The sequence below is a fragment of the Streptomyces cellostaticus genome, from assembly GCF_001513965.1.
In the GTDB taxonomy this organism is placed as follows: Bacteria; Actinomycetota; Actinomycetes; order Streptomycetales; family Streptomycetaceae; genus Streptomyces; species Streptomyces cellostaticus.
In genome coordinates, this window is record NZ_KQ948033.1 from 1 (window position 1) to 110,276 (window position 110,276).

A 110,276-nucleotide genomic window follows, 5' to 3' on the forward strand; every position below is an offset into this window, starting at 1 on the left:
TTTTTCCCGCCCCGTCACACTGGACTCATGACGGTGACGACGGACGACGGAGTACGGCTGTGGGCGGCACGCTCGGGCGGCGCGGGCGACCCGCTGGTGCTGTGCCACGGCGGGCCCGGCCTGTGGGACATGTTCGGTGACGTGGCCGAGCTGCTCGCGGACGTGACCCCGGTGATCCGCTGGGACCAGCGCGGCTGCGGGCGCTCGGAGCGCTGCGACGGGCCGTGGACGAGCGAGCGGTTCGTCGCGGACCTGGACGTCGTACGACGGCACTTCGGGCTGGAGCGGATGGCGCTGCTCGGCCACTCCTGGGGCGCGCAGCTGGCGCTGACCTATGCCCTGGCGCATCCGGACCGGGTGAGCGCGCTGGTGTATGTCTCGGGCACGGGTATCGGCCCGGACGCGGACTGGCACCCCGCCTTCCACCAGAGCTTTTACACCCGCCTCGCCGACCACCCCGAACGGCTCGCCCGCTGGCAGGAGTTGACCGACCTCGCGGAGCGCACGGAGGGCGAGGAGCGGGAGCGGGCCGTTCTGCAGTGGTCCATCGAGTTCGAGGACCGGGACCGGGCCCTGGAGCCCGCCGGGCGCATGGCCGACCCGTGGTTCGGCATCAACTACGCGTGCAGCGGGGCCTTGAACGACGAGCGCAAGCGGTCGTGGGGCACCCCCGAGCTGTACACCGCCTGCCAGGCCCTCGACGTGCCGGTGCTGATCGTCGACGGGGCCCGGGACATCCGGCCGCGCACGGCGGTCGACTCCCTGGAGCGCGCCCTGCCCCGGGTGCGCCGGGTGGTCCTCCCGGACGCCGGGCACCTGCCGTGGGCGGAGGACCCGGAGGGCTTCCGGGAGGCGCTCAGGCGGGGGAGGGCAGGCGCCGGTCCAGAAAGTCCCGCATGAGCGCGGCGATCTGGTCCGCGTGCGTCTCCAGGGCGAAGTGCCCGGCGGGCAGGAGGTGCACCTCGGCCCTCGGCAGGTCCCGCTGGAAGGCGAGCGCGCCGGCGGGCACGAAGATCTCGTCGTGCGCGCCCCAGACCGCGAGCAGCGGCACCTGGCTGCTGCGGAAGTATGCGTGGAAGGCCGGATACAGCGCGATGTTGGCGCCGTAGTCGGAGATCAGGTCCAGCTGGATCTCCGCCTGCCCGGGCCGGGCCAGCCGGGCGGCGTCGTGCTCGTAGGCGTCCGGGCTGACCAGCGTCGGATCCGGGACGCCGTGCAGGTATTGCCACTTGATGCCGTCGAGGGTGTAGATCTCCCGCACCGGCGCCTCGGTCTCGGGGGTCCGCTTCTCGATCAGGGCCAGGACGGGCGCCCAGGCCGCCGCACCCAGCCCCTCCTCGTAGGCGTTGCCGTTCTGCGTGACGACCGCCGTCACCCGGCCGGGGTGGGCGAGGGCCAGGCGCAGGCCGATCGGGGCGCCGTAGTCCTGGATGTAGAGGGCGAACTCCTTCAGTTCCAGCTGCTCGGTGAACTCCCCGGTGATCGCGGCCAGTTCGCCGAAGGTGTACGTGAACTCCGTGGCCGCCGGTGTCGCCGACCGGCCGAAGCCGATGTGGTCGGGGGCGATCACCCGGTACCGGTCGGCGAGCAGCGGGATGAGGTCGCGGAACATGTGCGAGCTGCTGGGGAAGCCGTGGAGGAGCAGCAGGACCGGGCCGTCGGAGGGGCCCGCCTCGCGGTAGTACACGTCGAGGCCGCGGACGGTGACGGTGCGGTGATGTACCTGGTGAATGGACATGACGGCAGTGCACCACGCCCACTTCTAACCAGTCAAGTGAGTTTTAAAGGTTAGAGCGGCATACTTGGTCCATGACCCTCCCTCTGCACACCGCCCACACCGCCGACCTCGACCCCGCGGACCTCCGCGCCGCCCGCGCCCTCCTGGACGAGGCGTTCGACGGGGACTTCAGTGACCAGGACTGGGATCACAGCCTCGGCGGCATGCACGTGCTCGTCCACGACGGCGCCGGGCTCGCCGCGCACGGCTCGGTCGTGATGCGGCGGATACGGCACCGGAGGCGCTGGCTGCGCACCGGATACGTGGAGGCCGTCGCCGTACGGGCCGAGGCGCGCCGGACCGGGCTGGGCGGGCGGGTGATGGCGGCCTTGGAGGGGATCATCGACCGGGCCTACGACCTCGGCGCGCTCTCCGCGAGCGAGGACGGCGCCCTGCTGTACACGGCCCGCGGGTGGCAGCGGTGGGGCGGGCGCGTGTGCGCCCTCTCGCCCGACGGGATCATCCACTTGCCGGAGGAGGAAGGGGGCGTCCACGTGCGGCCGGCCTGCGCGGGACAGCCACTCGACCCGGGCCACGAGCTGGTCTTCGACTGGCGTGACGGGGATGTCGTCTGAGGACACTTCAGGCCTTGCGGACCAGCGTCTTGCCCGTGTTGCCGCCCCGCAGCATCAGCAGGAACGCCTCCACGATCAGCTCGAACCCGTCCACCACCGTCTCGTCCGGCGCGAGCGCCCCGCTGCGCAGATGGGGTACGGCGAAGTCGTACAGCTCCTCCTGCGCATCCCGGTGGTCGCTCACCAGGAAGCCCTCGATGCGCAGGCTCTTCTCCACGACATCCGAGTGGTCGAAGACGACGGGCGGCGCGTCCGGGGTGTTGTACTGGCTGATCGTGCCGACCCGCACCACCCGGCCCCGCTCGCGCAGCGCGCCGATCGCCGCGCCGAGGTGGTCGCCGCCGACGTTGTCGACGAAGAGGTCGATGCCGTCGGGGGCGGACGCGGTGAGGAGGTCGGTGACCGGGGCGGTGTGGTAGTCGAAGGCCGCGTCGTAACCGACCTGCTCCGTCAGGTACCCGACCTTCTCCGGTGAGCCCGCGCTGCCGATCAGGCGGCCCGCGCCGAGCAGCCGGGCGAAGCGGCCGGTGGCCGTACCGACCCCGCCCGCGGCGCCGGAGACGAACACGTCGTCGCCCTCGCGCAGCCGGGCGATCCGGGTGAGGGCGACGTAGGCGGTCAGGCCCGTGCCGCCCAGCACGCTCAGGTACGCCGACAGCGGCACGCCCGCGTGGTGGGGGAGCCGCCGGACCTCCTCGCGGCGGACCACCGCGTGCGTGCGCCAGCCCTGCCGGTGGAAGACGATCTCGCCTTCGGGCAGCTCCGGCGTGCGGGAAGCGACGACCCGGCCGAGGGTGCGGCCCTCCAGCGGGGCGTTCAACTCGAAGTCCCCGTCCATCATTTCGCGGTGGTACGGGTCCACGGACCAGTACAGGTTCTCCACCAGGGCGGTGCCCGGGGCCGGTTCGGGGACGGGGGACTCGGCGAAGCGGAAGTGGCCGGCCGTGGGGAAGCCGGCCGGACGGGCGGTCTGCTGCACGGTGAGCGCGGTCTCGGTCATGACAGGGGACCGTAGGCAGGAATGCCGGGGCCGGGCAGAGGGTTGGGCTCATGGAACGCGACGGTCCATGAACCGCCCTCATAGACGCAGGTGGGAGCCCCCGAGTGACAGCAGTCGACCTTGCCCCGCAGGAGCTGAGGATCCTGGTCGCCGTGGCCGACGAGGGCGGGTTCTCCGCCGCGGCCGCCCGGCTCGGGGCCACCCAGTCCGCCGTCTCCCACGCCGTGCGCGGCATCGAACGCAAGCTCGGCGTCGTCCTCTTCGAGCGCGGCCGGTTCGGGGCCCGGCCGACGCCCGCCGGGGAACGGGCGGCGGCCCACGCGCGGCGCGTGCTGCGGATGCTCCAGGCGCTGGCCGCCGAGGCGCGCGGCGCGCAGACCGGCGAGATCACCGGTCCGCTGCGGATCGCCGCCTTCCGCAGCGCGGCCCTGCACCTGCTGCCGCCCGCCCTGGAGCGGCTGGCCGCCCGGCACCCCGGACTCGACGTGAGCGTCACCGTCGTACGGGAACTGGGGGCCGGCACCGCGGGCGAGGTCGCCGCGGGGCGGGCCGACCTCGGCATCGCCACCCTCGCCGCCGGCTCGCCCCTGCCCGCCGGGCTGGTCGGGGACGTGCTGCTGCAGGAGCCGTACTCCCTGGTGCACCCCGCCGGGCACCCCGAACCGCGCAGCCTGCCCCTGGTCGACTGGATGGAGAACTGCGGCTCCTACACCCGCGACTGGTGGGCCGCCCAGGACTGGATCCCGCCCGCGACCGTCCGCGCCGAGGACGACGGAGCGGTGCTGTCGATGGTGAGCAGCGGTCTCGGCATGGCGATCATGCCCGCGCTCTCCCTCACCGCAGCCCCGCCCTCCGTGGCGGTCACCGACCTCGGACCGGGGCGGCCGCACCGCTGCGTCGGCTACGTCACCACCCCGGAACTGGCCGCCACCACCGCCGTTCGGGTGCTCGTCCGGGAGCTGCGTTCCCTCCACCCCCGTACCGAAAAAGCGCAGGTCACGGCCGTGTGACCCGATCCGCCGTCTCAGATAGTAGGAAGTCCGAGTAATTGGGCAGACAGGCGCGGCCCGCTCCCTTAGTTTTGTAGGAGCCGAACGTCTCGCTCGATCAAGCGAATGGCGGTCGTGAGCCGGGCCCCGTGCAGGCAACCCCTGCGGCACCGCTCCCCGCCCTCCGGCGTCTCGTACCCCCTCATTGCCGCACTCCGTTTGCCGAAGGAGTCGATTCCCCATGGCCGAGACGACCGTCCGCCGCCGAGTCCGCCACGCGACCCGCACGAGCGAGTCCGACCGCAAGAACGCCGCCGCCGCCCTCCAGCGCGCCCTCGACCGCCGCGACAACGGCGGCGAGACCGGCCACTGAGCCACTGCTGACCGGCCACTGAGCCGTCCACCGATCCGGGAGCCGCACCCGAACGGGGCGCGGCGCGGCCTCACCCGCCGCGCCGCACCTCGAAGTGGTCGATCCGCCGCCCGTCCTGCGCGAGCGCCGACACCGCGAGCCGCGGGGACGGACCCGGCCGTGCCTCGACCGTGAGGAGCGAGAAGCCGGTGTACCGCACCCGCGACCACTGAGCCGTCTCCGGCGCGCGCTCCTTGTCCTTGGTCCAGTGGAAGGTCTCCACCGTGTCGTGCCGGGTGACGTGCCCCTCGTAGCTGTCCTTGACGCCCGAGGGGAAGGAGTACAGGTCCCGGCCGCCGCCGCCCGCGGTGACGTACACGATCCCGTCCCGGGCGGGGTCCGTGGAGCCGCCGACCGGCACCGCCCGGCCGACCTCCCCGTCCTTGACCGCGTCCGTGCGCTCGTAGACGTGGTTGTGCCCGTTGATCACCAGGTCCACCTGGTGCTTGGCGAACAGCGGCAGCCACTCGGCCCGTACCCCGCCGTCGGAGGCGTGCTGCGAGGTGGAGTATGCGCAGTGGTGGAAGAAGACGACCACGAAGTCGACCCCCTGCGCGGCCCGCAGCCCGCCGAGCTGCGCATCCAGCCACGTGGTCTGCCGGCCGCCGCTGTGCCCGAAGCCCGCGGGGATCTCGTACGACACGTCGTTGGCGTCCAGCGCCACGAAGCCCGTGTTGCCGTAGGTGAACGTGTAGGCGCCCGGTGTCCCGTGCGGGTCGAAGCCGTTGTCCGGGAGGGAGAAGCGGGCGAGCTGGCCGCCGTAGCCGTCCGGCGAGTACCAGGCCTCCATGTCGTGGTTGCCGGTCGTCACCATCCACGGCACCGACCTGGCGACCGGCTCGTTCTGCTTCAGGAACCGGTCCCAGAACGTGGGGTCGTAGCCGTCCGAGGTCTGCCCGGCGCCGTTGACGTCCGCGTAGCAGATGTCGCCGGCGTGCAGATGGAAGGCGGGGTCCTGGCGCAGCACGAGGTGGTCGTTGGCGTTCGCCGCCTGCCCCACGCCCTGGTCGCCGAAGGCCGTGAAGGCGAAGCGCTCCGGGGACGCCGGTGCCGTGCGGAAGGAGGCGAGGGCGGCGCGGTGGGCGGGAGCGGCCGGGTCCCAGCCTTCGTGGCCGACGCCGTAGTAGTACGTCGTGCCGGGCCTCAGCCCGTCCAGGGCCGCGTGCACGTAGTACTGCTCGACCGCGGGCCGCACCCCCTGGACCCCGGAAGTGTGCAGATTGCGCACCTCGGCCTCGACGCGCCGGCCGAGGTCGTCGGGGCGCAGCCCGACGCGCACGTACGGCCGTTGCACCGCGAACGGCACCTGCCAGGAGACCCGCATCCGTGTCTTCGGGTCGGCACCGAAGGCCAGATGGCGGCCGAAGGGGCGGACCACCGAGCCGGACACCCGCGAGGTGGCCGGGGCCGGGTGCCCCGCCGCGCCGGAACCGCCGGAGCAGCCGGTCAGCAGGCCGCCCGCCACCGCGCCCGCCGTCACCAGGGTGCGCCGGCGCACCGGCCGGGTGCGCAGGTACTCGTACTGCTCGGCCATGCTCATCCGCTCCGCGAGCGGGAGCGGAATGCCGAAGTCAGGGGTATCCATGACGGGGAAGTTTCCACGGGACGCCAACACCCGTGCCGCATACGGGTGAACGCCAGCCGACGGGAGGACACCGGCGACCCGTCCGGGTGTCCGGATGGCGGACAGGGCATGTCATCCCCTGGGACGAGGAGTAGGGTGCCCGGCATGTCTCGCAGCATCAATCTCGCAGTGATCCCCGGTGACGGCATCGGCCAGGAGGTCGTGGCCGAGGGTCTGAAGGTCCTCTCCGCCGTCCTGCCGCAGGATGTGAAGCTGGAGACCAAGGAGTACGACTTCGGCGCCAAGCGCTACCACGCCACCGGTGAGACCCTCACCGACGCCGACCTCGACGCCCTCAAGCGGCACGACGCGATCCTGCTCGGCGCGATCGGCGACCCGTCGGTGCCCTCCGGTGTCCTGGAGCGCGGCTTCCTGCTCAAGCTCCGCTTCGCCTTCGACCACCACGTCAACCTGCGCCCGTCCAAGCTGCTCCCCGGTGTCGCCACCCCGCTGGCCGGCCAGCCGGAGATCGACTTCGTCGTCGTGCGCGAGGGCACCGAGGGCCCCTACACGGGCAACGGCGGCACCATCCGCAAGGGCACCGAGCACGAGGTCGCCACCGAGGTCTCCGTCAACACGGCCTTCGGTGTCGAGCGCGTGGTCCGCGACGCCTTCGCCCGCGCCCAGGCCCGCCCGCGCAAGAAGCTCACGCTGGTCCACAAGAACAACGTGCTGACCTTCGCCGGGCACCTGTGGACGAACATCTTCAACAAGGTGGCCAAGGAGTTCCCCGACGTCACCACCGACTACATCCACGTCGACGCGGCGACGATCTACCTCGTCACCGACCCGGGCCGCTTCGACGTCATCGTCACCGACAACCTCTTCGGCGACATCATCACCGACCTCGCCGCGGCCGTCTCCGGCGGCATCGGCGTGGCCGCCTCCGGCAACATCAACCCCGGCCGCGAGTTCCCGTCCATGTTCGAGCCGGTCCACGGCTCGGCCCCGGACATCGCGGGTCAGGGCAAGGCCGACCCCACCGCCACGGTCCTGTCCGTCGCCCTGCTGCTGCGCCACCTCGGCTACGACGCCGAGGCCGACCGCATCGACGCGGCGGTCACCGCGGACCTCACCGAGCGCGCCGGCAAGCCCGCCCGCTCCACCTCGGAGATCGGCGACGCGCTCGCCGTACGCGTAGCCGGCTGACCCGCCGCGCTACCAGAAGCCGTCGGGTCGCATCCGCACCCGGCGGCTTTTCCTATGCGGCCGACGGGTGCCACCATCATCCCCTGGGCCGCTTTCACCCCCATTCCTTCCGCCCCAGCCCCCGCGCGATAATCGAACGCGGAGCCGCGGTATGAGGGAATGCTCGGACGTCCTAACACCGGCCATCGGTCGTGCGGGCGTGTATGCGGCTCCGTTCACTACAACCGGTGAAGGACAACCACTCATGACGACGCCCACGATCGAGCTCAAGCCCTCCGCCCATCCGCTCGCCGCCGCGGAGCGCGAGGCGATCCTGGCCAGCCCCGGATTCGGCCGCCACTTCACCGACCACATGGTGACGATCAAGTGGACCGAGGGCCGCGGCTGGCACGACGGCCAGCTCGTTCCGTACGCGCCGATCCCCCTCGACCCGGCCACCAACGTCCTGCACTACGCCCAGGAGATCTTCGAGGGCCTGAAGGCCTACCGCCAGCCCGACGGCTCGGTCGCCACCTTCCGCCCCGACCAGAACGCCAAGCGCTTCCAGCGTTCCGCCCGCCGTCTCGCCATGCCGGAGCTGCCGGTCGAGACGTTCGTCGAGGCCTGCGACGCCCTGGTCCAGCAGGACAAGGACTGGGTGCCCGCGCACGGCGGCGAGGAGTCCCTCTACCTGCGCCCGTTCATGATCGCCACCGAGGTCGGTCTGGGCGTCAAGCCCGCCAACGAGTACCTGTTCCTCGTCATCGCCTCCCCGGCCGGCGCCTACTTCCCGGGCGGCGTGAAGCCGGTCTCCATCTGGGCGTCCGAGGACCGGGTCCGCGCCGTCCCCGGCGGCATGGGCGACGCGAAGACGGGCGGCAACTACGCGGCCTCCCTGCTCGCCCAGGCCGAGGCCGCCGCCCAGGGCTGCGACCAGGTCTGCTACCTCGACGCGGTCGAGCACAAGTGGGTCGAGGAGCTCGGCGGCATGAACCTGTACTTCGTGTACGGCAACAAGATCATCACGCCGACGCTGACCGGCTCCATCCTGGAGGGCGTCACCCGTGACTCCCTGCTGGCCGTCGCCCGCGACCTCGGCTACGAGTCCGAGGAGGGCCGGGTCTCCATCGACCAGTGGCAGGCCGACTCCGAGAACGGCACCCTCACCGAGGTCTTCGCCTGCGGCACCGCGGCCGTGATCACCCCGGTCGGCACGGTGAAGCGCGCGAAGGCCGAGTGGAAGCAGTCCGGCGGAGAGCCCGGCGAGGTCACCCTGCGCCTGCGCCAGGCCCTCCTCGACATCCAGCGCGGCAGGACCGAGGACCAGCACGGCTGGATGCACAAGATCGGTTAAGTGCGCGGTTCGAGGTGGCGCGAAGGGGTGTCGGGCGTCTGCGGGTCCGTTGTGGCTGGTCGCGCACACGTGGCGGTAGCCGCATATTGGGTACCGCCCCGCGCCCCTTCGGGGCGTACAGCGAGTGTCAGTAGCAGGTACACCAGCCCGCCGGCCGTCCCCGACAGCAGGAAGCTGCAGTCCACCCCGCCCGTCAGCGTCAGCAGCGGGCCCTCGTAGGACGGCAGGGACACCGCCAGCAGCCCTACCGCCGCTCCGGCGGCCCAGGAGACGGCGGCCCGGACGTTCCAGCCCGCCCGGTACCAGTAGACCCCGCCCCGCGAGCGGCGGTTGAAGACCTGGAGGGCGTCGGCGTCGTACACACCGCGACAGCGGGCGAAGCCGATGAGGGTGATGACCGCCCACGGGGTGCCGACGGCGGTGAGCAGCAGGACGAAGGACGTCATCGCCGACTGCGCGTTCCAGGCGTAGTGGCCGACGAAGACGCAGGCCGTGGCCACGAGGGCGACCGTGCAGGTGGCGCGGGCGCGGGAGGCGCGGGGCAGGATCGCGTCCAGGTCCAGGCCCATCGAGTACAGCATCAGGCCCGCGTTGCCGACCGAGCCTGCGGAGGCGGCCAGCAGCAGCGGGACCAGGTACCAGGCGGGGGAGGCGGACACCAGGGGGCCCGCGTAGTCGGTGGCCGCGCGGGCCGCGTACGCCGTGAAGGTGCCGAACAGCTGGGGCACCAGCAGGCCAAGGATCAGGCCGAGCCAGGTGGCGTGCAGGACGCGGCGGCCGGTGTGGCGGGTCGGGGAGATGTAGCGGGTGTAGTCGCCGAGCAGGGTGATGAAGGCGATGGGGCCGGACAGGCCCGCCGCCACCGCCGCCAGGAACCAGGTCGGCCAGAAGGACCCGAGCAGACAGCCTCCCGTCCCGGGCAGTGCCGAGGTCGTGAAGTGCGGGGCGTAGGCGAAGATGCCGAGGGCCAGCAGGGCCGTCATGCCGATCGCCAGCACCTTGGACATGGCGAGCAGCACCCGGTAGCCGTAGACCGCGCCCGCGACCGTCGCCGCGGCGAGCAGCGCGTAGACGACGGCGTACGACGCCCCGTCCGCGGGCAGCCCGAACAGCCGGCCGAGGACGCTCAGCATCACGTCACCGCCGATCCAGACCGTCAGCGCGGTGTAGCCGAGGGCCAGCAGCAGACCGACGACCGAGCCGACCAGCCGGCCCCGCACACCGAACTGGGCGCCGGAGGAGGTGGAGAGGTTGGTCGCGGTGCGCAGGGAGACCAGGGCCAGTGGGGCGGTGAACAGCGTGCCGATCACCGTGCCCGCCACGATCGCGCTCACCGAGGCCCACCAGCCGAGCCCGAAGGACGGCGGCAGCCAGCCGAAGATGATCACTCCGAGGCAGAGGTTCGATCCGAGCAGGATCGAGACGAGGTCCCGTGGACCGCTGGTCCGTTCCTCGTCCGGGATCGTGTCGACTCCGCGCTGTTCTATCGGCATGGCTGGTCTCCTTCGACGGCCGCCTTCGTAGTTTGAGCGACGTTCAATGTGACGTGAACGCGGTTCCCGGGTCAATGCTTCTGTTTCACGAATTCTGTGTTTAGAGTGATGCTCTAAAGTGTGGAAGGCAAGGAGGTGCCGCGTCGTGAGACTCACCCCCACGGAACGTGACCGGCTGCTGCTCTTCGGGGCCGCCGAGCTGGCCCGGGCCCGCCGGGCACGAGGCCTCAGGCTCAATGTGCCGGAGGCCACCGCGCTGATCGCGGACACCGTGTGCGAGGCCGCGCGGGACGGCAGGCGGCTCGCGGAGGCCATCGAGGCGGCCCGGTCGGTCCTCGGCCCAGGGGACGTGATGCCGGGTGTCGCCGACGTCGTCACCGAGGTGATGGTGGAGGCCGTCTTCGACGACGGCTCCCGGCTCGCGGTGGTCTCCGACCCCATCGGGGGCGGCCTCGGCGAGCTGGCCCCGGGCGCGTTGCTGCCGGGCCCCGGGCACGCCGACCCCGAGCCGGCCGTCCGGCTCACGGTCACCAACACCGCGACCGTGCCCGTCTCGGTCACCTCCCACTTCCACTTCTTCGAGGCCAACCCGCGCCTGCACTTCGTACGGGACCGGGCCTACGGCATGCGGCTCGCCGTACCCGCCGGGTCCTCGGTCCGGTTCGGGCCCGGGGAGGGTGCGGAGGTCGGTCTGGTGCCGATCGGCGGCGAGCGGATCGCGATCGGCTTCGCCGGTCTGGTCGACGGGCCGCTGGACGCGCCGGGAGCCAGGGAAGAGGCCCTGCGCCGGGCCGCCGCCTGCGGATATCTCGGAGTCGCAGGCGGCACAGGAGATACAGGGGCCACAGGAGTCACACCGGAAGGAGGCGAGTGATGAGCCGCTCGAAGGGACGCGAGGTCAGCCGGGCGATCCACGTCGACCCGCACGCCTACGCCGCCACCCACGGCCCCCGGGCCGGCGACCGCCTCCGCCTCGGCGACTCGGGCCTGACCGTCCGCGTCGAGTCCGACTCCCAGCGCTACGGCGACGAGTTCCTGGCCGGGTTCGGCAAGACCGCCCGCGACGGGCTGCACCTCAAGGCGGCCGCCGTCCGCGAGACCTGTGACGTCGTGATCAGCAACGTCGTCGTGATCGACGCGATGCAGGGCATCCGCAAGGTGTCCATCGGCATCCGCGAGGGCCGGATCAGCGCGATCGGCCGGGCCGGCAACCCGGACACCCTCGACGGCGTCGACGTCGTCGTCGGTACGGGTACCTCCATCGTGTCCGGCGAGGGGCTCATCGCCACCGCCGGTGCCGTCGACACCCACGTCCACCTGCTGTCGCCGCGCATCATGGAGGCCTCCCTCGCCTCCGGCGTGACCACGGTCATCGGGCAGGAGTTCGGCCCGGTGTGGGGCGTCGGTGTCAACTCGCCCTGGGCGCTGCGTCACGCCTTCAACGCCTTCGACGCCTGGCCGGTCAACATCGGTTTCCTGGGCCGGGGTTCGTCCTCTTCGGCGGCCCCGCTGGTCGAGGCCCTCGCCGAGGGCGGCGCCTCGGGCTTCAAGGTCCACGAGGACATGGGCGCCCACACGCGGGCGCTGGACACGGCTCTTCGCGTCGCCGAGGAGCACGACGTCCAGGTCGCCCTGCACAGCGACGGGCTGAACGAGTGCCTGTCGGTCGAGGACACCCTGCGCGTCCTCGACGGCCGCACGATCCACGCCTTCCACATCGAGGGCTGCGGCGGCGGACACGTGCCCAACGTCCTGAAGATGGCCGGTGTCCCGAACGTCATCGGCTCCTCCACCAACCCCACCCTGCCCTTCGGCCGGGACGCGGTCGCCGAGCACTACGGCATGATCGTCTCCGTCCACGACCTGAAGACCGACCTGCCCGGCGACGCGGCGATGGCCCGCGACCGCATCCGGGCCGGCACCATGGGCGCCGAGGACGTGCTGCACGACCTGGGCGCGATCGGCATCACCTCCTCCGACGCCCAGGGCATGGGCCGCGCCGGCGAGACGGTCCGCCGCACCTTCGCCATGGCCGGGAAGATGAAGGCCGAGCTGGGCCCGATGGAGGGCGACGGCGAGGGCGACGACAACGCGCGCGTCCTGCGCTACATGGCCAAGCTGACCATCAACCCGGCCATCGCCCACGGCCTCGCGCACGAGGTCGGCTCGATCGAGGCCGGCAAGCTCGCCGACATCGTGCTGTGGCGCCCCGAGTACTTCGGCGCCAAGCCGCAGCTCGTCCTCAAGTCCGGCTTCCCGGCCTACGGCGTGGTCGGCGACCCCAACGCGGCCACCGACACCTGCGAACCCCTCGTGCTGGGCCCGCAGTTCGGCTCGTACGGCGCCACGGCCGCCGACATCTCGGTCGCCTTCGTCGCCCGGGCCGCCCTCGACCAGGGCAACGACACGATGCCCACGCGCCGCCGCCGGGTCGCTGTGCGCGGCACCCGGGGCATCGGCCCCGCCGACCTGCGGCTGAACGCCCGGGTCGGCGCGGTCGACGTCGACCAGCGCACCGGCCTGGTCACCCTCGACGGCGACCCGCTGCGTTCGGAGCCCGCCGACTCCGTCTCCCTCAACCGCCTCTACTTCCTCTGACCCCCGGTCATATGACCCCCCGGACGCAAGGACCCCGACACATGACCACTCCCGCCGCCGACGGCTTCCGCATGCCCGCCGAGTGGACCCCGCACGAGCGCACCTGGATGGCGTGGCCGGGCCCCAACCCCACCTTCGAGGACCCGGACGACCTCACCGCCTCCCGCGTCGCCTGGGCGTCGGTGGCCCGTGCCGTCCTCCGCTTCGAGCCGGTGACGGTCGTGTGCGGCCCCGGCCAGTCGGCGGACGCGCAGGCGCTGCTCGGCCCGGGCGTCGACACCGTCGAGCGCGAGCTGGACGACGCCTGGATGCGCGACATCGGCCCCACCTTCCTCACCGACGGCAAGGGCGAACTGGCCGCCGTGGACTGGACGTTCAACGGGTGGGGCGCCCAGGGCTGGGCCCGCTGGGAGCACGACGCGAAGATCGCCGCGTACGTCTCGGACCTCGCAGGCGCGAAGACGTACGCCTCGAAGCTGGTCAACGAGGGCGGCGCGATCCACGTCGACGGCGAGGGCACCGTGCTGCTGACGGAGACGGTCCAGCTGGGCCCCGAGCGCAACCCGGGCTGGTCGCGCGAACAGGTCGAGGCCGAGATCCACGCCCACCTCGGCACCAGCAGGGCGATCTGGCTGCCGCGCGGCCTGACCGGCGACTACCCGCCCCACGGCTTCGGCACCCTCGGCCACGTCGACATCGTCGCCGCCTTCGCCCGCCCCGGCGTCGTCGTCGCCCACCACCAGCCGGACCCGGCCCACCCCGACCACGAGGTCACCAAGGAGGTCATCGGCATCCTGAAGTCGGCGACCGACGCCCGCGGCCGCGCCCTGGAGGTGGTCGAGGTGCCCGCCCCGACCGCCCTGGAGGCCGACGGCCACTGGGCCGACTACTCCTACATCAACCACTACCTCTGCAACGGCGGCGTCGTGCTGTGCGGCTTCGACGACCCGCGTGACGAGATCGCCGCCGGGATCTTCCGCCGCCTCTTCCCGGAGCGGACGGTGACCCTGGTGGACGCCCGTACGATCTTCTCCGGTGGTGGTGGCATCCACTGCATCACCCAGCAGCAGCCGAAGGTCTGACACGTACAGGAGCAGCAGATGGCCGGTGCGGCCCGTCCGCGCAGGAACGCGCCGCCGCGCGAGGAGGTCCTCGTCGCCGCCATGGACATGATCGCCGAGCGCGGTCTGGAGAAGCTCACCATGGCGGGGCTCGGCCGCGCGGTCGGGATGAGCAGCGGCCATCTGCTCTACTACTTCCGCTCCAAGGACGAGCTGCTGCTGCAGACCCTGGAGTGGAGCGAGGGCCGGCTCGGCGTCGAGCGGGGCCGGCTGCTCAACCGCCGCGCGCCCGCCCGCGAGCGCCTTGACGCCTACGTCGACCTGTACGTCCCGGGCGGCCACCGCGACCCGCACTGGACGCTGTGGCTGGAGGTCTGGAACCGCTCGCAGAACGCCGACGACGAGGCCCGTGAGCGGCAGGCCGCCATCGAGGGCGCCTGGCACCGCGACCTGGTCGCCCTGATCGCCGAGGGCAGCTCGCGCGGCGAGTTCCGCCCGGTCGACGCCGACCGTTTCGCGGCGAGGCTGCGTGCGCTGCTCGACGGGTTCTCCATCCACGTCGCCATCGGGTTGCGCGGCACGGACCGCGAGCAAGTGATCGCCCACGTCCGGGAGTTCATCGGGGAGACCCTCCTCGTACCGGACGCCTGACGCCCGCATCCTGAGACGGTCGGTGAGCCGGGGGCGGGGCTGTGCCAGACTGCCTCCGTGCTCTCGTTCGCCATGATTATGGGCAGCAGGCGCGCCGGTCCGCAGTGACCACCTCGTACGACCAGGTGCGGGTGGCCACCGTCGTCCTCGACCCGCGCGCAGACCTCTCGCACCCGCGAGGGGTTTTTTCGTTTTCCGGCCCACCCACAGCCGGGCAGCGGAGCGCGAGGGAGTATTGCAGGGACGGTGGAGCCGGTCATTCCGGTAAGACCGAAGATTCACAACAGGAGCCTTGAGACCATGACCGAGACGGCAACCAGCGAGCTCGACGACTCGTTCCACGTCTTCGACACCACGCTGCGCGACGGCGCGCAGCGAGAGGGCATCAACCTCACCGTCGCGGACAAGCTCGCCATCGCACGGCACCTGGACGACTTCGGCGTGGGCTTCATCGAGGGAGGCTGGCCCGGCGCGAACCCGCGGGACACCGAGTTCTTCGCCCGCGCCCAGCAGGAGATCCACTTCCGCCACGCGCAGCTGGTCGCCTTCGGCGCCACCCGCCGCGCCGGCGCCAAGGCCGCCGAGGACCCGCAGGTCAACGCGCTGCTGGCATCCGGCGCCCCGGTGATCACGCTGGTCGCCAAGTCGCACGACCGGCATGTGGAGCTGGCGCTGCGCACCACGCTGGACGAGAACCTGGAGATGGTCCGGGACACCGTGTCCTACCTGCGCGAGCAGGGCCGCCGGGTGTTCGTGGACTGCGAGCACTTCTTCGACGGCTACCGCGCGAACCCGGACTACGCGAAGGCGGTCGTCCGCACCGCCTCGGAGGCCGGCGCCGACGTCGTCATCCTCTGCGACACCAACGGCGGCATGCTCCCCGCCCAGATCCACGCGGTCGTCTCCACGGTCCTCGCCGACACCGGCGCCCGGCTCGGCATCCACGCCCAGGACGACACCGGCTGCGCGGTCGCCAACACCCTCGCCGCCGTCGACGCGGGCGCCACCCACGTGCAGTGCACGGCGAACGGCTACGGCGAGCGCGTCGGCAACGCCAACCTCTTCCCGGTGGTCGCGGCCCTGGAGCTGAAGTACGGCAAGAAGGTGCTGCCGGAGGGCCGCCTGCGCGAGACGACCCGCATCTCCCACGCGATCGCCGAGGTCGTGAACCTCACCCCCTCCACCCACCAGCCGTACGTGGGCGTCTCCGCCTTCGCGCACAAGGCGGGCCTGCACGCCTCCGCGATCAAGGTCGACCCGGACCTGTACCAGCACATCGACCCCGAGCTGGTCGGCAACACCATGCGCATGCTGGTCTCCGACATGGCGGGCCGCGCCTCCATCGAGCTCAAGGGCAAGGAACTCGGCATCGACCTGGGCGGCGACCGGGAGCTGGTCGGCCGGGTGGTCGAGCGTGTCAAGGAGCGCGAGCTCAAGGGCTACACCTACGAAGCCGCCGACGCCTCCTTCGAACTCCTCCTGCGCGCCGAGGTCGAGGGCAGGCCCCTGAAGTACTTCGAGGTCGAGTCCTGGCGGGCCATCGTCGAGGACCGCCCCGACGGCACACACGCCAACGAGGCCACGGTCAAGCTGTGGGCCAAGAGCGAGCGGATCGTCGCGACCGCGGAGGGCAACGGCCCGGTCAACGCCCTGGACCGGGCGCTGCGCGTGGCCCTGGAGAAGATCTACCCGCAGCTCGCCAAGCTGGACCTGGTGGACTACAAGGTCCGCATCCTGGAGGGCAAGCACGGCACGTCGTCCACCACCCGCGTCCTGATCTCCACCTCCGACGGCTCGGGCGAGTGGTCCACGGTCGGTGTGGCGGAGAACGTCATCGCCGCCTCCTGGCAGGCGCTGGAGGACGCCTACACGTATGGCCTGCTGCGCGCCGGGGTCGAGCCGGCGGAGTAGACCCCGTCAGGCCTGTCAGGGGGCACGCCGGACGTTGTCGAAGGCGTTCTTCTCGATGTGCTGCTGCTGTCCCGCGCGGCCTCTAGTTCCGGTGCGGGCGCTGGAGGACGCCTGCGCGTATGGCTTGCTGCGCGCTGGGGTCGAGCCGGCGGAGTAGACCCCGTCAGGCCTGTCAGGGGGCACGCCGGACGTTGTCGAAGGCGTTCTTCTCGATGTGCTGCTGCTGTCCCGCGCGGCCTCTAGTTCCGGTGCGGGCGCTGGAGGACGCCTGCGCGTATGGCCTGCTGCGCGCTGGGGTCGAGCCGGCGGAGTAGATCCCGTCGGGCCTGTCAGGGGGTACACCGGATGTTGTCGAAGGCGTTCTTCTTGATGTGCTGCTGCTGTCCCGTACGGCCTCTAGTTCCGGTGCGGGCGCTGGAGGACGCCTGCGCGTATGGCCTGCTGCGCGCTGGGGTCGAGTCGGCGGAGTAGATCCCGTCGGGCCTGTCAGGGGGCACGCCAGACGTTGTCGAAGGCGTCCTTCTCGATGCGCCGCCGTTGCCGCACGGCCTCCAGCTCCGTCAGCGCGTCGTTGACGCCCGCCAGGACGGTCACCACCGCGTCGCCGGGAAGGCCCTCCGGGGCCTGTTCCGCCGCCCCCTCGGGGATCCCCAGGGCGGCCGCGAGACCGACGAGGACGGGTTCGCGGGAGGCCCAGCGGTCGGCGGCGTGCCGCCGCTGAGGCGTGTCGGCCGGAGCGTCGTCCCCGCCGCGCCGGGGCAGCCAGCGGTGCCGGGATCCGGTGTCCCCTTGCTGCGCCTGGAGGTCGTCGGCATAGGACGCGGCCAGATCGCGCCCCCGGCGCCACAGCCAGTCCTCGACGGACTCGTACGGTGCCTGCCGGACCAGTGCCGTCGACGCCGCGTCCAGCAGCCGGTCACCCGTGGCCGGCCGCAGGCCGGGCACGATGCGGTCGTCGTCCAGGGCGACGGCCTCGGCGGCGATCAGGTCGACCAGCTCGGCTCCCGCCAGGGCGAGCGAGAGGTCCCCCTGCCCGACGGCCCGCCCGGACGGGACGTCCAGGGCGACGATCAACAGGTCCCGCGCTGTGCTCATGTCTTCATCCTCTCCCAGCCGCCGGGCCACCGCCCCTCCGAGTCGGGCGGGCCGCTTTTCAGCCAACCGAGTCGGGATGGGGGTCCCCCCGCGCGAGCGCAGCCGAGCGTGGGGGAGGGTGGGCAGAGGATCGGGAGTCCAGGGGGCGGAGCCCCCTGGTGCGGGCCCGACGCTCCGCTCTGCTCGGGCTGGCGCGACGTCTTGACGGGGGTGCGGGCCACCAGTTAACTCACGGCGTGAGCTAAGCCCTGTGTGAACCATGAGAGTCAAGGGAAGGTCCATGCCGAGAACCGCCCTGCTCGTCTCCGCAGCCGTGCTCGCAGCGCTGCTGCCGCTGTCGCCGTTGTCATCGGCTCGTGCCGCCTCCGATCCCGCCCCCGTCCCCGTCGACCGCTTCGAAGGCGAGGTCCCCTTCGCCGCCCAGCCCGCGGAGGGCATCTTCACCTGGGGCGGCGACAGCGACGACCCGCCTTCCCTCCAGCTCGCCGCCCGCGCCGACGCCCCCGAGGGCGCCAAGGCCCTCACCGGCAGCTACGACATCAGCAGCTACGGCGGCTTCACCCATGACTTCGCCGCCACCGGGCCCGCCCGCGACTGGTCCGCCCACCGGGGCATCCGCTTCTGGTGGGACGGCCAGGACAACGGCAGGAAGATCGCCTTCGAGATCAAGGACGGCGGCGCGAACGGCGAGGCCTCCGAGCTGTGGACGACCTCCTTCACCGACGACTTCACCGGCTGGAAACAGATCGAGCTCCCCTTCACCGACTTCACCTATCGCACGGACTACCAGCCCGTCGGCGGCATCGACCACGTCCTCGGCCTGACGCGGATGTGGGGCTACGCGCTCACCCTCCCGGCCGGGGTCAAGGGCCGGTTCGCGATGGACGACGTCGAGTTGTACGGCAAGGCGGACCAGTCGCTGCGCGCCTCGGTCACCACCGACTCCGCCGTCCGTCCGGTCGAGGCGGGCGGCACGGCCACCGTCGAGGTCGGCGTCGCCACCACCGGCTCCGCCCCGACCGACGAGCCCGTGACGGTCACGTACGAGACGACCGGCGGCACCGCGATACCCGGCAAGGACTACACGCCGGTCTCGGGCACCCTCACCTTCCCGGCCGGGACGGCATCCGGCGCCACCCGGACGATCAAGGTGCCGACCTCGAAGAACACGAGCCCAGCGGCCGCCCGGACGATTCCCCTCAAGCTCACGGTCAGCGGCGCCAAGGCCCCCGCCGAGACCCCGCAGGTCGTCATCGACGCGCACGGACTGCCGTACCTGGACGCCAGGTTGCCGGTCCGCAAGCGCGTCGCCGACCTGCTGTCCCGCATGTCACTGGCGGAGAAGACCGGCCAGATGACGCAGGCCGAGCGCGCCGCCCTCACCGACCAGGGGGACATCGCGGCCTACGCCCTCGGCTCGCTCCTCTCCGGCGGCGGCTCGACCCCCACGCCCAACACCCCCGAGGCGTGGGCGAAGATGATCGACGGCTTCCAGCTGCGCACCCGGGCGACCCGCTTCCAGATCCCGCTGATCTACGGCGTCGACGCGGTCCACGGCCACAACAACCTGGCCGGCGCCACGGTCATGCCGCACAACATCGGCATCGGCGCCACCCGCGACCCCGAACTCGCCGAGCGGACGGGCGCGGTGACGGCCGCCGAGGTGCGCGCCACCGGCATCCCCTGGGACTTCGCGCCCTGCCTCTGCGTCTCCCGCGACGAACGCTGGGGCCGCTCCTACGAGTCCTTCGGCGAGGACCCGGCGCTGGTCGAGTCCATGGAGACCGTCGTCCAGGGCCTCCAGGGCCGCGCGAACGGCCAGGACCTGAGCCGGAACGACAAGGTCCTCGCCACCGCCAAGCACTTCGCCGGCGACGGCGGCACCGAGTACGGCTCCTCGACCACGGGGACGTACACGATCGACCAGGGCGTCACCAAGGTCACCCCGCAGCAGTTGGAGGCCGTCCACCTGGCGCCGTTCCGGACCGCCGTCGACCGGGGCATCGGCACGGTCATGCCGTCGTACTCCTCCCTGGACGTGCTCGGAGACGGGCGGGGCCCGGTGAAGATGCACGCCCGGGCCGACATGATCAACGGCGTCCTCAAGGGCCGGATGGGCTTCGACGGCTTCGTCATCAGCGACTGGAACGCCATCGACCAGCTCCCCGGCGACTACGCGTCCCACGTGCGCACCTCGGTGAACGCGGGCGTCGACATGATGATGGTGCCGTACACGTACAAGGACTTCAGCTCGACGCTCGCCGACGAGGTGAAGGCGGGCCGGATCAGCGAGCGGCGGATCGACGACGCGGTCTCCCGCATCCTCACGCAGAAGTTCAGGCTGGGTCTCTTCGAGCACCCGTACGCCGACACCACCGGAGCCGCGCAGATAGGCTCCCCGGAACACCGGGCCGTGGCCCGCCGGGCCGCCGCGGAGTCCCAGGTGCTGCTGAAGAACACCGGCGGGCTGCTGCCCCTGAAGAAGAGCGAGAAGGTGTACGTCGCCGGGTCCAATGCCGACGACATCGGCAACCAGACCGGTGGCTGGACCCTCACCTGGCAGGGCTCCTCCGGGAACATCACCCGGGGCACGACCATCCTCCAGGGCATGCGCGAGGCGGGCGGGAACGTCACCTACTCCAAGGACGCCTCCGCACCGGCCGACGGCTACGACGCCGGCGTGGTCGTCGTCGGCGAGACCCCGTACGCCGAGGGCGTCGGCGACGTCGGCAACGGCCACGACCTTCAGCTGTCCGCCGCCGACAAGGCCGCCGTGGACAAGGTGTGCGCGGCCATGAAGTGCGCGGTGCTGGTCGTCTCCGGGCGCCCGCAGCTGATCGGCGACCGGCTCGACCGGATCGATGCGCTCGTCGCCTCCTGGCTGCCCGGCACCGAGGGCGAGGGCGTCGCCGACGTCCTCTACGGCTCGCGCCCCTTCACCGGACAGCTCCCCGTCACCTGGCCCAGGTCCGAGGCCCAGCTGCCGATCAACGTCGGCGACCCGTCGTACGACCCCCAGTTCCCCTACGGCTGGGGCCTGACCACCCTCACCCACGTCCCGCGGGGCGGCGCGGCGACCCTGCGCGCGCTCGGCGTGGCGGCAGCGGCGGCCGAGCGGGCGGGCGCCGACCGGACCGGACGGGAGCTGGTCGCCGAGGCGCGGCTGATCGTCCAGCAGAAGGCGGGGCAGCGGATCGGGGAGGCGATGGCCGAGCCGTTCGCCGACGCCGGCCATCTGCTGCTGACCGGCAGGTACGGGGAGGCGGTGCACAAACTGACGGAGGCGTACCGAGCCGCGTAGATCCACCCCGCCGATACGTGTATTTGACCCTTTTCGGGAGGCTTCGGGTAGCTTCGAAGGATGAAGGCCGTCCTGCGGACCCGAAGCCTCCCGGCACTGCTGCTGGCCGCCCTGACGCTCGTGATCGTGACGGCGCTGACGCCCGGCGCGATGGCGGCCACCGGCATCTCCACGATCGCCGAGGCCCTGCGCAAGAGCCCGGTCTACGTCGACCCGGCGGCCTCCGCCCAGTTGCCCGCCGCCGACGCAGACACCCTCGCCAAGCGGATCAAGGACGCGAACAAGCCCCTGTTCATCGCGGTCCTGCCCGCCGGCTACCCCACGAAGAACCTCTTCTCCGGCCTGCGCACGGCCACCGGCGTCACCGGCCTGTACGCCGTCCGCCTCGGCGACCGCTTCGACGCCCGAGCCGACTCCTCGGTCCTCTCGCGCACCGCCGTGCGCAACCTCGTGACCAGCGTCCAGGGCGAGAGCGCCAAGACCCAGCTCACCGACTTCACCGACCGCGCCCTGGCCCACATGGGCGGCCACGCCCCCTCGACCTGGGGTTCCTCCGGCGCGGGCGGCGGGGTGTCCGGTACGGCGCTGATCGCCGCGGGCGCGGTCCTGGCGGCCGGCGGCGCGGGCGCCTACGTGCTGGTCCGCCGCAGCCGCCGGCGGCGCGCCGAGGAGCATCGGGCGGCCCTGGACCGGCTGCGGGTGGTCGTGGACGAGGACATCACCGCCTTCGGCGAGGAACTGGACCGGCTGGACTTCCACCCGGCCGAGGCGGGCGCCGACGACGCCATGCGCGCGGACTACGAGCGGGCCCTGGACGCCTACGAGAAGGCGAAGCAGTACATGGCCGACGCCCGCAGACCCGAGGACGTCCGCTCCGTCACCCAGGCCCTGGAGGACGGCCGGTTCTCCCTCGCCCAGCTCGTCGCCCGCCGCGAGGGCAGCCCCCTCCCGGAACGCCGCCCGCCCTGCTTCTTCGACCCGCGTCACGGCCCCTCCGTCACCGACGCCGGCTGGGCCCCGCCCGGCGGCGCCCCGCGCGAGGTCCCGGTCTGCGCGGCCGACGCCACCCGCCTGGCCGACGGCCGCGACCCGGTGATCCGCGAGGTCGACACCGACTACGGCCGCCGCCCCTACTGGGACGCGGGCCCGGCCTACGGCCCCTGGGCGGGCGGCTACTTCGGCGGCGGCATCCTGCCCGGCCTGCTCGTCGGCACCCTGCTCGGCGGCATGATGGCCACCCCGTCCTACGCGGCCGACTACGGCACCGGATACGGCGACTTCGGCAGCGGCGGCTACGAGGGCGGCGACGTCTCGGGCGCGGACTTCGACGCCGGGGACTTCGGGGGCGGCTTCGGCGACGGCGGCGGCTTCGACGGCGGCGGGGACGGCGGGGGAGGGGACTTCGGCGGGGGGTTCTGACGGTCACCCTTCCTGGAAGAGCATGACGGTCACCCCTCCGGGGAGGGCATCCCGGCCAGCCGTTCCCTCAGCGCCGCCGACGCCGGCACCCCGTGTTCGGTCTCGCCGAGCGCGCCCAGCGCCTCCGCCGGCCAGCCGTCCCGCTCGGCCATGTCCCGCTCCAGCGCCCGCCGCCCCGGCTCGGTGAGGGTGAGCACGGACCGACGCCGGTCCACCGTGTCCGTCTCCCGTGCGATCAGCCCCTCCGCCTCCAGCTCTGCGAAGACCCGCGTGAGCGACTGCGGCCGCAACTGCGCCTACTGGGCGGCCGGAATGACCACCGCCCTCTCCCTCCTCCTCGGCTACTTCGGCCAGGACGCACAGAGCCTCCTGCCCACCCGCCTGTCCGCGATGGCCGACGACGAACCTGAGCACGCTGCCGGGCCCGCGGCTCACGACGCGTGACGCTTGACGACCGGCTGCCGCCGGGTGGCGTAACGCTGACCGGCGGCATGCCACCAGGCGGGCGGCGAGGGCCCGTCGACCAAGGAGCTGGGCTGGTCGGGGTGCAGCCCGAGCCGCCAGAGGGCACGGGCGTCGACGGACACACTGACCGTGCCTCGCCAGTGCCCGTCGGGCTCCCGCCTGCACGCCAGATCCAGCCGAATCTCCTCTTCGGCAAACGGCATCCAGTCGATGCCGCGCTCACGCAGTCAAGCGCAGAGGACGGCGATGGGGTGGAGGCGGCCCGGCACGTTCTCGTACCAGGTGATGGGGACCCAGGCGTTCTCGTCAGTCGCAGGTGACGCGGTCAAGGAAGTTGCTCCAGGTGGTGGAGGAGACGGTGAGGATGGGACCGTCGGTGGTCTTGGAATCACGGACGTGGACGGCGGAGGGGTGGGTGGCGACCTCGACGCAGTTGCCGCCCTCGTTGCTGCTGTAGCTGGACTTGAACCATGCCAATGCTGCGGTGTTCATGACTCTACAAGCAGTCCATTCAGGAGGCGCACGCTCGCCCCATGAACGCAGAACCCCAACACCCCCACACCCGCGAGGCGTTCTACCGCCGTGACCGCAGAACGGTCCGCCTGGCCCGCAAGTTCGCCCAAGAGGCGCTCACCGACTGGGCGTTGGCCGAGCGCAGCGACGACGTGCTGCTCTGCGTGAGCGAGTTGGCCACCAACGCCCTGCTCCACGGCGTCCCCGTGGGCCGCGGCTTCGTCCTGCGCCTGACCCTGCACACCGACGGTGTCCTCCGCGCGGAGGTGCATGACAGTGGCCCGGGCGAAGTCCGAGCCCCGGACGCGGCTCCGGACGCGTCGCCGGAGTCGGAACACGGCCGGGGGCTGCTGCTCGTCGCAGCCCTCGCGGACAAGTGGGGCGTGGGGGAGCGGAACCCGGGCAAGATCGTGTGGTGCGAATGCGCCGTGTCGGGCGGTTGCCGGAGCAGCCCGCGGGATCTACGGCCGTGATCCGAGTGTCACCAGGTGGCCGACGAAGCCGATCTCGACGCCGTCCGCAGTGGACCGCGCCGAGGTGAAACCGGTGTTGGCAGGGAGTTCGACGCGCCACGTGTAGGCGGGCCCGGCATGGACGCCGGGGGTGGTCAGGGTCAGTTCCGTGCCCTGGGCGAGGAGCGTGCCCGTGGTGTTCAGGGTCGTGCCGTTCGTCACCTTGAGGTTGGCCTGCTGGCCGTTGGATCCCGGTGCCTGGGAGACCTGCAGCGGATCCGACGTGTGGGCCAGCCGCGTCAGCGAGTCGGACAGCTCCTTGTACGACAGCGTCAGCGTGCCCTCGGCGAGGTTCGCCTCCGCGCTGCGCGAGGTCATCGAGGTGACCGTCACGCCGCGCAGGTCGATGTGGAGCTTGTCGACGGGCAGGTAGCCGCCCTGTGTGTTGGTTTCGTCGTCGACGTAGAACTTGCCCGCGTCGAGGGAGACATGGTCGAAGTCGCGGGAGAGCGCCTGGGTGAGGAACGGGAAGCCCTCGACGGACACGTGCAGGTAGCCGTCGTTGGCATCGCCGTACCCGTACTTCTCCTTGGCGAGCCGCGCGGCCTCCTGGTCGGCGAAGTGCACGGCCACCCGGTCGGCCACCGTGAAGAGCACGGCGAGCACCACGACCGTGATTGCCAGAACCTTCACCCATCGACGTCGCACGCCGACCCCTCCGCGCTGTTCAGATGTTCGAGTACGTGTCACGAGATCATGTCCCGCGCCCGCGCGCACGGAGGGGTCTTTGCGAAGCGATTACCCGACGAAGGGGTTACTGCTTGATCGCCGAGATGTCGAAGTTCAGCTTGATCTTGTCGGAGACCAGGAAGCCGCCGGTCTCCAGCGCCGCGTTCCAGGTCAGACCCCATTCGGAGCGCAGGATCTCGGCCTTGCCCTCGAAGCCGACGCGCTCGTTGCCGAACGGGTCCTTCGCGGAGCCGTTGAACTCCAGGTCGATGGTGAGCGGCTTGGTCACGCCGAGGATGGAGAGGTCGCCGGTGATGCGGTACTCGCCGCCGCCCAGGGCCTCCGCCTCGGTGGAGCGGAAGGTCATGGCGGGGAACTCGTCGGTCTTGAAGAAGTCCGCGGACTTCAGGTGGCCGTCACGGTCGGCGTTGCCGGTCTCGACGCTGTCCATCCGCACGTCGAGGGTGGCGGTGGACTTGGCGGGGTCCTCGCCGTCCAGGTGCAGCGCGCCGGTGAAGTCGAGGAAGCTGCCCTTGACGTTGGTGACCATCGCGTGGCGGGCGACGAAGCCGATCGTGGTGTGGGCCGGGTCGATCGTGTAGTCGCCGGTGAGTGCGGTCAGGTCGGGGCCGACCGTGGCGGGCGCCGTGGCGGGGGCGGTGGTGCTTTCCTTGCGGCCGAAGATGCCCATGGCGTGCTCCTTGGGGGACTGTGAGGGCTATTTGTTGAACCTTGAACTATGTCAACAAGGACGACCGTAACTCCATTCCGTTCAATGTTCAACATCATCCGCAGGGTGTTGTGACCGTCACGGACTGTCATGGTTCCGCGCTCTGTGGTACAGGCCATGGACATGACTCCCACGCGCCGCACGGTCCTGCGAGTCGCGCTCCTCACGGCGGCTCTCACCGCGACGACGGCGGGCCCGGTCCGCGCCGAGCCCCCCGACCCCTACGACACCCTCCGCCGCCGCTGGCTCGACCTCGCGCTCGGCACCGGCTACGACGCGACCGCCGAGCCGTACGCCTCCCGGCTCGCCCAGCTCGGGGAACTGGCACGGGAGTTCCAGGCCACCATGGCCCCGGCCCCGGACTCCCTCTGGCCCGGCCACCCCTTCGACCCGCCCTCCGGCATCACCTTCAGCTACGGCCGCCTGTGGACCATGGCCCAGGCCCACGTCCAGCCCGGCACCGGCGCCACCGGGGACGGTTCCCTCCTCGCCGACGTGCTCCGCGGCCTCGACCACCTCTCCGCCACCGTCTACAGCCCCGCCACCACCCGCTACGGCAACTGGTGGGAATGGCAGATCGGCAGCCCCCGGCTCCTCATGGACATCACGGCCGCCCTGTACGACCACCTCGGCGCGGCCCGCATCGCCTCGGCCTGCGCGGCCGTCGACCACTTCATCCCGGACGCGATGCTCACCGACTACTCCGGCACCTCCACCGGTGCCAACCGCGTCGACCTGTGCCGCTCCGTCGCCCTGCGCGGCATCCTCGGCCGGGCCGGCGACCGCATCGCGCTCGCCCGGGACGCCCTCTCACCGGTCTTCCCGTACGTCACGCACGGCGACGGGCTCTACGCCGACGGCTCCTTCATCCAGCACACCTGGGTCGCCTACTCGGGGACGTACGGTCAGGTCCTGTTGGACGGCCTCGGCCGGTTCTTCGCCCTGCTCGCCGGGTCGGACTGGGCGGTCACCGACCCGGCCCGGCAGAACGTCCTCGACAGCGTCGAGCACGCCTACGCCCCGCTGATCCATGACGGGTTGGTGATGGACTGCGTCAACGGCCGTGCCATCAGCCGCGGTTACCTGCGCGGCGACGACCTGCACCTCATGCGCAGCGACCACTACCACGGCCAGGCCCTGATCGCGGCCGTCGCCCTGCTCGCGGGCGGCGCGAGCGCGGCGGAACGCGAGCGGTGGTACGGCAGGATCAAGGGCTGGATCGAACGGGACACCGTGACCCCGGTCCTGACGGCCGGTCAGTTCGGCGTGGCCGATCTCGCCCGGCTGCACACGGTCGCCTCCGCACCCGTCCCCGCGGCCCCGGAACCCCTCGGTCACCGCCTCTTCCCGTCCATGGCCCGGGCCGTGCACCGCCGCCCCCGCTTCACCGCCGCGCTCTCCATGGCCGACGACCGCATCGCGCACTACGAGTGCGGCAACGGCGAGAACCCGCGCGGCTGGCACACCGGCTCCGGAATGCTGTACTGGTGGCCGAAAGGGCGTAGCGGTCGGTCCGATCGGTCCGATCAGTACACAGACTGGTTCTGGCCGACGGTCGACTGGTACCGCCTTGCGGGCACCACCGTGTCGACCAAGCGCCTCGCCGACCGGGCCGGCGGCGAGTGGGGCGCCCCCAAGCCGGACGTCCGCTGGGTCGGCGGCACGTCCGACGGCGAGTACGCGGCCGTCGGCCAGCACCTCAAGGGCCTCGGCTCGACGCTTCAGGCCCGCAAGTCCTGGTTCTTCCTCGCCGATGCCGTCGTCTGCCTCGGTGCGGGGATCACCTGCGCCGACGGTGTCCCGGTCGAGACGGTCGTGGACAACCGCAACCTCGGCGAGAGCGGCACCCAGGCCTTCGCCCGTGGCCCCGGCTGGGCCCACCTGGAGGGTCACGGCGGCTGGATCCTGACCAGCGGCGGCGCCCTGCGCACCCTGCGCGAGGACCGCACCGGCGCCTGGTCCGACATCAACGCCACCGGCACGACCGAACGCCGCACCCGCCGCTGGCAGACCCTCTGGCTCGACCACGGCACCGACCCGGCCGACGCCGCGTATGTCTACGTCCTGCTGCCCGGTGCCTCGCGCGCCGAGGTCGCCGCCCGCGCCGCCGACCGCCACTGGCTGTACGTCCTCGGCAACGACGCCCGCCGCCAGGCCGTGGCCGTGCCCTCGTGCGGCCTGAGCGCCGCCAACTTCTGGGTGGCCGGTGCGGTGGGCGACCTGACCGCCTCCGCGCCCGCGAGCGTGCTCGTCCGGCGCCGGGCCCGGACCACTACCCTGTGCGTGAGCGAGCCGCCCCGCACGGGCACGCCGCTGGAGATCGTCTGGGACCGCCCGGTGCGCTCGGTCGTACGGGCCGACGACACCGTGGAGGTCCTCTCCACAGGAGCCCGTCTGAAGCTCCGTGTCACTCCAGGGATGGCATGTGCCACCCACGAATGTGAGGTGGCTCTCAGGTGACGCCTTTGTGGCCCCTCTACAACGCGGGTGGCCCCTGAGCAGTCGGAACGGCTGCACGCGGTTCTGGTTCTGTTCGGTCGTACCAGGAAAACGGGCTGGAGACTGTACGGAGTCGACGGCTCGCAATCCTTGGTGTCCTTCGTAAGGTCGCTACATGACCGTTTTGGAAGAGACGACGGGTGAGCCGGCCGGCGAGCCGACGGACGCGCGCGGACGGGTCGCCGAGCTGCACGAGATCCGTGCGCAGGCTGTGGCGGGCCCCAGCGAGAAGGCGACCGAGGCGCAGCACGCCAAGGGCAAGCTGACGGCGCGGGAGCGCATCGAGCTGCTCCTGGACCCGGGGTCCTTCCAGGAGGTCGAGCAGCTGCGCCGGCACCGGGCGACCGGCTTCGGCCTGGAGGCGAAGAAGCCGTACAGCGACGGTGTCATCACCGGCTGGGGCACGGTCGAGGGCCGCACGGTCTTCGTCTACGCGCATGACTTCCGGATCTTCGGCGGCGCCCTCGGCGAGGCCCATGCCACGAAGATCCACAAGATCATGGACATGGCCATCGCCGCGGGCGCGCCCCTGGTCTCCCTGAACGACGGCGCGGGCGCCCGTATCCAGGAGGGCGTCAGCGCGCTCGCCGGCTACGGCGGCATCTTCCAGCGCAACACCAAGGCGAGCGGCGTCATCCCGCAGATCTCGGTGATGCTGGGCCCGTGCGCGGGCGGCGCGGCCTACAGCCCCGCCCTGACCGACTTCGTCTTCATGGTCCGTGAGACGTCCCAGATGTTCATCACCGGCCCGGACGTGGTCAAGGCCGTCACCGGCGAGGAGATCACCCAGAACGGCCTCGGCGGCGCGGACGTGCACGCGGAGACCTCGGGCGTCTGCCACTTCGCGTACGACGACGAGGAGACGTGCATCGCCGAGGTGCGCTACCTCCTCTCGCTGCTCCCGCAGAACAACCGCGAGAACCCGCCCCGGGTGGACTCGTCGGACCCGGCGGACCGCCGCAGCGACGTCCTCCTCGACCTGGTCCCGGCGGACGGCAACCGGCCGTACGACATGACCAAGGTCATCGAGGAGATCGTCGACGACGGCGAGTACCTCGAAGTCCACGAGCGCTGGGCCCGCAACATCATCTGCGCGCTGGCCCGCCTGGACGGCCAGGTGGTCGGCATCATCGCCAACCAGCCGCAGGTGCTGGCCGGCGTCCTGGACATCGAGGCGAGCGAAAAAGCTGCGCGCTTTGTCCAGATGTGTGACGCTTTCAATGTTCCGATCGTCACCTTCCTGGACGTGCCGGGGTTCCTCCCCGGTGTCGACCAGGAGCACGGCGGAATCATCCGCCACGGCGCGAAGCTGCTGTACGCCTACTGCAACGCGACCGTGCCGAGGATTTCGCTCATCCTGCGCAAGGCGTACGGAGGTGCCTACATCGTCATGGACTCCCAGTCGATCGGCGCCGACCTCACCTACGCCTGGCCCACCAACGAGATCGCCGTGATGGGCGCGGAAGGCGCGGCCAACGTCATCTTCCGCCGTCAGATCGCCGACGCCGAGGACCCCGAGGCGATGCGGCAGAAGATGGTCAAGGAGTACAAGGCCGAGCTGATGCACCCGTACTACGCGGCGGAGCGTGGTCTGGTGGACGACGTCATCGACCCCGCCGAGACCCGCGAGGTCCTGGTCAAGTCCCTGGCGATGCTTCAGTCCAAGCACGCCGACCTGCCGTCCCGCAAGCACGGCAACCCCCCGCAGTAACCGAGCGGACCCGCCGCGGCAACCCCGCGGACCCCTTTCTCACGGAGACTGACACCCATGACCACTGCCGACATCCGCGTCGAGAAGGGCCACGCCGACCCGGAGGAAGTCGCCGCCATCACGGCCGTCCTCCTGGCCCGCGCGGCCGCCCAGTCCGAGCCCTCGGCCCAGACGCACCGCGGCCGCGCAAAGGCCGGCTGGCGCCGCCTGGAGCGCGAGCCGGGCTTCCGGGCACCGCACAGCTGGCACGGATAGGCTGCGCCGCTCAGCAGGTTCTTCAGGGCCCCTCTGCTTCAGAGGGGCCCTTCTTGGTGTGCAGGTACAGGAAAGAGATGCGCCGCTGCGGCGGAACGCAGAAGGGCCCTCCCCACACGGGGAGGGCCCTTCTGCAAGGCAGTCGGCTAGCGCAGGCGTGCCATCAGGGCGTGCTCCACCAGCGTGATCAGCGCGCTCTTGGCGTCCGCGCGGTGGCGGGCGTCCGTCGTGATGATCGGGGTGTCCGGGCCGATCTGCAGGGCTTCGCGGACCTCGTCGGGGTTGTACGGCTGGTTGCCGTCGAAGCCGTTGAGGGCGATGACGAAGGGCAGGCCGCTGTTCTCGAAGTAGTCGACCGCGGGGAAGCAGTCGGCCAGGCGCCGGGTGTCGACCAGGACGATCGCGCCGATCGCGCCGCGCACCAGGTCGTCCCACATGAACCAGAAGCGGTCCTGACCGGGCGTACCGAAGAGGTACAGGATCAGGTCCTGGTCCAGGGTGATACGGCCGAAGTCCATGGCGACCGTGGTGGTCGTCTTGTCTCCGGTGTGGGTGAGGTCGTCGATGCCGGCCGAAGCGGACGTCATGACGGCCTCTGTGCGCAGCGGGTTGATCTCCGAGACGGCGCCGACGAACGTGGTCTTGCCCACGCCGAAGCCGCCCGCCACCACGATCTTCGCGGAGGTGGTGGAGCGGGAAGGACCGCCGCTAGAGCTTGCGAAGTCCACTGAGCACCCTTTCGAGCAGTGTCACGTCTGGCTGGCCACCGGCGTTCTCGTCGCCGCCGGGCTGATGGATGGCGACCAGGCCCGCCTCCGCCAAGTCGGCGACGAGGATCCTGGCCACGCCGAGGGGGATGGTCAGCAGCGCCGAGATCTCGGCGACCGACTTGATCTCCCGGCACAGGTTGCAGATCCGCTGATGCTCGGGCAGCTGGCCCTGCATCTGGTGCGGAGCGGCGGTGGTGTGCACCAGTGCCTCGATGGCGAGCTGGTAGCGCGGGCGGGTCCGGCCGCCGGTCATGGCGTACGGACGCACCAGGGGGTTGTTGGCAGCGGTCGCCGGCGCCGGCTCGGGACGGCGCTGGGGCTGGACCGGCTGGATGCGCGGGGCCGGGGGCTGGTCGTACGGCGACGGGCCGGGGCCCTGCGGAGCGTACGGCTGCCGGTGGCTCGGGGCGGAGGGGAAGTTGTACCGGTTCGACGAACCGTCACCCTGGCCCTGGGCAGGGCCGTACGACCAGTTGCCCGGATTCGAACCGCCTGGGGGTGTTGCCACTTTCTCTCCTCCTCCGACTGCGCCGGGCGCCCATCCCTGTGGAGCCGCGTCCCGAAACCTTACGGCCACGGGACGCGAATACGCACCGTCTGACTGTTAGTTGAGAAGGCTTCCCTGGAGTTCCGCACGGAGATCCGGGGTGAGAACCGTGCCCGCACGGTCCACCAGAAGCGCCATCTCGTACCCAATGAGGCCGATGTCCGCCTCGGGGTGCGCAAGAACCGCGAGCGAGGAACCGTCGGATACGGACATGATGAACAGGAATCCCCGCTCCATCTCCACAACCGTCTGGTTCACCGCGCCTCCTTCGAAGATCCGGGAAGCGCCTGCCGTCAGCGACGTCAGACCGGATGCAACGGCCGCGAGCTGGTCGGCGCGGTCGCGGGGGAAGCCTTCGGACATCGCCAGAAGGAGTCCGTCGGCGGAGACCACCACCGTGTGGGACACCCCCGGGGTGTTGTCCACGAAGTTGGTGATCAACCAGTTCAGGTTCTGTGCCGCCTGGCTCATCGGGCTCACACTAACGCTCCTGGTTGTAGGTGCTGTCAGGACCGAAGCCCTGGCCGTTCGTTTCACTGCCTGCGCTGCGTCCGCGCTGGACGCCTCGACGCAGGTTGCTCAGCCTGCCCCGGACGTCCTCCGGGGCGCGGGAGACCGCAGGGCCTCCCTGAGGGGTGCTCTCGGCGGCGCCCTCGACCAGGTTGGCCTTGGGTACCCGCCGCGGCAGGCCGGAGGAGGTGACTCCACCCGCCTTGGGCTTCCGGAGCTGCGAGGCCTGCTGCCAGCGCTCGTCGTTCGCCGAACGCCAGCTGCTGTCGCCGCCCGCCGCCGGAGTGTTCCCGGGCGCGGGAGCCGGCGTTTCCCGCTGCACGCGCGCCGTGCCGTTCGAGGCACTCGAGCCGTTGGATCCGCTCGCGCTGGATCCGCGGCGGGGCAGCCCGGCGTCGGTCAGCTGGTGGGCGGCGGGAGAGGCCGTTCCCGGACGGTCGAAGCCTACGCGGTTCCGCTCACTCGCGTCACCGGCCTGCGGAGATTCCGCTTCCGGAGCGTACTGGGCCGGATACCCGTTCTGGTAGCTGTCCTGCTGCGGCCAGTCGTCCTGGTAGGGCTGGTTCTCGTAGGAGCCGAAGCCGTCGGACGCGGAGGCGTGCGTCGGCGCGTGCTCCTCCTGGGCAGGTTCCGCATACGCGGGATCGGGGTAGCCGCCGCCGTTCGGGGCGAAGCCGTCGTTGCGCGGCAGGCCGCCGTTCGGCGCGTAGTACTGGCCGTCGTACGACTTCTCGTACGGCTCCTCGTACGCGGTGGGCTGCTGCTCCTCGTACGTCTGCTCCTGGTACGCCGGCTGCTCGGTGTAGCCCGTGCTGCTGCCGTCGTAGGCGGCCTGCCGGGCGTCGAACTCGTCCGCGTACGCGTTCTGCCCCGCCGTCTCCGGCTGCCCGGGCTGCTCGCCGTGGGTCTGGGCCTCCAGGGTCGCGCGGCGCTCCTCGCGCATCAGCGAGCGGCCGACGGGGTCCAGGTCGCGGATGTCGTCAGGGACCTCGGAGTAGCGGCTGTCGTCGAAGCCCAGCTCGGCGGCGGTGCGCAGCGGCGGCGCCAGCTGGCCGAAGCTCTCACCCTGGAACTGCTGCTCCGGGATGATCTGGGAGACCGTGAACTCATCGCGGTCCAGCGGCGCCTCGCCGCCACCGCCGTGCGTGATCGCGTCCGGCAGCATGACCAGGGAGGTCGTACCCGCCTGCTCGCCCGAGGGACGCAGCTGGACGCGGATGCCGTGCCGGTCGGACAGCCGGCCGACCACGAACAGGCCCATGCGCTGGGAGATCGCGGCGTCCACGGTCGGCGGGTTGGCCAGCTTGTGGTTGATGTCCGCGAAGTCCTCGGCGGTCAGGCCGATGCCCTTGTCGTGGATCTCGATCATGATGCGGCCGTCGGGGAGACGGGTCGCGGTGACGCGGACCTTGGTCTGCGGGGAGGAGAACGTCGTCGCGTTCTCCAGCAGCTCGGCGAGCAGGTGCACGAGGTCGGTGACCGCGCGGCCGTGGATCTCGGCCTCGGGGACGCCGGACAGCTCGATGCGCTCGTACTGCTCCACCTCGGAGGAGGCGGCGCGCAGCACGTCGACCAGCGGGACCGGCTGGTCCCAGCGGCGGCCGGGCTCCTCGCCGGCGAGGACCAGGAGGTTCTCGCCGTTGCGGCGCATACGGGTCGCGAGGTGGTCCAGGCGGAAGAGGTTCTCCAGCTGGTCCGGGTCGGCCTCGTTGTTCTCCAGGTCGGTGATCAGGGTCAGCTGGCCCTCGATCAGCGACTGGTTGCGGCGCGACAGGTTCGTGAAGATCGCGTTGATGTTGCCCCGCAGCAGGGCCTGCTCGGAGGCGAGCCGGACCGCCTCGCGGTGGACCTGGTCGAAGGCGCGGGCGACCTCGCCGATCTCGTCCTTGGTGGTGATCGGGATCGGGGCGACCCGGGTGTCGACCCGGCCGGGGTCGGTGCGGGAGAGCTGGTCGACCAGCATCGGCAGGCGCTGCTCGGCGATGCCGAAGGCGGCGTTGCGCAGCTGCCGCATCGAGCGGGACATCTGGCGGGCCACGGCACCGGCCAGGATGAACGCGAGCAGCAGGGCGACGACGACCACGGCACCGGTGGTGATCGCGGAGTTCTTGGCGTCGTCGGCGATGGACGAGGCCTCGTTCACCGCCTTGTCGGCCAGATCCGACTCGATCTGGCGGTAGGCGTTGTACCTGAGGGTGTTGACCGCCCACCAGTTGTCGACGGTGATGCCCTTGGCGGCGAGCCCCTCACGGGTGAGGACGGTGGTGTCCTTCAGCGTGGCCAGCGCCGAGATCATCGTGGTCGGGTTGGACGGCGGCGGGACGTAGTTCGGGTTCTTCTGCTTGGCCGCCGTGGCCATGGCGGCCCCGTCGGTCTTCATCTTCGTCTCGGCGTCGGCCAGCTTCTGCGCGTCCGCGTCGGTGCCACCGCCGAGGTACTCCTCCTTGGCGATGCGCTCCAGGTAGGCGTACGAGGACAGGGACACGCGCTGGGTCGCCAGGTTCGGGGCGTCCGGGCCGGGCTTGACCAGCAGGTGCGTGCCGATCGACCGCTCCAGCGAGAGCGCCGCCTTGGTCAGCGAGATGGCGTAGACGGTACGGCCGTAGGAGGTGATGTTGCCGGTGCCCAGACCGAGCTCGTTGGCGAACTCCATCAGGGGGTGGCTGACCTCGACGTAGCCCTCTTCGGTCTGCACGCCGGTGAGCTTGGGGGTGAACGCGGCCTGGCGCAGCACCGTCAGCTTGGGCTCGGCAGCGCGGAAGAGCCTCAGCCGGCGCTCCAGGCCGGACTTGTGCGGCATGTTCTGCGCGGCCTGGTCGAAGGCGTCGGCGGCCAGGTCCGTCTTCTTGCGGGCGTCGGTGACGATCTGCTTGTTCTTGCTCAGCAGGATCGGCGCCGCGGTGACGTCACGCTCGGTCTCGAGGGCGTCGGCGTAGCCGAGGGCGGCGCGCACCAGGCGGGCGGTGTTCTCCGCGTCACGGGCCTGCTGCCAGGTGTCGATCGAGTTCTTCACCTGGAAGCCGCCCATGACGAGACCGACCGCCACGGGTATGAGCAGAATCGCGTTCAGTCTGGTCGGCACCCGCCAGTTGCGCGGGGAGAAACGGCCGCCGCTCTTCGCGGGTGTGGCCGCCGGCTCCGCACCGGGCACAGGGGTGGGCGCCGCAGCGCGCGGCGGCGGGGTGAAGTTGCCCCGCGCCGACGGCTCGGGACCGTTCTTGCTTCGCCTCACTCGACCAACAACCTCTCGGCGGTCGGCACCTACGTCGTGCCGCAGTCTCTCAGAGCCCGGTTCGTCATCGACCATGGAGTACGTCATTGACTATTGGGCAGTTCAGGCATTCCAGCACGTGGACCAGCGCACTTCCAAACAGTGGAAACCCTGGAGCGACGCTCTTGTAAGCACCAGATAAAACGGTCATAAAGAACGAGCCCCGCCAAAAGGCGGGGCGTTTGTGAGCACAGCGGCACCGTTCGACCGCGTCGCGTGGTGACGCCGGGGGATTCCTCTGCCGAACTGTTATGAACACCGGAGCCGACCGTGTCAAAGGCCACAGTCGGCTCCGAACCCTTTACGACAACTGCCGTATGACGCGTCGTACTTGAGTGCTACCTCAGCCGTGCCATCAGGGCGTGCTCCACCAGCGTGATCAGCGCGCTCTTGGCGTCCGCGCGGTGGCGGGCGTCCGTCGTGATGATCGGGGTGTCGGGGCCGATCTGCAGGGCCTCGCGCACCTCCTCGGGCTGGTACGGCTGCTGCCCGTCGAAGCCGTTGAGGGCGACGACGAACGGCAGACCGCTGTTCTCGAAGTAGTCCACGGCCGGGAAGCAGTCGGCCAGGCGCCGGGTGTCCACGAGCACCACCGCGCCGATCGCGCCGCGCACCAGGTCGTCCCACATGAACCAGAAGCGGTCCTGACCGGGCGTGCCGAAGAGGTACAGGATCAGGTCCTGGTCCAGGGTGATACGGCCGAAGTCCATGGCGACCGTGGTGGTCGTCTTGTCTCCGGTGTGGGTGAGGTCGTCGATGCCCGCCGAGGCGGACGTCATGACGGCCTCTGTGCGCAGCGGGTTGATCTCCGAGACGGCGCCGACGAACGTGGTCTTGCCCACGCCGAAGCCACCCGCCACCACGATCTTCGCCGAGGTGGTGGCCCGGCCCGCGTCAGAGCTTGCGAAGTCCACTGAGCACCCTTTCGAGCAGCGTCACGTCAGGAGCGCCACCGTTGTTCTCGTCGCCGCCCGGCTGGTGGATGGCGACCAGGCCGGCCTCGGCGAGGTCGGCCACCAGGATCCGGGCCACGCCGAGCGGCATGGCCAGCAGCGCGGAGACCTCCGCGACCGACTTGACCTCGCGGCACAGGTGGCAGATGCGCTGGTGCTCCGGGAGCAGCCCCATGAGCGCTGCCGGGTCGGCCGTGGTGCTGATCAGCGCCTCGATGGCGAGCTGGTAGCGCGGCCGGGTCCGGCCACCGGTCATCGCGTACGGACGTACCAGCGGCTGGTCGCCCTCGTCCCCGTACGGCTCCGCGTACGGATCATGAGAGGCGGTGGGCGGGGTCATGAATCCTCCGGGCGGGACAGCAAGTCGGTCAGTCGTGCCGTCTGACGTGGCCGGTGGGGGGATTGTGGCGGCCGGACGGTGTTTTCGTGAGGTGGGTGGTGCCGGGGCAGCTCAGTGGAGCAGACTGCCCTGGAGTTCGGCGCGCAGGTCCGGGGTGAGAACCGCACCCGCGCGGTCGACGAGCAGTGCCATCTCGTAGCCGACGAGACCGATGTCGCACTCGGGGTGGGCCAGCACCGCGAGGGACGACCCGTCCGAGATGGACATCAGGAAGAGGAAGCCGCGCTCCATCTCCACGACCGTCTGTGCCACGGTGCCGCCCTCGAAGATCCGGGACGCCCCGGCCGTGAGGGAGGTCAGCCCGGACGCGACGGCCGCCAGCTGGTCGGCGCGGTCCCGCGGGAAACCTTCGGACATCGCCAGCAGAAGGCCGTCGGCGGAGACCACCACCGTGTGCGACACCCCGGGGGTGTTGTCCACGAAGTTGGTGATCAACCAGTTCAGGTTCTGTGCCGCCTGGCTCATCGGACTCAACTAACGCTCCTGCTGGTGAGTGGGGCTCGGGTAGCTGCCGGTCTGGCCGGTGTTGGCCTGCCGACCCTGCGCGATACCCCGACGGAGATTGGTCAGCCGGCCACGTACGTCATCAGGCGCACGCGAGACCTGCGGACCGGTTTGGTGCTGTTGCTGCTGAGCCGTGCCCGGCACGAGGTTCGCCCGGGGCACCCGGCGCGGCAGGCCGGAGGTGGTGATGCCGCCCGCCGCGGGCTGCCGTACGCGCTCCGCCTGCCGGACGAGTTCGTCGTTGGGCGAGGTGCGCCAGGAGCCGGTGGCGGAAGCAGAACGCTGCGGAGCCGGTGCGGGCGCCTGCGGCTGCTGCTGCGCGGCCGCCGGGACCTGGGTGTTGTCCGGCTGACCCTGCTGGCTGCCGTGGAACCAGTTGGTCTCCAGCGTGTCGTACAGCGGGGTACGGCCGTCACCCGGGCCGGCGGCCGGAGGCAGGGCCTCGGGCTCCTGGCGGGCCGGACGCTGCGGGGCCGACGGGCGCTGGGCACCGAAGTCGCCGCGGCCGCCCGGCTGCGGGCGCTCGAACTGACCGGTGTTGGCCGGGCCCTGGCCCGGGCGGCCGGGCAGCGCGTGCTGCCCGGTGGAGCCGGCGTCGTAGGCCTGCGGGGCCGCGAACTGGCCGGTGCTCTGCGGGTCCCGCTGGCCGGGGGCCTGCGTGCCGAAGATGTCCGAGCGGACGAACTGGCCGTTGTTGTCCTGCTGGCCGAACTGGCCGCCGTCCTGCGGGGCGAACTGGCCGCCCGCCTGCTGGGTGCCGGGGCGGGCGAACTGGCCGGTGTTCTGGGAGCCGCCCGCGCCGTTCACGTCCGGGCGCGGGAACTGGCCCGTGGAGCCGTCCAGGCCGAAGTCCGGGCGGGGGAACTCGCCCGTGGCGGCCGGGCCCTGCGCGTCGCTGCGGGGTATCGCCGGTATCTCCGCGGTCGCGCCCGGGCCCTGGCGGTCGTCGATGCGCGGCATGCGCGCGGTCTGCGTCGGGTCCTGCTCGTCGTGGCCGCGCGGGGTGTCCAGCGAGGCACGGGAGAGCGGGGCCTGGGCGTTGTCGCTCCAGCCCGGGGTGCGCGAGGGCTGGTTGCCGCCGGGCAGCTCGGCCCGCGGGCCGCCGCGCGGCGGCAGCTGGGGCTGACGGTCCTGGTCCGAGGCGCCCGCGCCACCGCGCGGCGGGACCGGGCCACGGCCGCCGAAGGCGTCCTGCTGCGGTCCGCCGGCGTTCGTGGCCTGCAGGCCCTGCGCGGCACCCGGCGTCTGACCGCCGAAGCCGCCCGCGCCCGTACCGGCGGGGACCTGACGGCCCTGCTGCGGGGCACCCGGACCCTGCGGGCCGCGCACTGCGCCCGGCGCACCCGGACGGCCGCCCTGGCCGGCGCCGGGCAGCGCGGCCCGGGGGCCCTGGGCGGAGCCGACCTGGCCGCGTGGGCCGGGACCGGCACCGAGGAGTCCACCACCGGACGGCGCACCGCCGAGGGCACCGCCCGGGCCGTTGTTGCCGTTGCCCCGCCGGGCGGCGGCGGCACCGGCCGCGGCCTGCGCGGCGGCGGGACCACCGGTCGCCACCGGGGCGCCGGGCTTGCCCGGAGCGGGCTTCTTGCCGCCCTGGGCGACATCGACGGGCAGCATGACCAGCGCGGTCGTACCACCGGAGTCGGAGGGGCGCAGCTGGATGCGGATGCCGTGGCGCTGCGACAGACGGCCGACCACGAACAGACCCATGCGGCGGGAGACGGAGACGTCCACGGTGGGCGGCGAGGCGAGCCGCTCGTTGATCGCCGCGAGGTCCTCGGGGGAGAGGCCGATACCGGTGTCGTGGATCTCGATCAGCACGCGGCCGTCGGGCAGCGCGTGACCGGTGACCTTGACCTTGGTCTGCGGCGAGGAGAACGAGGTCGCGTTCTCCAGCAGCTCGGCGAGCAGGTGCACGAGGTCGTTGACCACGCGGCCGGCGACCTCGGTCGTCGGCACGGCGGCCAGCTCGATGCGCTCGTACTGCTCCACCTCGGAGGCGGCGGCACGGAGCACGTCGACCAGCGGGACCGGGCGGGTCCAGCGGCGGCCCGGCTCTTCACCGGCGAGGACGAGGAGGTTCTCACCGTTACGGCGCATACGCGTGGCGAGGTGGTCGAGCTTGAACAGGGAGGACAGCTGGTCCGGGTCGGCCTCGCGGGACTCCAGCTCGGAGATCAGCGACAGCTGGCGCTGGATCAGACCCTGGGAGCGGCGCGAGAGGTTGGTGAACATCGCGTTGACGTTGCCCCGCAGCAGGGCCTGCTCGGCGGCGAGGCGGACCGCCTCGCGGTGCACGTCGTCGAAGGCCGCGGCCACCTGGCCGATCTCGTCCCGGGAGTGCACACCGACCGACTCCACGGACGTGTCGACGTCCTGCGGGTCGGACTCGGACAGCTGCTTGACCAGCTCGGGCAGGCGGTCCTGGGCGACCTTGGTCGCGGTCTCCTGGAGGCGGCGCAGCGAGCGGATCATGGACCGGGCCACGACGAACGCGCCGACCAGCGAGATGCCGAGCACGAGCAGGATCAGCGCACCGGAGATGATCGCGTCGCGCTCGGAGGCGCTGCGCAGCTCGCGGGCCTTCTGCTCCATGTCCTCGAGCAGCGAGTGCTCGATCTTCTTCATCTGGTCGATCTTGGTCGTGCTGTCGTCCACCCAGTCCTTGTAGGAGCGGGCCGGCAGTCCGTCGAGGCCGTCGCGGGACTCGAGGGTGCGCTTGGCGTACAGGTCCGAGGCCTGGATGGTCGGGTTGCCCTCCTCGATCGGCTTGAGGAGTTCGTCCGGGTTCTCGCTGCTGTAGATCTTCCGGAAGATCGCGATCTGGGAGCCTTCGCTCTCGAACGCCGACTCGCCGTAGAGGCGGTCGTTCTCGGAGAGCTTGCCCTTGGCGGTGTTGCTGGAGGTCAGGGCCGCGGCGATGACGGCTCGCTGCACGGAGGCGTACTCCTTGGCGGTGGAGAAGGCCGCCAGGGCGCGGGTGCGCGAGATCATCTCCGGGTTGCTGGACGCCTCGGCCATGGACTGGGAGAGGTCGACCAGCTGGGTGATCAGCCGGTGGTACGACTCGACCGTCTGCGTCGAGTTGTTCTTCGACTGGTAGGCGGTCCGGCGGATCTTGGCCAGGTCGTCCAGCTGGTTGGCGAGGCTCACGAGCGTGTCGCGGACACCCTGGAGGTTGCCGTCCTTGCTCGCCGCGTCGATCTGCTCGGAGGCGTTGAGGAAGTTGTCGCGGGCGCGGTCGGTCTTGTCCTGGTAGCCCTTGACCTGGTAGTCGGTCGACGTCAGGCCGTGGGCCAGCGGACCGGCGGACTGGTCGCGCTCGTCCTGGAGCGCCTGGGCCAGCTCGGTGGCCTGCTTGGTCATCTCCGTCAGCAGCTTCATGTTGTCGAGCTGCTGGATGTCGTTGATGTTCTGGTCGATGCGCAGTGCACCCAGCGAGGTCGCCGCGACCACGGGGAGTGCGAGCAGCGACACCAGACGCGTGGAGATGCGCCAGTTGCGCAGGGCCATGCGCGCACCGGGGCCGGACGAGCCCTTGGCGGGCTTCACGGCCGGGGCGGGGGTGCCGGCCTTCGTGGTGTTGGTGGGGGACGACAGGCCGGGGCGCCCGCCGCCGTCTCCGGACGGGGCCGTGCCCGGGCCCGGGTTCTGGGCGTGCTGGGGCGAGGAACCGCGGTCGGTCCCGCCGTGCGCCTCCGGCTCCGCCGAAGCGCTGCCATCCCTCTTGAAACGTCCCTGCACTAGCGTCGCAACCTCTGGACCAGGCACCCCTTCGCGCGAACGAAGGGACACAGTGTCGGCGTCTGTGGAGAGCGCCCTGAAAATACGCCCCCCGGTCTTGAGTGACCGGCGCTGGATCCCCCTAACTCGCCGCCACTCGGCGCTGCTGCGCCCCCTGCGCGCCGGCTCGATCCCGCGGCGGTCCGTGGAATTCCAGCACAGTGCCGGATCTCCAACAAGGGCCGTACCCCGAGCTGTGACCTCCGTGACGGGTTGTGAGGGACGGATTACGAGCTGTGGAGGCCGATTCCCTGCAAAACGGGCGTAACTCTACGAGTTGGCGCCCGGTGTCAGGTGTCCCAGTCGCCATGATCAGGAGCGGAATGGTGGGTTCAGGGAGTCAATGTCCGTTTCGTTGCGGAGAGTTGCGGGCCGGAATTGACCGGTTTGCCCATGGATTCGTGAGCAAACTCACATACAGATCATGGGCACTTCCCGTCTGTGACGGGGAATCGGATGTTTAGCCTGACGCTTTACAAGATGAATGACTCTGGCAACCCCACTCACGAGGCCACAGGACGACAACGGTGAAGACGACGATGATGTTCCGCAACATAGCCAACCCGCGGCGCACGACGCTGGCGCACCTCGAGGACGCCGACGAACTGCAGACGCCCGAGGTGCCGGAACACTCCGTCGACCTCCCCGCCCAGACCGCCAACCCCAGGCGCACGGTCCTGATGGAGGTCCCCGTCGGCGCGGCGGCTCCGGCCGGCGAGTAGCCGACGGGCACCCTGCCCGCAGAGCGCGGCCCGGAGATCACGCATTCGCGACGGTCCTCCCGGCCGCGCTCGGCTTTTTCCACGTGATTCCTGCACGCGGAAACTCCGGAATTCAAAAAACCGCTACGACGGTTTCCGGGCCCGGGAAACACCGGCACGGCCGCTGCGCTGACCGAACGCCGGGGGGTCCGACCGGTTAACCTGGGGCGTCAGTACGCCGGTTCTCAGTGAGGGGCGCAAAGATCCCGTGCGCATCGCCAGGTTCTCCATCGACGGGAACGTAGCCTTCGGCGCGGTCGAGGGCGACAAGCAGGACGAACTCGTCCTCGACATCATCAAGGGCATCCCGTTCACGGACTACGAGCTGTCCGGGACGAAGGTGCCGCTGAGCAAGGTCAGGCTGCTCCCGCCGGTGCTCCCCAGCAAGATCGTGGCCTTCGGCAGGAACTACGGCGAGCACGCGCGCGAGCTGGGCAACGAGGTGCCCGACGCCCCGTTCGCCTTCTTCAAGCCGTCCACCTCGGTGATCGGCCCCGGCGACGAGATCCAGTACCCGCCGTTCTCGCAGGAACTGCACCACGAGGCCGAGCTGGCCGTCGTCATCGGCCGGATGTGCCGCGAGGTGCCGCGCGAGCGCGTCAAGGACGTGATCTTCGGTTACACCTGCGCCAACGACGTCACCGCCCGCGATGTGCAGAAGCGCGAGAAGCAGTGGGCCCGGGCCAAGGGCTTCGACACCTCCTGCCCGCTCGGCCCCTGGGTGGAGACGGACCTGGACCTGGAGCGCGCAGGCGACCTGACCATCCAGCTCACCGTCAACGGCGAACAGCGCCAGCTGGGCCGCACGAGCGAGATGATCCACTCCATCGAGGACCTGGTCGTCAACATCTCCGAGGCCATGACCCTGCTGCCCGGCGACGTCATCCTCACCGGCACCCCCGCAGGGGTCGGCCCCCTGCACGTCGGCGATGAGGTCGCCGTCACCATCGAAGGCATCGGCACTCTCACCAACAAGGTTGTCAAGCGTGGCTAGCGCACCCGTCCGCGTACGTTTCTGTCCGTCGCCCACCGGTAACCCCCACGTGGGCCTGGTCCGCACGGCCCTGTTCAACTGGGCGTTCGCCCGGCACCACCAGGGCACCCTGGTCTTCCGCATCGAGGACACCGACGCGGCCCGCGACTCGGAGGAGTCGTACCAGCAGCTGCTCGACGCGATGCGCTGGCTGGGCTTCGACTGGGACGAGGGCCCCGAGGCCGGCGGCCCGCACGCGCCGTACCGCCAGTCGCAGCGCATGGACCTCTACAAAGAGGTCGCCCAGAAGCTCCTGGACGCCGGTCACGCGTACTACTGCTACTGCTCCCAGGAGGAGCTGGACACCCGCCGCGAGGCCGCCCGCGCCGCCGGCAAGCCCTCCGGCTACGACGGCCACTGCCGTGAGCTGAGCGCCGAGCAGGTCGAGCAGTACAAGGCCCAGGGCCGCACCCCGATCGTCCGCTTCCGGATGCCCGACGAGACGATCACCTTCACGGACCTGGTCCGCGGCGAGCTGACGTTCACGCCGGAGAACGTGCCGGACTACGGCATCGTCCGCGCGAACGGCGCCCCGCTGTACACGCTGGTGAACCCGGTGGACGACGCCCTGATGGAGATCACCCACGTCCTGCGCGGCGAGGACCTGCTCTCCTCCACCCCGCGCCAGATCGCCCTGTACAAGGCGCTGATCGAGCTGGGCATCGCCAAGCAGATCCCGGCCTTCGGCCACCTGCCGTACGTGATGGGCGAGGGCAACAAGAAGCTCTCCAAGCGCGACCCGCAGTCGTCCCTCAACCTCTACCGCGAGCGCGGCTTCCTGCCGGAGGGCCTGCTCAACTACCTCTCCCTGCTCGGCTGGTCCCTCTCGGCCGACCAGGACATCTTCACGATCCCCGAGATGGTCGCGGCCTTCGACATCGCCGACGTGAACCCCAACCCGGCGCGCTTCGACCTGAAGAAGTGCGAGGCGATCAACGCCGACCACATCCGCATGCTCGATGTGAAGGAGTTCACCGAGCGCTGCGGCCCGTGGCTGAAGGCGCCGTTCGCCCCCTGGGCGCCGGAGGACTTCGACGAGGCCAAGTGGCACGCGATCGCCCCGCATGCCCAGACCCGCCTGAAGGTCCTCTCCGAGATCACCGACAACGTCGACTTCCTGTTCCTGTCGGAGCCGGTCTTCGACGAGGCCTCGTGGACCAAGGCGATGAAGGAGGGCTCGGACGCCCTGCTCCGCACGGCCCGCGAGAAGCTGGAGTCGGCGGACTGGACGTCGGCCGAGTCCCTCAAGGAGGCCGTCCTGGCCGCCGGCGAGGCCCACGGCCTCAAGCTCGGCAAGGCCCAGGCCCCGGTCCGCGTGGCCGTCACCGGCCGCACGGTCGGCCTGCCGCTGTTCGAGTCCCTGGAGGTCCTGGGCAAGGAGCAGACCCTGGCCCGCATCGACGCGGCCCTGACCAGGCTCGCGGCGTAACGAACGCCACACGCCCAGGGGCGGCCACCCGGAGACTCCGGGTGGCCGCCCCTGGGCGCATCGATCACTGTGCGTCGGCTTCGTCGATGAGGTAGGCGCTCTCCTCGAAGATCTCCAGCACGACGACGACCATGATCGCGCCGGCCACCATGCACTCCAGCATCACGCCGGGAGCCACGTACGCCTTGCGCAGGTGTACGTCGCACGGGCCTCGACGGTGAACCGGACGCGGTACCCGGTCATGGCAGTGGCTCGGTCTTTCGCCCGACGGTCCCGCCACGCTGCGGCATCCGTTCACCCCTGGACCCCGGAATCCGGCGCACATACTCCGCCCCGGCGCTACCGTCGGATCATGAGCATCCGAGCCGTGGTCTGGGACGTGGACGACACCCTCTTCGACTACACGAGCGCGGATCGTGAGGGCATGCGTGCCCATCTTGCGGCGGAGGGGCTGCTCGCCGGATACGGCACCCCGGAGCAGGCCCTCGTGCGGTGGCGGGAGATCACCGACCGGCAGTGGGCGCGTTTCTCGGCGGGGGAGGTCTCCTTCGAGGGGCAGCGGCGTGAGCGCGTGCGGGTCTTCCTCGACGTGGAGCTGTCCGACGCCGCGGCCGACGCCTGGTTCCAGCGTTACATCGGTCACTACGAGGCCGTCTGGAGCCTGTTCCCGGACGCGCTGCCCGCCCTGGACGCCCTCGCCGCCAGCCACCGGCACGCGGTGCTGTCCAACTCCAGCCTCACGGTCCAGGAACACAAGCTGCGCACCCTCGGCGTCCGCGACCGCTTCGAGAGCGTGCTGTGCGCCGCCGAGCTGGGCGTCTCCAAGCCGGAGGCCGGGGCGTTCCTCGCGGCCTGCGAGGCGCTGAGGCTGCCCCCGCACGAGGTGGCGTACGTGGGCGACCACCCGGAGATCGACGGGCGGGGCGCCGCCGAGGCCGGGCTGCTGTCCGTCTGGATCGACCGCGGCGGGCCCTACGCGCAGGGCGCGGACGCCGTGTTCGCGCACCGGATCTCGACCCTCGCCGAACTCCCCGCGCTCGTCCGCACGGATACCCGTTTTGGAGCCCCGTCCACCTTCGGGTAATGTTCTTCCTGCGCCGCCGGGGAGCGGGCCGAAAGGCCGGGAACCGGAGGAGCAAACTAGAACGAGAACCCCGCAGGGGGTTGAGTTCCAGTGGCCTATGGTGTAATTGGCAGCACGACTGATTCTGGTTCAGTTAGTCTTGGTTCGAGTCCAGGTAGGCCAGCTCGCAGAGCTCATCTGCAAAGCCCCCGTTGTGTAGCGGCCTAGCACGCTGCCCTCTCAAGGCAGTAGCGCCGGTTCGAATCCGGTCGGGGGTACTGATCCTGATCTTGTCGGGATCGCTAGGGCCCCCGTTGTGTAGCGGCCTAGCACGCCGCCCTCTCAAGGCGGTAGCGCCGGTTCGAATCCGGTCGGGGGTACTGACTGGTCTAAACCATCATTGGTCTATGGTGTAATTGGCAGCACGACTGATTCTGGTTCAGTTAGTCTTGGTTCGAGTCCAGGTAGACCAGCTCGGACCTGCGGAAACGCAGTGTCCACGCCCCCGTTGTGTAGCGGCCTAGCACGCCGCCCTCTCAAGGCGGTAGCGCCGGTTCGAATCCGGTCGGGGGTACAAGAGGAAGGCCCTTCGCTTCGGCGGGGGGCCTTCGTCGTGTCCGGCGCCGGCTACTCGAAGCCGTACCGTCGCGTCGTCTCCTCCTCCTGTGCCAGGCGGTGCAGTGCCTGAAGCGCCGGCTCGTTGAGGATCGCCCCCAGGATCGCGAACTCGATCCGCTCCTCCTCCTGTGACGAGTACGCCTCCATGTTGTCCAGGTCGAGGACGGCTGTCCGGTACATCAACTCGGCGTACGGCATGAGCAGTTCGGCCCCGAAGTCGTAGCCGAGCCGGCGGAGCGCGGCCACCGTCACCACCAGTGAGCGGTACGAGGGGGAGATGCTCGTGAGCTGCTTGGCGTTCTCCCAGCCGAGCCGGTCCAGGAGCGTGCCGACCTCCTGGCGTGCAGCTTGGACGTACTCGTCGTCCTCGTCCGGCTCCGGCACCTGCGGCAGCGCCCACATCGCCGCGCCGAGGCGCATCGCGCTGCCCAGGGAGTCGTCGTCCACATGCCCGAGCACCTCGCGCACCTTCCCCACCGGCACCCGGCCCACCTGGATCATCGCCCGCACCAGCCGCAGCCGGCGCAGATGCTCCTCGTCGTACTCGGCCGTCGTGGCGTTGATCTGGTGACCCGGCGGCAACAGCCCTTCGCGCAGGTAGTACTTGATCGTCGCGGTGGACACACCGCTGCGCTCGCTCAGCTCCGCCAGCCGCATCTCTTGCGCCCTTCCTTGGTAAGTGCCACTATCCAAGCATCGCCAGAAGGATAGTGGCGCTATCTGACGAGGGGGATCGTAGTGTTCGCGAAACCGGTGCCGGGCCATACGACCGCGGCCGCCGAGGGTGATGTGGTGGTCCTGCTCATCGGCATGCGTATCAACCACTTCTGGGCGGTGCACCAGTGGCTGCCGGTCCTCCTGGCGATGCCGCGCATGCTGCGCGAGCTCCAGAAGGACCCGGAGCGCGGGCTGCTCGGCCATGTGCTGCTGACGGCCTCGCCGCGGACGTACTACGTCGTCCAGTACTGGGAGTCCAAGGAGAAGCTGTACGCCTACGCGACGTCGCCGGACATGTTCCACCACAGGGCCTGGGCGGTCCTCAACCGCATGGAGCGCAAGGGCAGGCTGCGCGGACATGTGGGCCGGTGGCACGAGACGTACATCGCGGCCGAGGGCTCCTACGAGTCGATCTACTTCGACATGCCGGCCTTCGGCCTCGCCAAGGCGCACGGCCAGGTGCCGCTGGAGCGGCGCGGCCGGTACGCGAAGGACCGGTTCGCGCACCGGTCGGCGGGGGCGGCCCGGAAGGCCGGCTGACCAGGGGGGATCCGGGGAACGGGGGACCGGGGGATCGAGGAGGGCCTGCCGCGGCGTTGGGGCAGGCCCTCCTCGGATGCGTCCGAAGGGTTCCGGCGGCGGTTCCGGTGGTGGTCAGCCCGTGCGGCGCAGGGCCTCCGACAGGCGGGCGGCGGCGTCGATGACCGCCTGGGCGTGCATACGGCCCGGGTGGCGGGTCAGGCGCTCGATGGGGCCGGAGACGGACACGGCGGCCACCACGCGGTTGGACGGGCCGCGTACGGGCGCGGAGACGGACGCCACGCCCGGTTCGCGCTCGCCGATGGACTGGGCCCAGCCGCGCCGTCGTACGCCCGACAGGGCCGTCGCCGTGAAGCGGGCGCCCTGCAGGCCCCGGTGCAGGCGCTCGGGCTCCTCCCAGGCCATCAGGATCTGTGCCGAGGAGCCGGCCTTCATCGTCAGCGTGGAGCCGACCGGGACGGTGTCCCGCAGGCCGGACAGGCGTTCCGCCGCGGCCACGCAGATGCGCATGTCACCCTGGCGCCGGTAGAGCTGTGCGCTCTCGCCGGTGACGTCGCGGAGGTGCGTGAGTACCGGGCCCGCCGTCGCCAGCAGGCGGTCCTCGCCGGCCGCCGCGGCCAGCTCGGCGAGGCGCGGTCCGAGAATGAAACGGCCCTGCATGTCGCGTGCCACCATGCGGTGGTGTTCCAAAGCCACGGCCAGGCGGTGGGCCGTGGGTCGTGCCAGTCCGGTGGCCCCGACCAGACCCGCGAGGGTGGCCGGACCGGACTCCAGAGCGCTCAGGACGAGGGCCGCCTTGTCCAGAACGCCGACGCCGCTACTGTTGTCCATGAAACGATACTCACGTCTCACTCTGTGAAACGCAAGTTCAATTTTCCGTGGAACGCGCCACCCTGGAATCACACAGCGGCCCGTGGACCAAAGGGCCTGGCAGCGGACGCCCGGAAACCCGGGGCGCGGGCGCTGCCACCTCAAAGATCTCTAGTTGGGTCGGTGGACGTTTACCGACCGGAGGGAAAGCGATGGGTAGGACACTCGCGGAGAAGGTCTGGGACGACCACGTCGTCCGGCGCGCCGAGGGCGAGCCCGACCTCCTCTACATCGATCTGCACCTGCTGCACGAGGTGACCAGCCCGCAGGCCTTCGACGGGCTGCGCAAGAGCGGCCGTCAGGTGCGCCGGCTCGACCTCACCATCGCGACCGAGGACCACAACACCCCGACGCTGGACATCGACAAGCCCATCGCGGACCCGGTCTCCCGGGTCCAGCTGGAGACGCTGCGGAAGAACGCCGCCGAGTTCGGTGTACGCCTGCACTCGCTCGGCGACGTCGAGCAGGGTGTCGTGCACGTCGTGGGCCCGCAGCTGGGCCTGACCCAGCCCGGTACGACGGTCGTCTGCGGTGACTCCCACACCTCCACGCACGGCGCCTTCGGTGCGCTGGCGTTCGGTATCGGCACCTCGCAGGTCGAGCATGTGCTGGCCACCCAGACGCTGCCGCTGGCCCGTCCGAAGACCATGGCGATCACGGTCGACGGCGAACTGCCCGAGGGCGTCACGGCCAAGGACCTGATCCTGGCGATCATCGCCAAGATCGGTACCGGCGGCGGCCAGGGCTACATCCTGGAGTACCGCGGCTCCGCCATCGAGAAGCTCTCGATGGAGGCCCGGATGACCATCTGCAACATGTCGATCGAGGCCGGTGCCCGCGCGGGCATGATCGCCCCCGACGAGACGACCTTCGCGTACATCAAGGGCCGCGCGCACGCCCCTGAGGGCGAGGACTGGGACGCCGCGGTCGCGTACTGGAAGACGCTGAAGTCGGACGAGGACGCCGAGTTCGACGCCGAGGTCGTCATCGACGCCGCGTCGCTGTCGCCGTTCGTCACCTGGGGCACCAACCCCGGCCAGGGCGCGCCGCTTTCGGCGGACGTCCCCGACCCTGCTTCGTACGAAGACGCTTCGGAGCGCCTCGCCGCCGAAAAGGCCCTGGAATACATGGGGTTGGAGGCCGGGCAGTCGCTGCGCTCCATCAAGGTGGACACCGTCTTCGTAGGCTCGTGCACCAACGGCCGCATCGAGGACCTGCGGGCCGCGGCCGCGATCGTCGAGGGCCGCAAAGTCGCCGACGGTGTACGGATGCTGGTCGTCCCGGGCTCCGCGCGGGTGGGTCTGCAGGCCGTCTCCGAGGGCCTGGACGTGGTCTTCAAGGAAGCCGGCGCCGAATGGCGGCACGCGGGCTGCTCGATGTGTCTGGGCATGAACCCGGACCAGCTGGCCCCGGGTGAGCGCTCCGCCTCCACCTCGAACCGCAACTTCGAGGGCCGGCAGGGCAAGGGCGGCCGTACGCACCTGGTGTCGCCGCAGGTCGCGGCCGCTACCGCGGTCCTGGGCCACCTCGCGTCCCCCGCCGACCTGTCCGACGCCGACACCCGTACGCCCGCTGGAGTCTGAGAATCATGGAAGCCTTCACCACCCACACCGGCCGGGCCGTCCCGCTGCGCCGCAGCAACGTCGACACCGACCAGATCATCCCTGCTCACTGGCTCAAGAAGGTCACGCGGGACGGGTTCGAGGACGGGCTGTTCGAGGCCTGGCGCAAGGACGAGAACTTCATCCTCAACCGCCCCGAGCGGCAGGGTGCCACGGTCCTGGTCGCCGGCCCCGACTTCGGCACCGGCTCCTCCCGCGAGCACGCCGTCTGGGCGCTGCAGAACTACGGCTTCAAGGCCGTGATCTCCTCCCGCTTCGCGGACATCTTCCGGGGCAACTCGCTGAAGAACGGCCTGCTCACGGTGGTTCTCGACCAGAAGGTCGTGGACGCGCTGTGGGAGCTGACCGAGCAGGACCCGACCGCCGAGATCACCGTCGACCTCGAGACCCGCGAGGTGCGTGCCGAGGGCATCACCGCCGCCTTCGAGCTGGACGAGAACTCCCGCTGGCGGCTGCTGAACGGGCTGGACGACATCTCCATCACCCTCCAGAACGAGGCGGACATCGCCACCTACGAGGGCAAGCGGCCCTCCTACAAGCCGCGCACGCTCCAGAGCTGATCCCGGGCGGCCGGACACGTCGGTTTCGGCCACCGCAACGCCCCCTCTGTACCCCCGATCACCACGATTGGGGGTACAGCCATGTCTGCACCCGAACGGCTCCGGGCGTTTGCGCAGGTCCCCTCAACTTCCCACGTTACGAAGGCTGTTGGCGGGGTAGGCGAGTGCTGTGCCCGCGACTTCCGCAAGTGCCTGGAAGGCCGTTTGAGGCGGCAGTTGCACCCTGCGCAGGCGACAACTCGCCCCAGATGGCACAATCTGTGCATGGAACACGACGGCCAACTCGAGCTCTATGCGGCGGTCGCGGACCAACTGAAGGAAGCGCACACAAGAGTGCGCGCACTGCAAGTCCCGGAGGGCGTACGGATGGCGCTGACCCGGAAGCTGCTGGTCATTACGGCCGCGGCCAAGCACGATCTCGCCGACGCGGCAAGGCGACTCGAGCGGTTCATGACGGACCTCGACGAGGGTCGGATCCCCGAAGAGGACCGCTGAACAGTCCGAGACAGCCGAGTCTGTTGCGGCACAAGGGTGATAAGCCCGTTTCGTGTTTGATTTGCGGTATATATCTGCCTAACGTGCGAAAAAGCTTGAACACTTTCGTTCTGGCGATGTCTCCGAAGGGGAAGACGTGAACAAGGCGCAGCTCGTAGAAGCGATTGCCGACAAGATGGGCGGCCGCCAGCAGGCCGCCGATGCTGTCGATCATGTCCTGGACGCCATCGTCCGCGCGGTCGTCGCGGGCGAGCGGGTCTCGGTCACCGGCTTCGGGTCCTTCGAGAAGGTGGACCGCCCCGCCCGTTACGCCCGTAACCCCCAGACCGGCGAGCGGGTTCGGGTCAAGAAGACCTCCGTGCCGCGCTTCCGTGCGGGTCAGGGCTTCAAGGACCTGGTGAGCGGCTCGAAGAAGCTCCCGCGCGGCGGCGAGGTCGCCGTCAAGAAGGCGCCCAAGGGCAGCCTGACCGGCGGGGCTGCCGCGACGGTCAAGAAGGCCGCGGCGAAGAAGGTCACCAAGGCCGCCGCGAAGAAGGTCACGGCCAAGAAGGCGGCGCCGGCGAAGAAGGTCACGGCCGCGGCGAAGAAGGCCGCCGTGAAGAAGACGACGGCCAAGAAGACCACGGCCGCCGCCAAGAAGGCCACCGCGACGAAGGCCGCCGCCAAGAAGACGACGGCCAAGAAGGCCCCGGCCAAGAAGGTCACCGCCAAGAAGGCCCCGGCCAAGAAGTCGACGGCCCGCAAGACCACCGCCAAGAAGACCACCGCCCGCAAGGCGTCGTAGGTCACCAGGGCACTCATGCCGGGCCGGACTCCCCTCGGGAGCCCGGCCCGCGGCGTATATGGCTAGAGGGTCTGGAGTGTCACGAGGGTGATCCGGACGGCCGTGCCCTCGCGCTCCGTCTCGATCCGCACCCGCTGCCCGGGCCGCAGCAGCCGCAGCCCGCCCGCGTCGAACGCCGCCGCGTCGAAGGGCACCGGGGTGCCGTCGTCGAGCAGCACCGCGCCGCTGCGGGTCTCGGGGTCGTACGTGTATGCGGTCGCCTGCATGACGGCCAGCCTAATGCCCGCCGCGTGAGGGGGCGCGCCGTTGGGGTTGAGGTGCGTTGCCGAGCGGCGGGTCCGTCGTGGCTGGTCGCGCAGTTCCCCGCGCCCCTTCGGGGTGCAGCGGCACCCCCGCGAGCGCGGGCGAGCGAAACTCACCCCCGGCCGGCCCCCCGCACCGCGCACCCTCAGGACCCCGGAATCAGCAATCTCGCCGACACCGCTGCCGTGTGCGGGCCCACCCCCAGTGCCAGTGCTGCCCGCAGGTCCTCGCCGGTGTCCACGTCCTGTCGTACCGAATCGACACCGGTGAGCCGGAGTTCCGCAGCACCGGAGGTGCGGTGCCGGGCGCGGGAATCGGTGCCGAAAACCGGACGCAGTGCGTGGTCGGGGGCCGCGGCCAGCAGGGTGGTGCCGAGTTCGGCCGCGTCCGGGAGAAATGCCCGCGGGAATTCGGCCGCCGCGTTCAGGACCCGGGACAATTCCAGCGGGCGCAGGGCCGGTAGATCGGCGTTCAGGGCCGCGACCGGGGTGCGGGGCCGCATTTCCCGTACGACGTCCGCGCCGTGCGTGAGAGCGGCGTTCAGGCCGCTTCCCGGCGCATCCGGGACGATCCGGGCGCCCAGCGCCGCCAGCTCCCGGCCGGCCAGTTCGTCGTCCGTGACGACCGCCACATCCGCGACCGCCGGACAGGCCAGCGCCGCGGCCACCGTGTCCTGGGCGAACGCGAGGGCCAGCCCCGGGCGCACTGCGTCGGCGGCGGTGTCCGCGAGCCTGCTCTTGGCCCGCGCCAGAGGCTTCAGGGGGATGACCAAGGTCCACTGCACCGGCGTACCGCCCCTCTCTTGTCGCGCTCATTGTCACCCGGCGTATCCGGCATGCCGGTATCGGGGAGGTGTGCGAAGGGCCTTGCAAGGGCGGTGTCGGGTGACGGGCGGGCGTACGGTGTTCTCGACAGACCGGCGGCCTGGGGCGACACTTGTGCGGCCCCCGGGCCCGGAGCAAGTCCTAGAGGAAGGTGTCCGCGTGTCCCGCCGCAGAATCGGGTTCTGGTACCGCTTCGCAGCGGTCCTCTGTAAACCGCCGCTGGTGATTCTGATCAAGCGGGACTGGCGTGGAATGGAGCACATTCCGGCCGAGGGTGGATTTATCACCGCGGTGAACCACAATTCCCATGTGGACCCCTTCGCGTACGCGCACTATCAGTACAACACCGGACGGGTTCCGCGATTCCTGGCGAAGAGCGGGCTTTTCAAGAAGGGATTCGTCGGCGCCGCGATGCGCGGCACCGGGCAGATCCCCGTCTACCGCGAGAGCACGGACGCGCTCAGCGCCTTCCGGGCCGCCATCGACGCCGTCGAACGCGGCGAGTGCGTCGCGTTCTACCCCGAGGGCACCCTGACCCGCGACCCGGACGGCTGGCCGATGACCGCCAAGACCGGTGCCGCGCGCGTGGCCCTGCAGACCAAGTGCCCGGTGATCCCGGTCGCCCAGTGGGGCTGCAACGAACTCCTGCCGCCCTACGCCAAGAAGCCCCACCTCTTCCCGCGCAAGACCCACCAGGTCCTCGCGGGCCCGCCCGTGGACCTCTCCCGCTTCTACGACAAGGAGATGACCGCAGACCTCCTGAAGGAGGCCACCGAGGTCATCATGGCGGCCGTCACCCGCCAGCTGGAGGAGATCCGCGGCGAGAAGGCCCCCGAGACGCCCTACGACCCGCGCCGCGAGCGGATCGAACAGCGCCGCAGGACCCGCGCGCAGACCGGGCAGGAGGCCCCCCGGCCCGGCACGGAGGCCGCGCAGGCCGGCGAGGAGGCTTCGGCCGCCGGCAAGGAAGCGTCAATGATCGGTGTAGAGGCCTCGCGGACAGGCAAGGACTCTGCACAGACGGGCACGGAAACCTCGCCGACCGGCACGGAAGCCGCGCAGGCGGGCGGGGAAGCCTCGCTGGCCGGTGCGGAAGCCGCACAGGCCGGCACGGAAGTCTCGCGCAGCGGCACGGAAGAGGAGAGCGGCAAGTGAGCAAGCCAGTCCGGGCGGCCGTGATGGGCACCGGCTCCTGGGGCACCGCCTTCGGCATGGTCCTCGCCGACGCGGGCTGCGAGGTCACCCTGTGGGCCCGCCGCCCCGAGCTGGCCGAGGCGGTCAACTCCACGCGGACCAACCCCGACTACCTGCCCGGCGTCGAGCTCCCGGAGAACCTGCGCGCCACCGCGGACGCCGCCGAGGCCCTGCGGGACGCCGACTTCACCGTCCTCGCCATCCCCTCCCAGACCCTGCGCGCCAACCTCGCCGAGTGGACCCCGCTGCTCGCGCCGGGCACCGTGCTCGTCTCGCTCATGAAGGGCGTCGAACTCGGCTCCGCCATGCGGATGAGCGAGGTCATCGATGACGTCGCCAAGGTCGGCGCCGACCGCATCGCGGTCGTCACCGGACCCAACCTGGCCCGTGAGATCGCCGCCCGCATGCCCGCCCTCGCCGTGGTCGCCTGCACCGACGAGACGGTCGCCCAGCGGCTCCAGTCGGCTTGCCACACGCCCTACTTCCGGCCGTACACGGAGACGGACGTGGTCGGTTGCGAGCTGGGCGGTGCCGTGAAGAACGTCATCGGCCTCGCCGTCGGCATCGCGGACGGCATGGGGCTCGGCGACAACGCCAAGGGCTCGCTCATCACGCGCGGCCTCGCGGAGACCGCCCGCCTCGGCGTCGCGCTCGGCGCCGACCCGCTGACCTTCTCCGGACTCGCGGGCCTGGGCGACCTGGTGGCCACCTGCTCCTCGCCGCTGTCCCGCAACCACACCTTCGGCACCAACCTCGGCAAGGGCATGACCCTGGAGGAGACCATCGCGGTCACCAGGCAGACCGCCGAGGGCGTCAAGTCCTGCGAGTCCGTGGCGGATCTGGCCCGCAGGCACGGAGTCGAGATGCCCATCACCGAGACGGTCGTGGACATCGTGCACGAGGGCAAGCCGCCGGTGGTCGCCCTCAAGGAGCTGATGTCGCGCAGCGCGAAGCCCGAACGACGCTGAGCGACCCCCTGAGTCGACGCTGTATCCGGGCTCTACCAACGGGTACTCTCAACGCGATATGAGCACCGAGAACCTCCCCCAGAGCCCTGAGCAGCCGTCCCGCAAGCCCCGCGTGGCCGTCGTGTTCGGCGGACGCAGCTCCGAACACGGGATCTCCATGGTCACCGCCGGCGCCGTCATGAGCGCCATCGACCGGACGAAGTACGACGTCCTGCCGATCGGCATCACCCGGGAAGGCCGCTGGGTGCTGACGGCCGACGAACCGGAGCGGATGGCCATCACCGGCCGCCGCCTGCCCGCCGTGGAGGAGCTGGCCGAGTCCACCGAGGGCGGCGTGGTGCTCCCGGTCGACCCCGCGAACCGCGAGGTCGTCTACAGCGAGCCCGGTTCCGTGCCCAAGGCCCTCGGCGAGGTCGACGTGGTCTTCCCGGTGCTGCACGGCCCGTACGGCGAGGACGGCACCCTCCAGGGCCTCCTGGAGCTGTCCGGGGTGCCGTACGTGGGCTCGGGTGTGCTCGCCTCGGCCGTCGGCCAGGACAAGGAGTACATGAAGCGGGTGTTCACCTCCTTCGGGCTCAAGGTCGGCCCGTACGTGGTGATCCGGCCGCGCGAGTGGGCGCAGGACGAGTCCGCGGCCCGCAAGAAGATCGTCGACTTCGCCGGCGAGCACGGCTGGCCGCTGTTCGTGAAGCCCGCGCGCGCGGGTTCGTCGATCGGCATCACCAAGGTCGACGACCTCTCCGGCCTGGACGAGGCGATCGCCGAGGCGCAGAGCCACGACCCCAAGATCCTGGTGGAGGCTGCGGTGCGCGGCCGCGAGATCGAGTGCGGTGTCCTGGAGTTCGAGGACGGCCCGCGCGCCTCCGTCCCGGCCGAGATCCCGCCGCCCGAGGCGCACGCGTACTACGACTTCGAGGCCAAGTACATCGACTCCACGCCCGGCATCGTCCCGGCCCCGCTCACCGACGAGGAGACCGCCGAGGTGCGGCGGCTCGCGGTCGAGGCGTTCGACGCGGCTTCCTGCGAGGGTCTGGTCCGCGCGGACTTCTTCCTCACCGAGGACGGCGAGTTCGTGATCAACGAGATCAACACCCTGCCCGGCTTCACGCCGATCTCGATGTACCCGCAGATGTGGCAGGCCACCGGCATCAGCTACCCGGAGCTGGTGGACCGCCTGGTGCAGGCCGCGCTGCGCCGCTCGACCGGGCTGCGCTGACCCTTCACCGTCACCTCATGGAGGCGATCCCCTTCGGGATCGCCTTTTTGACGGAGGCCGCGAGGCCGGTGAGCACCGGCGTGCCGTCCTGCGCGGACATCCCCTCGGGCAGGCTCACCTGCACATAGGCCACGCGGTTGGCCGTGGTGAACCGCCAGGTGCCGTCGCTCTGCTTCTCCATCAGCCAGTCCACGCCGTTCACCCCGCCCGGCAGGGCGTCCGCGTCACCGCCCTCGGCCACCTTGGGGTCGATCATCTTCGGCGGCCGTACGACACCGCAGCGCAGTATGATCGCCGGGCCTCCCCAGGCCGCCGTGTAGGCGGACCGGGGTGCGGGGTCGTCACGGCTCCGTCCGTCGAGCTTCTCCGGCAGCGCCCGGTGCAGATCCCGGCACACCGGCGCCGTCCTGGCGTCGGGGCTGGGAACCGCGACCGTGGCGCTGTCGTCTGCTGAGGAGCAGCCCGCGGCCGCGATCAGCAGTGCGGGCGCGAGCAGGCCGAGAGGCCGGTGACGGAAGATGTTCACCGGCCAAGGGTAGACGGGGGCTACAGATGCACGACCGGACAGGTCAGGGTGCGGGTGATGCCGTCCACTTGCTGGACCTTCGCGACCACCATGCGACCGAGGTCGTCGACCGTGTCGGCCTGGGCGCGCACGATGACGTCGTACGGTCCCGTCACGTCCTCGGCCTGGATCACTCCAGGGATCTTGCTGATCGTCTCGGCGACGGTCGACGCTTTGCCGACCTCCGTCTGGATCAGGATGTACGCCTGTACCACGGAACCTCCAGGGCGGCCACGAGGATCATGTGGGGAAAAGGAACGCCACGGTATCGCGTCGCCGCTCCCCGCGGGGAGACCTGCGGGAACCGGGCTTGCGCGCCAGGGTGCAGGCACGACAGAAGTTGACGGTCGTCACCTCGACCGTATCGGGGACACTGATGACGCGCGACCGGGCACGGCAAGGGACAGAAGGGGAGCAAGGGTAATGAAGGGCACTGTTGGTGAGCTCGGGGAGTTCGGGCTCATCAGGGAGCTCACCTCCCGTCTGACCACCACCCCGGCGGTCCGGGTCGGCCCCGGCGACGACGCCGCGGTGGTCGCCGCGCCCGACCGCCGGGTGGTGGCGAGCACCGACATCCTGCTGGAGGGCCGGCACTTCCGCCGTGACTGGTCCACGGCGTACGACGTGGGACGCAAGGCGGCCGCGCAGAACCTCGCGGACATCGCCGCGATGGGCGCCGTACCGACCGCGCTGCTGCTCGGCCTGGTCGTCCCGGCCGAACTCCCGGTCACCTGGCCCAGCGAGCTGATGGACGGCCTGCGCGACGAGTGCCAGGTCGCGGGCGCCTCCGTGGTCGGCGGGGACGTCGTACGCGGGGACACGATCATGGTGTCGATCACCGCGCTCGGCGATCTGCGCAACCAGGAGCCGGTGACCCGGGCCGGCGCCCAGCCCGGCGACCTCGTGGCCGTCACGGGCTGGCTGGGCTGGTCCGCGGCCGGCTACGCGGTGCTCTCCCGCGGCTTCCGCTCCCCGCGCGCCTTCGTGGAGGCCCACCGGCGCCCCGAGCCGCCGTACCACGCGGGCCCGGCCGCCGCCGCGCTCGGTGCGACCGCGATGTGCGACGTGAGCGACGGGCTGATCGCCGACCTCGGGCACATCGCCGAGGCCAGCAAGGTCCGCATCGACATCCGCTCCGGCGCGATCGACATCCCGACCCAGATGAACGACATCGGGCAGGCCGTCGGCGTGGATCCGCTCCAGTGGGTGCTGACCGGGGGAGAGGACCACGCGATCGTGGCGACCTTCCCGCCGGACGCCAAGCTCCCGGCCCGCTGGAAGGTCATCGGCGAGGTCCTCAACCCCTCGGCGCTGCCCCAGGTGACCGTCGACGGCGCGCCCTGGACCAGCAAGGGCGGCTGGGACCACTTCGGGGACATCGAGTCGTGAGCACCGTCGAAACACCGCCGAGGGTGCTCACGGTGGCCGGTTCGGACTCCGGCGGCGGCGCCGGCATCCAGGCCGACCTGAAGACGATGCTCATGCTCGGCGTGCACGGGATGAGCGTGATCACGGCCGTGACCGCGCAGAGCTCCCTGGGCGTGCAGGGGGCTTGGGAGCTGCCGGTGGAGGCCGTACGGGCGCAGTACCGCGCCGTCGTGGACGACATCGGCGTGCAGGCCGTGAAGACCGGGATGCTCGCCTCGGCCGAACTGGTCGAGGCGGTCGCGGAGTTGATCTCCGGCACGGACGCGCCGGCCGTGGTGGACCCGGTGGGCGTCTCCAAGCACGGGGACCCGCTGCTGGCCGCCTCCGCGCTGGACTCGGTCCGCACGAAGCTGCTCCCGGCGGCGACCGTGGCCACCCCGAACCTTGATGAGGTGGCCCAACTCACAGGGGTACAGGTCGAGTCCGAGGACGATCTACGACGGGCCGCGGACGCCGTGCTGGAGTACGGTCCGCGCTGGGTGCTGATCAAGGGCGGGCATCTGCCCGGGGACGTCGCCGTGGACCTGCTGACGGACGGCACCGACGAGTATCGGCTGCGTTTCCCCCGCCAGGACAACCGGCACACCCACGGCACGGGCTGCACGCTGGCGTCCGCGGTCGCGGCAGGGCTGGCGAAGGGACTCTCGGTGCCGTTGGCGGTGGCGGGGGCCAAGGACTATGTCACCAAGGCGATCAAGGCGGGATTCCCGCTGGGCGCGGGGATCGGGCCGGTGGACCACGGTTGGTGGCTGCGCAAGCAGAAGTGATGTGCAGCAGAAGTAATGTGCCCGGGCACGGCAAAAAGCCGGTCCACCCGCAGGTGGACCGGCTCAGTGCAGCGAACCAGCTGTGGCCGCGCGCTTAGCTGTGCGTCAGCGCGAGACCTTGCCGGCCTTGATGCACGAGGTGCAGGCGTTCACGCGCTTCGGCGTCCCGCCGACCACGGTACGCACACGCTGGATGTTCGGGTTCCAGCGGCGGGACGTACGGCGGTGCGAAAACGAGATGTTGTTGCCGAAGCCCGGCCCCTTGCCGCAGACGTCGCAGTTGGCAGCCACGGGTCACTCCAAAGACTTCAGATGCACTTACGGATGATCCCGGCAGGCCGGGATCGAGATCGCAGGATCAGAGATCTGAGTGGCGTTGCCAGGGGAATAGCCCGATGTGGATCGGGCAACCGGAGCAGCATACAACGACTGCGCCAGCACAACGAAACTACCATGGCAGCTCAGGGGCCCGCTCCCGGCCCTCTTCCGGAGGACACCACTCCGGGGTCTACGCTGCGTCCGACGTCCAGCCAGCCAGGGAGGCGCAGGTGCCGCAGGTGCCGCAGACATTCTTCGATGCTCTCGCGGTGCGCACCTGGTGCGGTCTGGCACTCGGGGCACTGGGGCGGGCGCGCGAGGAGATCGACGCGATCAACGTCTATCCGGTGGCCGACGGGGACACCGGGACGAACCTGTACCTGACCCTGGAGTCGGCGGCGACCGCCGTGGAGGCCGTGTTCGCCGGGTACGAGACGGGGGCGCAGAAGCCTTCGCTCGCGGACGCCGTGCATGCGATGGCCCACGGGGCGCTCATCGGGGCCCGGGGCAACTCCGGGACGATCCTCGCCCAGCTGCTGCGGGGCATGGCCCAGGTGCTCGCGGACGACGCGTCTCACATCGACGGTGCGCGGCTGAGGCTGGCCCTGCGCCGGGCCGCCGACTCCGCCCGCCAGGCCGTGGCCCATCCGGTCGAGGGCACGGTGCTGACGGTCGCCTCGGCCGCCGCGGACGCCGCCGAGGGAGCCGAAGGGGACTGCGGGACGGTCGCGCGGGCCGCCTACGAGGGTGCCTGGGCGGCCCTGGCGGCTACTCCGGGCCAGCTGGCCGTGCTGAAGCGGGCCGGGGTGGTCGACGCGGGCGGCCGGGGGCTGGTGGCGGTGCTGGGGGCGCTGGTGGAGGCGTTCACGGGGGAGGCGGTGCAGGAGGCCGCCCCGAAGGCAGCGGAAGCCGTTTCTGGCGCGTACGCACGCGTGGAGGCCGTTTCCGAGGCGGGTCTGTGCGCCGAGAGCGCCGAGGACGGCGGACCCGCCTACGAGGTGATCTATCTCCTGGAGGCCGGCGACGAGGCCGTGGCCCGGCTGCGGGAGCGGCTCGACGCCCTCGGGGACTCCCTCGTCGTGGTCGGCGGCGACGGGCTGTGGAACGTCCATGTGCACGTCGACGACGCGGGTGCCGCCGTGGAGGCGGGCGTCGAGGCCGGGCGGCCGTACCGGATAAGGATCACGCACTTCGGGCTCGGTGACGTGCACACGGGCGGCGAGCGCCCGCCGCGCGAGCGCGCCCAGCGGGCCGTCGTCGCCGTCGTGCCCGGGGAGGGCCTGGCGGGGCTGTACGGCGAGGCCGGCGCGACCGCGGTCCTCGCGCGCCCCGGGGAGCCGCCCGCCAGCGGGGAGCTGGTGCAGGCCGTACGGCGCGCCCACGCGCGCGAGGTCGTGCTGCTGCCCAACGACGCCGAACTGCGCCACACGGCCGCAGCAGCCGCCGAGCAGGCCCGCACCGAGGGCATCCGCGTGGCTCTGATCCCGACCCGCTCGGCGGTGCAGGGCATCGCGGCGCTCGCCGTGCACGAGCCGGAGCGCCGCTTCGACGAGGACGTCGTCCAGATGACCTCGGCGGCGGGCGCCACCCGCTACGCCGAGGTTCTCGTCGCCGAACACCAGTCCTGGACGACGGCCGGCATCTGCCAGGCCGGGGACGTCCTCGGCCTGATCGACGGCGACGTGGCGGTGATCGGCGCGGACGTCACGGCCACCGCCGAGACCGTCCTGGACCGCATGCTCCAGGCCGGCGGCGAGCTGGTCACCCTCGTCGTCGGCGACGAGGCACCGCCGAGCGTCGCCGACCACCTGGAGGCACGCGTACGCGAGTCCTACCTTGCCGTGGACACGGTGGTGTACCGCGGCGGCCACCAGGGAGCACTCCTCCTCATCGGCGTGGAGTGAGCGGGCGCGCGCTGTTGCTCATCGGCGTCGGGTGAGCGGGCGCGCGCTGCTCACTGTTCCGTTTCCGCCAGCTGGAGCATCTGGGTTGCCTCCGCCCGTCGTGCCTCGGCTGTCTCGTCCGGCTCGTCGGTGGCCTCGTAGGCCGCGAGTACGCCACGCGCGCGTGCCGCTGCCTCGGCGGGGCGGCCGAGGTCGGCCTCCAGCCAGCCCGCGGCCAGTTCGGCGCCGGTACGGCTGTGCAGCCCGCCCGCGCCGAGCGAGCCGAACAGCGCGGCCGCGCGGTCCATCTGCGTCAGCGCGTCCTCGAACGCGGCCTGGATCACCTCGTCCTCGGCCTCTTCTGCCCCTTCGGCCTCCTCGGCGGCCGAGCGGGCCAGAAGGTCGCCGAACTGCCGGTGCGTGTTGCCGAGTTCGGCGGTGAGCTGCTCCCGGGCCACCGGGTCCCCGGCGGCCTCCAGAGCGCGCTCGCACTCCCGAACCGCGTCCGCCATCACCTCCCGCGCGGACCCCGCCCCGGACTCCCCGCGCAGCGCCAGCCACGCGCGGGCACGCAGCGAGCGGACGAGGAAGTGCGGGTTGCCGAGCGAGCGCCACAGCTCGCCCGCGCGCGCGTAGGCCCGGTCCGCCTCGTCCAGCAACCCGGCGTTGCTCAGGGACTCGGCGGCAAGGTGGGCGAGCGTGGCGTGATCCTGCTGCTCGGGCCAGTGCCGGGCGAGCTCGGCGGCCTGGAGCCGGCGTTCGGCGGCCGCCCGGTGCTCGCCCAGCTCGCTCAGGCAGTCCCCGAGCCACCACTGCGCCTGGACGACGGCCCCGTCGCCGTGCGTCTCGGCGGACAGGTCGGGCAGCGTTGACTCCAGCACTTCGGCGGCCTCCGCGCACCGCCCCTGGTGCAGCAGGAAGCCGCCCAGCTGGTGCCGTGCCCAGGCACCCAGCGTGGCGCTCTCGCCCGCCTCGTCGGCCCAGTGCGCGGCCTCCAGGGCGTGCTCCGCGGCTTCGGCGGGCTCCCCCCGGCCGCCGACCACCTCGGCGAGCTGGAGATGCAGCTGGGCCCGCCCGGCCGGCTCCAGGTACGGCCCGCCGTGCTCCAGGGCGGCCCGCAGCGCCCGCTCCGCCTCGCCCAGGTCGCCGAGCTGATGGGCCAGCGCCGCGGCGTGCACCTCGTGCTCGACCGCGGACCACGGCAGCCCGGCCGCCACGTACTCCGCGGCGGCCCGCCGGAACAGCCGCGCCGCCCGCCCGGCCGCGCCGGACCTCTCGGCCAGCTCGGCCAGCATCGCCCGCGCCTCGGCGCCCCGCGCCGCCAGCCGCACCTCGTCCCCGGCCCGCCCGCCGACAAGCGCCAGCACCTCACGCACGGCCTGCTCTGCGTCCGCGAGGGGGCCGCGAACGTGCCCACCGTCCGAGTGGGCATGCGACGCCGGTCGCTGAGCGCCGACGCCTGCCTGTGCGGCGTCCGAGCCCACGTGCCCGGCACCCCAGCCGGCGCCCTCGGTGTTCGCGTCGGCCGAGTCGGCCCCCGGTCCCGGTGCCTGAGCTTCCGTGCCTGCCTGTGCGGTGCCCGGGCCGGCCTGCCCGGCGTTCGCGTTCGTGCCCTTGGCGTCCGAGCCCGGGTGCCCGGCGCCCCAGTCGGCGCCTTCGGTGTTCGCGTCGGCCGAGTCGGCCCCCGGTCCCGGTGCCTGAGCTTCCGTGCCTGCCTGTGCGGTGCCCGGGCCGGCCTGCCCGGCGTTCGCGTTCGTGCCCTTGGCGTCCGAGCCCGGGTGCCCGGCGCCCCAGTCGGCGCCCTCGGTGTTCGGGTCGGCCGAGTCGGCCCCCGGTCCCTGAGCTTCCGTGCCTGCCTGTGCGGCGTCCGAGCCCGGGTGCCCGGCATCCGAGCCGGTGCCCTTGGTGTTCGGGTCGGCTGAGTCGGCCCGCGTGCCCGGTCCCTGAGCTCCCGCGCTCGATTCCTCCGCAGCCCCCAGCGCATCCGGTGTCATCTCGTGGACCCGGTGCATCAGGATGCGTGCTCGGCTCATCAGTACCGACGCCGTCTGGCGTACCCCGGTGGCCTCCTCGGCGTACAGGGCGAGTGCCTCGTCGTAGAGCTCGGCGACCGTTGTCAGTGCCGCGTCCACCTCGCCCGTCAGGGCGCGCATGTACGCGCCACGCGCGCGTGCCGCCAGTGCCTCCCCGGGGTCGCCCGCCTCCGCGTACAGCGCGGCAGCGCGGTCGAACAGGGCGATGCCCTCGGGGCCGCGGGCCATCGCCTCGTGATCGGTCATCTCCGCGCGGTCGCGCGCGTCCAGTTCGACGCCCTCGGCGGCCCGCGCGACCGCCGCCCACGCCTCCAGGGCGTGCGGCTGGAGGGAGCCGGACAGCCGGCGCGCCTCGGTGAGCAGCGCGGACAGGTCGGGCGAGGAGGGGACCTCGGGCGCCGGGGGTGTGGGCGAGGGCGCCGGCGTGGAGCGCACCGTCCGCACCCCCAGGGGCAGCCGCTCCACCAGCGGGCGCTGCGCCATGCGCGCGCGGGCGCGGTCGCCGACGTACGACGTGCCGTTGCGCGTGTCGAACCGCTGGGCCAGTTCCAGGGCCTCCGCGCGCGCGTGCGCGGCCAGTTCGTGTGCGGTCCATGTCCGCCCGGCAGGGCCCGGCACCTGCCGCTCGCCCAGCCCCAGCTCGGTCAGCCGGTCCATCAGCAGGGTCACCACGGCCATGTAGTCCAGCCGGCTGCGCGGCTGCCCGGTGTCGGTGAAGTACGCCGGCCGCTCGGCGAGCAGTTCCAGACCGCGCGCCTCGTTCCCGGTCAGCGCGCAGAACTCCACGTGGTCGGCGTAGGCGCCCCGCATGCTCTCCATGGGGCGGACGAGGCGGAAACCCCGCAGATGGTGGGCGCGGGCCTCGTCCAGGCGGCCCAGCCGCAGCAGCGGGGTGAGCGAGGAGGCGAGCACCGTGTGCGGCTCGTGGGCGCAGCTGTACTCGCCCTCCAGCACCGGCCGCCACAGCTCCAGTGCCTCGGCCTCCCGGCCGCGCCTGACCTGCCACACGCCCTGCCCGTGGAGCTCGCAGGCGTGGCAGTCGGCCATCCGGTCCCGGTCCGCGGCCAGCCAGGCGGCGTACGCCCGTTCCGCGCGCGCCAGGTCGCCGACGTGCGCGGCCACACTGAACTCGGCGCTGCGCACCGCCCGTTCGGAGTGCCCGGCGAGCCGGTAGCGGTGCTCCATCTCGCCGAGCCACTTCTCGATCGAGGCGAGCGGGATGTGCGGCTGGTCCAGCATGCCCGCCGACACCCACTTGAAGACCCAGTACAGGGAGTGCGTCTCGTACTCGTCGAAGTCCTCGGGCCGCTCGTCCCACAGGCGCAGCAGCCGCGCGAACGGGACGAACATCCGGTCCTTCTCGGAGCTGTAGTTGTAGACCTTCAGCTGGTGCCCGAGCGCCTCGATCACGGCGAGCGGGATGTTCAGCTTCTCGGCCTCCGCGAGCAACTGCTCCGCGCGCGCGTTGCGCGCCGGGCCCTCCGGCTGCTCGGAGTTCTCCGCCATCGCCCGGCGCAGTGCGTCGAAGTCCGTCAACTCGCCCATCAGCGACCGTCCTCCCGGTGCGTGGCCCACTCCAGGAGGCCGATGAACGCCCGGTTCAGCAGCGCGGAGTCGGCCGGCCTGAGCGGCCGCTGCGCCATCAGCAGCGCCTGCCCGTACAGCGACTCGGTGGCGGTGCCGATCAGTTCCGGGTCGCCCAGTGAACTGATCCTGCGGATCAGCGGGTTGAGGTGGTTGAGCACCAGACGCGCGCGCGGGGCGCTGCCGCGCAGCGAGCCCAGGATGCCCGCCCACAGGTCGTCGGCCTGCTCCTCGGCCTCCGCTCGCGCCTGCTCGTGCCGGGCGGCCCGGTCGTCCAGGTGCAGCGCGGGCACGGACAGCGGATGGAAGGCGCGCAGGACGACGTCACAGCCCAGCGGGTCGAGTTTCGCGCGCGCGGCCGCCAGGAAGCCGGACAGCGCCAGCTCCTCGGCCGGGTCCACCGCGTCCAGGTGGGCGGTCGCGGTGTCCGCGTCCAGCTCGGCGACCACCGTCCCCGGCCGCACCGACGGCAGCGCCTCGACCAGCTCGCTGTCGTACGTGTAACCGCCGTTGATCACGCCGACACCCTGCGCCGAGGCGATCGGGGCGACCTGCCGGTACTCCTCGACCGTCCGCGTGAAGTGCACCACCGGGTGCCGCTGCGCGAACTCCTCCAGGGACAGCTGCCCGTCGGTCGTCTCGAACGGCAGCCACGGCAGCATCGTGCGGAGCATGTCGCTGTCGTGCCGGGCCAGGGACTTCACGCCCAGGTGGTGCACGGCGAGGAACGCGGCCAGCCGTTCCGGATCGCCGGCCGCGAGCCCGGTCAGCCAGGACCGAATCCTTTCGCCGAGCGCCTCCCGTACGGCGGCGAGCGTCTCGTCCTCGTACAGCGACTCGCGCGAGGCCGTGGGCCGCAGGCTGTCGGTGTCCAGGACACAGCGCACGAAGAACGCCCAGTCGGGCAGCAGCTGTTCGGCCCGCTCGGTCAGCAGCATGCCCTTGAGGTGCACACGGTGCGTGGCCCGCTGCGCCGGGCTGACCGCCGCCGGCAGCACGTAAGCCGCCCCGCGGATCCCGGCCAGCGGCACGTCCAGGTCGATCGAGTCCAGCGGGGTGAAACCGAACAGTTCGTGGCAGTGCCGGGCCAGCGCCACCCTTCTCGTGGCGGGACTGGGGTAGGAGCGGTCCCAGGGCGCCGGGAGGTCCGTGACGGCCTCCTCGCCCACCCGGATGTCGTACGGCAGCAGCGAGCCGAAGTCCCGGGCGAGCGCGAGCACCCGCGGCTCGGCCAGCCACTCGGCCGCACCGGCCCGCGCCGTCAGATGCACGGTGGTGCCCGGCTCGGGGCGCGCCGAGCCGGGCAGCGTGCGCACGGTGTACGAGCCGTCGTCGCTCGCCGTCCATTCGACCGGCGGTGCCTCGGGCGTACGGGCGCTGCGGCTGACCACCCGGATCCGCTCGGCGACCACGAAGCAGGCCAGCAGGCCGATGCCGAACTGGCCGAGGAAGTCGGACCGGGCCTCCTGAAGCCCGTCGGCCCGCTTGGAACTGCGGCCGATGGTCGCCAGCAGGCTGTGCACGTCCGACTCGGTGAGTCCGACGCCGCTGTCCTCCACCCGCAGGGAACCGTCCGCGGCCCACAGCCGCACCCGAGCCGGGGCGCCGGGCTCCTCGGCCTGCCGGGCGGTGATGGCGTCCACGGCGTTCTGCAGCAGCTCGCGCAGATAGACCTTGGGGCTGGAGTAGAGGTGATGGGAGAGCAGGTCCACCAAACCACGCAGGTCGACCTGGAACGTATGAGGTGACTGGGATGCCTGGGATGACTGTGAGGTCTGGGAGTCCATCGTCGCAGCGCCGGTGGGGGGAGGGAGCATTCGGCGCGGGGTCGGGCGGTCCCGGATGGGGCGGTGACCGCGGGGGATGGCCGGAGCGCGCCATCCTAGAGCCGGAACGGCCCACCTGACCAGCACTTTCCCGGACGTTTACGGCCTGGATCGACGAATGTGCGGGGCAGCGTCCGACGAATCCGCAGGGCAGCGTCTACGGCATTGTCAGTGGTGTGGTGTGCAATGGATCTCGTGCCCGCACTGGAAGAACCACTGAAGCAACCACTGAAGTCAGTGCTCGGCCCCGCCACCGCGAAGGTGATGGCTGAGCACCTCGGCCTGCACACCGTCGGCGACCTCCTGCACCACTACCCCCGCAGATACGAGGAGCGCGGCCAGCTCACCCACCTCGCCGACCTCCCCATGGACGAGCACGTCACGGTGGTCGCCCAGGTCGCCGACGCCCGCCTGCACACCTTCGCCTCCGCCAAGGCCCCGCGCGGCAAGGGGCAGCGGCTGGAGGTCACCATCACCGACGGCAGCGGCCGGCTCCAGCTGGTGTTCTTCGGCAACGGCGTGCACAAGCCCCACAAGGAGCTGCTGCCGGGCACGCGCGCGATGTTCGCGGGCAAGGTCTCCGTCTTCAACCGCCGCCTCCAACTGGCCCATCCTGCCTACGAGTTGCTGCGGGGCGACAGCGAGGAGGCGGTCGAGAGCTGGGCCGGCGCCCTGATCCCCCTCTACCCCGCCACCGCCAAGCTGGAGTCCTGGAAGATCGGCAAGGCCGTCCAGACGGTGCTGCCCAGCGCCCAGGAGGCCCTCGACCCGCTGCCGCCCGCCCTGCGCGAGGGCCGGGGCCTGACCACCCTCCCCGAGGCCCTGCTCAAGATCCACCGCCCGCACACCAAGGCCGACGTCGCCGACGCCCGCGCCCGCCTGAAGTGGGACGAGGCCTTCGTCCTCCAGGTCGCCCTGGCCCGCCGCCGGTACGCCGACAGCCAACTCCCCGCCGTACCGCGCACGCCGAAGCCGGACGGCCTCCTCGCGGCCTTCGACGACCGCTTGCCCTTCACCCTCACCGAGGGCCAGCAGAAGGTCTCCAAGGAGATCTTCGACGACCTCGCCACCGAGCACCCGATGCACCGGCTGCTTCAGGGAGAGGTGGGTTCAGGAAAGACGATGGTGGCCCTTCGCGCCATGCTCGCCGTGGTCGACGCGGGCGGCCAGGCGGCCATGCTCGCGCCCACCGAGGTCCTCGCCCAGCAGCACCACCGATCGATCGTGGAGATGATGGGCGAGCTGGCCGAGGGCGGCATGCTGGGCGGCGCCGAGCACGCCACCAAGGTGGTGCTGCTCACCGGCTCGATGGGCGCGGCCGGCCGCCGCCAGGCCCTGCTGGACCTCGTCACCGGCGAGGCGGGGATCGTGATCGGCACGCACGCGTTGATCGAGGACAAGGTGCAGTTCCATGACCTCGGACTCGTGGTCGTGGACGAACAGCACCGTTTCGGCGTGGAGCAGCGCGACGCCCTGCGCGGCAAGGGCAAGCAGCCCCCGCACCTGCTGGTCATGACGGCGACCCCCATCCCGCGCACGGTCGCGATGACGGTCTTCGGCGACCTGGAGACCTCGGTCCTGGACCAGCTCCCGGCAGGCCGCTCCCCGATCGCCACCCACGTGGTCCCCGCCGCCGACAAGCCGCACTTCCTGGCCCGCGCCTGGGAGCGGGTGCGCGAGGAGGTGGAGAACGGCCATCAGGCGTACGTGGTCTGCCCCCGCATCGGCGACGAGGAGGACGACCCGAAGAAGACCGGTAATAAGGCGTCCCCCGAGGACGAGGCCGAGAAGCGCCCCCCGCTGGCCGTCCTCGACGTGGCCGACCAGCTGGCCAAGGGCCCGCTCCAGGGCCTCAAGGTCGAGGTCCTGCACGGCCGTATGCACCCCGACGACAAGGACACCGTCATGCGCCGCTTCGCAGCAGGCGAGACGGACGTCCTGGTGGCCACCACGGTCATCGAGGTCGGCGTGAACGTCCCCAACGCCACCGCCATGGTGATCATGGATGCCGACCGCTTCGGCGTCTCCCAGCTCCACCAGCTCCGCGGCCGTGTGGGCCGGGGCTCCGCCCCCGGCCTCTGCCTCCTGGTCACCGAGATGCCCGAGGCCAGCGCCGCCCGTCAGCGTCTGAACGCCGTCGCCTCCACCCTCGACGGCTTCGAACTCTCCCGCATCGACCTGGAACAACGCCGCGAGGGCGACGTCCTGGGCCAGGCCCAGTCCGGCGCCCGCTCCAGCCTCCGCGTCCTGGCGGTCATCGAGGACGAGGAGGTCATCGCGGAGGCGAGAGAGGAGGCGGCGGCGGTAGTGGCCTCCGACCCCGAGCTGGAGCACCTCCCCGGCCTGCGCACGGCCCTGGACGCCCTCTTGGACGAGGAGAGAGAGCAGTACCTGGAAAAGGGCTGAGGGGCAACACCCCCGGGGCGCGGGGAACTGCGCGACCAGCCACAACGAACCTGCACCCGCCGACGGCGCAGACGCACCCACCCCCGACCGCCTGCCAAACTGAACCGTAAAGCCGCCCACGAAGAAGGACCCCACATGACCCGCGTGATCGCCGGCCGGGCCGGCGGACGGCGCCTCTCGGTACCCCCCGGCACCGGCACCCGGCCAACATCGGACCGCGCACGCGAGGCCCTCTTCTCCACGTGGCAGTCCCTCCTCGGCGGCCCCCTGGACGGTGAACGAGTCCTCGACCTCTACGCCGGCTCGGGCGCCGTAGGCCTGGAGGCCCTCTCCCGAGGCGCAAGCCACACCCTCCTGGTCGAAGCCGACGCCCGCGCAGCAAGAACCGTCCGGGAGAACGTGAAGAACCTCGGTCTCCCCGGCGCCGAGGTGAGAGCGGGCAAAGCGGAACAGATCATCAGAACCGCACCCCCGACGGAGCCGTACGACCTCGTCTTCCTGGACCCCCCGTACGCCGTCGGAGACAACGATCTTCGCGAGATCCTGCTCACACTCCGCTCGGAAGGCTGGCTCACCGAAGAAGCCCTCGTCACCGTGGAGCGCAGCACCAGAGGCGGCGAATTCCACTGGCCGGACGGCTTCGAGGCCCTCCGGTCCCGTCGCTACGGCGAGGGAACGTTTTGGTACGGTCGCGCCGCCTCTACGTGCGAAGACGCACGATGACCGGACCGGAGAGCGAGGGAACACAAGTGCGCCGCGCAGTCTGTCCCGGGTCGTTCGACCCGATCACCAACGGACATCTCGACATCATTGCCCGCGCCTCCCGTCTGTACGACGAGGTCTACGTCGCGGTGATGATCAACAAGGCCAAGAAGGGCCTGTTCGAGATCGACGAGCGGATCGAGCTGATCCGCGAGGTCACCGCCGAGTACGCCAACGTCCGGGTCGAGGCCTTCCACGGCCTCCTCGTCGACTTCTGCAAGCAGCGCGACATCCCCGCCATCGTCAAGGGCCTGCGCGCGGTCAGCGACTTCGACTACGAACTCCAGATGGCCCAGATGAACATAGGGCTCACGGGGGTCGAGACGCTGTTCGTGCCGACCAACCCGACCTACAGCTTCCTGTCCTCCTCGCTCGTCAAGGAGGTCGCGGCCTGGGGCGGCGACGTGTCCCACCTGGTCCCGGCGCCCGTCCTGGAGGCCCTCAACAAGCGTCTGCGCAAGGACTGAAAGGCCTGCCTGAAAGGGCTACAGTCGTCCCGTCCGTCTCCAACACAGCTGTAGAGAGTGGCGAGCACAGGTGGACGTCCAGAAGAAGCTCGACGAGATCGTCTCCGCGGTCTCCGGCGCCCGGTCCATGCCGATGTCGGCCTCGTGCGTGGTCAACCGCGCCGAGCTGCTCGCGATGCTCGAAGAGGTGCGCCAGGCCCTGCCCGGCTCCCTCGCACAGGCGCAGGAGCTGATCGGCGACCGTGAGCAGATGGTCGAGCAGGCCCGTCTGGAGGCCGAGCGGATCATCGGCAACGCGCATGCCGAACGCGGCTCGCTGATCTCCGACACCGAGATCGCCCGGCGCTCCCAGACCGAGGCCGACCGGATCGTCGGCGAGGCCCGCCAGGAGGCCGAGGAGATCCGCGCCGACGCCGACGACTACGTCGACTCCAAGCTCGCCAACTTCGAGGTCGTCCTCACCAAGACCCTCGGCTCGGTCGGCCGCGGCCGCGAGAAGCTGCTCGGCACCGGGCCCGGCCTGGACGAGAACGGCTACGAGGACGAGGACGCCCCCGAGCGCAGCCAGGACCCGCAGACCCTGCGCCACAACGCCGACGCCTACGTCGACGCCAAGCTGGGCGCTTTCGAGGCGGTCCTCGCCAAGACCCTGGAGGCCGTCGGCCGCGGCCGGCAGAAGCTGCACGGCCGGATCGCCTCCGACGACCTCGGTGCCCTCGCCGACGACAACACGACCTTCCAGCACTCCAGCGACGCCGACTACCTCGCCGATCTCGCGGCCCTCGCGGACACCCCGGCCGGGCGCCCGTCACAGCCCCAGCAGCCGCCGCAGCCGTCGTACGAGCCACAGCCGGCGTACTCCGAGACGTCCGGCTACGCTCCGGCGGGAAGTGCCCCCGTCCAGCAGCAGCCCGACCCGTACGCGGGCTTCCCGCAGCAGCCCGACTACGCCCAGCAGGACCCCTACGGCTACCAGCAGGCCGACCCGTACGCCTACCAGGGCTACGACGCCCAGCAGGCCGCCTACGACCCCCAGCAGCCCCAGCAGCAGCCCCAGCAGCAGGGATACGCGCTCGACGAGACCAGCCTCTTCGACACCAGCATGATCAGCGCGGAGCAGCTTCGGGCCTACGAGCAGGGCCGCGGCCTGTAGCCACCACCGGATTGGGCCCTGAGCGAAAGGTCCAGTATCCTGGCCCTTCGGTCGCGTGTACGTCCGCGATCACCGCTGCCCGGAACACCGACGGGCGGCGTCCCTTCGAGTTCGAAGATCGAAAGCAGGAATGGCTTCCAACGCCCGCCTCGACCACCGCAACCCCCTCGTGTTCGACACGCACGAGCTGGGCCGGCGGCCTGGCGCGCTGCAGCGCCTGACCCGCGAGATCGACGCCCCCAGGGATCTCGGTATCCAGGGAGTCATCGGAGTGCCGGAAGGCGCCCCGCTGGAGCTCGAACTCCGGCTCGAGTCGGTCATGGAAGGGGTGCTCGTCACAGGCACCGCCCGTGCACAGGCCGAGGGGGAGTGCGTAAGGTGTCTGGAGCCGGTCGGGCTGGAGCTCGAAGCGGACTTCCAGGAGCTGTTCTCGTACCCTGACGCCGATGACCGGGGCCGTGTGATCGCGGAACCGGGCGACGACGCCGAGGACGACGAGGACAGGTTCTACCTCGAGGACGGACTCTTCGACCTCGAACCTCTGCTGCGCGATGCGGTGGTGCTCGCACTGCCGATGCAGCCGGTGTGCCAGGACGACTGTCTGGGCCTGTGCTCCGAGTGCGGAGCGCGGCTCACGGACGACCCGGACCACCACCACGACGCCGTCGACATCCGTTGGGCGGCACTGCAGGGACTCGCCGGTTCGCTCGAACCCGGCGAGAAGGACGAGATGAGCGGCGCCGAAGCGGGCGTCGACGAGAAGCAGGAGAAGTAGCCGTGGCTGTTCCGAAGCGGAAGATGTCGCGCAGCAACACGCGCCACCGCCGGTCGCAGTGGAAGGCTGCGGTCCCCACCCTGGTTGCGTGCGAGCGCTGCCACGAGCCCAAGCAGCAGCACATTGCGTGCCCGTCTTGCGGCACCTACAACAAGCGCCAGGTCCTCGAAGTCTGAGCCGGCTGGTGAGAGGCACTGTGTCCAGTCCCAAGAAGGCGGAAAACCAGGCCTCGTCCCACACGCTTCTGGAAGGGCGGCTCGGCTATCAGCTCGAGTCCGCCCTTCTGGTGCGCGCGCTGACCCACCGTTCCTACGCGTACGAGAACGGCGGTCTGCCGACGAACGAGCGGCTGGAGTTCCTCGGGGACTCCGTGCTCGGCCTCGTCGTCACGGACACGCTGTACCGCATCCACCCCGACCTGCCCGAAGGCCAGCTGGCCAAGTTGCGGGCCGCGGTGGTCAACTCGCGTGCGCTGGCGGAGGTCGGTCGTGGCCTCGACCTGGGCGCCTTCATCCGGCTCGGCCGTGGTGAAGAAGGCACGGGCGGCCGGGACAAGGCGTCCATTCTCGCCGACACCCTCGAAGCGGTGATCGGCGCGGTCTATCTCGATCAGGGCCTCGACGCGGCGTCCGAGCTGGTACACCGGCTCTTCGACCCGCTGATCGAGAAGTCCTCGAACCTCGGAGCCGGCCTGGACTGGAAGACCAGTCTCCAGGAGCTGACCGCGATCGAGGGGCTCGGCGTGCCCGAGTACCTGGTCACGGAGACCGGCCCCGACCACGAGAAGACCTTCACTGCTGCCGCCCGCGTCGGAGGCGTCTCGTACGGCACCGGCACCGGCCGCAGCAAGAAGGAGGCGGAACAGCAGGCCGCCGAGTCCGCCTGGCGGTCCATCCGGGCCGCGGCGGACGAGCGCGCCAAGACGGCCGAGGAGGCCGTCAAGGACGGCGACCCGTCGTCCGCCGCCTGACGAAGCAGCACCCGAGCGCCCGGCCCGCAGCCAGCGGGACCGGGCGCTCGGCTCGTTCATGGTGAGCCCGGGGGAGAGGCGAAGACACGGCCTCGGACGTCGCACAGGTGGTCGGCGAGATCGCCCCTTACGTCACCGCGGCCGCGGGCGCCTACGGTGTCGCCGTGCCGGCGCGCACCCAGGAGGAGGCCGCCGACGCGACGGTCGCCCTGGGACGGCGGCCGGCCCAGCGGATCTTCGGTGTCCGCGCGGCGGGCGAGGAACTGCCCGAAGCGCTCGCCGGCGTCGTCGAGGAGCCGGACGACGCCGACAACGGAGCGTCGCTGCGCAAGGCCATCCGCAAGGCGCTCCTCACCGACGAGGAGCCGGCCTGCGACGTACAGCCCTGCTGGCGCAGGCACCCGCCGTCCTGCACCCGGCAGCGCCTCCCAGACCGCCGTCGGCAGCGTGATCGGCGGGGACAGCATCCAGATCGGCGTGATCCGCGGGGACGCGCACTTCGGCACCCCCGAACGCGCCTGAGCGGGGCGACCCATGGCGCGCGGAGCGGACGGGAACCGGGTGGAGAACCTGCGGGCGCGGGCGGTGGCGGGCGGTGCCCACGCGGTCGGCGCCCTGGCCACGCCGGCGATCGAGGCGGGCGACCTCGACGAGGCCGTACGGCTGCACGCCCTGCCCGGGCACGGCGGCGGCCGTGTTCCGGCTCACGGGTGCGCTCGTGGACGCCCTCGTGGCGCACGGCGAGGCGGACCGGGCCATCGGGCTGCTCACCGACCCCGCCGGGGATTCTCTGCGCGACGACCTGCGCGCCGTGCTCAAGAAGCTCGGCAAGGCCGACGAACTGCGCGCCCTTGTCGACCGGGGTGACCGGCACGCGGTGTGGGATCTCGCCGCCGTCCTGCGGGCCCAGGGCCGCACTGAGGAGGCCGAGGCCCTGCTGACCTGCGGGTTCACCGCCGAAAGACGCGTGCTGCCCACCGGCCCGGCGGACTGAGCAGACCCCCGCGATACGCTGCCCACAGCGCTTGCCCAGCGCCGGATCCGCAGCCGCCCCAAGGAGAACCGTGCCCGAGTTGCCCGAGGTCGAGGTCGTCCGGCGCGGTCTGGAGCGCTGGGTCGCCCACCGCACCGTCGCCGACGTCGAGGTGCTGCACCCCCGTGCCGTGCGCCGGCACATCGCGGGCGCCGACGACTTCGCGCACCGGCTCAAGGGCCACCACATCGGTACCCCCAGCCGGCGTGGCAAGTACCTGTGGCTGCCGCTGGAGGAGACCAACCAGTCCGTCCTCGCCCACCTCGGCATGAGCGGCCAACTGCTGGTGCAGCCGCACGAGGCGCCGGACGAGAAGCACCTGCGCATCCGCGTCCGGTTCGCCGACGGGCAAGGCACCGAGCTGCGCTTCGTGGACCAGCGCACCTTCGGCGGTCTGTCGCTGCACGACAACACCCCCGAGGGCCTGCCCGACGTCATCGCACACATCGCCCGGGATCCGCTCGACCCGCTGTTCGACGACGAGGCCTTCCACCAGGCCCTGCGCCGCAAGCGCACCACCATCAAACGGGCCCTGCTCGACCAGTCCCTGATCAGCGGGGTCGGCAACATCTACGCGGACGAGGCCCTGTGGCGCGCCCGCGTCCACTACGAGCGTCCGACGGCGAACTTCACCCGCCCGCGCACGGCCGAACTCCTGGGCCACGTCCGGGACGTCATGAATGCGGCCCTCTCCGTCGGCGGCACCAGCTTCGACAGCCTGTACGTCAACGTCAACGGCGAGTCGGGCTACTTCGACCGGTCCCTGGACGCCTACGGCCGCGAGGGCCTGCCCTGCAAGCGCTGCGGCACCCCCATGCGCCGCCGCCCCTGGATGAACCGGTCCAGCTACTTCTGCCCCACGTGTCAGAGGGCGCCGCGCGTCTCGTCGTAGCGCGTGCGGGAGGCGAGGACGTCGTCCATGGCGCCCTCCACGCAGTGGATGAGGGCGAGCAGCCGTTCGGCGACCTCGCGGCCCAGGGGCGTCAGTTCGTAGTCCACGCGGGGCGGGTTGGTCGGCTGGGCCTCGCGGTGGACCAGGCCGTCGCGCTCCAGCGCGTGCAGGGTCTGGGACAGCATCTTCTCGCTCACCCCGTCGACCCGGCGGCGCAGCTCGTTGAAGCGCAGTGAACCCTCGTACAGCGCGCCGAGCGTCAGTCCGCCCCAGCGGCCCGTGACGTGCTCCAGCGTGCCGCGCGAGGGGCATGCCTTGGCAAACACGTTGTAGGCGAGGTCGTCCTGATCCGGGGTGCCGGTCAGGTCCTGGGTGCTGGTCATGACACAAGCGTACGTCAGCGCAGCGCTAACCGACAGGTTGCACTAACCGAAAGTTAGTGCTTTCCTGGGGTCACTGCTTTTGAGCTGCCCGTTCTGGCTATTCAAGTGCTTTGAGGAGCAATCATCGTGACCACCCCTGTCGTGTCCATCGCCTACCACTCCGGCTACGGCCACACCGCCGTGCTCGCGGAGGCCGTCCGCGCCGGTGCCGCCGAGGCCGGTGCCGAGGTCCACCTGATCAAGGTCGACGAGATCACCGACGAGCAGTGGGAGACGCTGGACCGCTCCGACGCGATCGTCTTCGGCTCGCCCACCTATATGGGTACCGCGTCCGGCGCCTTCCACGTCTTCGCCGAGGCGTCCTCCAAGCGCTGGTTCGGGCAGGACTGGAAGGACAAGCTGGCGGCCGGCTTCACCAACTCCGGCTCCAAGAGCGGCGACAAGCTGCACACGCTGCAGTTCTTCCAGATCCTCGCCGGCCAGCACGGCATGCACTGGGTCAACCTCGGCCTGCACCCCGGCTGGAACAACAGCGAGGGCACCGAGCACGATCTCAACCGCCTCGGCGTCTTCGCGGGCGCGGCGGCCCAGACCAACGTGGACGAGGGCCCGGAGGCCGTGCACAAGGCCGACATAGCCACGGCCGAGCACCTGGGGCGCCGGGTGACGCAGACGGCGCAGGTGTTCGCGCGGGGACGCGCCGCCGCATGACGGGCTCGGTCCCCGACGAACTGCCTCCTGGAAAGTGACGGGCGAACGGAAGGATCGTTTGCCCTGACGTGAACAGGAAGACTGCTGCCGCCTTGATCGCCTCGGTTGTCCTCGCAGGGCTGGGAACCAGCTCCGCAGCCGCAACGGGAGGCGGGGGCGAAACCAGCCTACGGCTGACCATCACGCACCCCGGGGCCGACGCTGCGGCCCCGGCTGCGTCCTCGACGCGCTCCGTCGTGCTCTCGTGCGATCCCCCGAGCGGTCCCCACCCCAAGGCCGCCGAGGCATGCAAGGATCTGGACGCGTCCGAGGGGAAGCTCGAGCGCCCCACCGGCACGGTGTGCATCCTGATCTACGCCCCGGTCATCGCACAGGCGGAGGGGCTCTGGCACGGAAGGCCGGTGAGCTTCAAGCACACGTACGGCAACGACTGCGAACTCCGCGCCGGCACCCGCTCCGTCTTCGCCTTCTGACGCCGACAGGGCGATGCTTTCCGACGCCAACAGGTCGATGCTCAGGCCTCTGACCTGGGGTTCTCTCAGTAGCCGAAGTCCTGCGTCCACCAAGGCCCGCCCGGACCGAAGTGCACGCCGACGCCGAGGGTCTTGAAGTCGCAGTTCAGTATGTTGGCGCGGTGGCCGGGGCTGTTCATCCAGGCTTCCATCACGGCCGCCGCGTCCGCCTGGCCGCGGGCTATGTTCTCGCCGCCGAGATCGGTGATGCCCGCCTTCGCGGCCCGGTCCCACGGGGTGGCCCCGTCCGGGTCGGTGTGGTCGAAGAAGCCCCGCGCGGCCATGTCGTCGCTGAACGTCCCGGCCAGCTTGGTCAGCGAGGAGTTCGCCGACAGCGCGCTGCAGCCGGCCTTCGCCCGCTCCTCGTTGACCAGCTTGAGCACCTCCGCCTCGGCGGCGGCCTGCGTCGACACCGTCACCGGTGCGGAGGTCGCCGTCGGTGCCTTGGTCGCCGTACGCGACGGCCTGGCCTTCGGCGGGCCGGCCTTGTCCGTCGGCTTCGGCTTGGTCGAGGGCTTCTCCGTAGGCGTCGGAGAGGCCGGGGCAGAGGCAGAGGCAGAGGCAGAGGCAGAGGCGGAAGCAGAGGCGGAAGCAGAGGCGGAAGCAGAGGCGGAGGCGGAGGCCGACGGGGAGGCGGGCGGGGTCGGCGAGGCCGAGCGCCCGGTGTCGCTGCCCGTGGGCGAGCCACCGCCGCCCGGGCTGTTCGCGCTGCCGGAGGTGCCGCCCTGCTCGGTGGCGGTGTTGCTGGGGGAGCCCTCGGCCTGCACCCGGTCGCCGCCGGTGGTGTGCGTACTGCCGCCGAGCCGGTAGTTGTCCAGGCCGGGCATCACGCCCGTGGCCACGGCGATCGTGCCGATGGCGACGGCGGCGGAGACCCCGAGCAGACCGGTGCGCACCGGCTTCGCCACCTTCGTCCGGCGCCGGTGGGCCGGGGAAGGGTCGCCGTCCGGGGTGAAGCCACCGGCGCCGGGCGCGTCCTGCGGCGGCTCGGCGGACGTCGCGTACAGGAAGGCGGTGCTCCGGGCGTTGGCCTCGGCGTACGCCTCCGGGTTCAGATAGGGCGCGATGCCCATGGGCGCGTGCTCACCCGCGTGCGAGTCCTGTGGGTCCTCGCCGCCCGTGACCGGGCCGTGCGTGTGGGTGACCCCCGTGGCGCGGCCCTTGGCGGCGCGGCCGGCGGCGGAGCGTCGGTGGCGTCCCATGTCCTTGCCCTCTTCCTCGTCCTCGCGGTCGACCTGGCGCCGTGCCGGCGAGTAGCTCCTTCTGGCCAACCCGACTCACTCGATCGAGTGAGTTTCATATGAGATGTATTGGGTGGGGACGGTACCCCATGCCGCTGGGGGAGGAAGTGTTCCGAGCGACATCGGCCGGTTAGGTTGCCCCCATGAGTGAGGATGCACGGCTGGTCGCCTGGGTGCGCGGACGCGTTCAGGGTGTGGGTTTCCGCTGGTTCACGCGTGCCAAGGCGCTGGAGATCGGCGGCCTGAGTGGTTTTGCTCTCAATTTGGGCGATGGTCGCGTCCAGGTGGTCGCGGAGGGGGCGCGCGAGGGTTGTGAAGGGCTGCTGGACTGGCTCGAGGGCGGCGACACGCCCGGGTGTGTGGACGGTGTCACCGAGATCTGGGACACACCCCGCGGCGGCTACGACGGCTTCGCGATCCGCTGAGTCGTTTCTGTAAAGCTCCGCAGGCCGGTGCGCGGCGAGCTGCCCCGGGCACATGCTCGAAGCAGAAACTACCTGGTGGTTGCCAAGAACGGCGTGGCATGGCAGGCTCCGCTGGTACAGCTGATCGCCACGCCCTGAGGGCCCCCGCAGGAGACGCCGCGCCGCCGTTCGCAGGCCGTGCGCCCCGGGTTTGCCCGTCAATACAGGGCGTGATCGTGTTGACCGTCAAACTTTTTGGTGAGACGCTGAAAGCCCCGCGCACCTTAGCTGTTTGGCATGTAAGAACGGCAGAGCAACCCTCGAGTGTGCCAAGCACCGCGGGTGCGAATCCCTCACGACCCACACCGCATCGGTCGGTCACTCAGTGTGGAGGACCATCCATCATGGCAAAGGCGCTTCTCGGTTACGTCGGCGGCTCCGACCCTCGACTCCTCGCCGAGATGCGACGGCTGCAGCAGCGTGTCCAGGACCTGGAGTCCGAGCTCGGACGGATCCAGGCGGAGAACGATGCGCTGACGGCTGCCGCCTCTCAGGACAGGATCATGGAGAGCATCGACGCACACCAGGCGGAGCCTGCGCTCACCTGATCGCTGCATCGCTCCACGACAGCAGTCGCGGCGGTTGGGCTGCCCGTATCAACCGCACAGTTGTCAGACAAACTGAAACCCAGTTGTCAGAGTTGCAAGGGACGCTTCGGCGTCCCTTCGTTCTTTCCCCCGCGCACCCTTTCACTGTCTTTAACGTCTGGTGTGCCCTGCGTGTTCAACGGCGAAACCGTGGGGTTGCGAGTGTTCGTGGAGTGAGATAGGCGCGGAAGGTAGAGTCCGGCGGCGTGCACCTCAAGGCCCTGACCCTCCGCGGGTTCAAATCGTTCGCCTCCGCGACCACGCTCCGTTTCGAACCGGGGATCACGTGTGTCGTCGGCCCGAACGGCTCGGGCAAGTCCAACGTCGTGGACGCGCTCAGCTGGGTCATGGGTGAGCAGGGCGCCAAGTCGCTGCGCGGCGGCAAGATGGAGGACGTCATCTTCGCCGGCACCACGGGCCGCCCGCCGCTGGGCCGCGCCGAGGTGTCCCTGACCATCGACAACTCCGACGGCGCGCTGCCCATCGAGTACGCCGAGGTCACCATCACGCGGATCATGTTCCGCAACGGCGGCAGCGAGTACCAGATCAACGGCGACACCTGCCGCCTCCTGGACATCCAGGAACTCCTCTCCGACTCCGGTATCGGCCGCGAGATGCACGTCATCGTCGGCCAGGGCCAGCTCGACTCCGTGCTGCACGCGGACCCGATGGGCCGCCGCGCCTTCATCGAAGAGGCCGCGGGTGTGCTCAAGCACCGCAAGCGCAAGGAGAAGGCGCTGCGGAAGCTGGACGCGATGCAGGCCAACCTCGCGCGCGTGCAGGACCTCACCGACGAGCTGCGCCGCCAGCTCAAGCCGCTCGGCCGCCAGGCGGCGGTCGCGCGCAGAGCCGCCGTCATCCAGGCGGACCTCCGTGACGCACGCCTGCGGCTGCTCGCCGACGACCTCGTACGACTGCGCGAGGCGCTCAAGGCCGAGATCGCCGACGAGGCGGCCCTGAAGGAACGCAAGGAATCCGCCGAGCAGGAACTGAAGAAGGCGCTCCAGCGGGAGGCCCTGCTGGAGGACGAGGTACGGCAGCTCACGCCGCGCCTGCAGCGCGCCCAGCAGACCTGGTACGAGCTGTCCCAGCTGGCCGAACGGGTGCGCGGCACCGTCTCGCTGGCCGACGCCCGGGTCAAGAGCGCCACCTCGGCACCCCCCGAGGAACGGCGCGGCCGGGACCCCGAGGACCTGGAGCGCGAGGCCGCCCGCATCCGCGAGCAGGAGGCCGAGCTGGAGGCCGCCCTGGAGGCGGCCCAGCGCGCCCTCGACGACACGGTCACCCACCGCGCCGAGCTGGAGCGGGAACTGGCGGTCGAGGAACGCCGCCTCAAGGACGTCGCCCGCGCCATCGCCGACCGCCGCGAAGGGCTCGCCCGTCTCTCCGGCCAGGTCAACGCGGCCCGCTCGCGCGCCGCCTCCGCCCAGGCCGAGATCGACCGGCTGGCCGCCGCCCGCGACGAGGCCCAGGAGCGCGCGGCCTCGGCCCAGGAGGAGTACGAGGCCCTGAAGGCCGAGGTCGACGGCCTCGACGCCGAGGACGTGGACCTCGCCGAGCAGCACGAGGCGGCCAAGCGGCGGCTCGCGGAGGCGGAGGCCGCGCTGAGCGCGGCCCGCGAGGCGGCCACCGCGGCCGAACGCAGGCGCGCCGCGACCCAGGCCCGCCACGAGGCGCTGGCGCTGGGCCTTCGCCGCAAGGACGGCACCGGAATACTGCTGGGCGCCCGGGACCGCCTCACCGGAGTCCTGGGCCCGGCGGCGGAGCTGCTGACGGTGACCCCGGGCCACGAAGTTGCCCTCGCCGCGGCCTTCGGCGCGGCAGCCGACGCGATCGCCGTGACGACCCCGGCATCGGCAGCCGAGGCAATCCGCCTCCTGCGCAAGCAGGACGGGGGACGCGCCGCGCTGCTGCTGGCAGGCACACCGGAAGAGCAGCGGGCCACTGACCACGGAGCCGGCCCGCTGGACGGCGATGGCGCCGCCGGGACTGTCGGTGCCGGTGTCCGTGAGGGAGCCGGAGGCGGGGCCGGTTCGTCGGTGCGTGGTGGTGTTGCTGGGGCTTCGGGTGTCGGTGGGCTGGGGGAGTCGGGGGGCGCTGGCCGCGGCGGGGCCGGTTCGCTGGAGGGTGAGGGCGTCGCCGGGGTTGTTGGTGCTGGTGTCCGTGAGGGAGTCGGAGGCGGGGCCGGTTCGTCGGTGTGCGGTGGCGCTGGGGCTGTCGGTGCGGGTGGGCTGGCGGAGCAGCGGGCCGCTGGCCGTGGAGAAGCCGCGGGCGGGGCCGGTTCGCCGGTGGGGGGCGGTGTTGCTGGGGCTTCGGGTGTCGGTGGGCTGGGGGAGTCGGGGAGTGCTGGCCACGGCGGAGCCGGCTCGCTGGAGGGTGGCGGTGTCGCTGGGGCTTCCGGTGCCGTTGGGACGCGGGAGTCAGGGGCCGTCGATACCCGCGGCGGTCACCGCGGTCAGGGATCACCGGGCGGTGGCCCCGGTGCTGAAGTCGGCGCACGTGTCGGTGGCGGCGCATCGCCCGGGGTGAGCTCGGCGGATGCCGTTCGCAGGTCCGGCGCCGCTGGTGCCGCGGCGTCGGGTGGGAGCAGCCCCGTCGGTCCGCCCTTCGCAGCCGATCTGGTCCGTGGCCCCGCCGAACTCATGCCTGCCGTACGGCGCTTGCTGAGCGGGATCGTCGTCGTAGGCACGCTCGAAGACGCCGAGGACCTCGTCTACGCGCACCCCGACCTCACCGCCGTCACCGCCGAAGGCGACCTGCTCGGTGCGCACTTCGCGCACGGCGGGTCGGCCGGGGCGCCCAGCCTGCTGGAGGTGCAGGCCTCCGTGGACGAGGCCGCAGCGGAGCTGGAAGAGCTGGCCGTGCGCTGCGAGGAGCTGACCGAGGCGCAGCGCGTGGCGGCCGAGCGGCGCGTGGAGACCGCCGCGCTCGTGGAGGAGCTGGGCGAGCGGCGCCGGGCCGCCGACCGGGAGAAGTCGGCCGTGGCCCAGCAGCTCGGCCGGCTCGCCGGGCAGGCGCGGGGCGCCGCCGGGGAGGCCGAGCGGTCGGCCGTGGCGGCCGCACGTGCGCAGGAGGCGCTGGAGAAGGCCGTAGAGGAGGCCGAGGAACTGGCCGAGCGGCTGGCCGTCGCCGAGGAGATGCCGGTCGAGGAGGAGCCGGACACGTCCGTACGGGACCGGCTCGTCGCCGATGGTGCCAACGCCCGGCAGACCGAGATGGAGGCCCGCCTTCAGGTCCGTACGCACGAGGAGCGGGTGAAGGGGCTCGCCGGACGGGCCGACTCGCTGGACCGGGCCGCCCGCGCGGAACGCGAGGCACGCGCGCGTGCCGAGCAGCGGCAGGCCCGGCTGCGCCACGAGGCCGCCGTCGCGGAGGCCGTCGCGGCCGGCACCCGCCAGCTGCTCGCCCACGTCGAGGTGTCCCTCGGCCGGGCCGAGCAGGAGCGGGCCGTCGCCGAGGCCGCCAAGGCCGTACGCGAACAGGAGCTGACCGCGGCCCGCACCGCAGGACGCGAACTCAAGTCCGAACTGGACAAATTGACGGATTCGGTGCACCGGGGCGAGGTGCTCGGCGCCGAGAAGCGGCTGCGGATCGAGCAGCTGGAGACCAAGGCGCTGGAGGAGCTGGGCGTCGAACCCGCCGGGCTCGTGTCCGAGTACGGGCCGCACCAGCTCGTGCCGCCCTCCCTGCCCGCCGAGGGCGAGGTGCTGCCGGAGGACCCGGAGGATCCCCGCAATCAGCCGAAGCCGTTCGTCCGCGCCGACCAGGAGAAGCGGCTCAAAGCCGCCGAGCGCGCCCATCAGCAGCTGGGCAAGGTGAACCCGCTGGCGCTGGAGGAGTTCGCCGCCTTGGAAGAGCGTCACAAGTTCCTCAGCGAGCAGCTCGAAGACCTGAAGAAGACCCGCGCCGACCTGCTCCAGGTGGTCAAGGAGGTGGACGAGCGCGTCGAGCAGGTGTTCACCGAGGCGTACCGGGACACGGCCCGCGAGTTCGAGGGCGTCTTCAGCCGGCTGTTCCCGGGCGGCGAGGGACGGCTGATCCTGACCGATCCGGACAACATGCTCACCACGGGTGTCGACGTCGAGGCGCGTCCGCCGGGCAAGAAGGTCAAGCGGCTCTCCCTGCTCTCGGGCGGTGAGCGGTCGCTGACCGCCGTCGCGCTGCTGGTGTCGATCTTCAAGGCCCGGCCGAGCCCGTTCTATGTCATGGACGAGGTCGAGGCCGCCCTCGACGACACCAACCTCCAGCGGCTGATCCGGATCATGCAGGAGTTGCAGGAGGCCTCGCAGCTGATCGTGATCACGCACCAGAAGCGCACGATGGAGGTCGCCGACGCGCTGTACGGCGTCTCCATGCAGGGCGATGGTGTGTCAAAGGTCATCTCGCAGCGGCTGCGATAGCCGCCCAGCCGTCAATCGTTCAAGAAGTGAACTCGGCACCCTCGGGCATATCGAGAAACTCACAGACATTGAAGTATTGACTTCGAAACTTGAAGGCATAGTCTCTGCAACGTTGCTTTTACCTTCAGGTGTGAGCGGTGTGCCTCCCCGTGCGCCACTTCAACCCTGGAAGGGCTCACCCCCACCCGGCAGCGTTGCCGGTGGCCCGAGGAGAACACGTGACCAGCACAGCGCAGGCACCCCAGTCAGGAGCCAGGACGGCTCACCCCGAACATCTCGGGCATGTCATCTTCATCGCGGCCGCGGCCGCGATGGGCGGTTTCCTCTTCGGCTACGACAGCTCCGTGATCAACGGCGCCGTCGAGGCCATCCGGGGCCGTTACGACATCGGGTCCGCAGCGCTGGCCCAGGTCATCGCCATCGCCCTGATCGGCTGCGCCATCGGTGCCGCGACCGCCGGCCGCATAGCCGACCGGATCGGCCGCATTCGGGTCATGCAGATCGCCGCCCTGCTGTTCACGGTCAGCGCCGTCGGCTCGGCGCTGCCCTTCTCGCTGTGGGACTTCGCCTTCTGGCGCGTCGTCGGCGGCTTCGCCATCGGCATGGCCTCGGTCATCGGCCCCGCCTACATCGCCGAGGTCGCCCCGCCCGCCTACCGCGGCCGCCTCGGCTCCTTCCAGCAGGCCGCGATCGTCATCGGCATCGCCATCTCGCAGCTGGTCAACTGGGGCCTGCTCAACGCCGCCGGCGGCGACCAGCGTGGCAAGCTGATGGGCCTGGAGGCCTGGCAGGTCATGCTCGGGGTCATGGTCGTCCCGGCCGTCCTGTACGGCCTGCTTTCCTTCGCCATCCCAGAGTCCCCGCGCTTCCTGATCTCCGTCGGCAAGCGGGAGCGCGCCAAGGAGATCCTCGCCGAGGTCGAGGGCCAGGACCGTGACCTGGACGCCCGCGTCGCCGAGATCGAGCACGCGATGAACAGCGAGCACAAGTCCACCTTCAAGGACCTGCTCGGCGGCGGCTTCTTCTTCAAGCCGATCGTCTGGATCGGTATCGGCCTCTCGGTCTTCCAGCAGTTCGTCGGCATCAACGTCGCGTTCTACTACTCCTCGACGCTGTGGCAGTCGGTCGGTGTCGACCCGACGGACTCGTTCTTCTACTCCTTCACGACGTCGATCATCAACATCGTCGGCACCGTGATCGCGATGATCTTCGTGGACCGCATCGGCCGCAGGCCGCTCGCGCTCATCGGCTCGGTCGGCATGGCCCTCGGTCTCGCGCTGGAGGCCTGGGCGTTCTCGTACCACCTGGTGGACGGCAAGCTGCCCGCCACCCAGGGCTGGATCGCCCTGATCGCCGCCCATGTGTTCGTCCTCTTCTTCGCCCTGTCCTGGGGTGTGGTCGTCTGGGTCATGCTCGGCGAGATGTTCCCGAACAAGATCCGCGCCGCCGCCCTGGGCGTGGCCGCCGCCGCGCAGTGGGTCGCCAACTGGGCCATCACCGCGAGCTTCCCGTCGCTGGCCGACTGGAGCCTGTCCGGCACCTACGTGATCTACACGGTCTTCGCCGCGCTCTCGATCCCGTTCGTCCTGAAGTTCGTCAAGGAGACGAAGGGCAAGGCGCTGGAGGAGATGGGCTGAGCAGCCCCGCGAACTCGGGGAGAAGGGCCAAGTCCCCGCTGCCCCTCTCCTCGTACCCTCCGCCGCCCCCGGCCCGGCCACTGCCCGGACCGGGGGCGGCGGTGTGTCGTACGGGCACGGTCGCCAGGGTCGTACGAGCACGGTCGCCAGGGTCGTATGAGCACGGTCACCAGATGAGGACGCGGGCTCCGAGCCGCTGAGGCCGTTCGGTCCCCGGACGACCACATCCGCACAAAGACTCATGGGCCCAGCGGATCACTGCCGGTTCCGGCCGGACCACGCGAACGCGCCGCAGCCGAGCCCCGCGTCAGCCGCCCACGGCCGGAAGCACCCGCTCCGCGAACAGCCGCAGGCTGCGCCACCCTTCCTCCACCGGCATCCCGCCCGCCAGCGGATGCAGGACGAGACTGTCCAGCCCCTGGGCCACGCACTGCTCCGGCGTCAGGATCCGGTACACGCCCTCCGCGCGCAGCTCCTGCACCGTCGTCGCCGCCGACTTCACGGCCGAGCGGATGTCCCCGGACTGCCAGGAGGCGTACGTCCGGGCCTCGTGCAGGAAGTGCTCGCCGTACTGCGACCACGCGCGGTCCGGATCCTCGGCGAGGTGCAGCAGCGGAGTCTCGGCGGCGGGCATCATCGTCCAGCCGTCGGTGCCGTACTCCGTGAGCTTCTCCTTGTAGTACGCCTCCAGCTCCGGCAGATGCGCGCTGGGGAAGAAGGGGAGGCCGAGCCGGGCGGCCCGGCGGGCGGCTGCCTTCGAGGAACCGCCGACCAGCAGCAGGGGGTGCGGATCGGTGTACGGGCGCGGGGTGAGCCGTACCGTACGGCCCCGGTGGGCGAACTCCTCGCCGGTCCAGGCCTTCAGCAGGGTTTCCAGCAGCTCGTCCTGGAGCCGGCCCCGCCGCTTCCAGTCGACGTCGAACAGGGCGTACTCCTCGGGCCGGTAGCCGATCCCGGCCACCGTCACCAGCCGCCCGCCGCTGAGCAGATCCAGTACCGCGATCTCCTCGGCCAGCCGCAGCGGGTCGTGCAGCGGGCCGATCACCGCCGACACCGTGACCGCGATGTTCCGGGTCGCCCCGAACACCGCGCCGGCGAAGGCGAACGGCGACGGCAGCCAGTTGTTGTCGGCGCCGTGGTGCTCCTCGGTCTGCACGGTGGTGATCCCGTGCTCGTCCGCGTACGCGGCCATCTCCAGGGCGGCCCGGTAGCGGGCGGCGAGCTCGGCGGAAGTGGCGCCGGGAGCGACGAGGTTGAAGCGTACGACCGTGACGGGCATGGGAAGTCCCCCTCCGGTGCTACTCGTTGGAGGGGGACAGTAGCTGACGATGTGTCAGATGGCCATGGGTGCGGCGGCTGGGGTCCGTCCGCCGGTCAGACGCCGGCGGTCGCGGGCTCCTCGGCGGGCTCGGTGGCCGGTGCCGGGGTCACCACCGCCGGCTTCGGCAGCGCCAGGTACAGCAGGCCGGAGATCACGATCGTGGCGACCCAGCCGAGGCCGTACTCGCCGATGACGTTGTTCTTCGCCAGCGGGCCGGTGAACCAGTCCGAGGTGGTGAACATCAGGCCGCCCACCAGGCCGACCGCCCAGGCGGCCACCGCGGCGGGCGAGAAACCGCCCCGGTACCAGTAGGCGCTGGTGCGGGTGGTGTCGGTCATGGCCCGGCCGTCGTACTCCGTGCGGCGCAGCATGTCCGCGCCGAAGACGCCGACCCAGGCGGAGAAGGCCACCGCGAGCAGCGACAGGAAGGCGATGAACGAGCCCATGAAGCTCGTCGCCACCAGCATCAGCACCCCGCCGAAGATCAGCGAGATCACCGCGTTGACCGAGACCGCCCAGTGGCGCGGCACCTTGAAGCCGAGGGTCTGCGCGGTGAAGCCCGCCGAGTACATCGACATCGAGTTGATCAGCAGCATGCCGATCAGCGCGATCAGCAGGTACGGCACCGCGATCCAGGTCGGCAGGATCTCGCCGAGGAAGGAGACCGGGTCGGTCGCCGAGGCCAGGTCCGGCGTGGAGACCGCCATCACCGCGCCCATCAGCACCATCGGCAGGACGACGATCCCGGCGCCGCCCACCGCCGTGCCCACGATCGCCTTCGACGACGCCGTGCGCGGCAGATAGCGGGTGAAGTCCGGAGCGGACGGGATCCAGCTGACACCGCCCGCCGCGATCATGCCGATACCGGTGATCACCGCGGCTGTCGAGCCGGCGCTGTGGTCCATGACCTTGGACCAGTCGGTGTTCACCGCCAGGTACACCAGGACCAGGACCGAGAAGACGCCGAACAGGTACGTCGCGTACTTGTTGCACTTCTGCACGGCGTTGATGCCGAGCCCGGAGATCGCGAAGGTCGCGACGACGAAGATCAGCAGCATCACCATGTCCAGCACGCTGTTCGCCTTGATGCCGAGCACGATGTCCAGGATGGTGAGCATCGCGTAGGCGCCGGTCACCGCGTTGATCGTCTCCCAGCCCCAGCGGGCGACCCAGATCAGCGAACCGGGCAGCAGATTGCCGCGCTGCCCGAAGACCGCGCGCGACAGCGCCATGCCGGGCGCCCCGCCCCGCTTGCCCGCTATGCCGATCAGCCCGACCAGGCCGTACGACACGATCGGCGCGGCGATCGCGACGACGAGGGCCTGCCAGATGTTCAGGTGGTACGCCACCACCAGGCTCGCGCCCATGGTGAGCAGCAGCACACTGATGTTGGCGCCGACCCAGGTGGGGAACAGCTCACGTGTTCTCGCGGTGCGCTCGTGGTCGGGTACCTGCTCGATGCCACGGGTTTCGAGAGCGCCTTCGGTCTCGGCTGTCTTGCTCATGAAAGACGGTGCCCTAGGGGTGGGGGACAGGGGACGTCGGGACTCTACGCGCGTTGATGGAGCCAGTGCCATCGTACTTTGCTCTGAGTCACACCTTGTGGTGGCCTTTGTCCCTCGGAGGAAGCCACAAGCAGGGCTGCGTCGGAACGTATGGCCGATACTGGTCGAGTTATGGAAACCGTCATCCTTGCTGTAGTCATCGCCGTGGTCGTGCTCGGCGCGCTCGGCGGGCTCATCGTCGGCAGCCGGCGCCGGAAGCCGCTGCCCCCGCCGCCCCCCACAGCGCCCGACATCACCGCGCCCCCGGCCGAGCCGCACGTCGGCGACGAGGCCGAGACGCCGCGCGACGAACCGCGCCGGACGATCGAGGAGGTGGATCTTCCCGGTGGCGGGGCACCGGTCGCCGTCGAGGAACCCCCCCTGGTCGAGGCTCCCGAGATCGAGATCCCGGAGCCCACCGCAGGCCGGCTGGTCCGCCTGCGCACCCGCCTGTCCCGCTCGCAGAACGCCCTCGGCAAGGGCCTGCTCACGCTGCTGTCCCGCGAGCACCTTGATGACGACACCTGGGAGGAGATCGAGGACACGCTGCTCACCGCCGATGTCGGCGTGCAGCCCACCCAGGAGCTGGTCGAGCGGCTGCGTGAGCGCGTGAAGGTGCTCGGCACCCGCACCCCTGAGGAGCTGCGCGGCCTGCTGCGCGACGAGCTGCTCAAGCTGGTCGGCACCGAGGTCGACCGCACGGTCAGGACCGAGCCCGAGGAGCGCAAGCCCGGCATCGTGATGGTCGTCGGCGTCAACGGCACCGGCAAGACCACCACCACCGGCAAGCTCGCCCGCGTGCTCGTGGCCGACGGCCGTACCGTCGTCCTCGGCGCCGCCGACACCTTCCGGGCCGCCGCCGCCGACCAGCTGCAGACCTGGGGCGAGCGCGTCGGCGCCTACACCGTGCGCGGGCCGGAGGCCGGCGACCCGGCCTCCGTCGCCTTCGACGCGGTCAAGGAAGGCAAGGAGATGGGGGTCGACGTCGTCCTCATCGACACCGCCGGCCGCCTGCACACCAAGACCGGGCTCATGGACGAGCTGGGCAAGGTCAAGCGCGTGGTCGAGAAGCACGCGCCGCTGGACGAGGTGCTGCTCGTCCTCGACGCCACCACCGGCCAGAACGGTCTGGTGCAGGCCCGGGTGTTCGCCGAGGTCGTGGACATCACCGGCATCGTGCTGACCAAGCTGGACGGTACGGCGAAGGGCGGCATCGTGGTCGCGGTCCAGCGCGAACTGGGCGTCCCGGTCAAGCTGGTCGGTCTCGGCGAAGGCGCGGACGACCTGGCGCCGTTCGAGCCGGAGGCGTTCGTGGATGCCCTTATCGGTGACTGACCCCCCGAGGGGGGGTACAAATACCCCCCCTCGAAGAAGCGTCCGCCCCCGAGGTGCAGTCAGGGGACGGGCGCTTCGCGCTGTCCGATGCCTGCCTGCTTACGTCCGTGCCCGCGACCGGTGCGCCACATACGCCAGCGTGCCCAGCAGCAGCCGGGCCGCCGGAGGACTCGTCGCCGCGTCCAGGGCCGGCGGGCGCAGCCAGCGCACCGGGCCCAGGCCGCCCCGGTCGGAGGGCGGGGCGGTGACGTGGCTGCCCGGGCCGAGACCGTGCAGGTCCAGGGCGGACGGGTCGTCCCAGCCCATGCGGTAGAGCAGCTGGGGGAGATCGGCGGCGGCGCCGGGGGCGACGAAGAAGTGGGCGCGGCCGTCCGGGGTCGCGGTGACCGGGCCGAGCGGGAGCCCCATGCGCTCCAGGCGGACCAGGGCGCGGCACCCGGCGGGCTCGGCGACCTCGATGACGTCGAACGCGCGGCCGACGGGCAGCATCACGGAGGCGCCCGGAAACTCGGACCAGGCCTTGGTCGCTTCGTCGAGCGTGGCCCCGGCCGGCACCTGCGGCGCGAAGTCGAGCGGGTGCGCCCCCGGCGCCGGACACTCGGCGTGACCGCAGGAGCAGACGCCCGCCGCGGCCCGGGCGCCCGGCACGGCGTCCCAGCCCCACAGCCCGGTGAACTCGGCGACGGCGGTGCACTCCGACGAGCGACCGCGCCGACGCGTGCCGGAGCGGATCTCGCGAATGCCGCCGATCGTGAAGCCCATGCCCCCTCCAACGGGTCCAGCGCGCCGGTGGTTACGACGCGGAGCGAGACGGAAGCGGAACGTGACACTAGGGCTCCGACTTCCCTCGCTGCCGTGAGGCCAAGGCGGCGCTTTGCAGCATCACGGGTGGCGCGCCGGAGCCCGCACGCCCCTGCGCGCATCAGTCCGCCCACTTCCGGCTGTCCTATGTCAAGTGAATCGCGTGGGGGCGGTCGTGAGTTCATTCGAAGGGGTGGCGAATGGTGGCGTTTCCGGGGTCGCCATGGCTGGACCGGTGATCGTAGGATTACTGTGAGTGTGCGAGGCCTGAAGGCACATGCACCCGTGGGTATGCCGGAGGCAAGTCGTCGGCTCGTTCGAAGGGTGAGAACCGGCGGACGAGAGGCCGTATTTACCGGCATTCTGATAAGGCTTGGCGCATGGCGGTCTCCCTCCGGGGCGACCGAGGATCGCAGCGGTGACAAGTGGTCTCAGGGATGGGGGCGTTCCAGTGGGCGGCAACGGCGGTAGCGTGACGAACGCTGACAAGCGCCCCAACGAGCTGCTCGGCTCGTGGTTCGTGCGCAGCGGCTGGTCCAAGGGCGAGCTGGCACGCCAGGTGAACCGCAGGGCGCGCCAGTTGGGTGCCAACCACATCTCCACGGACACCTCGCGGGTACGCCGCTGGCTGGACGGGGAGAACCCGCGCGAGCCGATCCCGCGGATCCTCTCCGAGCTGTTCTCCGAGCGCTTCGGCTGCGTCGTCTCCATCGAGGACCTCGGTCTGCGCGCCGCACGCCAGTCACCCTCCGCGTCCGGCGTCGACCTGCCCTGGACGGGCCCGCAGGCGGTGGCCCTGCTCAGCGAGTTCTCGCGCAGCGACCTGATGCTGGCGCGGCGCGGCTTCCTCGGAACCTCGCTGGCCCTGTCGGCGGGCCCGTCCCTCATCGAGCCCATGCAGCGCTGGCTCGTGCCGACCCCCTCCTCGCCGCTCCCGCCCGAGCCCGAGCCGCTCCTCGACTCCCGCAGGCCCGGCCGCCTCTCCAAGCCCGAGCTGGACCTGCTGGAGTCCACCACGCAGATGTTCCGCCAGTGGGACGCCCAGTGCGGCGGCGGCCTGCGCCGCAAGGCGGTCGTCGGCCAGCTGCACGAGGTCACCGATCTCCTCCAGGAACCCCAGCCCGAGGCCACCACCCGCAAGCTCTTCAAGGTCGCCGCCGAGCTCGCCGAACTCGCGGGCTGGATGTCGTACGACATCGGGCTCCAGCCCACCGCCCAGAAGTACTTCGTTCTCGCCCTGCACGCGGCCAAGGAGGCCGGCGACAAGCCGCTCGGCTCGTACATCCTCTCCAGCATGAGCCGCCAGATGATCCATCTCGGCCGGCCCGACGACGCCCTGGAGCTGATCCACCTCGCGCAGTACGGCAGCCGCGACTGCGCGAGCCCGCGCACCCAGGCCATGCTGTATGCGATGGAGGCCCGCGCCTACGCCAACATGGGCCAGCCCGGCCGGTGCAAGCGGGCGGTGCGCATGGCCGAGGACACCTTCGCCGAGGCCGACGAGTGGGACGAGCCGGACCCCGACTGGATCCGCTTCTTCTCCGAGGCAGAGCTGTACGGCGAGAACTCCCACTCCTTCCGCGATCTCGCCTACGTCGCCGGACGCAGCCCCGCCTACGCCTCCCTGGCCGAGCCGCTGATGCAGCGGGCGGTGGAGCTGTTCGCCAAGGACAGCGAGCACCAGCGGTCGTATGCGCTGAACCTGATCGGCATGGCCACCGTGCACCTGCTCCAGCGCGAGCCCGAGCGGAGCACGGAGTACGCCTCGCAAGCCATGCAGATCGCCAAGAAGGTCCGCTCCGAGCGGGTGAACACTCGTATCCGAAAGACGGTCGACACGGCCGCGCGCGACTTCGGCGACCTCAGCGCCGTCGTCGACCTCACCGACCAGCTCGCCGTCGACCTGCCGGAGACCGCCGAGGCCGTCTGACCATCGCAGGACACACATGCTCCGGCCGCGGCCGGTCCTCCCGAACTGCCCGACTCGGCTCCCCCATGCCAGGTCATCGAGAGGCCGACCGCGGCCGGTTTACTTCCTTCCGAGGAAGGTTGCGCCACGATAACGATCCCGCAGCCCGGCATCTCGCACTTCATCGAGGCGTAACACACAGGGCGCCTTCGTCACCCCGGCGAAACAACGAGGGGCTTCCACCGAAACCGCGCTGCGCCAATCTCATGGCGCATAACCGGCCCACCCCTCACTGACCGGACCGCTCGCTCAGGCTTCGCCCGCACGGGGCCGTACCAACCGACGAGGAGACGCCGATGGCACCAGCCATCACGCTTGCCGCGGAGGCACCCAAGCTGTCCTCCGCGAACACAGGCTTCATGCTCATCTGTTCCGCCCTGGTGCTGCTCATGACCCCGGGCCTGGCCTTCTTCTACGGAGGCATGGTCCGCGTCAAGAGCACCCTCAACATGCTGATGATGAGTTTCATCAGCATGGGCATCGTCACCATCCTGTGGGTGCTCTACGGCTTCTCCCTCGCCTTCGGTGAGCACAACAGCCTGATCGGCTGGAACTCCGACTGGTTCGGTCTCAGCCACATCGGGCTGACGGAACTCTGGCCCGGATACTCCATCCCGGTCTTCGTCTTCATGGTCTTCCAGATGATGTTCGCCATCATCACGCCGGCCCTGATAAGCGGCGCCCTCGCGGACCGCGTCAAGTTCTCGGCATGGTCGCTCTTCATCGCCCTGTGGGTCACGATCGTCTACGTCCCGGTCGCCCACTGGGTCTGGGGTGCCGACGGCTGGGCCTTCAAGCTCGGCGTGATCGACTTCGCCGGCGGTACGGCGGTCCACATCAACGCGGGTGCCGCGGCGCTCGGCGTGATCCTGGTCATCGGCAAGCGCGTCGGATTCAAAAAGGACCCGATGCGCCCGCACAGCCTCCCCTGGGTCATGCTCGGCGCAGGCCTCCTGTGGTTCGGCTGGTTCGGCTTCAACGCCGGCTCCTGGCTCGGCAACGACGACGGCGTCGGCGCGCTGATGTTCGTCAACACGCAGGTCGCCACCGCCGCCGCCATGCTGGCCTGGCTCGCCTACGAGAAGATCCGGCACGGCGCGTTCACGACGCTGGGCGCCGCCTCCGGCGCGGTCGCCGGCCTGGTCGCGATCACCCCGTCCGGCGGCGCGGTCTCCCCGCTCGGCGCGATCGCCGTCGGCGCCATCGCCGGTGTCGCCTGCGCCGCGGCCGTCGGCCTGAAGTTCAGGTTCGGCTACGACGACTCGCTCGACGTCGTCGGTGTCCACATGGTCGGCGGCATCATCGGCTCCCTGCTCATCGGCTTCTTCGCCACCGGCAAGGGCCAGTCCGCCGCGACGGGCGTCTTCTACGGCGACCACACCTTCACCCAGCTGTGGAAGCAGTGCGCCGGCGTCGGCGCGGTCCTCGCCTACTCCCTGGTCGTCTCCGCGGTCCTCGCCTTCCTGCTCGACAAGACCATCGGGATGCGGGTCTCCGAGGACGAGGAGATCTCCGGTATCGACCAGGCCGAGCACGCCGAGACCGCATACGACTTCAGCGGCGCGGGCGGCGGTGTCGTCGGCTCCGTCAGCGCCTCCGCCCTGGCCACCGCCGCGCAGACCAAGAAGGTGGACGCATGAAGCTCATCACCGCCGTCGTGAAGCCCCACCGGCTCGACGAGATCAAGGAGGCCCTTCAGGCCTTCGGCGTCCACGGGCTGACGGTGACCGAGGCAAGCGGTTACGGTCGTCAGCGGGGCCACACCGAGGTCTACCGCGGTGCCGAGTACACCGTCGACCTGGTCCCCAAGATCCGCATCGAGGTGCTGGCCGAGGACGACGACGCCGAGCAGCTGATCGAGGTCATCGTCAAGGCGGCCCGCACCGGCAAGATCGGTGACGGCAAGGTCTGGTCCCTGCCGGTCGAGACGGCCGTACGGGTACGCACCGGCGAGCGCGGCCCGGACGCGCTCTGACAACTTGAAGGACAGGAGTCGCTGGGTGACGCGTACGGATGTGCGGAAAGAAGCGGATGACTCGGGACCCAGCGGCTATGCGGCGGCCCGGCTGCGCCTCCTCACCGAAGGGGCGCGGTCCGGGCCGCCGCGCCGTGCCGCACTCGCCGAGCTGACCGACGACTGGCTCACAGGCCTGTTCACGGCGGCCGCCGAGGGACTGGGCGGCATCTCCCTCGTCGCCGTCGGCGGCTACGGCCGCGGCGAGCTGTCCCCGCGCAGCGACCTCGACCTCCTGCTGCTGCACGACGGCGGCGACACGAGCGCGGTCGCCGCCCTGGCGGACCGCCTCTGGTACCCGGTCTGGGACCTCGGCCTCGCCCTCGACCACTCCGTGCGCACCCCGGCGGAGGCCCGCAAGACGGCCGGCGAGGATCTGAAAGTCCAACTCGGCCTTCTGGACGCCCGCCACCTCGCAGGCGACCTCGGTCTGACCGCCGGACTGCGTACGTCCGTCCTGGCCGACTGGCGCAACCAGGCGCCCAAGCGCCTGCCCGAACTCCAGGAACTCTGCGCCGAGCGCGCCGAACGCCAGGGCGAGCTGCAGTACCTCCTGGAACCCGACCTCAAGGAGGCCCGCGGAGGCCTCAGGGACGCCACCGCCCTGCGTGCCGTGGCCGCCTCCTGGCTGGCCGACGCCCCGCGCGAGGGCCTCACGGAGGCGCGCCGGCGCCTGCTCGACGTCCGCGACGCCCTGCACCTGGCCACCGGCCGCGCCACCGACCGCCTCGCCCTCCAGGAACAGGACCAGGTGGCGGCCGAGCTGGGCCTGCTGGACGCCGACACCCTGCTGCGGCAGGTGTACGAGGCGGCGCGCGTGATCTCGTACGCCAGTGACGTCACCTGGCGCGAGGTGGGGCGCGTGCTGCGTTCGCGCGCCGTCCGGCCGCGGCTGCGCGCCATGCTGGGCGGCGGCAAACCGGTCGCCGAGCGCTCCCCGCTGGCCGAGGGGGTGGTGGAACAGGACGGCGAGGTCGTGCTCGCCCGCGCCGCGCGCCCCGAACGCGACCCCGTGCTCCCGCTGCGTGCCGCGGCCGCCTCCGCACAGGCCGGCCTTCCGCTCTCCCTGCACGCCGTACGGCGCATGGCCGCCACCGCACGCCCCCTGCCCACGCCCTGGCCCGCCGAGGCACGTGAGCAACTGGTGACCCTGCTCGGCTCGGGCCGCCCGACCGTCGCCGTCTGGGAAGCCCTGGAGGCGGAAGGCCTGATCAGCCGCCTCCTGCCCGACTGGGAACGGGTCCGCTGCCGCCCGCAGCGCAACGCCGTCCACCTCTGGACCGTCGACCGGCACCTGATCGAGACGGCGGTCCGCGCCTCCGAGCTGACCCGCCGGGTCAGCCGCCCCGACCTGCTCCTCGTCTCCGCCCTGCTGCACGACATCGGCAAGGGCTGGCCCGGCGACCACTCCGTGGCCGGCGAGATCATCGCCAAGGACGTGGCCGCGCGAATCGGCTTCGACCGCGCGGACGTCACGGTGCTGGCCACCCTCGTCCGCCACCACCTGCTGCTCATCGAGACGGCCACACGCCGCGATCTGGAGGACCCGGCGACGGTCCGCTCGGTCGCCGAAGCCGTCGGTACGCAGAGCACGCTCGAACTGCTGCACGCCCTCACCGAGGCGGACGCGCTGGCCACCGGCCCGGCCGCCTGGTCCTCCTGGCGCGGCTCCCTCGTCGCCGACCTGGTGCGGCGGGTCTCCGCCGTCCTCGCCGGGGACGCCACCGACGAACCCGAGCCCGGCGCGCCCACGGCCGAGCAGGAACGCCTCGCCATCGAAGCCTTCCGCACCGGCAGTCCGGTCCTCGCCCTGCGCGCGCAGACGGAACCGGTGCCGGAGGAGGAGAGCGCCGGCGAGCCCGAGCCGCTCGGCGTCGAGCTGCTCATCGCCGTACCGGACCAGCCCGCCGTGCTGCCCGCGGTCGCCGGTGTCCTCGCCGTGCACCGCCTGACCGTCCGGACGGCGGAGCTGCGGGCCCTGCGCCTGCCCGACGACGTCGAGGACGGCTCGGTGCTGCTGCTGAACTGGCGGGTCGCGGCCGAGTACGGCTCGCTGCCCCAGGCGGCCCGGCTGCGCTCCGACCTCGTCCGTGCCCTGGACGGCTCCCTGGACATCGCGGGCCGCCTCGCCGAGCGTGACGCGGCCTATCCCCGCCGCCGCGGCTGGGTGGCCCCGCCGCCCCGCGTGACCGTGGCTCCCGCGGCTTCCCACCACGCCACGGTGATCGAGGTACGTGCCCAGGACGCTCCGGGGCTGCTGTACCGCCTCGGCATGGCCCTGGAGAAGGCCGGCGTACGGGTCCGCAGCATGCACGTCAGCACGCTGGGCTCGAACGCCGTGGATGCGTTCTACGTCACCACGGGCGCGGGCGCGCCGCTGCCCGGGCAGGACGCCGTGTCGATGGCCCGGGCACTGGAGGAGACGTTGCAGGCGTGACCTTGCGGCCGTTGCCGCCGTTGACCGAGGCCGACATTGACGCCTTGTGATCCCCGCAGGTGCGGGGGAGTGCCCCGCTCGCCCGATGCGGCGGGCGGGGTCCGTTGCCTTGCCGGGCCAGATACCCTGGAAGACGCTCAGACCCGCCCCCGACTCCGAGGACCGACGCCGCCGTGTTCGATACACTCTCCGACCGCCTCAGCGCGACTTTCAAAAACCTCCGCGGAAAAGGCCGGCTGAGCGAAGCGGACATCGACGCCACGGCCCGTGAAATCCGCATCGCGCTCCTCGAAGCGGATGTGGCCCTGCCGGTCGTCCGCACGTTCATCAAGAACATCAAGGAGCGCTCGCTCGGCGCCGAGGTCTCCAAGGCGCTGAATCCGGCGCAGCAGGTCCTCAAGATCGTCAACGACGAACTCGTCACCATCCTCGGCGGCGAGACCCGGCGCCTGCGCTTCGCCAAGCAGCCCCCCACCGTGATCATGCTGGCGGGTCTGCAGGGTGCCGGTAAGACCACGCTCGCGGGCAAGCTCGGCCGGTGGCTCAAGGAGCAGGGCCATTCGCCGCTGCTGGTCGCCGCCGACCTCCAGCGTCCGAACGCCGTCAACCAGCTGAGCGTCGTCGCCGAGCGCGCCGGTGTCGCCGTCTACGCGCCGGAGCCGGGCAACGGCGTCGGCGACCCGGTGAAGGTCGCCAAGGACTCCATCGACTTCGCGAAGTCCAAGGTTCACGACATCGTGATCGTGGACACCGCCGGCCGCCTGGGTATCGACCAGGAGATGATGCAGCAGGCCGCGGACATCCGTGACGCGGTCTCGCCGGACGAGATCCTCTTCGTCGTCGACGCCATGATCGGTCAGGACGCCGTCAACACGGCCGAGGCCTTCCGTGACGGCGTCGGCTTCGACGGCGTGGTGCTCTCCAAGCTCGACGGCGACGCCCGCGGTGGTGCGGCCCTGTCGATCCGCCAGGTCACCGGCAAGCCGATCATGTTCGCGTCGAACGGCGAGAAGCTGGACGACTTCGACGCGTTCCACCCGGACCGGATGGCCTCCCGCATCCTCGACATGGGTGACCTGCTCACCCTGATCGAGCAGGCGGAGAAGACCTTCAGCCAGGAAGAGGCCGCCAAGATGGCCTCCAAGCTGGCGTCCAAGAAGGGCCAGGACTTCACCCTGGACGACTTCCTGGCCCAGATGGAGCAGGTCCGGAAGATGGGCAGCATCAGCAAGCTGCTCGGCATGCTCCCGGGCATGGGCCAGATCAAGGACCAGATCAACAACCTGGACGAGCGGGACGTCGACCGCATCGCCGCGATCATCAAGTCGATGACCCCGGGCGAGCGCCAGGACCCGACGATCGTCAACGGCTCGCGCCGCGCCCGTATCGCCAAGGGTTCCGGTGTCGAGGTCAGCGCGGTGAAGGGCCTGATCGAGCGGTTCTTCGAGGCCCGCAAGATGATGTCCCGCATGGCCCAGGGCGGCGGCATGCCCGGCATGCCGGGGATCCCGGGCATGGGCGGCGGCCCCGGCCGGACCAAGAAGCAGCCGAAGAAGGCCAAGGGCAAGCAGCGCTCCGGCAACCCGATGAAGCGCAAGCAGCAGGAGCTGGAGGAGGCGCAGCGGCGCGAGGCGGCCGGGCAGGCCGGCGGCGCCTTCGGGCTGCCGCAGCAGGCCGGCCAGGACTTCGAGCTGCCGGACGAGTTCAAGAAGTTCATGGGCTGACGCCCGCCGAAGCCGTACGTCTCTGAGGGCGCTCCCCTGCCAGGGGGGCGCCCTCAGCATGTGCCGTGGCCCGACATCTGCCGTAACGTCCAGATATGAGCAATGCGGCGCCCCCACGCAAGGCCCCTGACCAGCCGTGGCGCGCCGAGGGCACCCCGGACGAGTCGCCCCGGCGGACCGGCGGGCGCAGGGGCGGCAAATGGTGGGGCCTGCTCGTCACCGCGGTGATCGTCTTCCTGCTGGCCTACATCGGGCTGAACTACTTCGGCCAGGCCAACCAGCCGACGATCTCGTACACGGAGTTCAGCAGGCAGGTCACCGACGGCAACGTAGCCAAGATCTACTCCAAGGGCGATGCGATCCAGGGGGAGCTCAAGAGCGCCAGTGCCAATCCCGAGGGTGGTGGCAAGTACACCAAGTTCAAGACGGAGCGCCCGGCCTTCGCGGCCGACAAGCTGTGGCAGGACCTGACCAGTCACGGGGTCACGGTGACCGCCCGGCCGGTCGTACAGGAACGCAGCTTCCTGTCCAACCTGCTGATCTCCCTCATCCCGATCGTGCTCCTGGTCGCGGTGTGGATCTTCTTCGCGCGGCGGATCGGCGGGGGTCTCGGCGGTCTGGGAGGCGGCATGTTCGGCCGCAAGCCGCCGCCCAAGCCGGTCGGGCTGCGGCCGGGCACCGGACGCACGACGTTCGCGGACGTGGCCGGCATTGATGAGGTCAAGGGCGAACTGGACGACGTGGTCGACTTCCTGGAGCACCCCGACGCCTACCGCAGGATGGGCGCGAAGCTCCCGCGCGGGGTGCTGCTCGCCGGGCCGCCCGGCACCGGCAAGACCCTGCTCGCACGAGCGGTCGCGGGAGAGGCAGGCGTGCCGTTCTTCTCCGCCTCGGCGTCCGAGTTCATCGAGATGATCGTCGGCGTCGGCGCCTCCCGCGTGCGCGAGCTGTTCGCCGAGGCGCGCAAGGTGGCGCCGTCGATCATCTTCATCGACGAGATCGACACGATCGGACGCATGCGCGGCGGCGGCGCCTCGATGAGCGGCCACGACGAGCGCGAGCAGACGCTGAACCAGATCCTCACCGAGATGGACGGCTTCTCGGGCTCCGAGGGTGTGATCGTCATCGCCGCGACGAACCGCGCGGACATCCTGGACCCGGCGCTGACCCGGCCCGGCCGCTTCGACCGGGTGGTGAACGTGGCCCCGCCGGACCGCGGCGGGCGCGAGTCGATCCTGCGCATCCACACCCGGGAGATCCCGCTCGCCTCCGACGTCGACCTGACCCAGCTGGCGCGGGTGACCCCGGGCATGACAGGTGCGGATCTGGCCAATCTCGCCAACGAGGCGGCCCTGCTCGCGGTCAAGCGCAAGCAGGATCAGGTGACCGGCGCGGACCTGTCCGAGGCGCTGGAGAAGGTCCAGCTGGGCGCCGAACGCACCCTCGTGATGCCCGAGGAGGACCGCCGCCGCACCGCCTTCCACGAGAGCGGCCACGCCCTCCTCGGCATGCTGCAGCCCGGCGCCGACCCCGTCCGCAAGATCACCATCGTGCCGCGCGGCCGGGCCCTCGGCGTGACGATGTCCACGCCCGAGGTGGAGCGGTACGCGCACTCGGAGGAGTACCTGCGCGGCCGCATCATCGGCGCCCTGGGCGGCATGGCGGCGGAGGACGTCGTCTACGGAGTCGTCACCACGGGCGCCGAGAACGACCTCGAACAGGTCACCAACATCGCGCGCGGGATGGTGGCCCGCTGGGGCATGAGCGAGCGCGTCGGCCGGCTGTCCGCCCTCCCGAGCGACGCCCAGCAGGCGTACGGGCTGTCGGCCGCCCCGCACACCCTCGACGTGATCGATGCCGAGATGCGCCGGATCGTGGACGCGTGCTACGAGGAGGCCTGCCACAAACTCCGTGACCACCGCGGCCGGCTGGACGCGCTGGCCGAGGCGCTTCTGGAGAGCGAGACGCTGGAGGAGACGGACGCGTACCGGATCGCGGGGATCACACGTCTGACCAAGGACGCCGAGGCGTGACCAGCGCCCTGAACGGGCGCGGGGCTGTATCGACATGCGGCTCCGCCGCGCGGGCGCGACCAGCCACGACGGCGCCGCGGAGTGCTCAGCGCACGCGGGCGATCAGGTAACGGAACACGTTCGGCATCCAGACGGTCCCGTCCGGGCGCCGGTGCGGGTGCAGCGCCTCCGTCAGCTCCTTGTCCACCTGCTTGCGGTCGGTCGCCGCGGTCGCCGCGTCGAACAGGCCCGTCGACAGCAGGCCGCGTACGGCGCTGTCGAGGTCGGCGTAACCGAAGGGGCAGGCCACCCGCCCCGAGCCGTCCGGCTTCAGCCCGGCCCGCTGGGCGACCTCCTCCAGGTCGTCGCGGCGGGCGGGCCGCCAGCTGCCCGCGCTGCGCAAAGGATCGGCCAGTTTCGTCGCCACCCGCAGCACCGAGGAGGTGGCGCAGCGCTCCGGCGGGCCCCAGCCGGCCAGCACCACGGCCGCCCCGCGCCCGGCCAGCGGCAGCGCGCTCGCCAGCAGCTCACCGAGCCCCTCCGCGTCGCCCGCCAGGCAGCCGATCGGCTCGAAGACGGTCACCACGGTGTACGGGGGCGTCTTCGGGTCCGCCGCGTCCGCGGGCGAGCCGTCGACGAGCCTTGTGGCCCTACGCGCGCGCGTGCCGCGCGCAGCGTCCGGCAGCAGGCGCTCACGGGCGAGGGCGAGCCGTTCGGGGGAGGCGTCGACACCGGTGACCGCGGCCCCTCTGGAGGCCGCCATCAGCAGGGCGAGCCCGGAACCGCAGCTCAGGCCCAGCAGCCGGGTGGCCGGGCCCACTTCAAGTCGCTCGTAGACGGCCTCGTAGAGCGGGACCAGCATCCGCTCCTGGATCTCGGACCAGTCACGCGCGCGTGCGTAGAGGTTCACGCGGACCGGTACGGAACCCGCCTGAGACAGGTGTTCCCGCACGAGCGTAGGTGTCATAGGTAAGCGCCCCAATCCGCCGACAGTTTGCCGCTGTGCCCGATTGCGTGGCCCCCGTGCCGTGCGCTCGCACCATCCACGTATGTCAGGTAACTCCCGGCTCGCGGTGCCGTCCAGGGGTCGTGGGGCCCGGCTTGAGGGCGGGACGCCACTGTGGCGAGATTTCACATCCACGCAACCTCGGAGACGTCCCTGGGCCGGGGCATGGGGCGGTACCCGGTAACGTCGCGGTCGTCGCTGGCGCTGAGTGAGACAGCGGCCCGATCCGCGAGAGCGACCGAATCGCCTCTTGCGCCTCCGCCGACCGTGGACGTTCCGCCCCGTACACGCCGGGGCGTACGTCAGACTACGCACCGGCTTGGTATGAGCTGCGAGGCTTCTCCGCAGATCAGCGCACCCGCCCTCGTCAGGACGCATCAGCGGCAACTGACCAGTACGTGCAAATTATTTGGGATGGCCCGGAATAGGAACACAGCGGTACCCCCGCTCGTTGTCATTACGTGAGCACGACACAGACACCACCTGTTCTCGCCGCAGAGCTGGCGCAGGCGTGGGCCGACATTCAGCGGTACCACCCCGAGCTGCCGGACCTTGCCGCGCCAGAGTCCCTGATCGGGGAGTCGTCGTCCGCGTGCGGTCACGAACTCTCCTTCGAACGACTGCTCCATGAGGCAGTCCACGGCATCGCCGCCGCCCGCGGCGTACGCGACACGTCCCGGGCCGGCCGTTACCACAACCGCAGATTCCTCGCGATCGCCGAGGAGCTGGGCCTGGACCACCCCGAGGAACCGCACCCCAGCAGCGGCTTCTCACTGGTCACGCTCAACCCCGAGGCCAAGCGGCGCTACCGCCCGACGATCGAGCGGCTCCAGCGCGCCCTGAAAGCCCACACGGTGGCCACCTCCTCCGACACCTCCCGCACCTTCCGCGGCCCGGCCGCCCGGCACGGCTCCTCCGGCGGCGGCGTCCGTGTGAAGGCGGTCTGCGACTGCGGCCGCAACGTCCGGGTGGTCCCGTCGGTCCTGGCCCAGGCCCCCATCGTGTGCGGCGGTTGCGGAAAGCCGTTCCGCATCCCGGAGGTCGTGGGAGCGGCGGCAAGCTAGGGGTACGGCTGCTCGTGGCAGCCGTACCCGGCTTTCCCCCTGCCGGGCCTCGTGCACCCGACGTACCTCACCTCCGCGCCGGGTGCCTCTCAGGCGTGCCCAAGCGGCTCACCCGCCCTCGGCCAGAAGCGGCCCGCAGGGTATGGCACAATGGCTAGCTGTACTCGACAGTCGCATAGGACCCCTCTCTCCTCCGGCTGACGCGTCCATCGGGCACTCGGGTACCGCAACCCCACGCGGCAATCTCGCCGTGCCCAACCACGTCAAATCCAGGAGAATCCACTCCCGTGGCAGTCAAGATCAAGCTGAAGCGTCTGGGCAAGATCCGTTCGCCTCACTACCGCATCGTCATCGCCGACTCCCGCACCCGCCGTGACGGCCGTGCGATCGAGGAGATCGGCAAGTACCACCCGACCTACAACCCGTCGGTCATCGAGGTGGACGCCGAGCGCGTGGCGTACTGGCTGGGTGTCGGCGCGCAGCCGACCGAGCCCGTCCTCGCCATCCTGAAGAAGACCGGCGACTGGCAGAAGTTCAAGGGCGAGCCCGCCCCGGCGCCGCTGCTCGTTGCCGCCCCGAAGGCCGCGCGTCCGTCGTTCGAGGCTCTCGGCGGTGACGACGAGGGCAAGGGTGAGGCGATCACCCAGAAGAAGAAGGCTGAGAAGAAGGACGAGGCCGCGGCTGAGTCCGAGTCGACCGAGGCCTGAGCAGCATGCTCGAAGAGGCGCTTGAGCACCTCGTGAAGGGCATCGTCGACAACCCTGACGATGTGCAGGTCGCCTCGCGCAACCTGCGCCGCGGGCGCGTGCTGGAGGTCCGGGTCCACCCCGACGACCTCGGCAAGGTGATCGGCCGCAACGGCCGTACCGCGCGCGCTCTGCGCACCGTCGTGGGCGCCATCGGCGGCCGCGGTGTCCGCGTCGACCTCGTCGACGTGGACCACGTCCGCTGACGCTTCATCGCAACCGGCTCGGGCCGGGGAGGGCCACTGGGCCGTCCCCGGCCCGCAGTCGTATGACAGGAGATTTGGACACGTGCAGCTGGTAGTCGCACGGATCGGCCGTGCCCATGGCATCAAGGGCGAGGTCACCGTCGAGGTACGTACCGACGAGCCCGAGCTCAGGCTCGCTCCGGGCGCCGTCCTGGCCACCGACCCGGCCTCGGCCGGGCCGCTCACCATCGCCACCGGCCGCGTCCACAGCGGCCGCCTCCTCCTGCGCTTCGAGGGCGTCGGCGACCGCAACGCCGCCGAGGCCCTGCGCAACACCCTGCTGATCGCCGAGATCGACCCCGAGGAGCTTCCCGAGGGCGAGGACGAGTACTACGACCATCAGCTCATCGACCTCGACGTGGTCACCGAGGACGGCACGGAGGTCGGCCGGATCACGGAGATCTCGCACCTGCCCTCCCAGGACCTCTTCATCGTGGAGCGCCCCGACGGGAGCGAGGTGATGATCCCCTTCGTGGAGGAGATCGTCACCGAGATCGACCTGGAGGAGCAGAGGGCGGTCATCGCGCCTCCGCCGGGCCTGATCGACGACCGCGCGGAGATCGACTCGCCCGGGGATGACAGCGCATGAGGCTCGACGTCGTCACGATCTTCCCCGAGTACCTCGACCCGCTGAACGTCTCCCTCGTCGGCAAGGCACGCGCGCGTGGGCAGCTCAACGTCCACGTGCACGATCTGCGGTCCTGGACGTACGACCGGCACAACACGGTCGACGACACGCCGTACGGCGGCGGCCCCGGCATGGTCATGAAGACCGAGCCCTGGGGCGACGCCCTGGACTCGGCCCTCGCCGACGGCTACGAGACCGGCGCCCAGGCCCCCGCGCTGATCGTCCCCACTCCGAGCGGCCGCCCCTTCACCCAGGAACTGGCCGTCGAACTCTCCGAGCGCCCCTGGCTGATCTTCACGCCGGCCCGCTACGAGGGCATCGACCGGCGCGTCATCGACGAGTACGCCACCCGGATGCCGGTGTACGAGGTGTCCATCGGCGACTACGTCCTGGCCGGCGGCGAGGCGGCCGTCCTGGTGATCACGGAGGCCGTCGCGCGGCTGCTGCCCGGCGTCCTCGGCAACGCGGAGTCCCACCGGGACGACTCCTTCGCGCCCGGCGCGATGGCCAGCCTCCTGGAAGGACCCGTCTACACCAAGCCGCCCCTGTGGCGCGGCCGGGACATCCCGGACGTGCTCCTCAGCGGCCACCACGGCAAGATCGCCCGCTGGCGCCGCGACGAGGCCCTGCGGCGCACGACGGCCAACCGGCCCGACCTGATCGAGCGCTGCGACCCCAAGGCCTTCGACAAGAAGGACCGCGAGATGCTCTCCATCCTGGGCTGGGCCCCGGACCCCGCGGGCGAGCCGTTCGGCCGATTTTGGCGCAGGACCGAGACCGTGGAAGAATAGACCGCTGCTGTGTGTCCGTCCGGCGAGCGCCCCTGCCACAGGGGGACACGACGCCCGTTCCGACCCGCACGGCAGACCTCTTGTACACCTAGTTCCCGTTGATGACCTGTGGCATCAGCGAAGAAAGCAGACGAAATGTCTCACCTGCTCGACACCGTCGACGCCGCGTCGCTGCGCAGCGACATCCCGGCCTTCCGCCCGGGTGACACCGTCAACGTCCACGTCCGCGTCATCGAGGGCAACCGCTCCCGTGTGCAGCAGTTCAAGGGCGTTGTGATCCGCCGCCAGGGTTCTGGTGTCCGCGAGACCTTCACGGTCCGCAAGGTCTCGTTCTCCGTCGGCGTCGAGCGCACCTTCCCGGTGCACACCCCGATCGTCGAGAAGATCGAGCTGGTCACCAAGGGTGACGTGCGCCGCGCCAAGCTGTACTACCTCCGTGACCTGCGCGGCAAGGCCGCGAAGATCAAGGAGAAGCGCGAGAACTGAGCGCTTTCCCGGAGTCACAGCGGGGCCGGATAGCATCTGGCCCCGATGGACACCGAAGCACAGCCGACGCAACGCGACCGTTTCTCCCGCCCCGGTACCACTCCGGGGACGGAGGGCCGGTCGCGTTTCGCGTTTGTGTCGCGGGTCGCCGAGTGGCTGCCGGGCGGCAGGATCACCCTCACCCTCTTCGCCTGCCTGGCGTTTTTGCTGCTCCTCAACACTTTCGTGGTGCAACCGTTCCAGATTCCGAGCGGATCCATGGAACAGGGATTGAGGATCGGCGACCGCGTTCTCGTAAATAAGTTGGCGTACCGTTTCGGTGCCGAGCCGCGCCGCGGCGACGTGATTGTCTTCGACGGGACCGGATATTTCGGGCCCGGCGACTACGTCAAGCGCGTGGCAGGGGTGGGGGGAGACCGTGTGGTCTGCTGCGACAAGGAGGGGAGGCTCCAGGTGAACGGCCGGTCGGTCGACGAGACGGCGTTCCTCTATCCCGGGGACACCCCGTCCACCGTCCCCTTCGACGTCGTCGTGCCCGCGGGCCGTCTGTTCGTCCTCGGGGACCACCGCAGCGACTCCAGCGACTCCCGCGACCACCTGGGTTCGCCCGGCGGCGGCATGATCCCGGTCGGCGACGTCATCGGCCGGGCCGACTGGATCGCCTGGCCGTACGCCCACTGGGCGCACCTGACCCGGCCCTCCGCCTACGCGCGCGTGCCGGCGGCGGAGCAGGCGACAGGGGCGGGCGCACATGGGTAACCGCGGCAAGCCGCGCGGGGTGCCCAGCACGCCCGCGGACGACCTGCTGCCCACCGGCTCCCGCCGTACCTCCGTGCCGGGCGGTGGCCGCACGCGCGCGGAGCGGCGCAAACTCCAGCGCAAGGTGAAGCGCAAGCGCAGGCGGTCGGCCGTGCGGGAGATCCCTCTTCTGGTCGGTGTCGCCGTCCTCATAGCGCTGGTCCTGAAGACCTTCCTCGTCCAGGCGTTCGTGATCCCGTCGGGCTCCATGGAGCAGACGATCCGGATCGGCGACCGCGTCCTGGTCGACAAGTTCACCCCGTGGTTCGGCTCCAAGCCCAAGCGCGGGGACGTCGTCGTCTTCCACGACCCCGGCGGCTGGCTGGCCGACGAGCAGACCGCCAAGAAGCACGACCCGGTCGTCGTCAAGCAGTTCAAGGAAGGCCTCACCTTCATCGGCCTGCTGCCCTCCGACAACGAGAAAGACCTGATCAAACGGGTCATCGGGGTCGGCGGGGACCATGTCAAGTGCTGTGACGCGCAGGGCCGGGTCACCGTCAACGGCGCGCCGCTGACCGAAGGGGACTACCTGTATCCGGGTAACTCCCCGTCCTCGACCCCCTTCGACATCACGGTCCCCAAGGGCCGCCTGTGGGTGATGGGCGACCACCGGGACAACTCCGCGGACTCCCGCGCCCACCAGAACACCCCGTACGGCGGAACGGTCTCCGAGGACTCGGTGGTCGGCCGGGCCATGGTCATCGGCTGGCCCGTCGGCCACTGGACCAGCCTCGATGAACCTAAAACCTTCGCAAGCGTTGCGAACACCGTGTCGGGGTCGACCGCGGCCCCTTCGCCGTCGCATAGGGTTGCCTCCGACGATCCGAACGGAATGACCCGACTCCCGATCCCTGCGGAACTCCCGCTCGTTATGGGAGTGGTGGGCCTGCACCGTGTCTGGGGCAGGCGGCGGCAGAGAGTAAGGAGTTGGCGTGGGGGATGTGGCGGTTGGCGCACGGTCGGGACACGACGGCGAGGAGCACCGTGGGCACCCCGTGGACGCGAGCGATCCCGCTCCGGACGGCGCCGTGATGTCCGGGAACTCCGACTCCTCGGAGGCCGACGACGGAACACCGCGGGACGAGCAGGAACCCCGGGCCGAGGGCGAGGGCACGGACGAGGGGGCCCGCCGTCCGAAGAAGCCGCGTTCCTTCTGGAAGGAGCTGCCGATCCTGATCGGGATCGCGCTGGTCCTGGCGCTCCTGATCAAGACGTTCCTGGTGCAGGCGTTCTCGATCCCGTCCGACTCGATGCAGAACACCCTCCAGCAGGGTGACCGCGTCCTGGTCGACAAGCTGACCCCGTGGTTCGGCTCCAAGCCCGAGCGCGGCGAGGTCGTCGTCTTCCACGACCCGGACGACTGGCTGGCGGGCGAGCCGACGCCGAACCCGAACCCGGTGCAGACGGTGCTCAGCTGGATCGGCCTGATGCCGTCCTCCCAGGAGAAGGACCTGATCAAGCGCGTGATCGGCGTCGGCGGCGACACGGTCCAGTGCAAGGGCACCGGCCCGCTCACGGTCAACGGCAAGGCGCTGAACGAGCCGTACGTGTACCCCGGCAACACCCCGTGCAGCCAGGACGACCAGGGCGGCCAGTTCAAGGTGAAGGTGCCCAAGGGCTTCATCTGGGTGATGGGCGACCACCGCCAGAACTCCCGTGACTCCCGCTACAACCAGTCCGACAAGAACCACGGCATGGTCCCCGTCGACAAGGTCGTCGGCCGCGCCATCGTGAAGGCCTGGCCGATCAACCGCTGGGGCACGCTGCCGGTCCCGGACACCTTCGACCAGGGCCTCGACCAGAAGTCCTCCGCGGCCGCGTCCCTGACGGTGGCCCCCGAGGGCGTCGCCGTCGCGGCGGTCCTGCCGGTGGTGGTGTGGCGGCGCAGGCGGGCGCAGCACCTGGAGTCCAAGAACCGGTAAGCAGTGGCCCGGGCCGCGAAAGAGGGGCTGCCCCTGCTCGGTACCGCCGGGTAGGGTGCGGGTCCATGGGTGGCGAGAGCACGACGCGTACGGCCCCGCACAGCGCGGGCGCAGGCACGGCACAGGGCGGCGGCAGCCGGATCGGGCAGCGGCTGTCCGGGCTGGCCGTGGCGCTGGGGCTGGTGCTGTTCCTCGGCGGATTCGGGTGGGGAGCGGTGGCCTACCGGCCGTACACCGTGCCCACCAGCTCGATGACCCCGACGATCGACGCCGGCGACCGGGTGCTGGCCCAGCGCGTCGACGGCGGCGAGGTCCGGCGCGGTGACGTGGTCGTCTTCCGCGACAAGACCTGGGTCACCAACGCCAACGTGGTCAAGCGGGTCGTCGCGGTCGGCGGCGACACCGTCTCCTGCTGCACGAACGGCAAGCTCACCGTCAACGGCAAGCAGATCGACGAGCCGTACCTGCCCGCGGGCAGCCTGGCCGAGATCAAGAACATCCCGACCGTGACCGTCCCCAAGGGCCGGCTCTTCCTGCTCGGCGACGAGCGCCAGGGTTCGCTGGACTCCACCGCCCACCTCACCGACGCCGCCAGCGGCACGGTGTCCCGGGGTGCCGTCTCCGCCCGGGTCGACGCCGTCGTCTGGCCCATGAACGGCATGCTCAAGCGCCCCACCGGCTTCGAGACCCTGGGCGCCCTCTCCCAGCCTGGCCCGCTCAGGACCATCGAGCTGATGATCGTCGCCGGCGCCGTCCTGATCCTCGCCGGCGGCGCGTACGGCCCGGTCGCGAAGCTGCTGGGCCGCTCCCGCACCCGTACCCGCCCGGAGCCCGCCGGTGCACGCTGAGATGCCCGCCGGGACTACGCAGACGGGCGGGGACACCTACGACGGCGGCCTGCGCAAGGTGGCCCGGGTGGTCCTGCTCGACCCCGAGAGCCGCATCCTCCTCCTGCACGGCCACGAGCCGGACGATCCGGCCGACGACTGGTGGTTCACCCCCGGCGGCGGTCTGGAGGGCACCGAGACGCGCGAGGAGGCGGCGCTCAGGGAACTCGCCGAGGAGACCGGCATCACCGACGTCGAACTCGGTCCCGTCCTGTGGCGTCGGCAGTGCTCCTTCCCGTTCGCGGGCCGCCGCTGGGACCAGGACGAGTGGTACTACCTGGCCCGTACGACCCAGACGGCGACCGAACCCCAGGGCCTGACGGATCTTGAGCGGCGCAGCGTCGCCGGAGCACGCTGGTGGACGTGTCAGGAACTGACCCGGGCGCATGAGACGGTGTATCCGACCAGACTCGCCGAGCTGCTGAGCACGCTGCTCGACGAAGGTCCCCCCGCCAGGCCCGTGACTCTGGACACGGAAATCGTCTGAGGGCTCGTCGGACTGGCGCACAATGGTGGGATCGCACGGCTGAAGGGGAACATGCCATGAGCGCCGAGGACCTCGAGAAGTACGAGACCGAGATGGAGCTCAAGCTCTACCGGGAGTACCGAGACGTCGTCGGTCTGTTCAAATACGTGATCGAGACCGAGCGGCGCTTCTACCTCACCAACGACTACGAGATGCAGGTGCACTCGGTCCAGGGCGAGGTGTTCTTCGAGGTGTCCATGGCGGATGCCTGGGTCTGGGACATGTACCGGCCGGCCCGCTTCGTGAAGCAGGTACGGGTCCTCACGTTCAAGGACGTGAACATCGAGGAGCTGAACAAGAGCGACCTGGAGCTCCCGGGCGGCTGACGGCCTTCGCTTTCCCCTTTCGGGTGACGAGGTTTTCCACAACCGCCGAGTAACGCACCAAGATCCACTTCTCCTCGCGTGATGCGTGACGGTTGGCGCCGGAGGTGGTGCCGACATGAGCAGGGCACGCAGTGGACTGGGCAGGTACGGCGAGGATCTGGCCGCGCGACGGCTGGCCGAGGCCGGTATGACGATCCTGGAGCGCAACTGGCGCTGCGGACGGTCCGGCGAGATCGACATCGTGGCCCGGGACGGGAACACACTGGTCGTCTGCGAGGTGAAGACCCGCAGGGGCGGCGCGTTCCAGCATCCGATGGCCGCCGTCACACCCGAGAAGGCGCAACGCCTGCTGAGCCTCGCCGAACGCTGGATCCACACCCACGGAGGAGCCCCGCCGGGAGGCGTCCGCATCGACCTGATCGGTGTCCTCCTGCGCCGCCGCGGCGCCCCGGCCGTCGAGCACGCGCGGGGGGTGGTCTGAGATGGGATTCGCCCGTACGTGCTCGGTGGCCCTGGTCGGCGTCGAGGGAGTGGTCGTCGAGGTCCAGGCCGACCTGGAACCCGGAGTGGCCGCCTTCACCCTGGTGGGCCTCCCGGACAAGAGCCTGACGGAAAGCCGCGACCGGGTCCGGGCGGCGGTGGTGTTCCCCGTCAAGTCGAAGTGTTCAGAAGCCCCGCACCCCGGCTGTGGGAAGCCAGAGGTCGTGGGGTGAGTGGCTTGCTGGTGGTGGGTGGGTCGCGCATCTCGGCTAGCCAGCCCGACGCATTGAAGAGTAGAGGGGGGATCGCCGAGGTAAGCCCAGAAGCCGCCAGTAGTTGATCTTGGGGTTCGGGCTGTCGTCGGCCGTCACCCATTCAGCTCAGTGTCGTTGGTGGTGATGTTGACCGTCGTCTGGGCCGGGGTGGGTTGTGACCTCGATCGAACGGACCGCGTATCCGCGGTTCAAGCGGCTGATCACCGCGCATGAGCTGCATCTGTTCTTCGCGCCGACCCGGGAGGAGGCGGCGTGGGCGGCTGAGCGGATGGATTCCGACAGCCATCAGCTCGCGCTGCTGCTGGCGTTGAAGTCCTATCAGCGGATGGGCCGGTTCCCGAAGCCGGACGAATACCCGGAGATGGTGGTCGACTTCGTCCGCCGCGCGGTGGAGCTGCCGGAAGGGACCGTGCCGTTGTGGGCAACGGGCCGGACGGCGGAGCGGCAGCGTACGGAGGTGCGCCGCCGGGTGGGGGCGACTTACGACCAGGCCGAGGCCCGCCGGATCGCGGAGGGATCGATCCGGAAGGAGGCCGCGGCGAAGAACCGCCCGGCGGACCTGATCAACATCGCGTTGGAGAGGGTCGTGGGGGCCGGGCTGGAGGTGCCGGCGTTCTCCACCCTCGACGCGATGGCCTCGACGGTCCACAAAGAGGTGAACGCGT

Annotated in this window: 101 protein-coding genes, 5 tRNA genes and 3 pseudogenes; 75 read left to right on the forward strand and 34 right to left on the reverse strand. The window is 71.0% G+C overall.

Going from position 1 to position 110,276, the window contains the following annotated elements; translation table 11 throughout:
- Positions 1-27 precede the first annotated feature (27 nt).
- Positions 28-900 carry an alpha/beta fold hydrolase gene (locus AQI88_RS29005; RefSeq protein ID WP_067004792.1) on the forward strand — a complete coding sequence of 291 codons (873 nt, stop codon included), beginning with the start codon at positions 28-30 and terminating at the stop codon, positions 898-900.
- Here AQI88_RS29005 and AQI88_RS29010 read toward each other — a convergent pair.
- Entirely contained in the window at positions 857-1,738 is an 882-nt protein-coding gene (locus AQI88_RS29010) for an alpha/beta fold hydrolase (protein ID WP_067004794.1), read from the reverse strand. The two genes, AQI88_RS29005 and AQI88_RS29010, sit on opposite strands and share 44 nt — an antisense overlap.
- 71 nt (positions 1,739-1,809) lie before the next feature.
- Here AQI88_RS29010 and AQI88_RS29015 point away from each other — a divergent pair, with 71 nt between their 5' ends.
- Positions 1,810-2,352, forward strand: coding sequence for a GNAT family N-acetyltransferase (locus AQI88_RS29015; protein ID WP_067004796.1), 543 nt, complete (start codon positions 1,810-1,812; stop codon positions 2,350-2,352).
- 7 nt (positions 2,353-2,359) lie between these two features.
- On the opposite strand, the gene AQI88_RS29020 is transcribed toward AQI88_RS29015, so the two are convergent.
- The gene (locus AQI88_RS29020; RefSeq protein WP_067004798.1) at positions 2,360-3,352 is read right to left on the reverse strand and encodes an NADP-dependent oxidoreductase; all 993 of its coding nucleotides are present in this window, start codon (positions 3,350-3,352) and stop codon (positions 2,360-2,362) included.
- A gap of 104 nt (positions 3,353-3,456) precedes the next feature.
- On the opposite strand from AQI88_RS29020, the gene AQI88_RS29025 reads away from it, so the two are divergent.
- Both AQI88_RS29025 and AQI88_RS48585 read left to right on the forward strand, forming a co-directional pair.
- Positions 3,457-4,362, forward strand: a complete 906-nt coding sequence (locus AQI88_RS29025; protein WP_067004800.1) for a LysR family transcriptional regulator — start codon at positions 3,457-3,459, stop codon at positions 4,360-4,362.
- A gap of 220 nt (positions 4,363-4,582) precedes the next feature.
- On the forward strand, positions 4,583-4,714 hold the full coding sequence (locus AQI88_RS48585) for a hypothetical protein (RefSeq protein ID WP_107118689.1): 132 nt from the start codon (positions 4,583-4,585) through the stop codon (positions 4,712-4,714).
- Between the two features lie 70 nt (positions 4,715-4,784).
- Here the strand turns inward: AQI88_RS48585 and AQI88_RS29030 are convergent, their stop codons facing one another.
- Positions 4,785-6,338, reverse strand: a complete 1,554-nt coding sequence (locus AQI88_RS29030; protein WP_067004802.1) for a purple acid phosphatase family protein — start codon at positions 6,336-6,338, stop codon at positions 4,785-4,787.
- Between the two features lie 144 nt (positions 6,339-6,482).
- Here AQI88_RS29030 and AQI88_RS29035 point away from each other — a divergent pair, with 144 nt between their 5' ends.
- Together AQI88_RS29035 and AQI88_RS29040 are read left to right on the forward strand one after the other, a co-directional pair.
- A complete protein-coding gene (locus tag AQI88_RS29035) occupies positions 6,483-7,526 on the forward strand; it encodes a 3-isopropylmalate dehydrogenase (RefSeq protein ID WP_067004804.1) in 1,044 nt (347 codons plus the stop codon).
- Between the two features lie 244 nt (positions 7,527-7,770).
- Positions 7,771-8,859, forward strand: a complete 1,089-nt coding sequence (locus tag AQI88_RS29040) for a branched-chain amino acid aminotransferase (RefSeq protein ID WP_067004806.1) — start codon at positions 7,771-7,773, stop codon at positions 8,857-8,859.
- On the opposite strand, the gene AQI88_RS29045 is transcribed toward AQI88_RS29040, so the two are convergent.
- A complete protein-coding gene (locus tag AQI88_RS29045; protein ID WP_079057861.1) occupies positions 8,856-10,352 on the reverse strand; it encodes a cytosine permease in 1,497 nt (498 codons plus the stop codon). The two genes, AQI88_RS29040 and AQI88_RS29045, sit on opposite strands and share 4 nt — an antisense overlap.
- A 145-nt stretch (positions 10,353-10,497) precedes the next feature.
- On the opposite strand from AQI88_RS29045, the gene ureA reads away from it, so the two are divergent.
- The 5 genes from ureA to cimA all read left to right on the forward strand — a co-directional run bounded on the left by ureA (position 10,498) and on the right by cimA (position 16,573).
- Complete coding sequence (gene ureA, locus AQI88_RS29050) at positions 10,498-11,226, forward strand: urease subunit gamma (protein WP_067004807.1); 729 nt, start codon at positions 10,498-10,500, stop codon at positions 11,224-11,226.
- On the forward strand, positions 11,226-12,950 hold the full coding sequence (locus tag AQI88_RS29055) for an urease subunit alpha (protein WP_067004809.1): 1,725 nt from the start codon (positions 11,226-11,228) through the stop codon (positions 12,948-12,950). The genes ureA and AQI88_RS29055 overlap by 1 nt, the downstream gene beginning before the upstream one ends.
- Before the next feature lie 41 nt (positions 12,951-12,991).
- The gene (locus tag AQI88_RS29060; protein ID WP_067004811.1) at positions 12,992-14,032 is read left to right on the forward strand and encodes an agmatine deiminase family protein; all 1,041 of its coding nucleotides are present in this window, start codon (positions 12,992-12,994) and stop codon (positions 14,030-14,032) included.
- A gap of 18 nt (positions 14,033-14,050) precedes the next feature.
- Positions 14,051-14,662: a TetR/AcrR family transcriptional regulator gene (locus AQI88_RS29065; protein ID WP_067004813.1), complete on the forward strand. Its 612-nt coding sequence runs from the start codon at positions 14,051-14,053 to the stop codon at positions 14,660-14,662.
- 300 nt (positions 14,663-14,962) lie between these two features.
- Positions 14,963-16,573 (forward strand): citramalate synthase, encoded by a 1,611-nt coding sequence (cimA, locus tag AQI88_RS29070; protein WP_067004815.1) that lies wholly within the window; start codon positions 14,963-14,965, stop codon positions 16,571-16,573.
- Positions 16,574-17,059: 486 nt separating this feature from the next.
- Here cimA and AQI88_RS29075 read toward each other — a convergent pair whose 3' ends face one another.
- A complete protein-coding gene (locus AQI88_RS29075; protein WP_067004817.1) occupies positions 17,060-17,668 on the reverse strand; it encodes a GOLPH3/VPS74 family protein in 609 nt (202 codons plus the stop codon).
- Between the two features lie 280 nt (positions 17,669-17,948).
- On the opposite strand from AQI88_RS29075, the gene AQI88_RS29080 reads away from it, so the two are divergent.
- Both AQI88_RS29080 and AQI88_RS29085 read left to right on the forward strand, forming a co-directional pair.
- A complete protein-coding gene (locus AQI88_RS29080; RefSeq protein WP_067004819.1) occupies positions 17,949-20,969 on the forward strand; it encodes a glycoside hydrolase family 3 N-terminal domain-containing protein in 3,021 nt (1,006 codons plus the stop codon).
- A gap of 60 nt (positions 20,970-21,029) precedes the next feature.
- Positions 21,030-22,388: a hypothetical protein gene (locus AQI88_RS29085; protein WP_067004821.1), complete on the forward strand. Its 1,359-nt coding sequence runs from the start codon at positions 21,030-21,032 to the stop codon at positions 22,386-22,388.
- 29 nt (positions 22,389-22,417) lie between these two features.
- On the opposite strand, the gene AQI88_RS29090 is transcribed toward AQI88_RS29085, so the two are convergent.
- The gene (locus AQI88_RS29090) at positions 22,418-22,678 is read right to left on the reverse strand and encodes a MarR family winged helix-turn-helix transcriptional regulator (RefSeq protein ID WP_067004823.1); all 261 of its coding nucleotides are present in this window, start codon (positions 22,676-22,678) and stop codon (positions 22,418-22,420) included.
- Here AQI88_RS29090 and AQI88_RS46125 point away from each other — a divergent pair.
- Entirely contained in the window at positions 22,659-22,832 is a 174-nt protein-coding gene (locus AQI88_RS46125; protein WP_159050415.1) for a hypothetical protein, read from the forward strand. The two genes, AQI88_RS29090 and AQI88_RS46125, sit on opposite strands and share 20 nt — an antisense overlap.
- On the opposite strand, the gene AQI88_RS29095 is transcribed toward AQI88_RS46125, so the two are convergent.
- Positions 22,820-23,056: a hypothetical protein gene (locus tag AQI88_RS29095; RefSeq protein ID WP_067004825.1), complete on the reverse strand. Its 237-nt coding sequence runs from the start codon at positions 23,054-23,056 to the stop codon at positions 22,820-22,822. The genes AQI88_RS46125 and AQI88_RS29095 overlap by 13 nt on opposite strands.
- 103 nt (positions 23,057-23,159) lie before the next feature.
- Positions 23,160-23,345, reverse strand: coding sequence for a DUF397 domain-containing protein (locus AQI88_RS29100; protein WP_067004827.1), 186 nt, complete (start codon positions 23,343-23,345; stop codon positions 23,160-23,162).
- Positions 23,346-23,386: 41 nt separating this feature from the next.
- On the opposite strand from AQI88_RS29100, the gene AQI88_RS29105 reads away from it, so the two are divergent.
- Positions 23,387-23,839: an ATP-binding protein gene (locus tag AQI88_RS29105; RefSeq protein WP_067004829.1), complete on the forward strand. Its 453-nt coding sequence runs from the start codon at positions 23,387-23,389 to the stop codon at positions 23,837-23,839.
- Here AQI88_RS29105 and AQI88_RS29110 read toward each other — a convergent pair.
- A complete protein-coding gene (locus AQI88_RS29110; protein ID WP_067004831.1) occupies positions 23,828-24,511 on the reverse strand; it encodes an LmeA family phospholipid-binding protein in 684 nt (227 codons plus the stop codon). The genes AQI88_RS29105 and AQI88_RS29110 overlap by 12 nt on opposite strands.
- Positions 24,512-24,632: 121 nt before the next feature.
- The gene (locus tag AQI88_RS29115; protein ID WP_067004833.1) at positions 24,633-25,238 is read right to left on the reverse strand and encodes a YceI family protein; all 606 of its coding nucleotides are present in this window, start codon (positions 25,236-25,238) and stop codon (positions 24,633-24,635) included.
- Positions 25,239-25,400: 162 nt separating this feature from the next.
- Here AQI88_RS29115 and AQI88_RS29120 point away from each other — a divergent pair, with 162 nt between their 5' ends.
- The 3 genes from AQI88_RS29120 to AQI88_RS29130 all read left to right on the forward strand — a co-directional run bounded on the left by AQI88_RS29120 (position 25,401) and on the right by AQI88_RS29130 (position 29,742).
- Positions 25,401-27,737, forward strand: a complete 2,337-nt coding sequence (locus AQI88_RS29120; RefSeq protein ID WP_067005031.1) for a polysaccharide lyase 8 family protein — start codon at positions 25,401-25,403, stop codon at positions 27,735-27,737.
- Between the two features lie 154 nt (positions 27,738-27,891).
- Positions 27,892-29,487 carry an acyl-CoA carboxylase subunit beta gene (locus tag AQI88_RS29125; protein ID WP_067004835.1) on the forward strand — a complete coding sequence of 532 codons (1,596 nt, stop codon included), beginning with the start codon at positions 27,892-27,894 and terminating at the stop codon, positions 29,485-29,487.
- A gap of 57 nt (positions 29,488-29,544) precedes the next feature.
- Positions 29,545-29,742 (forward strand): acyl-CoA carboxylase subunit epsilon, encoded by a 198-nt coding sequence (locus AQI88_RS29130; protein ID WP_067004837.1) that lies wholly within the window; start codon positions 29,545-29,547, stop codon positions 29,740-29,742.
- 146 nt (positions 29,743-29,888) lie between these two features.
- Here the strand turns inward: AQI88_RS29130 and AQI88_RS29135 are convergent, their stop codons facing one another.
- The 8 genes from AQI88_RS29135 to AQI88_RS29170 all read right to left on the reverse strand — a co-directional run bounded on the left by AQI88_RS29135 (position 29,889) and on the right by AQI88_RS29170 (position 40,441).
- Entirely contained in the window at positions 29,889-30,470 is a 582-nt protein-coding gene (locus AQI88_RS29135; protein WP_026248371.1) for a GTP-binding protein, read from the reverse strand.
- The gene (locus AQI88_RS29140; RefSeq protein WP_067004839.1) at positions 30,451-31,020 is read right to left on the reverse strand and encodes a DUF742 domain-containing protein; all 570 of its coding nucleotides are present in this window, start codon (positions 31,018-31,020) and stop codon (positions 30,451-30,453) included. Before AQI88_RS29140 ends, AQI88_RS29135 begins: the two co-directional genes overlap by 20 nt.
- Before the next feature lie 96 nt (positions 31,021-31,116).
- Positions 31,117-31,530 (reverse strand): roadblock/LC7 domain-containing protein, encoded by a 414-nt coding sequence (locus AQI88_RS29145; RefSeq protein WP_003993185.1) that lies wholly within the window; start codon positions 31,528-31,530, stop codon positions 31,117-31,119.
- 10 nt (positions 31,531-31,540) lie between these two features.
- Positions 31,541-34,801 (reverse strand): nitrate- and nitrite sensing domain-containing protein, encoded by a 3,261-nt coding sequence (locus tag AQI88_RS29150; RefSeq protein WP_208615931.1) that lies wholly within the window; start codon positions 34,799-34,801, stop codon positions 31,541-31,543.
- Between the two features lie 377 nt (positions 34,802-35,178).
- Complete coding sequence (locus AQI88_RS29155; protein ID WP_067004841.1) at positions 35,179-35,754, reverse strand: GTP-binding protein; 576 nt, start codon at positions 35,752-35,754, stop codon at positions 35,179-35,181.
- A complete protein-coding gene (locus AQI88_RS29160; RefSeq protein WP_019058642.1) occupies positions 35,735-36,133 on the reverse strand; it encodes a DUF742 domain-containing protein in 399 nt (132 codons plus the stop codon). The genes AQI88_RS29155 and AQI88_RS29160 overlap by 20 nt, the downstream gene beginning before the upstream one ends.
- A 111-nt stretch (positions 36,134-36,244) precedes the next feature.
- Complete coding sequence (locus AQI88_RS29165) at positions 36,245-36,658, reverse strand: roadblock/LC7 domain-containing protein (protein ID WP_037654657.1); 414 nt, start codon at positions 36,656-36,658, stop codon at positions 36,245-36,247.
- Between the two features lie 9 nt (positions 36,659-36,667).
- Positions 36,668-40,441: a nitrate- and nitrite sensing domain-containing protein gene (locus AQI88_RS29170; protein ID WP_107118691.1), complete on the reverse strand. Its 3,774-nt coding sequence runs from the start codon at positions 40,439-40,441 to the stop codon at positions 36,668-36,670.
- A 566-nt stretch (positions 40,442-41,007) separates the two neighbouring features.
- On the opposite strand from AQI88_RS29170, the gene AQI88_RS29175 reads away from it, so the two are divergent.
- The 9 genes from AQI88_RS29175 to AQI88_RS29215 all read left to right on the forward strand — a co-directional run bounded on the left by AQI88_RS29175 (position 41,008) and on the right by AQI88_RS29215 (position 45,340).
- On the forward strand, positions 41,008-41,202 hold the full coding sequence (locus AQI88_RS29175; RefSeq protein WP_067004843.1) for a hypothetical protein: 195 nt from the start codon (positions 41,008-41,010) through the stop codon (positions 41,200-41,202).
- A gap of 247 nt (positions 41,203-41,449) precedes the next feature.
- Positions 41,450-42,235 carry a fumarylacetoacetate hydrolase family protein gene (locus AQI88_RS29180; protein ID WP_067004845.1) on the forward strand — a complete coding sequence of 262 codons (786 nt, stop codon included), beginning with the start codon at positions 41,450-41,452 and terminating at the stop codon, positions 42,233-42,235.
- The gene (gltX, locus tag AQI88_RS29185; protein ID WP_398697773.1) at positions 42,228-43,703 is read left to right on the forward strand and encodes a glutamate--tRNA ligase; all 1,476 of its coding nucleotides are present in this window, start codon (positions 42,228-42,230) and stop codon (positions 43,701-43,703) included. The genes AQI88_RS29180 and gltX overlap by 8 nt, the downstream gene beginning before the upstream one ends.
- A gap of 352 nt (positions 43,704-44,055) precedes the next feature.
- The gene (locus tag AQI88_RS29190; RefSeq protein WP_107118692.1) at positions 44,056-44,787 is read left to right on the forward strand and encodes an HAD family hydrolase; all 732 of its coding nucleotides are present in this window, start codon (positions 44,056-44,058) and stop codon (positions 44,785-44,787) included.
- 91 nt (positions 44,788-44,878) lie between these two features.
- Positions 44,879-44,950 (forward strand) — tRNA-Gln (locus AQI88_RS29195).
- A 21-nt stretch (positions 44,951-44,971) separates the two neighbouring features.
- Positions 44,972-45,044: transfer RNA gene (locus tag AQI88_RS29200), tRNA-Glu, on the forward strand.
- A gap of 29 nt (positions 45,045-45,073) precedes the next feature.
- Positions 45,074-45,146, forward strand: a tRNA-Glu gene (locus tag AQI88_RS29205).
- A 21-nt stretch (positions 45,147-45,167) separates the two neighbouring features.
- A tRNA-Gln gene (locus AQI88_RS29210) sits at positions 45,168-45,239 on the forward strand.
- 28 nt (positions 45,240-45,267) lie between these two features.
- Positions 45,268-45,340, forward strand: a tRNA-Glu gene (locus AQI88_RS29215).
- A gap of 53 nt (positions 45,341-45,393) precedes the next feature.
- Here AQI88_RS29215 and AQI88_RS29220 read toward each other — a convergent pair.
- On the reverse strand, positions 45,394-46,041 hold the full coding sequence (locus tag AQI88_RS29220; RefSeq protein WP_067004850.1) for a MerR family transcriptional regulator: 648 nt from the start codon (positions 46,039-46,041) through the stop codon (positions 45,394-45,396).
- An 81-nt stretch (positions 46,042-46,122) separates the two neighbouring features.
- Here AQI88_RS29220 and AQI88_RS29225 point away from each other — a divergent pair, with 81 nt between their 5' ends.
- A complete protein-coding gene (locus AQI88_RS29225) occupies positions 46,123-46,641 on the forward strand; it encodes a DUF4188 domain-containing protein (RefSeq protein WP_067004852.1) in 519 nt (172 codons plus the stop codon).
- Between the two features lie 114 nt (positions 46,642-46,755).
- Here AQI88_RS29225 and ndgR read toward each other — a convergent pair whose 3' ends face one another.
- Entirely contained in the window at positions 46,756-47,472 is a 717-nt protein-coding gene (gene ndgR / locus AQI88_RS29230) for an IclR family transcriptional regulator NdgR (protein ID WP_030577649.1), read from the reverse strand.
- Positions 47,473-47,663: 191 nt separating this feature from the next.
- Between ndgR and leuC the strand changes: the two genes are divergently transcribed.
- From leuC to AQI88_RS29250, 4 genes are all read left to right on the forward strand, one after another.
- On the forward strand, positions 47,664-49,094 hold the full coding sequence (gene leuC / locus AQI88_RS29235) for a 3-isopropylmalate dehydratase large subunit (RefSeq protein WP_067004854.1): 1,431 nt from the start codon (positions 47,664-47,666) through the stop codon (positions 49,092-49,094).
- A gap of 5 nt (positions 49,095-49,099) precedes the next feature.
- Positions 49,100-49,693: a 3-isopropylmalate dehydratase small subunit gene (leuD, locus tag AQI88_RS29240; protein WP_067004856.1), complete on the forward strand. Its 594-nt coding sequence runs from the start codon at positions 49,100-49,102 to the stop codon at positions 49,691-49,693.
- Positions 49,694-49,957: 264 nt separating this feature from the next.
- Positions 49,958-50,188: an SCO5555 family protein gene (locus AQI88_RS29245; RefSeq protein WP_067004858.1), complete on the forward strand. Its 231-nt coding sequence runs from the start codon at positions 49,958-49,960 to the stop codon at positions 50,186-50,188.
- 136 nt (positions 50,189-50,324) lie between these two features.
- On the forward strand, positions 50,325-50,972 hold the full coding sequence (locus tag AQI88_RS29250) for an HU family DNA-binding protein (protein WP_067004860.1): 648 nt from the start codon (positions 50,325-50,327) through the stop codon (positions 50,970-50,972).
- 62 nt (positions 50,973-51,034) lie between these two features.
- Here AQI88_RS29250 and AQI88_RS29255 read toward each other — a convergent pair whose 3' ends face one another.
- Both AQI88_RS29255 and cofC read right to left on the reverse strand, forming a co-directional pair.
- Positions 51,035-51,238 carry a hypothetical protein gene (locus tag AQI88_RS29255; protein ID WP_067004861.1) on the reverse strand — a complete coding sequence of 68 codons (204 nt, stop codon included), beginning with the start codon at positions 51,236-51,238 and terminating at the stop codon, positions 51,035-51,037.
- A gap of 182 nt (positions 51,239-51,420) precedes the next feature.
- On the reverse strand, positions 51,421-52,059 hold the full coding sequence (gene cofC / locus AQI88_RS29260) for a 2-phospho-L-lactate guanylyltransferase (RefSeq protein ID WP_067004863.1): 639 nt from the start codon (positions 52,057-52,059) through the stop codon (positions 51,421-51,423).
- Between the two features lie 199 nt (positions 52,060-52,258).
- Here cofC and AQI88_RS29265 point away from each other — a divergent pair.
- The 3 genes and pseudogenes from AQI88_RS29265 to AQI88_RS29275 form a co-directional block, all read left to right on the forward strand.
- Positions 52,259-53,053: pseudogene (locus tag AQI88_RS29265) on the forward strand (lysophospholipid acyltransferase family protein); the annotation flags it as partial.
- Between the two features lie 197 nt (positions 53,054-53,250).
- Positions 53,251-54,261, forward strand: a complete 1,011-nt coding sequence (locus AQI88_RS29270) for an NAD(P)H-dependent glycerol-3-phosphate dehydrogenase (protein ID WP_067004865.1) — start codon at positions 53,251-53,253, stop codon at positions 54,259-54,261.
- Positions 54,262-54,319: 58 nt separating this feature from the next.
- Positions 54,320-55,477, forward strand: coding sequence for a D-alanine--D-alanine ligase family protein (locus tag AQI88_RS29275; RefSeq protein ID WP_067004867.1), 1,158 nt, complete (start codon positions 54,320-54,322; stop codon positions 55,475-55,477).
- A gap of 10 nt (positions 55,478-55,487) precedes the next feature.
- Here the strand turns inward: AQI88_RS29275 and AQI88_RS29280 are convergent, their stop codons facing one another.
- Together AQI88_RS29280 and AQI88_RS29285 are read right to left on the reverse strand one after the other, a co-directional pair.
- The gene (locus AQI88_RS29280; protein WP_067004868.1) at positions 55,488-56,003 is read right to left on the reverse strand and encodes a DUF3515 domain-containing protein; all 516 of its coding nucleotides are present in this window, start codon (positions 56,001-56,003) and stop codon (positions 55,488-55,490) included.
- Positions 56,004-56,023: 20 nt separating this feature from the next.
- Positions 56,024-56,257, reverse strand: coding sequence for an Lrp/AsnC family transcriptional regulator (locus tag AQI88_RS29285; protein WP_003997603.1), 234 nt, complete (start codon positions 56,255-56,257; stop codon positions 56,024-56,026).
- Positions 56,258-56,465: 208 nt separating this feature from the next.
- Between AQI88_RS29285 and AQI88_RS29290 the strand changes: the two genes are divergently transcribed.
- Both AQI88_RS29290 and thiD read left to right on the forward strand, forming a co-directional pair.
- The gene (locus AQI88_RS29290; protein ID WP_067004870.1) at positions 56,466-57,431 is read left to right on the forward strand and encodes a thiamine-phosphate kinase; all 966 of its coding nucleotides are present in this window, start codon (positions 56,466-56,468) and stop codon (positions 57,429-57,431) included.
- Entirely contained in the window at positions 57,428-58,237 is an 810-nt protein-coding gene (gene thiD, locus AQI88_RS29295; protein WP_067004872.1) for a bifunctional hydroxymethylpyrimidine kinase/phosphomethylpyrimidine kinase, read from the forward strand. The genes AQI88_RS29290 and thiD overlap by 4 nt, the downstream gene beginning before the upstream one ends.
- Positions 58,238-58,342: 105 nt before the next feature.
- On the opposite strand, the gene rpmB is transcribed toward thiD, so the two are convergent.
- On the reverse strand, positions 58,343-58,528 hold the full coding sequence (rpmB, locus tag AQI88_RS29300; protein WP_009190838.1) for a 50S ribosomal protein L28: 186 nt from the start codon (positions 58,526-58,528) through the stop codon (positions 58,343-58,345).
- 257 nt (positions 58,529-58,785) lie between these two features.
- Here rpmB and AQI88_RS29305 point away from each other — a divergent pair, with 257 nt between their 5' ends.
- Positions 58,786-60,459 carry a DAK2 domain-containing protein gene (locus AQI88_RS29305; RefSeq protein ID WP_067004874.1) on the forward strand — a complete coding sequence of 558 codons (1,674 nt, stop codon included), beginning with the start codon at positions 58,786-58,788 and terminating at the stop codon, positions 60,457-60,459.
- A 50-nt stretch (positions 60,460-60,509) separates the two neighbouring features.
- Here AQI88_RS29305 and AQI88_RS43670 read toward each other — a convergent pair whose 3' ends face one another.
- Together AQI88_RS43670 and AQI88_RS29320 are read right to left on the reverse strand one after the other, a co-directional pair.
- A complete protein-coding gene (locus AQI88_RS43670) occupies positions 60,510-64,016 on the reverse strand; it encodes a hypothetical protein (RefSeq protein ID WP_079057863.1) in 3,507 nt (1,168 codons plus the stop codon).
- Positions 64,016-65,842, reverse strand: a complete 1,827-nt coding sequence (locus AQI88_RS29320; RefSeq protein ID WP_067004876.1) for an HSP90 family protein — start codon at positions 65,840-65,842, stop codon at positions 64,016-64,018. The genes AQI88_RS43670 and AQI88_RS29320 overlap by 1 nt, the downstream gene beginning before the upstream one ends.
- A gap of 225 nt (positions 65,843-66,067) precedes the next feature.
- Between AQI88_RS29320 and recG the strand changes: the two genes are divergently transcribed.
- The 7 genes from recG to rnc all read left to right on the forward strand — a co-directional run bounded on the left by recG (position 66,068) and on the right by rnc (position 72,414).
- The gene (gene recG / locus AQI88_RS29325; protein WP_067004878.1) at positions 66,068-68,287 is read left to right on the forward strand and encodes an ATP-dependent DNA helicase RecG; all 2,220 of its coding nucleotides are present in this window, start codon (positions 66,068-66,070) and stop codon (positions 68,285-68,287) included.
- A gap of 135 nt (positions 68,288-68,422) precedes the next feature.
- A complete protein-coding gene (gene rsmD / locus AQI88_RS29330) occupies positions 68,423-69,010 on the forward strand; it encodes a 16S rRNA (guanine(966)-N(2))-methyltransferase RsmD (protein WP_067004880.1) in 588 nt (195 codons plus the stop codon).
- Positions 69,011-69,036: 26 nt separating this feature from the next.
- Positions 69,037-69,516, forward strand: a complete 480-nt coding sequence (coaD, locus tag AQI88_RS29335; RefSeq protein ID WP_067004882.1) for a pantetheine-phosphate adenylyltransferase — start codon at positions 69,037-69,039, stop codon at positions 69,514-69,516.
- Between the two features lie 70 nt (positions 69,517-69,586).
- Entirely contained in the window at positions 69,587-70,669 is a 1,083-nt protein-coding gene (locus AQI88_RS29340) for an ATP synthase F0 subunit B (protein ID WP_067004884.1), read from the forward strand.
- A 130-nt stretch (positions 70,670-70,799) separates the two neighbouring features.
- Complete coding sequence (locus AQI88_RS29345; RefSeq protein ID WP_067004886.1) at positions 70,800-71,444, forward strand: YceD family protein; 645 nt, start codon at positions 70,800-70,802, stop codon at positions 71,442-71,444.
- Positions 71,445-71,446: 2 nt separating this feature from the next.
- Positions 71,447-71,620 carry a 50S ribosomal protein L32 gene (gene rpmF, locus AQI88_RS29350; protein ID WP_003951102.1) on the forward strand — a complete coding sequence of 58 codons (174 nt, stop codon included), beginning with the start codon at positions 71,447-71,449 and terminating at the stop codon, positions 71,618-71,620.
- A gap of 8 nt (positions 71,621-71,628) precedes the next feature.
- Positions 71,629-72,414: a ribonuclease III gene (gene rnc / locus AQI88_RS29355; protein ID WP_208615932.1), complete on the forward strand. Its 786-nt coding sequence runs from the start codon at positions 71,629-71,631 to the stop codon at positions 72,412-72,414.
- Positions 72,415-72,470: 56 nt separating this feature from the next.
- On the opposite strand, the gene AQI88_RS46130 is transcribed toward rnc, so the two are convergent.
- The gene (locus AQI88_RS46130; RefSeq protein ID WP_159050416.1) at positions 72,471-73,037 is read right to left on the reverse strand and encodes a hypothetical protein; all 567 of its coding nucleotides are present in this window, start codon (positions 73,035-73,037) and stop codon (positions 72,471-72,473) included.
- Positions 73,038-73,108: 71 nt separating this feature from the next.
- Here AQI88_RS46130 and AQI88_RS29365 point away from each other — a divergent pair, with 71 nt between their 5' ends.
- Positions 73,109-73,408 carry a hypothetical protein gene (locus AQI88_RS29365; protein ID WP_067004892.1) on the forward strand — a complete coding sequence of 100 codons (300 nt, stop codon included), beginning with the start codon at positions 73,109-73,111 and terminating at the stop codon, positions 73,406-73,408.
- Positions 73,409-73,478: 70 nt separating this feature from the next.
- Positions 73,479-74,339 carry a bifunctional DNA-formamidopyrimidine glycosylase/DNA-(apurinic or apyrimidinic site) lyase gene (gene mutM, locus AQI88_RS29370; protein WP_067004894.1) on the forward strand — a complete coding sequence of 287 codons (861 nt, stop codon included), beginning with the start codon at positions 73,479-73,481 and terminating at the stop codon, positions 74,337-74,339.
- Here mutM and AQI88_RS29375 read toward each other — a convergent pair.
- Positions 74,312-74,722 (reverse strand): winged helix-turn-helix transcriptional regulator, encoded by a 411-nt coding sequence (locus AQI88_RS29375; RefSeq protein ID WP_067004896.1) that lies wholly within the window; start codon positions 74,720-74,722, stop codon positions 74,312-74,314. The two genes, mutM and AQI88_RS29375, sit on opposite strands and share 28 nt — an antisense overlap.
- Positions 74,723-74,848: 126 nt before the next feature.
- Here AQI88_RS29375 and AQI88_RS29380 point away from each other — a divergent pair, with 126 nt between their 5' ends.
- Both AQI88_RS29380 and AQI88_RS29385 read left to right on the forward strand, forming a co-directional pair.
- Positions 74,849-75,433 carry a flavodoxin family protein gene (locus AQI88_RS29380; protein WP_067004898.1) on the forward strand — a complete coding sequence of 195 codons (585 nt, stop codon included), beginning with the start codon at positions 74,849-74,851 and terminating at the stop codon, positions 75,431-75,433.
- 68 nt (positions 75,434-75,501) lie between these two features.
- A complete protein-coding gene (locus AQI88_RS29385) occupies positions 75,502-75,906 on the forward strand; it encodes an SSI family serine proteinase inhibitor (RefSeq protein WP_067004900.1) in 405 nt (134 codons plus the stop codon).
- A 65-nt stretch (positions 75,907-75,971) separates the two neighbouring features.
- Here the strand turns inward: AQI88_RS29385 and AQI88_RS29390 are convergent, their stop codons facing one another.
- A complete protein-coding gene (locus AQI88_RS29390; protein WP_067005037.1) occupies positions 75,972-77,147 on the reverse strand; it encodes a CAP domain-containing protein in 1,176 nt (391 codons plus the stop codon).
- A gap of 182 nt (positions 77,148-77,329) precedes the next feature.
- Here AQI88_RS29390 and AQI88_RS29395 point away from each other — a divergent pair, with 182 nt between their 5' ends.
- The 4 genes from AQI88_RS29395 to AQI88_RS29410 all read left to right on the forward strand — a co-directional run bounded on the left by AQI88_RS29395 (position 77,330) and on the right by AQI88_RS29410 (position 84,274).
- Positions 77,330-77,611, forward strand: a complete 282-nt coding sequence (locus tag AQI88_RS29395; protein ID WP_067004903.1) for an acylphosphatase — start codon at positions 77,330-77,332, stop codon at positions 77,609-77,611.
- 383 nt (positions 77,612-77,994) lie between these two features.
- On the forward strand, positions 77,995-78,198 hold the full coding sequence (locus AQI88_RS29400) for a hypothetical protein (RefSeq protein WP_067004905.1): 204 nt from the start codon (positions 77,995-77,997) through the stop codon (positions 78,196-78,198).
- 245 nt (positions 78,199-78,443) lie between these two features.
- Positions 78,444-82,637, forward strand: coding sequence for a chromosome segregation SMC family protein (locus AQI88_RS29405; protein WP_067004907.1), 4,194 nt, complete (start codon positions 78,444-78,446; stop codon positions 82,635-82,637).
- A 218-nt stretch (positions 82,638-82,855) separates the two neighbouring features.
- On the forward strand, positions 82,856-84,274 hold the full coding sequence (locus tag AQI88_RS29410) for a sugar porter family MFS transporter (protein ID WP_067004909.1): 1,419 nt from the start codon (positions 82,856-82,858) through the stop codon (positions 84,272-84,274).
- A 307-nt stretch (positions 84,275-84,581) separates the two neighbouring features.
- Here AQI88_RS29410 and AQI88_RS29415 read toward each other — a convergent pair whose 3' ends face one another.
- Together AQI88_RS29415 and AQI88_RS29420 are read right to left on the reverse strand one after the other, a co-directional pair.
- Positions 84,582-85,553, reverse strand: a complete 972-nt coding sequence (locus tag AQI88_RS29415; protein ID WP_067004911.1) for an LLM class flavin-dependent oxidoreductase — start codon at positions 85,551-85,553, stop codon at positions 84,582-84,584.
- A gap of 95 nt (positions 85,554-85,648) precedes the next feature.
- Complete coding sequence (locus AQI88_RS29420) at positions 85,649-87,100, reverse strand: cytosine permease (RefSeq protein WP_067004912.1); 1,452 nt, start codon at positions 87,098-87,100, stop codon at positions 85,649-85,651.
- A 171-nt stretch (positions 87,101-87,271) separates the two neighbouring features.
- Between AQI88_RS29420 and ftsY the strand changes: the two genes are divergently transcribed.
- Positions 87,272-88,474, forward strand: a complete 1,203-nt coding sequence (gene ftsY / locus AQI88_RS29425) for a signal recognition particle-docking protein FtsY (RefSeq protein ID WP_067004914.1) — start codon at positions 87,272-87,274, stop codon at positions 88,472-88,474.
- A 99-nt stretch (positions 88,475-88,573) separates the two neighbouring features.
- Here ftsY and AQI88_RS29430 read toward each other — a convergent pair whose 3' ends face one another.
- Positions 88,574-89,236 carry a bifunctional DNA primase/polymerase gene (locus AQI88_RS29430; RefSeq protein ID WP_067004916.1) on the reverse strand — a complete coding sequence of 221 codons (663 nt, stop codon included), beginning with the start codon at positions 89,234-89,236 and terminating at the stop codon, positions 88,574-88,576.
- A gap of 490 nt (positions 89,237-89,726) precedes the next feature.
- Here AQI88_RS29430 and nsdA point away from each other — a divergent pair, with 490 nt between their 5' ends.
- The 6 genes from nsdA to ftsH all read left to right on the forward strand — a co-directional run bounded on the left by nsdA (position 89,727) and on the right by ftsH (position 99,452).
- A complete protein-coding gene (gene nsdA / locus AQI88_RS29435) occupies positions 89,727-91,205 on the forward strand; it encodes a transcriptional repressor NsdA (RefSeq protein WP_067004918.1) in 1,479 nt (492 codons plus the stop codon).
- A gap of 335 nt (positions 91,206-91,540) precedes the next feature.
- A complete protein-coding gene (locus tag AQI88_RS29440) occupies positions 91,541-92,884 on the forward strand; it encodes an ammonium transporter (RefSeq protein WP_067004920.1) in 1,344 nt (447 codons plus the stop codon).
- Positions 92,881-93,219: a P-II family nitrogen regulator gene (locus AQI88_RS29445; RefSeq protein WP_030990174.1), complete on the forward strand. Its 339-nt coding sequence runs from the start codon at positions 92,881-92,883 to the stop codon at positions 93,217-93,219. Before AQI88_RS29440 ends, AQI88_RS29445 begins: the two co-directional genes overlap by 4 nt.
- A gap of 25 nt (positions 93,220-93,244) precedes the next feature.
- On the forward strand, positions 93,245-95,695 hold the full coding sequence (locus AQI88_RS29450) for a [protein-PII] uridylyltransferase (RefSeq protein ID WP_067004923.1): 2,451 nt from the start codon (positions 93,245-93,247) through the stop codon (positions 95,693-95,695).
- Between the two features lie 173 nt (positions 95,696-95,868).
- Positions 95,869-97,419, forward strand: coding sequence for a signal recognition particle protein (gene ffh, locus AQI88_RS29455; protein WP_067004925.1), 1,551 nt, complete (start codon positions 95,869-95,871; stop codon positions 97,417-97,419).
- Positions 97,420-97,514: 95 nt separating this feature from the next.
- Positions 97,515-99,452 carry an ATP-dependent zinc metalloprotease FtsH gene (gene ftsH / locus AQI88_RS29460; protein ID WP_079057866.1) on the forward strand — a complete coding sequence of 646 codons (1,938 nt, stop codon included), beginning with the start codon at positions 97,515-97,517 and terminating at the stop codon, positions 99,450-99,452.
- An 85-nt stretch (positions 99,453-99,537) separates the two neighbouring features.
- On the opposite strand, the gene AQI88_RS29465 is transcribed toward ftsH, so the two are convergent.
- The gene (locus AQI88_RS29465; RefSeq protein ID WP_208615933.1) at positions 99,538-100,398 is read right to left on the reverse strand and encodes a methyltransferase domain-containing protein; all 861 of its coding nucleotides are present in this window, start codon (positions 100,396-100,398) and stop codon (positions 99,538-99,540) included.
- A 500-nt stretch (positions 100,399-100,898) separates the two neighbouring features.
- Between AQI88_RS29465 and AQI88_RS29470 the strand changes: the two genes are divergently transcribed.
- From AQI88_RS29470 to AQI88_RS29535, 15 genes and pseudogenes are all read left to right on the forward strand, one after another.
- Positions 100,899-101,501 (forward strand): hypothetical protein, encoded by a 603-nt coding sequence (locus AQI88_RS29470; protein WP_067004927.1) that lies wholly within the window; start codon positions 100,899-100,901, stop codon positions 101,499-101,501.
- A 287-nt stretch (positions 101,502-101,788) separates the two neighbouring features.
- On the forward strand, positions 101,789-102,208 hold the full coding sequence (gene rpsP, locus AQI88_RS29475; RefSeq protein ID WP_053658371.1) for a 30S ribosomal protein S16: 420 nt from the start codon (positions 101,789-101,791) through the stop codon (positions 102,206-102,208).
- Between the two features lie 5 nt (positions 102,209-102,213).
- Positions 102,214-102,453 carry an RNA-binding protein gene (locus AQI88_RS29480; RefSeq protein WP_003973401.1) on the forward strand — a complete coding sequence of 80 codons (240 nt, stop codon included), beginning with the start codon at positions 102,214-102,216 and terminating at the stop codon, positions 102,451-102,453.
- Positions 102,454-102,535: 82 nt separating this feature from the next.
- Complete coding sequence (gene rimM, locus AQI88_RS29485; protein WP_067004929.1) at positions 102,536-103,081, forward strand: ribosome maturation factor RimM; 546 nt, start codon at positions 102,536-102,538, stop codon at positions 103,079-103,081.
- Positions 103,078-103,911: a tRNA (guanosine(37)-N1)-methyltransferase TrmD gene (gene trmD, locus AQI88_RS29490; RefSeq protein ID WP_067004931.1), complete on the forward strand. Its 834-nt coding sequence runs from the start codon at positions 103,078-103,080 to the stop codon at positions 103,909-103,911. The genes rimM and trmD overlap by 4 nt, the downstream gene beginning before the upstream one ends.
- A gap of 135 nt (positions 103,912-104,046) precedes the next feature.
- On the forward strand, positions 104,047-104,397 hold the full coding sequence (rplS, locus tag AQI88_RS29495; protein WP_067004933.1) for a 50S ribosomal protein L19: 351 nt from the start codon (positions 104,047-104,049) through the stop codon (positions 104,395-104,397).
- Between the two features lie 45 nt (positions 104,398-104,442).
- Positions 104,443-105,156 (forward strand): signal peptidase I, encoded by a 714-nt coding sequence (lepB, locus tag AQI88_RS29500; protein WP_067004935.1) that lies wholly within the window; start codon positions 104,443-104,445, stop codon positions 105,154-105,156.
- Positions 105,149-106,237: pseudogene (gene lepB, locus AQI88_RS43690) on the forward strand (signal peptidase I); the annotation flags it as partial. The gene lepB (AQI88_RS29500) and the pseudogene lepB (AQI88_RS43690), both read left to right, overlap by 8 nt.
- The gene (gene lepB, locus AQI88_RS47120; protein ID WP_107118693.1) at positions 106,128-107,117 is read left to right on the forward strand and encodes a signal peptidase I; all 990 of its coding nucleotides are present in this window, start codon (positions 106,128-106,130) and stop codon (positions 107,115-107,117) included. The pseudogene lepB (AQI88_RS43690) and the gene lepB (AQI88_RS47120), both read left to right, overlap by 110 nt.
- A 65-nt stretch (positions 107,118-107,182) precedes the next feature.
- On the forward strand, positions 107,183-107,965 hold the full coding sequence (lepB, locus tag AQI88_RS29510) for a signal peptidase I (RefSeq protein ID WP_067004939.1): 783 nt from the start codon (positions 107,183-107,185) through the stop codon (positions 107,963-107,965).
- A gap of 1 nt (position 107,966) precedes the next feature.
- Positions 107,967-108,491, forward strand: coding sequence for an NUDIX hydrolase (locus AQI88_RS29515; protein WP_067004941.1), 525 nt, complete (start codon positions 107,967-107,969; stop codon positions 108,489-108,491).
- 56 nt (positions 108,492-108,547) lie between these two features.
- On the forward strand, positions 108,548-108,856 hold the full coding sequence (locus AQI88_RS29520) for a DUF2469 domain-containing protein (RefSeq protein WP_003965949.1): 309 nt from the start codon (positions 108,548-108,550) through the stop codon (positions 108,854-108,856).
- 115 nt (positions 108,857-108,971) lie between these two features.
- Entirely contained in the window at positions 108,972-109,337 is a 366-nt protein-coding gene (locus AQI88_RS29525; protein WP_067004943.1) for a YraN family protein, read from the forward strand.
- Position 109,338: 1 nt separating this feature from the next.
- Positions 109,339-109,500, forward strand: a pseudogene (locus AQI88_RS29530) (magnesium chelatase domain-containing protein); the annotation flags it as partial.
- Positions 109,501-109,765: 265 nt separating this feature from the next.
- Positions 109,766-110,276 (forward strand): DUF4158 domain-containing protein (locus AQI88_RS29535; protein WP_079057867.1); only part of this gene is annotated, 511 nt, incomplete at its 3' end.

Excerpts from the sequence above, each read along its gene's own strand:
- AQI88_RS29005 (WP_067004792.1), top strand. The coding sequence starts at position 28 with ATGACGGTGACGACGGACGACGGAGTACGGCTGTGGGCGGCACGCTCG.
- AQI88_RS29010 (WP_067004794.1), bottom strand. The coding sequence starts at position 1,738 with ATGTCCATTCACCAGGTACATCACCGCACCGTCACCGTCCGCGGCCTC.
- AQI88_RS29015 (WP_067004796.1), top strand. The coding sequence starts at position 1,810 with ATGACCCTCCCTCTGCACACCGCCCACACCGCCGACCTCGACCCCGCG.
- AQI88_RS29020 (WP_067004798.1), bottom strand. The coding sequence starts at position 3,352 with ATGACCGAGACCGCGCTCACCGTGCAGCAGACCGCCCGTCCGGCCGGC.
- AQI88_RS48585 (WP_107118689.1), top strand. The coding sequence starts at position 4,583 with ATGGCCGAGACGACCGTCCGCCGCCGAGTCCGCCACGCGACCCGCACG.
- AQI88_RS29030 (WP_067004802.1), bottom strand. The coding sequence starts at position 6,338 with ATGGATACCCCTGACTTCGGCATTCCGCTCCCGCTCGCGGAGCGGATG.
- AQI88_RS29035 (WP_067004804.1), top strand. The coding sequence starts at position 6,483 with ATGTCTCGCAGCATCAATCTCGCAGTGATCCCCGGTGACGGCATCGGC.
- AQI88_RS29040 (WP_067004806.1), top strand. The coding sequence starts at position 7,771 with ATGACGACGCCCACGATCGAGCTCAAGCCCTCCGCCCATCCGCTCGCC.
- AQI88_RS29045 (WP_079057861.1), bottom strand. The coding sequence starts at position 10,352 with ATGCCGATAGAACAGCGCGGAGTCGACACGATCCCGGACGAGGAACGG.
- AQI88_RS29055 (WP_067004809.1), top strand. The coding sequence starts at position 11,226 with ATGAGCCGCTCGAAGGGACGCGAGGTCAGCCGGGCGATCCACGTCGAC.
- AQI88_RS29060 (WP_067004811.1), top strand. The coding sequence starts at position 12,992 with ATGACCACTCCCGCCGCCGACGGCTTCCGCATGCCCGCCGAGTGGACC.
- AQI88_RS29065 (WP_067004813.1), top strand. The coding sequence starts at position 14,051 with ATGGCCGGTGCGGCCCGTCCGCGCAGGAACGCGCCGCCGCGCGAGGAG.
- cimA (WP_067004815.1), top strand. The coding sequence starts at position 14,963 with ATGACCGAGACGGCAACCAGCGAGCTCGACGACTCGTTCCACGTCTTC.
- AQI88_RS29075 (WP_067004817.1), bottom strand. The coding sequence starts at position 17,668 with ATGAGCACAGCGCGGGACCTGTTGATCGTCGCCCTGGACGTCCCGTCC.
- AQI88_RS29080 (WP_067004819.1), top strand. The coding sequence starts at position 17,949 with ATGCCGAGAACCGCCCTGCTCGTCTCCGCAGCCGTGCTCGCAGCGCTG.
- AQI88_RS29085 (WP_067004821.1), top strand. The coding sequence starts at position 21,030 with ATGAAGGCCGTCCTGCGGACCCGAAGCCTCCCGGCACTGCTGCTGGCC.
- AQI88_RS29095 (WP_067004825.1), bottom strand. The coding sequence starts at position 23,056 with ATGCCGTTTGCCGAAGAGGAGATTCGGCTGGATCTGGCGTGCAGGCGG.
- AQI88_RS29100 (WP_067004827.1), bottom strand. The coding sequence starts at position 23,345 with ATGAACACCGCAGCATTGGCATGGTTCAAGTCCAGCTACAGCAGCAAC.
- AQI88_RS29105 (WP_067004829.1), top strand. The coding sequence starts at position 23,387 with ATGAACGCAGAACCCCAACACCCCCACACCCGCGAGGCGTTCTACCGC.
- AQI88_RS29115 (WP_067004833.1), bottom strand. The coding sequence starts at position 25,238 with ATGGGCATCTTCGGCCGCAAGGAAAGCACCACCGCCCCCGCCACGGCG.
- AQI88_RS29120 (WP_067005031.1), top strand. The coding sequence starts at position 25,401 with ATGACTCCCACGCGCCGCACGGTCCTGCGAGTCGCGCTCCTCACGGCG.
- AQI88_RS29125 (WP_067004835.1), top strand. The coding sequence starts at position 27,892 with ATGACCGTTTTGGAAGAGACGACGGGTGAGCCGGCCGGCGAGCCGACG.
- AQI88_RS29130 (WP_067004837.1), top strand. The coding sequence starts at position 29,545 with ATGACCACTGCCGACATCCGCGTCGAGAAGGGCCACGCCGACCCGGAG.
- AQI88_RS29145 (WP_003993185.1), bottom strand. The coding sequence starts at position 31,530 with ATGAGCCAGGCGGCACAGAACCTGAACTGGTTGATCACCAACTTCGTG.
- AQI88_RS29160 (WP_019058642.1), bottom strand. The coding sequence starts at position 36,133 with ATGACCCCGCCCACCGCCTCTCATGATCCGTACGCGGAGCCGTACGGG.
- AQI88_RS29165 (WP_037654657.1), bottom strand. The coding sequence starts at position 36,658 with ATGAGCCAGGCGGCACAGAACCTGAACTGGTTGATCACCAACTTCGTG.
- AQI88_RS29190 (WP_107118692.1), top strand. The coding sequence starts at position 44,056 with ATGAGCATCCGAGCCGTGGTCTGGGACGTGGACGACACCCTCTTCGAC.
- AQI88_RS29220 (WP_067004850.1), bottom strand. The coding sequence starts at position 46,041 with ATGCGGCTGGCGGAGCTGAGCGAGCGCAGCGGTGTGTCCACCGCGACG.
- ndgR (WP_030577649.1), bottom strand. The coding sequence starts at position 47,472 with ATGGACAACAGTAGCGGCGTCGGCGTTCTGGACAAGGCGGCCCTCGTC.
- leuC (WP_067004854.1), top strand. The coding sequence starts at position 47,664 with ATGGGTAGGACACTCGCGGAGAAGGTCTGGGACGACCACGTCGTCCGG.
- leuD (WP_067004856.1), top strand. The coding sequence starts at position 49,100 with ATGGAAGCCTTCACCACCCACACCGGCCGGGCCGTCCCGCTGCGCCGC.
- AQI88_RS29245 (WP_067004858.1), top strand. The coding sequence starts at position 49,958 with ATGGAACACGACGGCCAACTCGAGCTCTATGCGGCGGTCGCGGACCAA.
- AQI88_RS29255 (WP_067004861.1), bottom strand. The coding sequence starts at position 51,238 with ATGCAGGCGACCGCATACACGTACGACCCCGAGACCCGCAGCGGCGCG.
- AQI88_RS29275 (WP_067004867.1), top strand. The coding sequence starts at position 54,320 with ATGAGCACCGAGAACCTCCCCCAGAGCCCTGAGCAGCCGTCCCGCAAG.
- AQI88_RS29290 (WP_067004870.1), top strand. The coding sequence starts at position 56,466 with ATGAAGGGCACTGTTGGTGAGCTCGGGGAGTTCGGGCTCATCAGGGAG.
- AQI88_RS43670 (WP_079057863.1), bottom strand. The coding sequence starts at position 64,016 with ATGGGCGAGTTGACGGACTTCGACGCACTGCGCCGGGCGATGGCGGAG.
- AQI88_RS29320 (WP_067004876.1), bottom strand. The coding sequence starts at position 65,842 with ATGGACTCCCAGACCTCACAGTCATCCCAGGCATCCCAGTCACCTCAT.
- recG (WP_067004878.1), top strand. The coding sequence starts at position 66,068 with ATGGATCTCGTGCCCGCACTGGAAGAACCACTGAAGCAACCACTGAAG.
- rsmD (WP_067004880.1), top strand. The coding sequence starts at position 68,423 with ATGACCCGCGTGATCGCCGGCCGGGCCGGCGGACGGCGCCTCTCGGTA.
- AQI88_RS29345 (WP_067004886.1), top strand. The coding sequence starts at position 70,800 with ATGGCTTCCAACGCCCGCCTCGACCACCGCAACCCCCTCGTGTTCGAC.
- AQI88_RS29375 (WP_067004896.1), bottom strand. The coding sequence starts at position 74,722 with ATGACCAGCACCCAGGACCTGACCGGCACCCCGGATCAGGACGACCTC.
- AQI88_RS29390 (WP_067005037.1), bottom strand. The coding sequence starts at position 77,147 with ATGGGACGCCACCGACGCTCCGCCGCCGGCCGCGCCGCCAAGGGCCGC.
- AQI88_RS29395 (WP_067004903.1), top strand. The coding sequence starts at position 77,330 with ATGAGTGAGGATGCACGGCTGGTCGCCTGGGTGCGCGGACGCGTTCAG.
- AQI88_RS29400 (WP_067004905.1), top strand. The coding sequence starts at position 77,995 with ATGGCAAAGGCGCTTCTCGGTTACGTCGGCGGCTCCGACCCTCGACTC.
- AQI88_RS29415 (WP_067004911.1), bottom strand. The coding sequence starts at position 85,553 with ATGCCCGTCACGGTCGTACGCTTCAACCTCGTCGCTCCCGGCGCCACT.
- AQI88_RS29420 (WP_067004912.1), bottom strand. The coding sequence starts at position 87,100 with ATGAGCAAGACAGCCGAGACCGAAGGCGCTCTCGAAACCCGTGGCATC.
- ftsY (WP_067004914.1), top strand. The coding sequence starts at position 87,272 with ATGGAAACCGTCATCCTTGCTGTAGTCATCGCCGTGGTCGTGCTCGGC.
- AQI88_RS29430 (WP_067004916.1), bottom strand. The coding sequence starts at position 89,236 with ATGGGCTTCACGATCGGCGGCATTCGCGAGATCCGCTCCGGCACGCGT.
- AQI88_RS29440 (WP_067004920.1), top strand. The coding sequence starts at position 91,541 with ATGGCACCAGCCATCACGCTTGCCGCGGAGGCACCCAAGCTGTCCTCC.
- AQI88_RS29445 (WP_030990174.1), top strand. The coding sequence starts at position 92,881 with ATGAAGCTCATCACCGCCGTCGTGAAGCCCCACCGGCTCGACGAGATC.
- ftsH (WP_079057866.1), top strand. The coding sequence starts at position 97,515 with ATGAGCAATGCGGCGCCCCCACGCAAGGCCCCTGACCAGCCGTGGCGC.
- AQI88_RS29465 (WP_208615933.1), bottom strand. The coding sequence starts at position 100,398 with ATGACACCTACGCTCGTGCGGGAACACCTGTCTCAGGCGGGTTCCGTA.
- AQI88_RS29480 (WP_003973401.1), top strand. The coding sequence starts at position 102,214 with ATGCTCGAAGAGGCGCTTGAGCACCTCGTGAAGGGCATCGTCGACAAC.
- trmD (WP_067004931.1), top strand. The coding sequence starts at position 103,078 with ATGAGGCTCGACGTCGTCACGATCTTCCCCGAGTACCTCGACCCGCTG.
- rplS (WP_067004933.1), top strand. The coding sequence starts at position 104,047 with ATGTCTCACCTGCTCGACACCGTCGACGCCGCGTCGCTGCGCAGCGAC.
- lepB (WP_067004935.1), top strand. The coding sequence starts at position 104,443 with ATGGACACCGAAGCACAGCCGACGCAACGCGACCGTTTCTCCCGCCCC.
- lepB (WP_067004939.1), top strand. The coding sequence starts at position 107,183 with ATGGGTGGCGAGAGCACGACGCGTACGGCCCCGCACAGCGCGGGCGCA.
- AQI88_RS29515 (WP_067004941.1), top strand. The coding sequence starts at position 107,967 with ATGCCCGCCGGGACTACGCAGACGGGCGGGGACACCTACGACGGCGGC.
- AQI88_RS29520 (WP_003965949.1), top strand. The coding sequence starts at position 108,548 with ATGAGCGCCGAGGACCTCGAGAAGTACGAGACCGAGATGGAGCTCAAG.
- AQI88_RS29525 (WP_067004943.1), top strand. The coding sequence starts at position 108,972 with ATGAGCAGGGCACGCAGTGGACTGGGCAGGTACGGCGAGGATCTGGCC.